General features: G+C 66.2%; 108 protein-coding genes and 3 pseudogenes (2 of these 111 only partly in view). 55 read left to right on the top strand and 56 right to left on the bottom strand.

What is annotated here, in order from left to right; translation table 11 throughout:
* A protein-coding gene (locus tag QFZ54_RS12990) for a winged helix-turn-helix transcriptional regulator (protein ID WP_307087697.1) crosses the window boundary here: on the top strand, positions 1–277 show its 3' portion. Its footprint begins 203 nt before the window's first position; only the last 277 of its 480 coding nucleotides appear in the window; its start codon lies beyond the left edge, outside the window; the stop codon is at positions 275–277.
* A gap of 122 nt (positions 278–399) precedes the next feature.
* Here the strand turns inward: QFZ54_RS12990 and QFZ54_RS12985 are convergent, their stop codons facing one another.
* The 3 genes from QFZ54_RS12985 to QFZ54_RS12975 are packed head-to-tail and all read right to left on the bottom strand — an operon-like array spanning position 400 to position 2,821.
* The gene (locus QFZ54_RS12985) at positions 400–825 is read right to left on the bottom strand and encodes an acyl-CoA thioesterase (RefSeq protein WP_307087695.1); all 426 of its coding nucleotides are present in this window, start codon (positions 823–825) and stop codon (positions 400–402) included.
* Positions 825–1,601 (bottom strand): sulfite exporter TauE/SafE family protein, encoded by a 777-nt coding sequence (locus QFZ54_RS12980; RefSeq protein WP_307087694.1) that lies wholly within the window; start codon positions 1,599–1,601, stop codon positions 825–827. The genes QFZ54_RS12985 and QFZ54_RS12980 overlap by 1 nt, the downstream gene beginning before the upstream one ends.
* Before the next feature lie 11 nt (positions 1,602–1,612).
* Positions 1,613–2,821: an LL-diaminopimelate aminotransferase gene (locus QFZ54_RS12975; RefSeq protein ID WP_307087692.1), complete on the bottom strand. Its 1,209-nt coding sequence runs from the start codon at positions 2,819–2,821 to the stop codon at positions 1,613–1,615.
* Between the two features lie 543 nt (positions 2,822–3,364).
* Between QFZ54_RS12975 and QFZ54_RS12970 the strand changes: the two genes are divergently transcribed.
* The 3 genes from QFZ54_RS12970 to clpS all read left to right on the top strand — a co-directional run bounded on the left by QFZ54_RS12970 (position 3,365) and on the right by clpS (position 6,428).
* Positions 3,365–5,077: a PHA/PHB synthase family protein gene (locus QFZ54_RS12970; protein WP_307087690.1), complete on the top strand. Its 1,713-nt coding sequence runs from the start codon at positions 3,365–3,367 to the stop codon at positions 5,075–5,077.
* A 102-nt stretch (positions 5,078–5,179) separates the two neighbouring features.
* Complete coding sequence (locus QFZ54_RS12965; protein WP_307087688.1) at positions 5,180–5,911, top strand: phasin family protein; 732 nt, start codon at positions 5,180–5,182, stop codon at positions 5,909–5,911.
* Positions 5,912–6,089: 178 nt separating this feature from the next.
* The gene (gene clpS / locus QFZ54_RS12960) at positions 6,090–6,428 is read left to right on the top strand and encodes an ATP-dependent Clp protease adapter ClpS (RefSeq protein ID WP_131587736.1); all 339 of its coding nucleotides are present in this window, start codon (positions 6,090–6,092) and stop codon (positions 6,426–6,428) included.
* A gap of 37 nt (positions 6,429–6,465) precedes the next feature.
* Here clpS and QFZ54_RS12955 read toward each other — a convergent pair whose 3' ends face one another.
* Positions 6,466–6,708 (bottom strand): helix-turn-helix domain-containing protein, encoded by a 243-nt coding sequence (locus QFZ54_RS12955; RefSeq protein WP_307087687.1) that lies wholly within the window; start codon positions 6,706–6,708, stop codon positions 6,466–6,468.
* 205 nt (positions 6,709–6,913) lie between these two features.
* Positions 6,914–7,150, bottom strand: a pseudogene (locus tag QFZ54_RS12950) (cyclic nucleotide-binding domain-containing protein); the annotation flags it as partial.
* Between the two features lie 251 nt (positions 7,151–7,401).
* Between QFZ54_RS12950 and murA the strand changes: the two are divergent.
* Positions 7,402–8,685: a UDP-N-acetylglucosamine 1-carboxyvinyltransferase gene (gene murA, locus QFZ54_RS12945; RefSeq protein ID WP_307087686.1), complete on the top strand. Its 1,284-nt coding sequence runs from the start codon at positions 7,402–7,404 to the stop codon at positions 8,683–8,685.
* 372 nt (positions 8,686–9,057) lie between these two features.
* Here the strand turns inward: murA and phbB are convergent, their stop codons facing one another.
* The 4 genes and pseudogenes from phbB to QFZ54_RS12925 form a co-directional block, all read right to left on the bottom strand.
* Positions 9,058–9,780 carry an acetoacetyl-CoA reductase gene (phbB, locus tag QFZ54_RS12940; RefSeq protein WP_307087684.1) on the bottom strand — a complete coding sequence of 241 codons (723 nt, stop codon included), beginning with the start codon at positions 9,778–9,780 and terminating at the stop codon, positions 9,058–9,060.
* A 33-nt stretch (positions 9,781–9,813) separates the two neighbouring features.
* Positions 9,814–10,821, bottom strand: coding sequence for a ferrochelatase (gene hemH, locus QFZ54_RS12935; RefSeq protein WP_307087682.1), 1,008 nt, complete (start codon positions 10,819–10,821; stop codon positions 9,814–9,816).
* The gene (locus QFZ54_RS12930; RefSeq protein ID WP_307087680.1) at positions 10,818–13,007 is read right to left on the bottom strand and encodes a xanthine dehydrogenase family protein molybdopterin-binding subunit; all 2,190 of its coding nucleotides are present in this window, start codon (positions 13,005–13,007) and stop codon (positions 10,818–10,820) included. Before QFZ54_RS12930 ends, hemH begins: the two co-directional genes overlap by 4 nt.
* A 159-nt stretch (positions 13,008–13,166) precedes the next feature.
* A pseudogene (locus tag QFZ54_RS12925) lies at positions 13,167–14,871 on the bottom strand (class I adenylate-forming enzyme family protein).
* 37 nt (positions 14,872–14,908) lie between these two features.
* On the opposite strand from QFZ54_RS12925, the gene lgt reads away from it, so the two are divergent.
* The 6 genes from lgt (at position 14,909) to QFZ54_RS12895 (ending at position 20,505) form a co-directional block, all read left to right on the top strand.
* The gene (lgt, locus tag QFZ54_RS12920) at positions 14,909–15,844 is read left to right on the top strand and encodes a prolipoprotein diacylglyceryl transferase (protein ID WP_373458523.1); all 936 of its coding nucleotides are present in this window, start codon (positions 14,909–14,911) and stop codon (positions 15,842–15,844) included.
* 51 nt (positions 15,845–15,895) lie between these two features.
* A complete protein-coding gene (locus QFZ54_RS12915) occupies positions 15,896–16,996 on the top strand; it encodes a class I SAM-dependent methyltransferase (RefSeq protein ID WP_307089441.1) in 1,101 nt (366 codons plus the stop codon).
* Entirely contained in the window at positions 16,993–17,505 is a 513-nt protein-coding gene (locus QFZ54_RS12910) for a GNAT family N-acetyltransferase (RefSeq protein ID WP_307087676.1), read from the top strand. The genes QFZ54_RS12915 and QFZ54_RS12910 overlap by 4 nt, the downstream gene beginning before the upstream one ends.
* 178 nt (positions 17,506–17,683) lie before the next feature.
* Complete coding sequence (pgeF, locus tag QFZ54_RS12905; RefSeq protein WP_307087674.1) at positions 17,684–18,442, top strand: peptidoglycan editing factor PgeF; 759 nt, start codon at positions 17,684–17,686, stop codon at positions 18,440–18,442.
* An 89-nt stretch (positions 18,443–18,531) separates the two neighbouring features.
* Complete coding sequence (locus QFZ54_RS12900) at positions 18,532–19,866, top strand: cystathionine gamma-synthase family protein (protein WP_307087672.1); 1,335 nt, start codon at positions 18,532–18,534, stop codon at positions 19,864–19,866.
* Positions 19,867–19,986: 120 nt separating this feature from the next.
* Positions 19,987–20,505, top strand: a complete 519-nt coding sequence (locus QFZ54_RS12895; RefSeq protein WP_307087671.1) for a phosphoribosyltransferase — start codon at positions 19,987–19,989, stop codon at positions 20,503–20,505.
* Between the two features lie 330 nt (positions 20,506–20,835).
* Here QFZ54_RS12895 and QFZ54_RS12890 read toward each other — a convergent pair whose 3' ends face one another.
* Positions 20,836–21,219: a glycine zipper 2TM domain-containing protein gene (locus tag QFZ54_RS12890; RefSeq protein WP_307087669.1), complete on the bottom strand. Its 384-nt coding sequence runs from the start codon at positions 21,217–21,219 to the stop codon at positions 20,836–20,838.
* 155 nt (positions 21,220–21,374) lie between these two features.
* Between QFZ54_RS12890 and QFZ54_RS12885 the strand changes: the two genes are divergently transcribed.
* Positions 21,375–22,400 (top strand): esterase-like activity of phytase family protein, encoded by a 1,026-nt coding sequence (locus QFZ54_RS12885; RefSeq protein ID WP_307087667.1) that lies wholly within the window; start codon positions 21,375–21,377, stop codon positions 22,398–22,400.
* 97 nt (positions 22,401–22,497) lie between these two features.
* On the opposite strand, the gene rpmB is transcribed toward QFZ54_RS12885, so the two are convergent.
* The gene (rpmB, locus tag QFZ54_RS12880) at positions 22,498–22,797 is read right to left on the bottom strand and encodes a 50S ribosomal protein L28 (RefSeq protein WP_093398383.1); all 300 of its coding nucleotides are present in this window, start codon (positions 22,795–22,797) and stop codon (positions 22,498–22,500) included.
* A 161-nt stretch (positions 22,798–22,958) separates the two neighbouring features.
* Between rpmB and QFZ54_RS12875 the strand changes: the two genes are divergently transcribed.
* Together QFZ54_RS12875 and QFZ54_RS12870 are read left to right on the top strand one after the other, a co-directional pair.
* Positions 22,959–23,177, top strand: coding sequence for a hypothetical protein (locus QFZ54_RS12875; protein ID WP_307087665.1), 219 nt, complete (start codon positions 22,959–22,961; stop codon positions 23,175–23,177).
* 60 nt (positions 23,178–23,237) lie between these two features.
* Positions 23,238–23,666 (top strand): nucleoside deaminase, encoded by a 429-nt coding sequence (locus QFZ54_RS12870; RefSeq protein WP_307087663.1) that lies wholly within the window; start codon positions 23,238–23,240, stop codon positions 23,664–23,666.
* A gap of 141 nt (positions 23,667–23,807) precedes the next feature.
* On the opposite strand, the gene pepN is transcribed toward QFZ54_RS12870, so the two are convergent.
* Entirely contained in the window at positions 23,808–26,396 is a 2,589-nt protein-coding gene (pepN, locus tag QFZ54_RS12865) for an aminopeptidase N (RefSeq protein ID WP_307087662.1), read from the bottom strand.
* Between the two features lie 106 nt (positions 26,397–26,502).
* On the opposite strand from pepN, the gene QFZ54_RS12860 reads away from it, so the two are divergent.
* On the top strand, positions 26,503–28,230 hold the full coding sequence (locus QFZ54_RS12860; protein ID WP_307087660.1) for a M28 family metallopeptidase: 1,728 nt from the start codon (positions 26,503–26,505) through the stop codon (positions 28,228–28,230).
* Positions 28,227–29,063, top strand: coding sequence for an NAD(P)-dependent oxidoreductase (locus QFZ54_RS12855; protein WP_307087658.1), 837 nt, complete (start codon positions 28,227–28,229; stop codon positions 29,061–29,063). The genes QFZ54_RS12860 and QFZ54_RS12855 overlap by 4 nt, the downstream gene beginning before the upstream one ends.
* Here QFZ54_RS12855 and QFZ54_RS12850 read toward each other — a convergent pair.
* The 3 genes from QFZ54_RS12850 to QFZ54_RS12840 form a co-directional block, all read right to left on the bottom strand.
* Positions 28,976–29,899, bottom strand: coding sequence for a DMT family transporter (locus QFZ54_RS12850; RefSeq protein ID WP_307087656.1), 924 nt, complete (start codon positions 29,897–29,899; stop codon positions 28,976–28,978). The two genes, QFZ54_RS12855 and QFZ54_RS12850, sit on opposite strands and share 88 nt — an antisense overlap.
* Positions 29,896–30,897 (bottom strand): threonine aldolase family protein, encoded by a 1,002-nt coding sequence (locus tag QFZ54_RS12845; protein WP_307087654.1) that lies wholly within the window; start codon positions 30,895–30,897, stop codon positions 29,896–29,898. The genes QFZ54_RS12850 and QFZ54_RS12845 overlap by 4 nt, the downstream gene beginning before the upstream one ends.
* A gap of 149 nt (positions 30,898–31,046) precedes the next feature.
* Entirely contained in the window at positions 31,047–33,200 is a 2,154-nt protein-coding gene (locus tag QFZ54_RS12840; RefSeq protein WP_307087652.1) for a transglycosylase domain-containing protein, read from the bottom strand.
* A gap of 187 nt (positions 33,201–33,387) precedes the next feature.
* Here QFZ54_RS12840 and QFZ54_RS12835 point away from each other — a divergent pair, with 187 nt between their 5' ends.
* A complete protein-coding gene (locus tag QFZ54_RS12835) occupies positions 33,388–34,008 on the top strand; it encodes an NADPH-dependent FMN reductase (protein WP_307087650.1) in 621 nt (206 codons plus the stop codon).
* Positions 34,009–34,148: 140 nt separating this feature from the next.
* Here QFZ54_RS12835 and QFZ54_RS12830 read toward each other — a convergent pair.
* The 3 genes and pseudogenes from QFZ54_RS12830 to QFZ54_RS12820 all read right to left on the bottom strand — a co-directional run bounded on the left by QFZ54_RS12830 (position 34,149) and on the right by QFZ54_RS12820 (position 40,114).
* Positions 34,149–35,675 (bottom strand): annotated as a pseudogene (locus tag QFZ54_RS12830) (efflux transporter outer membrane subunit).
* Between the two features lie 5 nt (positions 35,676–35,680).
* Complete coding sequence (locus QFZ54_RS12825) at positions 35,681–38,890, bottom strand: efflux RND transporter permease subunit (protein WP_307087649.1); 3,210 nt, start codon at positions 38,888–38,890, stop codon at positions 35,681–35,683.
* 6 nt (positions 38,891–38,896) lie between these two features.
* Entirely contained in the window at positions 38,897–40,114 is a 1,218-nt protein-coding gene (locus QFZ54_RS12820; protein ID WP_307087647.1) for an efflux RND transporter periplasmic adaptor subunit, read from the bottom strand.
* Positions 40,115–40,234: 120 nt separating this feature from the next.
* On the opposite strand from QFZ54_RS12820, the gene QFZ54_RS12815 reads away from it, so the two are divergent.
* Positions 40,235–40,819, top strand: a complete 585-nt coding sequence (locus QFZ54_RS12815) for a TetR/AcrR family transcriptional regulator (RefSeq protein WP_373458521.1) — start codon at positions 40,235–40,237, stop codon at positions 40,817–40,819.
* 99 nt (positions 40,820–40,918) lie between these two features.
* On the opposite strand, the gene QFZ54_RS12810 is transcribed toward QFZ54_RS12815, so the two are convergent.
* The 8 genes from QFZ54_RS12810 to QFZ54_RS12775 all read right to left on the bottom strand — a co-directional run bounded on the left by QFZ54_RS12810 (position 40,919) and on the right by QFZ54_RS12775 (position 47,973).
* Positions 40,919–41,950 (bottom strand): sensor histidine kinase, encoded by a 1,032-nt coding sequence (locus QFZ54_RS12810; RefSeq protein ID WP_307087645.1) that lies wholly within the window; start codon positions 41,948–41,950, stop codon positions 40,919–40,921.
* The gene (locus tag QFZ54_RS12805; RefSeq protein WP_307087643.1) at positions 41,947–42,387 is read right to left on the bottom strand and encodes a response regulator; all 441 of its coding nucleotides are present in this window, start codon (positions 42,385–42,387) and stop codon (positions 41,947–41,949) included. The genes QFZ54_RS12810 and QFZ54_RS12805 overlap by 4 nt, the downstream gene beginning before the upstream one ends.
* Entirely contained in the window at positions 42,384–43,889 is a 1,506-nt protein-coding gene (locus tag QFZ54_RS12800; protein ID WP_307087641.1) for a sensor histidine kinase, read from the bottom strand. The genes QFZ54_RS12805 and QFZ54_RS12800 overlap by 4 nt, the downstream gene beginning before the upstream one ends.
* A 75-nt stretch (positions 43,890–43,964) precedes the next feature.
* Positions 43,965–44,744 (bottom strand): exonuclease domain-containing protein, encoded by a 780-nt coding sequence (locus QFZ54_RS12795; RefSeq protein WP_307087639.1) that lies wholly within the window; start codon positions 44,742–44,744, stop codon positions 43,965–43,967.
* A gap of 27 nt (positions 44,745–44,771) precedes the next feature.
* Entirely contained in the window at positions 44,772–45,221 is a 450-nt protein-coding gene (locus QFZ54_RS12790) for a PH domain-containing protein (protein WP_307087637.1), read from the bottom strand.
* 215 nt (positions 45,222–45,436) lie between these two features.
* Positions 45,437–46,810, bottom strand: a complete 1,374-nt coding sequence (gene pgmG, locus QFZ54_RS12785; protein WP_307087635.1) for a phosphoglucomutase/phosphomannomutase PgmG — start codon at positions 46,808–46,810, stop codon at positions 45,437–45,439.
* 90 nt (positions 46,811–46,900) lie between these two features.
* Positions 46,901–47,158: a DnaJ domain-containing protein gene (locus QFZ54_RS12780; protein WP_307087634.1), complete on the bottom strand. Its 258-nt coding sequence runs from the start codon at positions 47,156–47,158 to the stop codon at positions 46,901–46,903.
* Entirely contained in the window at positions 47,155–47,973 is an 819-nt protein-coding gene (locus QFZ54_RS12775) for a division plane positioning ATPase MipZ (RefSeq protein WP_307087633.1), read from the bottom strand. Before QFZ54_RS12775 ends, QFZ54_RS12780 begins: the two co-directional genes overlap by 4 nt.
* A 75-nt stretch (positions 47,974–48,048) precedes the next feature.
* On the opposite strand from QFZ54_RS12775, the gene panC reads away from it, so the two are divergent.
* Both panC and QFZ54_RS12765 read left to right on the top strand, forming a co-directional pair.
* Positions 48,049–48,888, top strand: coding sequence for a pantoate--beta-alanine ligase (gene panC / locus QFZ54_RS12770; RefSeq protein WP_307087631.1), 840 nt, complete (start codon positions 48,049–48,051; stop codon positions 48,886–48,888).
* 75 nt (positions 48,889–48,963) lie between these two features.
* On the top strand, positions 48,964–49,230 hold the full coding sequence (locus QFZ54_RS12765) for an SEL1-like repeat protein (protein WP_307087629.1): 267 nt from the start codon (positions 48,964–48,966) through the stop codon (positions 49,228–49,230).
* Positions 49,231–49,392: 162 nt separating this feature from the next.
* On the opposite strand, the gene topA is transcribed toward QFZ54_RS12765, so the two are convergent.
* From topA to plsY, 3 genes are all read right to left on the bottom strand, one after another.
* Positions 49,393–51,996, bottom strand: coding sequence for a type I DNA topoisomerase (gene topA, locus QFZ54_RS12760; protein WP_307087628.1), 2,604 nt, complete (start codon positions 51,994–51,996; stop codon positions 49,393–49,395).
* 379 nt (positions 51,997–52,375) lie between these two features.
* The gene (gene dprA, locus QFZ54_RS12755; protein ID WP_307087626.1) at positions 52,376–53,467 is read right to left on the bottom strand and encodes a DNA-processing protein DprA; all 1,092 of its coding nucleotides are present in this window, start codon (positions 53,465–53,467) and stop codon (positions 52,376–52,378) included.
* Positions 53,460–54,077: a glycerol-3-phosphate 1-O-acyltransferase PlsY gene (plsY, locus tag QFZ54_RS12750; protein ID WP_307087624.1), complete on the bottom strand. Its 618-nt coding sequence runs from the start codon at positions 54,075–54,077 to the stop codon at positions 53,460–53,462. The genes dprA and plsY overlap by 8 nt, the downstream gene beginning before the upstream one ends.
* Positions 54,078–54,327: 250 nt before the next feature.
* Between plsY and murI the strand changes: the two genes are divergently transcribed.
* Both murI and hemA read left to right on the top strand, forming a co-directional pair.
* Positions 54,328–55,116 (top strand): glutamate racemase, encoded by a 789-nt coding sequence (murI, locus tag QFZ54_RS12745; protein WP_307087621.1) that lies wholly within the window; start codon positions 54,328–54,330, stop codon positions 55,114–55,116.
* A gap of 136 nt (positions 55,117–55,252) precedes the next feature.
* The gene (hemA, locus tag QFZ54_RS12740) at positions 55,253–56,515 is read left to right on the top strand and encodes a 5-aminolevulinate synthase (RefSeq protein WP_121905431.1); all 1,263 of its coding nucleotides are present in this window, start codon (positions 55,253–55,255) and stop codon (positions 56,513–56,515) included.
* A gap of 29 nt (positions 56,516–56,544) precedes the next feature.
* Here the strand turns inward: hemA and QFZ54_RS12735 are convergent, their stop codons facing one another.
* The 5 genes from QFZ54_RS12735 to QFZ54_RS12715 are packed head-to-tail and all read right to left on the bottom strand — an operon-like array spanning position 56,545 to position 59,335.
* The gene (locus QFZ54_RS12735; protein ID WP_307087620.1) at positions 56,545–57,102 is read right to left on the bottom strand and encodes a Uma2 family endonuclease; all 558 of its coding nucleotides are present in this window, start codon (positions 57,100–57,102) and stop codon (positions 56,545–56,547) included.
* Between the two features lie 51 nt (positions 57,103–57,153).
* Positions 57,154–57,630: a DUF3429 domain-containing protein gene (locus QFZ54_RS12730; protein WP_307087617.1), complete on the bottom strand. Its 477-nt coding sequence runs from the start codon at positions 57,628–57,630 to the stop codon at positions 57,154–57,156.
* Positions 57,630–58,340, bottom strand: coding sequence for an anti-sigma factor (locus tag QFZ54_RS12725; protein WP_307087616.1), 711 nt, complete (start codon positions 58,338–58,340; stop codon positions 57,630–57,632). Before QFZ54_RS12725 ends, QFZ54_RS12730 begins: the two co-directional genes overlap by 1 nt.
* Entirely contained in the window at positions 58,333–58,902 is a 570-nt protein-coding gene (locus QFZ54_RS12720; protein ID WP_307087614.1) for a sigma-70 family RNA polymerase sigma factor, read from the bottom strand. Before QFZ54_RS12720 ends, QFZ54_RS12725 begins: the two co-directional genes overlap by 8 nt.
* Positions 58,903–58,912: 10 nt before the next feature.
* Positions 58,913–59,335: a hypothetical protein gene (locus QFZ54_RS12715; protein WP_307087612.1), complete on the bottom strand. Its 423-nt coding sequence runs from the start codon at positions 59,333–59,335 to the stop codon at positions 58,913–58,915.
* Between the two features lie 232 nt (positions 59,336–59,567).
* Between QFZ54_RS12715 and rpiB the strand changes: the two genes are divergently transcribed.
* The 5 genes from rpiB to QFZ54_RS12690 all read left to right on the top strand — a co-directional run bounded on the left by rpiB (position 59,568) and on the right by QFZ54_RS12690 (position 63,292).
* Positions 59,568–60,002 (top strand): ribose 5-phosphate isomerase B, encoded by a 435-nt coding sequence (rpiB, locus tag QFZ54_RS12710; protein ID WP_307087607.1) that lies wholly within the window; start codon positions 59,568–59,570, stop codon positions 60,000–60,002.
* The gene (gene glyA, locus QFZ54_RS12705) at positions 59,999–61,309 is read left to right on the top strand and encodes a serine hydroxymethyltransferase (protein WP_307087603.1); all 1,311 of its coding nucleotides are present in this window, start codon (positions 59,999–60,001) and stop codon (positions 61,307–61,309) included. The genes rpiB and glyA overlap by 4 nt, the downstream gene beginning before the upstream one ends.
* Positions 61,310–61,313: 4 nt before the next feature.
* Complete coding sequence (locus QFZ54_RS12700) at positions 61,314–61,493, top strand: hypothetical protein (protein WP_307087601.1); 180 nt, start codon at positions 61,314–61,316, stop codon at positions 61,491–61,493.
* On the top strand, positions 61,494–61,958 hold the full coding sequence (nrdR, locus tag QFZ54_RS12695; RefSeq protein WP_307087599.1) for a transcriptional regulator NrdR: 465 nt from the start codon (positions 61,494–61,496) through the stop codon (positions 61,956–61,958).
* A 149-nt stretch (positions 61,959–62,107) separates the two neighbouring features.
* Complete coding sequence (locus QFZ54_RS12690) at positions 62,108–63,292, top strand: TrmH family RNA methyltransferase (protein ID WP_307087597.1); 1,185 nt, start codon at positions 62,108–62,110, stop codon at positions 63,290–63,292.
* 134 nt (positions 63,293–63,426) lie between these two features.
* Here the strand turns inward: QFZ54_RS12690 and QFZ54_RS12685 are convergent, their stop codons facing one another.
* Positions 63,427–63,726 (bottom strand): chorismate mutase, encoded by a 300-nt coding sequence (locus QFZ54_RS12685; protein ID WP_307087595.1) that lies wholly within the window; start codon positions 63,724–63,726, stop codon positions 63,427–63,429.
* A gap of 205 nt (positions 63,727–63,931) precedes the next feature.
* Between QFZ54_RS12685 and rpsD the strand changes: the two genes are divergently transcribed.
* The 3 genes from rpsD to QFZ54_RS12670 all read left to right on the top strand — a co-directional run bounded on the left by rpsD (position 63,932) and on the right by QFZ54_RS12670 (position 67,342).
* A complete protein-coding gene (gene rpsD, locus QFZ54_RS12680; RefSeq protein WP_056017869.1) occupies positions 63,932–64,546 on the top strand; it encodes a 30S ribosomal protein S4 in 615 nt (204 codons plus the stop codon).
* A 188-nt stretch (positions 64,547–64,734) separates the two neighbouring features.
* Complete coding sequence (locus tag QFZ54_RS12675) at positions 64,735–66,366, top strand: M28 family peptidase (protein ID WP_307087590.1); 1,632 nt, start codon at positions 64,735–64,737, stop codon at positions 66,364–66,366.
* Between the two features lies 1 nt (position 66,367).
* The gene (locus tag QFZ54_RS12670; protein WP_307087588.1) at positions 66,368–67,342 is read left to right on the top strand and encodes an agmatine deiminase family protein; all 975 of its coding nucleotides are present in this window, start codon (positions 66,368–66,370) and stop codon (positions 67,340–67,342) included.
* Positions 67,343–67,464: 122 nt separating this feature from the next.
* Here QFZ54_RS12670 and QFZ54_RS12665 read toward each other — a convergent pair whose 3' ends face one another.
* The 10 genes from QFZ54_RS12665 to coxB form a co-directional block, all read right to left on the bottom strand.
* Positions 67,465–68,334 carry a class I SAM-dependent methyltransferase gene (locus QFZ54_RS12665; RefSeq protein ID WP_307087586.1) on the bottom strand — a complete coding sequence of 290 codons (870 nt, stop codon included), beginning with the start codon at positions 68,332–68,334 and terminating at the stop codon, positions 67,465–67,467.
* Positions 68,331–69,731, bottom strand: coding sequence for a threonine synthase (thrC, locus tag QFZ54_RS12660; protein WP_307087584.1), 1,401 nt, complete (start codon positions 69,729–69,731; stop codon positions 68,331–68,333). The genes QFZ54_RS12665 and thrC overlap by 4 nt, the downstream gene beginning before the upstream one ends.
* Before the next feature lie 133 nt (positions 69,732–69,864).
* Positions 69,865–70,464 carry an SURF1 family cytochrome oxidase biogenesis protein gene (locus tag QFZ54_RS12655; RefSeq protein WP_307087582.1) on the bottom strand — a complete coding sequence of 200 codons (600 nt, stop codon included), beginning with the start codon at positions 70,462–70,464 and terminating at the stop codon, positions 69,865–69,867.
* Entirely contained in the window at positions 70,461–70,844 is a 384-nt protein-coding gene (locus tag QFZ54_RS12650) for a DUF983 domain-containing protein (protein WP_307087580.1), read from the bottom strand. Before QFZ54_RS12650 ends, QFZ54_RS12655 begins: the two co-directional genes overlap by 4 nt.
* 255 nt (positions 70,845–71,099) lie before the next feature.
* Positions 71,100–72,026 (bottom strand): cytochrome c oxidase subunit 3, encoded by a 927-nt coding sequence (locus tag QFZ54_RS12645; protein WP_248523923.1) that lies wholly within the window; start codon positions 72,024–72,026, stop codon positions 71,100–71,102.
* 31 nt (positions 72,027–72,057) lie between these two features.
* Entirely contained in the window at positions 72,058–72,609 is a 552-nt protein-coding gene (locus QFZ54_RS12640) for a cytochrome c oxidase assembly protein (RefSeq protein WP_307087575.1), read from the bottom strand.
* Positions 72,609–72,758 (bottom strand): hypothetical protein, encoded by a 150-nt coding sequence (locus QFZ54_RS12635; RefSeq protein ID WP_187503903.1) that lies wholly within the window; start codon positions 72,756–72,758, stop codon positions 72,609–72,611. The genes QFZ54_RS12640 and QFZ54_RS12635 overlap by 1 nt, the downstream gene beginning before the upstream one ends.
* On the bottom strand, positions 72,755–73,654 hold the full coding sequence (locus QFZ54_RS12630; protein ID WP_307087572.1) for a heme o synthase: 900 nt from the start codon (positions 73,652–73,654) through the stop codon (positions 72,755–72,757). The genes QFZ54_RS12635 and QFZ54_RS12630 overlap by 4 nt, the downstream gene beginning before the upstream one ends.
* Positions 73,655–74,189: 535 nt before the next feature.
* Positions 74,190–75,854, bottom strand: coding sequence for a cytochrome c oxidase subunit I (gene ctaD / locus QFZ54_RS12625; RefSeq protein ID WP_307087569.1), 1,665 nt, complete (start codon positions 75,852–75,854; stop codon positions 74,190–74,192).
* A 1-nt stretch (position 75,855) separates the two neighbouring features.
* Complete coding sequence (gene coxB / locus QFZ54_RS12620) at positions 75,856–77,001, bottom strand: cytochrome c oxidase subunit II (RefSeq protein ID WP_307087567.1); 1,146 nt, start codon at positions 76,999–77,001, stop codon at positions 75,856–75,858.
* 297 nt (positions 77,002–77,298) lie between these two features.
* Between coxB and pyrE the strand changes: the two genes are divergently transcribed.
* From pyrE to QFZ54_RS12595, 5 genes are all read left to right on the top strand, one after another.
* A complete protein-coding gene (pyrE, locus tag QFZ54_RS12615; protein ID WP_307087565.1) occupies positions 77,299–77,883 on the top strand; it encodes an orotate phosphoribosyltransferase in 585 nt (194 codons plus the stop codon).
* Positions 77,880–78,620 (top strand): pyridoxine 5'-phosphate synthase, encoded by a 741-nt coding sequence (locus tag QFZ54_RS12610; RefSeq protein ID WP_307087564.1) that lies wholly within the window; start codon positions 77,880–77,882, stop codon positions 78,618–78,620. Before pyrE ends, QFZ54_RS12610 begins: the two co-directional genes overlap by 4 nt.
* A gap of 177 nt (positions 78,621–78,797) precedes the next feature.
* Positions 78,798–79,232, top strand: a complete 435-nt coding sequence (gene acpS, locus QFZ54_RS12605; RefSeq protein WP_307087562.1) for a holo-ACP synthase — start codon at positions 78,798–78,800, stop codon at positions 79,230–79,232.
* Positions 79,229–80,224 carry a signal peptidase I gene (gene lepB, locus QFZ54_RS12600; RefSeq protein WP_307087560.1) on the top strand — a complete coding sequence of 332 codons (996 nt, stop codon included), beginning with the start codon at positions 79,229–79,231 and terminating at the stop codon, positions 80,222–80,224. Before acpS ends, lepB begins: the two co-directional genes overlap by 4 nt.
* 43 nt (positions 80,225–80,267) lie before the next feature.
* A complete protein-coding gene (locus QFZ54_RS12595; RefSeq protein ID WP_307089436.1) occupies positions 80,268–81,299 on the top strand; it encodes an AI-2E family transporter in 1,032 nt (343 codons plus the stop codon).
* 175 nt (positions 81,300–81,474) lie between these two features.
* On the opposite strand, the gene QFZ54_RS12590 is transcribed toward QFZ54_RS12595, so the two are convergent.
* Complete coding sequence (locus QFZ54_RS12590) at positions 81,475–82,539, bottom strand: glycosyltransferase (RefSeq protein WP_307087558.1); 1,065 nt, start codon at positions 82,537–82,539, stop codon at positions 81,475–81,477.
* Between the two features lie 173 nt (positions 82,540–82,712).
* Between QFZ54_RS12590 and QFZ54_RS12585 the strand changes: the two genes are divergently transcribed.
* The 3 genes from QFZ54_RS12585 to QFZ54_RS12575 are packed head-to-tail and all read left to right on the top strand — an operon-like array spanning position 82,713 to position 85,352.
* Entirely contained in the window at positions 82,713–83,645 is a 933-nt protein-coding gene (locus QFZ54_RS12585) for a hypothetical protein (RefSeq protein ID WP_307087556.1), read from the top strand.
* A complete protein-coding gene (locus tag QFZ54_RS12580; protein ID WP_307087554.1) occupies positions 83,642–84,157 on the top strand; it encodes a DUF2141 domain-containing protein in 516 nt (171 codons plus the stop codon). The genes QFZ54_RS12585 and QFZ54_RS12580 overlap by 4 nt, the downstream gene beginning before the upstream one ends.
* A gap of 10 nt (positions 84,158–84,167) precedes the next feature.
* The gene (locus QFZ54_RS12575; protein ID WP_307087552.1) at positions 84,168–85,352 is read left to right on the top strand and encodes a glycosyltransferase; all 1,185 of its coding nucleotides are present in this window, start codon (positions 84,168–84,170) and stop codon (positions 85,350–85,352) included.
* On the opposite strand, the gene QFZ54_RS12570 is transcribed toward QFZ54_RS12575, so the two are convergent.
* Together QFZ54_RS12570 and ubiG are read right to left on the bottom strand one after the other, a co-directional pair.
* Positions 85,294–86,733 carry a DUF2029 domain-containing protein gene (locus QFZ54_RS12570; RefSeq protein ID WP_307087550.1) on the bottom strand — a complete coding sequence of 480 codons (1,440 nt, stop codon included), beginning with the start codon at positions 86,731–86,733 and terminating at the stop codon, positions 85,294–85,296. The genes QFZ54_RS12575 and QFZ54_RS12570 overlap by 59 nt on opposite strands.
* Positions 86,734–86,953: 220 nt before the next feature.
* A complete protein-coding gene (ubiG, locus tag QFZ54_RS12565; protein ID WP_307087548.1) occupies positions 86,954–87,694 on the bottom strand; it encodes a bifunctional 2-polyprenyl-6-hydroxyphenol methylase/3-demethylubiquinol 3-O-methyltransferase UbiG in 741 nt (246 codons plus the stop codon).
* Positions 87,695–87,746: 52 nt separating this feature from the next.
* Between ubiG and QFZ54_RS12560 the strand changes: the two genes are divergently transcribed.
* The 9 genes from QFZ54_RS12560 to pal all read left to right on the top strand — a co-directional run bounded on the left by QFZ54_RS12560 (position 87,747) and on the right by pal (position 96,331).
* Positions 87,747–89,000 carry an aspartate kinase gene (locus QFZ54_RS12560; protein WP_307087546.1) on the top strand — a complete coding sequence of 418 codons (1,254 nt, stop codon included), beginning with the start codon at positions 87,747–87,749 and terminating at the stop codon, positions 88,998–89,000.
* Between the two features lie 133 nt (positions 89,001–89,133).
* The gene (locus QFZ54_RS12555; RefSeq protein WP_307089434.1) at positions 89,134–90,120 is read left to right on the top strand and encodes an NAD(P)H-dependent flavin oxidoreductase; all 987 of its coding nucleotides are present in this window, start codon (positions 89,134–89,136) and stop codon (positions 90,118–90,120) included.
* Positions 90,121–90,452: 332 nt separating this feature from the next.
* The gene (locus QFZ54_RS12550; RefSeq protein ID WP_307087544.1) at positions 90,453–91,211 is read left to right on the top strand and encodes a hypothetical protein; all 759 of its coding nucleotides are present in this window, start codon (positions 90,453–90,455) and stop codon (positions 91,209–91,211) included.
* Positions 91,212–91,322: 111 nt separating this feature from the next.
* Positions 91,323–91,781 (top strand): YbgC/FadM family acyl-CoA thioesterase, encoded by a 459-nt coding sequence (locus QFZ54_RS12545; RefSeq protein ID WP_307087542.1) that lies wholly within the window; start codon positions 91,323–91,325, stop codon positions 91,779–91,781.
* Complete coding sequence (tolQ, locus tag QFZ54_RS12540; RefSeq protein WP_307087540.1) at positions 91,778–92,470, top strand: protein TolQ; 693 nt, start codon at positions 91,778–91,780, stop codon at positions 92,468–92,470. Before QFZ54_RS12545 ends, tolQ begins: the two co-directional genes overlap by 4 nt.
* A 182-nt stretch (positions 92,471–92,652) precedes the next feature.
* The gene (gene tolR, locus QFZ54_RS12535) at positions 92,653–93,090 is read left to right on the top strand and encodes a protein TolR (RefSeq protein WP_307087538.1); all 438 of its coding nucleotides are present in this window, start codon (positions 92,653–92,655) and stop codon (positions 93,088–93,090) included.
* 13 nt (positions 93,091–93,103) lie between these two features.
* Entirely contained in the window at positions 93,104–94,138 is a 1,035-nt protein-coding gene (locus QFZ54_RS12530; RefSeq protein ID WP_307087534.1) for a cell envelope biogenesis protein TolA, read from the top strand.
* A 242-nt stretch (positions 94,139–94,380) separates the two neighbouring features.
* On the top strand, positions 94,381–95,751 hold the full coding sequence (gene tolB / locus QFZ54_RS12525) for a Tol-Pal system beta propeller repeat protein TolB (protein ID WP_307087533.1): 1,371 nt from the start codon (positions 94,381–94,383) through the stop codon (positions 95,749–95,751).
* Between the two features lie 52 nt (positions 95,752–95,803).
* Entirely contained in the window at positions 95,804–96,331 is a 528-nt protein-coding gene (gene pal / locus QFZ54_RS12520) for a peptidoglycan-associated lipoprotein Pal (RefSeq protein WP_056487232.1), read from the top strand.
* A 168-nt stretch (positions 96,332–96,499) separates the two neighbouring features.
* Here the strand turns inward: pal and QFZ54_RS12515 are convergent, their stop codons facing one another.
* The 4 genes from QFZ54_RS12515 to QFZ54_RS12500 all read right to left on the bottom strand — a co-directional run bounded on the left by QFZ54_RS12515 (position 96,500) and on the right by QFZ54_RS12500 (position 100,085).
* On the bottom strand, positions 96,500–97,351 hold the full coding sequence (locus QFZ54_RS12515; protein WP_307087529.1) for a S1/P1 nuclease: 852 nt from the start codon (positions 97,349–97,351) through the stop codon (positions 96,500–96,502).
* A complete protein-coding gene (locus tag QFZ54_RS12510; RefSeq protein WP_307087527.1) occupies positions 97,348–98,268 on the bottom strand; it encodes an isoaspartyl peptidase/L-asparaginase family protein in 921 nt (306 codons plus the stop codon). Before QFZ54_RS12510 ends, QFZ54_RS12515 begins: the two co-directional genes overlap by 4 nt.
* Positions 98,265–99,404 (bottom strand): acyltransferase family protein, encoded by a 1,140-nt coding sequence (locus tag QFZ54_RS12505; protein WP_307087525.1) that lies wholly within the window; start codon positions 99,402–99,404, stop codon positions 98,265–98,267. Before QFZ54_RS12505 ends, QFZ54_RS12510 begins: the two co-directional genes overlap by 4 nt.
* Before the next feature lie 159 nt (positions 99,405–99,563).
* Positions 99,564–100,085 carry a DUF1993 domain-containing protein gene (locus tag QFZ54_RS12500; protein WP_307087523.1) on the bottom strand — a complete coding sequence of 174 codons (522 nt, stop codon included), beginning with the start codon at positions 100,083–100,085 and terminating at the stop codon, positions 99,564–99,566.
* 144 nt (positions 100,086–100,229) lie between these two features.
* Between QFZ54_RS12500 and ispG the strand changes: the two genes are divergently transcribed.
* The 3 genes from ispG to QFZ54_RS12485 all read left to right on the top strand — a co-directional run bounded on the left by ispG (position 100,230) and on the right by QFZ54_RS12485 (position 103,085).
* Positions 100,230–101,369, top strand: coding sequence for a flavodoxin-dependent (E)-4-hydroxy-3-methylbut-2-enyl-diphosphate synthase (gene ispG, locus QFZ54_RS12495; RefSeq protein WP_307087520.1), 1,140 nt, complete (start codon positions 100,230–100,232; stop codon positions 101,367–101,369).
* Between the two features lie 328 nt (positions 101,370–101,697).
* Entirely contained in the window at positions 101,698–102,612 is a 915-nt protein-coding gene (locus QFZ54_RS12490; RefSeq protein ID WP_307087518.1) for a DMT family transporter, read from the top strand.
* Positions 102,609–103,085, top strand: coding sequence for a GNAT family N-acetyltransferase (locus QFZ54_RS12485; protein ID WP_307087516.1), 477 nt, complete (start codon positions 102,609–102,611; stop codon positions 103,083–103,085). Before QFZ54_RS12490 ends, QFZ54_RS12485 begins: the two co-directional genes overlap by 4 nt.
* A gap of 186 nt (positions 103,086–103,271) precedes the next feature.
* On the opposite strand, the gene ppa is transcribed toward QFZ54_RS12485, so the two are convergent.
* The 3 genes from ppa to QFZ54_RS12470 all read right to left on the bottom strand — a co-directional run bounded on the left by ppa (position 103,272) and on the right by QFZ54_RS12470 (position 106,631).
* Complete coding sequence (ppa, locus tag QFZ54_RS12480) at positions 103,272–103,850, bottom strand: inorganic diphosphatase (RefSeq protein WP_307087514.1); 579 nt, start codon at positions 103,848–103,850, stop codon at positions 103,272–103,274.
* Between the two features lie 76 nt (positions 103,851–103,926).
* Positions 103,927–105,840 carry a M61 family metallopeptidase gene (locus tag QFZ54_RS12475; RefSeq protein WP_307087512.1) on the bottom strand — a complete coding sequence of 638 codons (1,914 nt, stop codon included), beginning with the start codon at positions 105,838–105,840 and terminating at the stop codon, positions 103,927–103,929.
* Positions 105,841–105,980: 140 nt separating this feature from the next.
* Positions 105,981–106,631 carry a DUF1345 domain-containing protein gene (locus QFZ54_RS12470; protein WP_307087509.1) on the bottom strand — a complete coding sequence of 217 codons (651 nt, stop codon included), beginning with the start codon at positions 106,629–106,631 and terminating at the stop codon, positions 105,981–105,983.
* Positions 106,632–106,680: 49 nt separating this feature from the next.
* Here QFZ54_RS12470 and hisS point away from each other — a divergent pair, with 49 nt between their 5' ends.
* The 4 genes from hisS (at position 106,681) to QFZ54_RS12450 (ending at position 111,543) form a co-directional block, all read left to right on the top strand.
* Complete coding sequence (gene hisS / locus QFZ54_RS12465) at positions 106,681–107,979, top strand: histidine--tRNA ligase (protein ID WP_307087507.1); 1,299 nt, start codon at positions 106,681–106,683, stop codon at positions 107,977–107,979.
* Positions 107,976–109,049 (top strand): peptide chain release factor 1, encoded by a 1,074-nt coding sequence (gene prfA, locus QFZ54_RS12460; RefSeq protein ID WP_056066153.1) that lies wholly within the window; start codon positions 107,976–107,978, stop codon positions 109,047–109,049. Before hisS ends, prfA begins: the two co-directional genes overlap by 4 nt.
* A gap of 241 nt (positions 109,050–109,290) precedes the next feature.
* On the top strand, positions 109,291–110,034 hold the full coding sequence (gene prmC / locus QFZ54_RS12455) for a peptide chain release factor N(5)-glutamine methyltransferase (RefSeq protein WP_307087504.1): 744 nt from the start codon (positions 109,291–109,293) through the stop codon (positions 110,032–110,034).
* 258 nt (positions 110,035–110,292) lie between these two features.
* Complete coding sequence (locus QFZ54_RS12450) at positions 110,293–111,543, top strand: DUF4167 domain-containing protein (protein WP_307087502.1); 1,251 nt, start codon at positions 110,293–110,295, stop codon at positions 111,541–111,543.
* A gap of 209 nt (positions 111,544–111,752) precedes the next feature.
* Here the strand turns inward: QFZ54_RS12450 and QFZ54_RS12445 are convergent, their stop codons facing one another.
* Complete coding sequence (locus tag QFZ54_RS12445; RefSeq protein ID WP_307087500.1) at positions 111,753–112,043, bottom strand: hypothetical protein; 291 nt, start codon at positions 112,041–112,043, stop codon at positions 111,753–111,755.
* A gap of 71 nt (positions 112,044–112,114) precedes the next feature.
* Here QFZ54_RS12445 and QFZ54_RS12440 point away from each other — a divergent pair, with 71 nt between their 5' ends.
* Positions 112,115–112,259: the 5' portion of a CBS domain-containing protein gene (locus tag QFZ54_RS12440; RefSeq protein WP_307087498.1), read on the top strand. Its footprint extends 296 nt past the window's final position; the window shows 145 of its 441 coding nt (coding positions 1–145); the start codon lies at positions 112,115–112,117; its stop codon lies beyond the right edge, outside the window.

The following is a 112,259-nucleotide window of genomic DNA, read 5'->3' as shown; positions in this document are numbered from 1 at the left end:
ACAGCCCATCCCGGAGGATCGGCGCAAGATCGCCTACGGACTGACCGACAAGGGTTTCGCGCTGTTGCCGACGATGATCGCGCTCCGGCAGTGGGGCGAGCGGTGGGAGACGTGCGTGCCGGCGTTTCCGATTTTGGTCGATGCGCGCGATCGGCGGCCTTTGCAGCCGGTGTCGGTGCGGGCGCATGATGGGCGCGTGCTGGCGAAGGGGGATCTGATCTGGGCGCTGCCTGGGGAAGTTGCCGGGGATGGCGTGGCGGCTGAGGCGGCGGAGTAACTTCACTGCTCCCCCCTGGAAGGGAGGGGCTGGGGGTGGGTCGGTTTGGGGCTGGTGCTTTCGCTCGGCAATGGGCCGACCCACCCCCTACCCCTCCCTTTCAGGGAGGGGGGACCGTTGTGTTAGTGGCTTGGTAGCGATCCCAGCACGGTGCGGATCGCGTCGGGAAGGGGCACGGGCCGCCCTGTTTCCAGATCGACGTGGACGCTGACCATTGTGATCACCGTGTGCAACTCGCCCGTCTCCGCATGCGCCAGTTCGAAGCGCTTCGTCAGGCTTGTCGTGCCTAGCTTCTCGATCCGCACGAACGCTTCCACCGTATCTCCCAGGCGGAACGGCTTGAGGTAGTCGATCTCCGTCCGGCGGACGTTGAACTCGGTGGTCGGCCAGACGTCAGGCAGAGCTTCGGCGATCCCTGTCCATTCCCAGAACTCGGTCACCGCGACGTCGGCATATTCGAGATAGCGCGAGTTGAAGACGATGCGCTGGCCGTCGATTTCGGCGTAGCGCACGCGGAATTTGGTCGAGAAGGCGAAGCCGGGCCGCATCAGAAGATCAGCCGAACGCCGACGATCGCCAGCACGGTCGCGAGAACCGGGACCAGCACGCGGTCCGAGACGCGCGTGGCGATCAGGCTGCCAACGATGATGCCGGGGATCGAGCCGATCAGCAGCGATACGAGCAGGTCGACGTCGACCGAGCCGAGAATCCAGTGGCCGATCCCGCCGAGCAACGTCAGCGGCACCGCGTGCGCGATGTCGGAGCCGACCAGCCGGTTGATCGGCAGCGTCGGGTAGAGGATCAACAGTGCGGTCATGCCCAGTGCGCCGGCACCGACCGAGGTGAGCGAGACCAGCACGCCGAGGACGGCGCCGAGCAGGATCGTCAGCATCGCCTGGCGTTCACCGCCGACCGTGCCGATCCGCGGGGTCAGCCATGCGACGATCTTGCCGCGGAAGAACGTCGCGACCGCCGACAGGATCAGCGTGATGCCGAGCACGACGGTGATCGCGTGGCCGGTGTCGGAGGATCTTTCGCCGAGGTGGTTGAGCACGAGCAACGTCGCGATCGCGGCGGGGACGCTGCCGGTCGCCAGCCGGCGCACCACGCGCCAGTCGACCGTGCCGCGCCAGCCATGCACCGTCGTCCCCACCGTCTTGGTCGCCGAGGCGTAGAGCAGGTCGGTGCCGACCGCGGTGGCGGGATGGAAGCCGAAGACGAGTACCAGCAGCGGCGTCATCAGCGACCCGCCGCCGACACCCGTCAGCCCGACGATGAGGCCGACGAGCACGCCGGCCACCGAATATAACGGATTGATATCCACGCTGGCGAAGGTCAGCCAGCGCCGCGCGCGGGCGTGTTTACGCCCATGGACTGGAGGTATTTCTTCACGTTGCGCGCCGCCTGACGGAGCCGCTGTTCGTTCTCGACCATCGCGATCCTCACATAGCCCTCGCCGTTTTCGCCGTAGCCCACGCCTGGGGCCACCGCGACGTGCGCGTGAGTCAGCAATTGTTTGGTGAACTCAAGGCTACCTAAATGCGCGAGCGCGGGCGGCAATGGGGCCCAGGCGAACATGGATGCGCGAGGGCTCGGGATGTCCCAGCCGGCGCGGCCGAAGCTCTCGACCATGACGTCGCGGCGCTTGTGATACAGCAGGCGATTGCGTTCGACGATGTCCTGCGGACCGTTCAACGCGGCACAGGCGGCGGCCTGGATCGGCGTGAACGCGCCGTAATCGAGGTAGCTCTTTACCCGGCTCATCGCCGCGATCAGCGTCTTGTTGCCGACCGCGAAGCCAATCCGCCAGCCGGCCATGGAATAGGTCTTGCTGAGCGACGTGAACTCGATCGCGATGTCCTTCGCGCCCGGCACCTGGAGGATCGAGGGGGTCGGATTGCCGTCGTAATAGAGCTCCGAATAGGCCAGGTCGGAGATGATCCAGACCTGGTTCTCCTTCGCCCACGCGACGAGGCGCTCGTAGAAGGCGAGATCGACAGCCTCCGCCGTCGGGTTCGACGGATAGTTGACGACCAGGATCGACGGGCGGGGCACGGTGAACGCCATCGCGCGCTCGAGGCTCTCGAAATATGCCTCGTCCGGGGTCGTCGGCACCGCGCGGATCGTGGCGCCGGCGATGATGAAGCCGAAGGTGTGGATCGGATAGGATGGGTTGGGCGCGAGCACGACGTCGCCGGGCGCGGTGATCGCGGTGGCGAGGCTGGCGAGGCCTTCCTTCGAGCCCATCGTGACGACGACCTCGGTCTCGGGATCGACGTCGACCCCGAAGCGGCGGCCGTAATAGTTCGCCTGCGCTTTCCGCAGGCCGGGAATGCCCTTCGACTGCGAATAGCCGTGCGCACTCGGTTTGCGCGCGACTTCGACGAGCTTCTCGATGACGTGCTCGGGCGGCGGCAAATCGGGATTGCCCATGCCGAGATCGATGATGTCCTCCCCGCCCGCGCGCGCCGCCGCCCGCATCGCGTTCACTTCGGCGATGACATAGGGGGGCAAGCGTTTGATGCGGTAGAAGTCTTCGGACATGATCAGCCTCAAGCTGGAGGAGCGGGTGCTGTACCGCAGGTGAGGGGAGGCGTCATCCGCCTCATTCGTCGGGGGGGGCGAAAGGTTTGCCGAGTACCTCCGCGGCGGGGGCCGGGGTCCAATTGGAAAGGTCGTGGTAACAAAGCGCGCCGTTCATCAGCGCCGTCGCCCAATTGGGCCCCGGCCTTCGCCGGGGAGGTGGTTGGGAGGCGGCGCGGTGGTTGGGAGGCGGCGCGGTGGTTGGGAGGCGGCGCGGTGGTTGGCGAGGCGGCGCGGTGGTTGGCGAGGCGGCGCGGTGGTTGGCGAGGCGGCGCGGTGGTTGGCGAGGCGGCGTGGTGGTTGGCGAGGACGAGCGACGCCAGAAAACTCCGTCATCCTGACGCAAGTCAGGACCCAGAGCCGCAAACGCCTGCGCTCGTAACACTGGGTCCTGACTTTCGTCAGGATGACGGGACGATGTGACGACGGGACTTTGCGCCAGCGACCACCCCGCTTCCGCTTGGCCGATCGCTCGGCTAAGCTCCGGGAAAAGCAGAGGACGTCATGGCCGAAACTCCTCCTACCCCGACCCTTCCCGATCTCCAGCACTGGACCTGGGTGATGGGGCGTGCGCAGCAGATGATGATGGAGCAGGGCTTGGCGGCGATGCAGCCCAAGCCCGAGGCGATCCCTGCGATCCCAGGCTTCACCGACCCCGCCGCGCTGGAGCGCGCGCGCGATTTCTGGAGTGAGAGCCTGACTCTGTGGCAGCGGTTTCTCGATCCGGCCAAGGCGCCCGAGCCCGCCCCCGTCACCGACAAGCGCTTCAAGGCGCCGCAGTGGCGCGAACCCGTGTTCGACCTGATCCGGCAGAGCTATCAGCTTATTGGCGATCACATGCTCCGCGGCGTCGAGGCGATCGACGGGCTCGACCCGAAGCAGAAGGAGCAGTTGCGGTTCGCGACCAAGGGGTTCGTCGACGCGATGAGCCCGACCAATTTCGCGCTGACCAACCCGCAGGTAATCGAGAAGACGATCGAGACGCGGGGCGAGAATCTGCTGAAAGGTCTGCAGAACATGATGGCGGATCTTGCCCGCGGGCAGGTGACGCATACGCCGGAGGGCGCGTTCGAACTCGGCCGCAACCTGGCGATGACGCCGGGCAAGGTGGTCAAGCGCACGCCGCTTTACGAGCTCATTCAATACAGCCCGACCACCGACAAGGTGCTGGCGACGCCGCTCGTGATTTTCCCGCCGTGGATCAACCGGTTCTACATTCTCGACCTGACGCCGGAGAAGAGCTTCATCCGCTGGGCGGTCGAGCAGGGCATCACGGTGTTCATGGTGTCCTGGAAATCCGCCGACGCGAGCATGAAGGATGTCGTCTGGGACGATTATGTCGGCGCGCAGGTCGATGCGATCGACACCGTCCGCGACGCGCTCGACGTGCCGGCGGTGCATACGATCGGCTATTGCGTAGCGGGAACGACGCTGGCCGCGACACTCGCGCTGCTGACCGCACGCGGGCAGGCAGAAAAGGTGGCGAGCGCGACGTTCTTCACAGCCCAGGTCGATTTCGCGCAGGCGGGCGAGTTGCAGCATTTCATCGACGACGAGCAGCTTAAGATGGTCGCGTCGTTGTCGCCCGACGGGTTCCTCGACGGGCGCTATATGGCGACGGCGTTCAACCTGCTGCGCGGGCGCGACCTGATCTGGAACTACGTCACGCAGAACTACCTGCTGGGGCAGGATTACGTGCCGTTCGACCTGCTCCACTGGAACGGCGACACCACCAACCTGCCGGCGAAATGGCATTTGAGCTATCTGACCGACCTGTACCGCGATAATCTGCTGGTGCAGCCGGGTGCGATCAGTGTGGACGGGACGCCGCTCGATCTCACCAAGGTCAGGACGCCGAGCTATGTCCAGGCTGGGCGCGAGGATCATATCGCGCCGGCGGAAAGCGTCTGGAAGCTGACGCAGCTGTTCGCCGGTCCGTTGAAGTTCGTGCTCGCGGGATCGGGGCACATTGCCGGGGTCGTGAACCCGCCGGCTGCGGGGAAGTATCAGTTTTGGACCAATGCATCGGCGCATACGACGCTGGAGGACTTCGTCGCGGGGGCGACGGAGACCAAGGGAAGCTGGTGGCCCGACTGGATCGAATGGTTGCGCGCCTTGGATCCCAAAATCGTTTCAGCGGAAGGGGTTAGGCAACCCGGCGCGGGGGCGCTTGCGGCCCTTGGCGATGCCCCCGGCGAGTATGTCAAAACCCGGTAGCGCTACCTTCCGTTAACGTCATGGTGCACTGCACAATTTAATTGTGCGGCGCCACAAATCGTGTACAAAGACCGCGACATAACTCCGAAGAGAGGTGCGTGGATGGTGGATATCGTGAAACGGACGGCCAAGGCCGGTTCGAAGCTTGCCGCCGCCGCGAAACCGGTGGCTGCCGTGAAGGCCGCGACCGCCAAAGCCTCCGCCCGGACTGTCGCCAAGCCGGCGAAACCGGCACCCGAGCCGATCGCCAAGACGTCGGTACCTCAACCTCTCGCGGCTGCTTTTGTATCGCCGCACCCGGACATTCCCGCCCCGATTCCGGCCACCGCGCCAACGGGGATCCCAGCTAGCGAAACCCTAGCCAGCGAAACAAAGGACGCCACGATGGAAACGATCCAGAGCATCACCGAGAAGACCAAGGCCCTCTTCACGGGCGCGAACACCGCCGAGTTCAATGAGCAGGCCAAGGGCGCGATGGAGAAGTCGGCGAAGATGGCGGAAGATTTCGTCGCATTCGGCAAGGGCAACATCGAGGCGCTGGTCGAATCGTCGAAGATCGCCGCGAAGAACGTCGAGGCGCTCGGCCAGGAAGCGGCCGAGTACGCCAAGACCTCGTTCGAGAGCGCGACCGAAGCCGCCAAGACGCTCGCCGCTGCCAAGTCGCCGACCGAGTTCATGAAGCTCCAGGGCGATTACGCGCGCACCGCGTTCGACACGATGATCGCCGAGGGTTCGCGCTCGACCGAGCGGATGCTGAAGATGTTCGGCGAGTTCGCGCAGCCGATCTCGAACCGCGTTGCGGTCGCGACCGACAAGATGAAGATCTCGTCGTAAGTCGATTGCGCGCCGCCTTCGGGTAGTGCGACACGAAAGGGGCGGCCGTCATGCGACCGTCGCCCCTTTTGCGCTTCGTTTTCGCATGGCGATTGCGGGCGCCCCCTTGCCCTTGCCCCCCGGCATGCCATATTTTGGCAGCATGGTGTTGACCCCCGAATTGAAGCTGGCCGCAATGATGGCCGAGCGCCGCGACGATGGTGGCGAAGATGGCAATGACGGCACTGGCGCCGGCATCGCGACCAAGACGCGCGCGAAGACCAAACAGCCGACGCCGTACCGCGTGCTGATGCTCAACGACGACTATACGCCGATGGAATTCGTCGTGCTGTGCCTCCAGCGGTTCTTCCGGATGGATATGGAGGCGGCGACTCGCGTGATGCTCCATGTGCATCAGAAGGGCGTCGGGGTCTGTGGCACGTTCAGCTACGAGGTGGCCGAGACCAAGGTGTCGCAGGTCATGGATTTCGCCCGCCAGAACCAGCACCCGCTGCAATGTACTCTCGAGAAGGCGTGACTTGATGGTCCTCTCGGCGGGGGGAGCGAAGCGTAGTTTACCGTGCGGGGGGAAGCCAGCGCAGGTCTAGTCCGTCGAACCGGTCGATGTAATTCGCCGCCTGCGCAAGTTGCATCTCGTTGAGCAATGTCACCCGGCCCATTTCGCGGCGGATCAGGCCGTCTTCCTCGAGTTGCCGGAGCATGCGATTGACATGGACCGCGGTGAGGCCGGTTGCGTCGCCGATTTCCTCCTGCGTCAGCCCTAGTGTAAAGCTGTTGCCCATCGCGCGATCGCGCATCCGCAATCGGTTGCGCATTTCGAACAGCAGCGCGGCGATCCGGGCCTCTTGCCGAGGTTCGGCCCAGCGCGGCGAGACGGTCGGTCAGCGCGACCTTCTCCATCTGGTTCATCACCATGATCAGCGCCGACAACCGCGGGTGATCGGTGACGAGCCCGGTCATCGCCGACCGATCGAACGAACAGACCGTGCAATCCGTCAGCGCGACCACCGTCTCAGGCGAATCGCGGTACACCAGAGCCGAGACCGCCAGCATGTCGCCGGCGTAGAGGAAGCGCAGGATCTGGCGGCTGCCGTCGTCTAGCAGCACATAGCTCATTGCCATGCCGCGTTGGAGGATGAAGAGTTCGGCCTGCGGGTCGTTCTCGCGCACGAGGACGGCACCGCGACGCAAGTCTCGCGGGCGGTCCTCCAACCGCGCTAGCGCAGCCTTTTCGTTCATCGACAGGTCGACGAGATCGCCGACGCGGTCGGCGAAGCAGCTGTGCGGCACTCTGTAATGGTCCCCGATGTTAGAGAACCACAGAGCAAAGCTAAGATTTCCGCGCATTAAAGTCGATCAAGCGGGGGGCGTTAGCGCTTCGGACGAGAGCGCTCGGTCCCAACGCGGGACTCGTCCTCGGGTAGCGTCCGCCGATCGCCCGATCGCCAAGGGGCCCTTGCGCGGATCGCCAGCCGCGATAGACACCGGCGATGGACCGTATTCTCATTCGCGGCGGCAATCGCCTGTCCGGGCGCTTGCCCATTTCCGGCGCGAAGAACGCCGCGCTCACGCTGATGCCGTGCGCGCTGCTGACCGAAGAGCCGCTGACGCTGCGCAACCTGCCGCGGCTGGCGGATGTCGACGGCTTCGGCCATCTGCTCAACCAGCTTGGCGCGTCGACCGCGATCCAGGGGACGCGGCCGGAGGATTTCGGCCGGGTGATGACGATCCGCGCGGGTAACCTCACCTCGACCGAGGCGCCGTACGACATCGTGCGGAAGATGCGCGCGTCGATCCTGGTGCTCGGGCCGCTGCTCGGCCGTGGCGGCGAGGCGACGGTGTCGCTGCCGGGCGGCTGCGCGATCGGCAATCGGCCGATCGACCTCCATCTGCGCGCATTGGAAGCGATTGGTGCCGAACTGGAGATGGCGGCGGGCTATGTGAAGGCGATCGCGCCGGGTGGACGCCTGCCGGGCGGGCGCTTCCGTTTCCCGATCGTGTCGGTCGGCGCGACCGAGAACGTTGTCATGGCGGCGGTGCTCGCCAAGGGGACGAGCGTGATCGAGAATGCCGCGCGTGAGCCCGAGATCGTCGACCTCTGCAACTGCCTCGTCGCGATGGGCGCCTCGATCGACGGGATCGGCACCGAGACGCTGACGATCGAGGGCCGCGACCGGCTGCACGGCGCGACCTATGCGGTCATGCCCGACCGGATCGAGGCGGGCAGTTACGCGTGCGCCGCGGCGATTACGGGTGGCGACCTGGAGCTGGTCGGCGTGGCGATCCCGGACATGGGCGCGACGATCGATGCGCTGGTCGAGGCCGGCGTATCGGTCACGCCGACAAAGGACGGCGTCCGCATCGCCTCGGACGGCAAGCTGAAGCCGCTGACGCTTTCGACCGCGCCTTACCCCGGTTTCGCGACCGATATGCAGGCGCAGTTCATGGCGATGCTGTGCAAGGCGGATGGCGCCAGCGTGCTGACCGAGACGATCTTCGAGAACCGCTACATGCACGTGCCCGAGTTGGCGCGGATGGGAGCGGATATCCAGGTGCGGGGGCGGACCGCGGTGGTACGCGGGGTCGACAAGCTGGTCGGGGCGCCGGTGATGGCGACCGATCTGCGGGCTTCGATGAGCTTGATCCTGGCCGGGTTGGCGGCGGATGGCGAGACGTCGGTGGGTCGGGTTTACCACCTCGACCGTGGGTATGAGCGGTTGGAGGAGAAATTGAGCGCGGTTGGGGCGGATATCGAGCGTGCTAGCGACGGGTGAGGTCTTGGTGACCTGATTTTAGCGGGGTAGCCCTCTCCCCTCCGGGGAGAGGGTTGGGTGAGGGGCTGTTCCGGGCGATGCACTGCTTGGCCGCCCCTCACCCCGACCCTCTCCCCGGAGGGGAGAGGGAGTAGGTTACGAGGCGTCTTCCGGTGGTTCTGTTGAAGCAGCGCTAACCTTGCTGTTCCCCCGCGAAGGCGGGGGCCCAGGATCAAGCAAGACCGGCCTTGGTAGCCCGATAGACATCTACTCGGCGCCGCCGGCAAAGCCGCCGTCGGACGGGTTCGGCCTAGCCGACCCGCCGGCCGTGCCGGGCGCTGCCCGCCTCGCTTCGCTGCGGGCAACGGCAGCGTTTTGCGCTGCCTGCGCCCGTCAGTACATGTGCTGCCCACCATTGATGCTCAGCGTAGACCCGGTCACGAACCCGCCCTCTTCCGAGCACAGAAACGCCACGCCGCGCGCGATCTCGGTCGCCTGGCCCAAGCGCCCGACCGGGATTTTGGCCACAATCTTCTCCAACACGTCGGCCGGCACCGCCGCCACCATGTCCGTATCGATATAGCCCGGTGCGATCGCGTTGACCGTTACGCCGGCACGCGCGCCTTCTTGCGCCAAGGCTTTCGTGAAGCCGTGAATGCCGGACTTGGCCGCAGCATAGTTTACCTGGCCGTATTGCCCGGCCTGGCCGTTGATCGAGCCGATGTTGACGATCCGCCCCCATTTGCGCGTCCGCATGCCCGGGAACACCGCCTTGGCCATGTTGAAGCAACCGCCGAGATTGGTGTCCATCACCTCTTTCCAATCCTGGTACGTCATCTTCAGGATCGTGCCGTCGCGGGTGATGCCGGCGTTGTTCACGACGATATCGACATCGCCCAGATCGGCGGCGACCTGTGCGCAGCCGGCTTGGCACGCGTCGTAGTCGGCGACGTCCCATTTATACGCCTTGATCCCGGTGCGCTCGGTGAACTCCCGCGCACGCTCGTCGTTGCCGGCATAGGTTGCCGCTACGGTCAGGCCCATGTCCTGCAATGCGAGGCTGATCGCTTCGCCGATTCCGCGCGTACCACCGGTTACAATTGCGACGCGTGCCATCAGTCTCTCCTAGGTTCAGCCTTTTGCGGAAGGCTAGCCAGCCCGCACCCATCCTTCAAGCTCGCGTGCCAAAATGCTGCGCAACATTTCCACGCCGACGGGGCTGTCGTTGAGGCAGGGGAGATAAGCGAAGTGCGTGCCGCCAGCTTCCTCGAAGCTCTCGCGTCCGCGGATCGACAGTTCCTCTAGCGTCTCCAAACAGTCGGCGGAGAAGCCGGGTGCGAAGATCGCGACCTTGGTCTTGCCGGCCTTGGCGAGCGCCACCAGCGTCTCGTCGGTCGCCGGCCCCAGCCATTTCTGCGGCCCGAACCGCGACTGGAACGCGATCGTCAACTCGCGGCCCATGCATTCGCCGAGCAATCGCGCAGTTTTCTGGCAGTGGCAGTGGTAGGGATCGCCCTGCTGCAACGTCCGCTTCGGCATCCCGTGAAAGCTGGCGACGATCGCATCGGGGGTGAAATCGAGCGCGGAAAGCCCCTCTTCAAGAGAGTTCTTCAGCGCGTCGATATAGAGCGTGTCGTCATAGTAAGGCGGCAACGTCCGGATCGCCGGCTGCCAGCGCAGCCCGGCGAGATGCTTGAACGCCTTGTCGTTCGCCGTCGCGGTAGTTGCTGCGCAATATTGCGGATAGAGTGGCGCGAGCAGGATGCGTTCGCAGCCCGCCGCCTTCATCGCGGTCAACCGGTCCGCGATCGACGGATTGCCGTAGCGCATCGCCCAGTCGACCAGCACTTCCGGTCCGAACGCATCCTTCAGCGCCGCCGCCTGCAACCGGGTGATCGCAGCGAGCGGCGAGCCGTCCTCGCGCCAGACTTGCGAATAAGCATGCGCGGACTTTTTCGGGCGGGTGTTGAGGATGATGCCGCGCAATATCGGCTGCCACGCGATCTGCGGAATTTCGACGACGCGCGAATCGGACAGGAACTCGCCGAGATAGCGCTTTACCGATTTCGCATCGGGGCCATCGGGCGTGCCGAGGTTCATCAGCAACACGCCGATCTTGGGCTTGGGAATCGGGGGGTGATCGGGGGGCAGGGTCATGACGCTGGTCTTAAAGGCAAATTGCGGATGCGGAAGCCTGTTGACGCATAGAGTGCATTGGCGATCGCCGGCGCGACCGCGGGGACGCCGAGTTCGCCGACGCCGCCGGGGGCTTCGTCGCTGCGGATCAGCTCGACGGTGATGTCGGGCGTGTCGGCGAGGTGGGGCAGGGCGATCGTGTCGAACCCGCGCGCGTCGGCGAGCCCGCGAGTGATGCCGGTCGTTGCGCCGAGTGCGGAAGCTATGCCGAAGATCAGACCGCCCTCGATCTGCTGGCGGACGATGTCGGGGTTGATCAGCGCGCCGCAATCGACCGCGGCGACGAGCCGGTCGATTACCGGGCGCTGGTCCGCGCCCGTATGCGCTTCGGCCATAACCGCGATGTAGCTGCCGCGGAAGGCGTGGCACGCGATGCCCTGGCCGCTGCCGGCGACGCCGCCGTTCCAGCCGCCGAGTGCCGCCGCGGTCGACAGGCAGCGAGCGAGTCGTGGTTCGCCGCCGAGCATGCCGATGCGGAACGACATCGGTTCGGACTGGGCCGCGCGCGCGAGTTCGTCGAGGAAGCATTCGGTGAAGAACGCGGTGTAGCCGTGTGCGCCGCCGCGGAGGTGGCCGGTCGGGATGCCGATCTCGGCGGGGTGGTGGTCGATCGCATAGGCGGGGATGCGGTAGGCGGGCGTTGCGCCGGCCACGGCGTAGCGATCGCCCTTGGTGCCGATCAGTGCGGCTTTGGTGGCGAGCCCCGGCATCATGCGGCGTGCCATCTCGGCGCCGGTGGCGGGGGCGGCGATGTTTGCGCTCCAGCCCATGATCGCGCCGTTGGGGGCGAGCCGTGCGGCCATCTTCGCGATCGCGGGTGCGCGGTAGTGGTCGTGGAGCGAGTCCTCGCCGCGCGACCAGACGAGGCTGACCGGGCGGCGGAGTTTGAGCGCGAGGACGGCGGCTTGCTCGGCGACGTAGTGTTCGAGTGCTGCGCCGAACGATCCGCCGATCAGCATCGGGTGGACGACGACCGCATCCTCGCTGAGGTTCGCCGCGCGCGCCGCCGCCGATCGTGCAAGACCGGGTGCTTGAGTCGCAAGCCAGAGTTCGAGGCGGCCGTTCGAGAAGGAGGCGGTCGCGCTGCGGGTCTCGATCGCTGCGTGCAGGCCGAGACCGGCGCGGTAGGTCGCGGTGACGAGCTTGGCGCCCTGGAACGTCGCGGCGACGTCTCCGGTCTCTGCCATCCGCATGCCGGGACGCGCGAGCGCGGCGTCCAGCGCTGCGTCGATCGACTCTGTGTCCGGGAGCGGGGCGTCGTTCTCGAACCGTGGCGCCAGCGCGTCGAGCGCCTTTTGTGCGGCCCATCCTGTCGTCGCGACTGCGGCCACCCAGCGCGGGTTCTCGACCACCGAGAGCACGCCGCGGATGCGATCCGCAGCGGCGCGGTCGACCCTGGTCAGGCGACCGCCGACCGGGCCTTGGCGGATCGCCGCGTGGACCATGTCGGCGAGGCGTACGTCCCCGGCGAAGTTGGCCGAACCGTCAACCTTCGAGGGCGTGTCGAGGCGGGGTACGGACTTGCCGACGAGCTTGCCCGCGCCCTGGATGCCGAGCGGGAGGGGGTCGGGGAGCGTGAACTTCGCGGCCTCCTCGGCGAGTTCGGCGAAGCGGATGCGCTTGGCTTGATATGTGCAGAAGCCGGCCTCGACGGCGACTTGGGTCCAGTCGGCGTCCCAGCGCTTGGCCGCTGCCATGCAGAGCAGCGCGCGGGCGCCTGCACCGGCCTCGCGGCAGGCTTGCTCGAACATCCGGATCGAACTGGATCCGCCGGTCAGCATCGGCGGCTGCGCGGTGCCATCCGGGAGGCGGTCGAACAGGCCTTCGAACAGGTCGTGCGTGCCGATCGGGTTGGCGTAGAGCGGGTTGATCGGGGCGGGCTCGACGCCGATCGTGCGCCAGTCCGCGCCGAGCTCGTCCGCGACGATCTGGGGGAGGGTAGTGCAGACGCCTTGGCCGTGTTCGACCTGTGGGACGGCGACGGTGACGTGGCCGTCGGTGCCGATCTTGAGCCATGCGCCGAACGGGGTTTCGCCGGGGTTGGCGACGAGATTGGGGGCGTAGGTTCGGGGCCAGAGGCTCCAGGCTACGACGAGGCCGATCCCCGCGCCGCCGCCAACCAGTAATCCGCGCCTGCTGATCGTCATGCTGACCGCTCTAATCCTTCTCCCCCACGGGGAGAAGGTGGCGCGGCAGCGTCGGATGAGGGGAAGTGGGTCTTCGGGACCGTGCCGGGAGTCTCACTGCCCCTTTCCCTTCCGTCGCCTACGGCTCCTCCCTCCCTCTCCCCGGAGGGGCCAGGGACGTTAAGCCAGCGCTCGGTAGGTGGCCTTGAGCGAGACCTTGTCGATCTTCTCAGTTCCGAGCCTCGGCAGCGGGGCGTCCGAAATCCAGATTCCGCTGCGGCACCTTGAACGCGGCGATGTGCTGGTGGAGGAACGCGCTCAGGTCGTCCGATGTCAGCACCTCGCCGTCCTGCGGCACGACCACCGCACCGGGGACTTCGCCGAAGCGCTCGTCCGCAAGGCCGAACACCGCGGCCTCTGCGACTGCCGGATGCTCGTACAGCGCTGCCTCGACCTCCTGGCACGAGATGTTCTCGCCGCCGCGGATGATGATGTCCTTCTTGCGGTCGACGATGAACAGATAGCCGTCTTCGTCGAGATAGCCGATGTCGCCGGTCCGGAAATAGCCGTCCGACGTGAATGCGGCGGCGGTCGCGTCGGGGCGGTTCCAATATTCCTTGAAGTTGCAGATCGAGCGGATGCAGACCTCGCCGCGCTGGCCCTGGTCGACCGGGTGCCCGGCATCGTCGAGGATCGCGAGGTCGACCAACGGCGCGCCGGGGCGGCCGGCGGAATTGGGCTTGGCGAGGTAGTTGCTGCGCCAGTTGCCGGTGCCGACCGCGTTGGTTTCGGTCAGGCCGTAGCCGATCAGCGGTGCGCCCCCCTTGCCATCCGGACCGGCCATCTCCTCGTCGATGCGGCGGACGTGATCGACCGGGCGCGGGGCGCCACCCGCGGCGAAATCGGTGACGGTCGACAGGTCGTATTTGGCGCGGTCCGGATGGTTGAGGATCTCGAAGCTCATCAAGGGCACGCCGACGAAATACGTGACGCCCTCCGCCTGGATCAGCCGCATCGCCTCGCCCACATCCCATTTCGGCATCAGCACCAGCTTGCGGCCCATCGCGAAGCTCTGGAGGAATACGGGGACTTCGCCGGTGATGTGGAACAGCGGGATCGTCAGCAGCGTGACCGGCTGGCCGACCGGGGGATTGCCCTGCGCGGTGGCGATTCCGAGCATCATCATCGCCTGGCCGAGATAATTGAAGATGCCCTGCACGACGGCGCGATGTTCGGACAGCGCCCCCTTCGACTGGCCGGTCGAACCGCTGGTGAACAGGATCGTCGCGTGATCCTCGGGCCCGAGCAGAGGCAGCTCGGCGGTGTGGTCGTCTTTTGCCAACAGCTCCGCGAGCGCTTCTGCAAGCGGTCGCGAATCGTCGATTTCGACGACCGGCGCGGCTAGGCCGGCGATCTGCGCGAGCCGTTTCACGCGCGGCAGATCGGCGAACACGAGAGCGCAATCGACCTCGCCGATCGCCGTTTCCAGCTCCTCCGCCTGCCACCAGCCGTTGAGCAGAGTCGCGACGCCGCCGGCCATGACGATGCCCATGTAGAGGACGATCCACGACGGCGAATTGCGCATCGCGATGCCGACCCGATCGCCTTTCGCTGTGCCGTAACTGTTGACGAGCGCGCGCGCGGTGCTCTCGGCGGCGGCGTAGACCTCGCCGAACGTCAGCCGCTCGTCGCCCGATACCAGGAAGACGGCGTCGCGGTGCTCTTTGGCGTAGTGTGCGAAATAATAGCTGAGTGCGGGCGGCGCGGCGGCGATCGTCGGCAGCTTCACCCCGAACCGCTCGACAGAACCGAGCGCCAGCATGCCGTCGGGCGCGGTCAGCGCGGCCATCGTCGAATCCATAGCTAGGTCCAGCTCGGTCCGCATATCGCTCTCCTACTTGGTCTTATCGTTATCGCTCTTTATGCAGGGGCGAACGCGTGGGGAAAAGCCTTTGATCCTGTCGACCATCACCGCCGCTGCGGGCGCCGCAGCGCCTGCCGTCGGCAGTCACATCCGTTTCGAGGATCTGGGGCTCCACCCCGACGTCTTCTCGATCGGCTTCTTCACGCTGCGCTGGTACAGCCTTGCCTATATCGGCGGGATTCTGCTCGGCTGGTGGTATCTGCTGAAGCTGCTCGCACAGCCCGGCGCACCGATGGCGCGGCGGCATGCCGACGACCTGGTGTTCTACGCGACGCTCGGCATCATCCTCGGCGGGCGGCTCGGTTACGTGATCTTCTACGCGCCCGAAATGTTCCTGCATCCGCTGCGGATATTCAGGCTCTGGGACGGCGGCATGTCGTTCCACGGCGGGGTGATCGGCACGTCGATCGGGCTGATCCTGTTTGCGCGGAAGCATCAGCTCAACTGGTTGCGCGTGCACGATTATATCGCGTGCTGCGTACCCTTCGGGCTGTTCTTCGGGCGGCTGGCGAACTTCGTCAACGGCGAGCTGTGGGGCAAGCCGACCGACGTCGCCTGGGGGATCATCTTCGAGCGCACCGTGCCGTTCGGGATGGTCGAGCCGGCGCGGCATCCGAGCCAGCTGTACGAGGCGGGGCTGGAGGGCATAGTCCTGTTCGCGCTGCTCTGGTTCGCGTTCTGGAAGACCAAGGCGCGCTATGATCCGGGCAAGCTCGTCGGACTGTTCGTGCTGGGATACGGCCTCGCCCGGTTCACGGCGGAGTTCTTCCGCGAGCCCGATTCGCAGTTGCGGGCCTTTGCCGAGTCTACCGGGCTGCACATGGGGCAGTGGCTGTGCGTGCCGATGATTCTCGGCGGCGCGTATCTGGTCGCGACGTCGGCCAAGCGGCGGGTGCGAGTCGAGTCGATCGCGGGTACGCAGAGCGTCGCCTAGCTCCCCTTCCGCTTGCGGGAGGGGTTGGGGGAGGGCATGGCCGCAAACGTCATGGCCAAAGATAATCCAGCCCCTCCCCTAACCCCTCCCGCAAGCGGAAGGGGAATCGATACCGCCCTCCCGGAACGCCTCGCCCGAGCGATCGCGCTCGCAGGTCCGATCCCCGTCGCGCAGTACATGGCGGCCGCTAACGCGCACTACTATGCGACCCGCGATCCGCTGGGGGCGGGGGGCGATTTCACCACTGCGCCTGAGATCAGCCAGATGTTCGGCGAACTTGTAGGGCTGTGGTGTGCCGATCTTTGCAACCGCGCTGGCCGCCCAGATGTGGCTTGGGTTGAGCTCGGCCCCGGTCGAGGAACGCTTGCCGCCGATGCTACGCGCGCGATGGCAAAGGCTGGGCTTCAACCGCCCGTACATTTCGTCGAAACCAGCCCAGCGCTGCGCGCGGCTCAGGCCGAGCGCGTGCCCGCCGCCATCTGGCACGACGCGATCGACACGCTGCCGACCGATCGGCCGCTGATCGTCGTCGCCAACGAGTTCTTCGACGCGCTGCCGATCCGGCAGCTCGTCAAGCGCGAGCAATGGCACGAACGGCTCGTCGCCGCGCAGGACCTGCTGTTCCTGCCGATCGCGGGCAAGCCGCTGCCCGATGCGGTGATCCCCGAACCGTTTCGCGAGGCTCCCGCCGGTTCGATCCTGGAAACCTCGCCTGCGGCCGTCACGATCATCCGCGGCCTTGCCAAGCGGATCGCGGCGCAGGGCGGTGCGCTGATTGCGGTCGACTATGGCTATGAGGGGCCCGCGATTGGCGACACGTTGCAGGCCGTGCGCGGGCATGCGTTCGCCAATCCGTTCGAGGCGCCCGGCGAGCACGACCTCACCGCGCATGTCGACTTCACCACGCTTGCCGCCGCTGCGCAGACAGAGGGCGCGGTCGCGTGGGGGCCGGTGACGCAACGCGATTTGCTCGGTGCGCTCGGGATCGATTCGCGGACGTCGGCGCTGGCAAAGGCATCGCCCGATCGCGCCGAGGCGCTCGGGGCGGATCGGAGCAGACTGATGGACGACATGGGAACGCTCTTCAAAGCACTTGCGATCACGGCGCCGTCCTGGCCGACCCCGGCGGCGTTTGCAGGGTGGGGTGCATGATCGCCTATCGCAACGCCATCCCGGCGGACGGACCCGAGCTCGCCGCGATGGCGAAGCGGTCGTTCACCGACACCTTCGGCACGCTATATCGGCCCGAAGACCTTGCCGTGTTTCTCGACCAGACGTTCGGTGAAAAGGGGCTTCCGGCGCAGCTGTCCGATCCTGCTTTCACGGTGCGCGTTGCGGTGGACGAGGCGGGTGAGATCGTCGGGTTTGCGAAGATCGGAACTGTTGCGTTTCCCGGCGACTGGCCCGCAACCGCGATCGAACTCCATCAGCTCTATGTGCGCGGCGACCAGCATGGCGCGGGTGTTGGTCCGGCGTTGATGGACTGGGCGATCGACGTCGCGCGGGCGGACGGGCGAACGGAGATGATCCTAAGCGTGTATGTGGACAACCACCGGGCGCACCGGTTCTACCAGCGCTACGGGTTCGTCGAGATCGGGCGGTATGTGTTCATGGTTGGCGAGCAGCCGGATGATGACCGGATCATGCGGCTCGTATTGTGATGGTCAGTAGTGCATGGGAATGGGACGACATTGGACAGACTACCCCACCCCGGCGGAGGCCGGGGCCCAGCTGGAAAGGTCGTAGTAACAGCTTGCTGTCCGTCGTCAGCAACGTCTCCCAACTGGGCCCCGGCCTCCGCCGGGGTGGGGGGGCATGTTTGATGTTGGGTGATATAAAATGAACATCGACGTGATCCGCGCAAAGTCCCTGGGCGACATTCCGCACGGCTTTCTTGGCCGGCGTGGGGGCGTGTCGACGGGGGCGTATGCGAGCCTTAACGTCGGTATCGGATCCGACGACGACCCCGCCAGCATCGCCGAGAACCGCCGACGCGCGACCGAAGCTGTCCTCCCAGGCGCGAAACTCGTCGGTCTCTATCAGGTCCATTCCGCCGACGCGGTCACTGTCACCGAGCCGCTCGACGACGCGCTTCGTCCGCACGCTGACGCGCTGGTCACCAACCGCCCGGGCCTAGCGCTCGGCATCCTCACCGCTGATTGCGCGCCGGTGCTGTTCGCCGACGCCCAAGCCGGCGTCGTCGCCGCCGCGCATGCCGGTTGGAAAGGCGCGCTCGGCGGCGTCACCGATGCGACGATCCTCGCGATGGAAGCGATCGGCGCGCACCGCGACCGGATCGTCGCCGCAGTCGGGCCGTGCATCGCGCGCGCCAGCTACGAGGTCGACGACGGCTTCATCCGCCGGTTCTGCGAGGCGGACCCGGAGAACGAGCGCTTCTTTGCGGATGGCCGTGCCGACCATTACCAGTTCGATCTCGAAGCCTATGTCGTCAGCCGTCTCGCGATCGCCGGGATCGGCCGGATCGAAGCGCTCGGGCTCGACACCTATACCGATGAGGACCGCTTCTTCAGCTACCGGCGGGCGACCCATCGCGGCGAGCCCTCCTATGGGCGCCAGATCAGCATTATCGGGCTGTAACGGGGGCCTGTAACGGGTCCCAAATCCTGCATGGCTCGTTTAGACCCTGCACATCGGCCCGCGCCAGACGGGCCACGCAGGAGCATATGATGTCCGATACCCCAAACAATGCGAACGAAACCGAAGCCGACCTGACCGGCGTCGCCGCACGTGTTGCGCCCAAGCCCGAGGTCGAGAAGATCGGCGGGCGCAAGCTGAAGCCGTCGACGCTGATGATGGGCCACGGTTACGACCCGGCGCTGTCGGAAGGCTCGCTCAAGCCGCCGATCTTTCTCACCTCGACGTTCGTGTTCCCCAACGCGGCGGCGGGCAAGCGTCATTTCGAAGGCGTCACCGGCAAGCGTCCGGGCGGCGCGGAGGGACTCGTCTATTCGCGCTTCAATGGGCCGAACCAGGAGATCCTGGAGGATCGCCTCGGCGTTTGGGAAGAGGCGGAGGACGCGCTCGCTTTCTCGTCGGGAATGTCGGCGATCGCGACGTTGTTCCTCGCGATGGTCAAGCCGGGCGACACGATCGTCCATTCGGGGCCGCTATATGCGGCGACCGAGACGCTGATCGGCCGCGTGCTCGGTAAGTTCGGCGTGAAGTGGCTCGACTTCCCCGCCGGTGCGACGCGCGAGGAAATCGACGCGGTAATGACCGAGGCGGCAACCGGCAACGTCGCGCTCATCTATCTGGAAAGCCCTGCGAACCCGACCAACGCGCTGGTTGACGTCGAGGCAGTCGCCGCCAGCCGTGACGCGATCTTCAAGGGTGAGAAGCCCCCGATCGCGATCGACAACACCTTCCTGGGACCGCTGTGGTTCCAGCCTCTCAAGCACGGCGCGGATATCGTCGTGTACTCGCTGACGAAATATGTCGGCGGGCATTCGGATCTCGTCGCTGGCGGCGTGCTCGGTACGAAGGAGCATATCAACACGATCCGGACGATGCGCAACACGATCGGGACGATCACCGATCCGAATACCGCGTGGATGTTGCTGCGATCGTTGGAGACTTTGGAACTGCGGATGAGCCGCGCGGGCGAGAATGCCGCGAAGGTCTGCGGCTTCCTGCGGCATCATCCGAAGGTCGAGCGCGTCGCCTATCTCGGCTTTCTCGAGGACGAGCCCGGCATGGAGCGTCAGGCGGACATCTATCGCCGTCATTGCACCGGGGGTGGTTCGACCTTCTCGCTGTACCTCAAGGGCGGCGAGCGCGAGAGCTTCGCGTTCCTCGATGCCTTGATGATCGCCAAGCTGGCGGTGTCGCTTGGCGGGACGGAGACGTTGGCGAGCCATCCGGCGGGGATGACGCATCTGTCGGTGCCGGATGCGCGCAAGCAGGCGCTGGGGATTACGGATAACCTCGTCCGTATCTCGATCGGGGTGGAGGATCCGGACGATCTGATCGCCGATTTCGAGCAGGCGCTGGAGACGATCTGAGTATTGTTCTCCCTCGAACGCGGGAGTTCAGGGTTACGATCGTTGCACCTTTAACCCTGGGCTCCTGCTTTCGCAGGAGAACGGCTAGCTCTCGCAACGGCAAGTCGGTAGCGTCCAAGAATGCCGATTTTCACCCCTATCCCGCAGCACGAGTTCGTCGCCGCGATCCACATCCTCGCCGCCAAGCTGGTCGAGGATACCGAGTGGAAACCCGATTACATCATCGGGATTGGTCGTGGCGGTCTCGTGCCGGCGGTGTTCCTGAGCCACGCGATCGGTTTGCCGACGCTGTCGGTCGATTATTCCAGCCAGGTGAAGGACTTTGCCGACGAGCCGCTGGTGAAGCTGGCCGCGCGCACGCGCAATGGCGAGCGGCTGTTGTTTCTCGACGATATCAACGATTCGGGGCGGACGATCACGCATTTGCGTGGGGCGCTGGCTGCGGCGGGGGCGGTCGAGGGGGCGGTGCGGTTTGCTATGCTGATCGACAATGTCAGCTCGGCGGAGCGGATCGACTATAGTGCGCGAGTGATCGACCGGACGGTGACGAAGGACTGGTTCGTGTTTCCTTGGGAGGCGGTCGCGCCGGCGGCGGCGATTGCCGAGGATGCGGCGGAGGTGCCTGAGCGGATCGCCTGACTGAGCTTCTCCCCTCCCTGGAAGGGAGGGGCCGGGGGTGGGTTGGCCAGCTTTGGTCGCAACCGTGCCGTGATACGGAAACCGACCCACCCCCCAACCCCTCCCTTCCAGGGAGGGGAGCAATAAACGAACAAAGGGCCGGCTTCCGAACGGGAAGCCGGCCCTCGCCCTCGATACGCTACGCGAGGGAACTGGGAAACTGGTGTGGCCCGGGCCGACGGGGCGCGACGTCGGCGAAGCCGTCGTCGGTCGGGTCAGGCTGGGCCTGCCCGCCGTCCGTGCCGGCCGGTGCTCGGCCGCTTTGCGGCGAGCACCGGCCCGTTGCCGGGCTTAGCGCCGGCAATACCGCGGGTTATCCGACTTATCGATCGCGTTGCCGGCGAGGCCACCACCGGCAGCGCCGAGGACTGCACCTAGCGTGCGATCACCGCGACCCGCGATGGTGTGTCCGAGAAGGCCACCGGCCAACGCGCCGACGATCGTGCCACCGGTATTGTCGCACCCGCGACGGTTGCGGTTGTTGTAATTATAGCGGCGATCGTTTCCGCGATACTGGCGATAGCCGCGGTCGTCGCCGCGATAGCCGCCACCTTGATAGCCATCATAGCCACGCTCGTAGCGCGAGCCATAACGCTGCGCATCGGCGGCGGCGGGAACGAGGGCGGTCGCACCCAATGCGAGGGCACTGGCGGCGAGGGTAAAAGTCTTGAACATCGTGCGTCTCCCGTTGGGGATTTCGGCGGCGGCGTCTGCCGTGCTTCCATCCTCGATGAGACGCTTATGGGTGATTCGCATTGAGCCGAGCCTGAATGCCTCCGTTATCCGCTGTTCATGCTTCCGCGGATCGGCGGACACCCTATGAGGACGCGATGCGGCGCCTGATCACTGTCCTGTTCGTCGCCGTGAGCGTCTGTGCGGTCGTGCCGACCTGGTCGGGCGAGGCGCGGCTCGACCTGCTTGGCAAGCGCGCGCAGCTGACTGCGACGCGTGTGATGCTCGATCGCACCAACCCGCGACGCGTGCGCGTCGGTGGCCTCACCTACCTGGGCGGCGTGGCGCTCGCCAGTCGCGATCGGGCGTTCGGGGGATTTTCGTCACTCGATGTCGCCCCGACCGCGACCGGTAATCGCTTCACGATGCTGAGTGACGGCGGCAACATCGTCCAGTTCGACATGGGTGCCGACTGGCTCCCGCATCGTGTCGCGTTCAAGAACCTGCCCGCGGGCCCCGGCATCGGCTGGGAGAAACGCGACCGCGACAGCGAATCGATGGTGATTGATGGGGTAACGGGAAAGATCTGGGTCGGGTTCGAGGATGCCAACTCGATCTGGCGCTACGCTTCGGGCTTTGCGCGGTACGAGTCGCGGGTGGCGCCCGAGGCGATGCGGAAATGGCCTACCAATGGCGGTCCCGAGTCGATGGCGCGACTGCCTGATGGACGGTTCGTCGTCATCAGCGAGGAGGCGCATGTCCGGGGGCCGGACTGGTCCGGGTCGGAGGCGGCGCGGTTGCATACGCGGCAGGCGCTGATCTTTGCGCGCGATCCGACCGGGGCGGCGGTGCCGCAGCGATTCGCATACGAACCCCATGGTCGGTACGATCCGTCGGGCGTCACCGCGTTGCCGAACGGCGATTTGCTTGTGCTCGATCGCGGTTTCCGGCTGCCGTTCACGTTTTCGGCACGGATATCGCGGGTGGCAGCGGAGGACGTTGCGGCGGGGCGAATCGCTCGTGGCCGTCTGATCGCTACGATCGATGCGCCGCTGATCCACGACAATTTCGAGGGGATCGACACGACGGTCGAGAACGGCAAGACGATCGTGTGGATCGTGTCGGACGACAACCAGATGTTTCTCCAGCGGACATTGCTGCTGAAGTTCCGGCTGGACCGCTGAATGCACAAACGCCGACGGCCCGCCCTGCGAGGTGCAGGGCGGGCCGCGGTGATCGTCTTGCCCGCCGCTATGAAGCGGCGACCTTCAATCGTCGCTGTTAGGCGGCGACTGCCGACGATGCGATCTTCTTGACGACTTCGCGCTTCAGGCGGCGAACGCGGAGCGACAGCTTGTCGTCCGAGGTCTTCACCAGCCAGTTGTCGAGGCCGCCGTTATGCTCGACGGTGCGCAGGCCATGCGTCGAGACGCGCAGCTTGACGCCCTTCTCGAGCGAATCGGAAAGCAGCGTGACGTTCTGCAGGTTCGGCAGGAACGTGCGCTTGGTCTTGTTGTTGGCGTGGGAGACGTTGTTCCCGACCATCCGGCCCTTGCCGGTCAGTTCGCAGATGCGCGACATGTGATTACCTATTCAAGTGTCGGGAGGAACCCCGGAAAGGCGCGCGGATAGCTGGCGCGCCGGCTTTCGTCAACCGATTGCGCGCAAAACGTGTCTTGCAACCGGCGTCGTTCGCGGACGTTGTTACGCTATCGAACTGTTCAAGAAAAGGGGATGTTCTAATGCGTACGCTCTTGTCGCTGCTCGCAATCGTCGTGCTGGTCGTGGTCGGCCTGATGTATTTCGGGATCATCAACATCGACCAGACCCGCCCGGGAATGGTCCAGACGCCGAAGTTCCAGGCCGACGTTGGCAAGGTCACCCTGGGTACCGAGAACAAGAGCGTGGCGGTGCCGACGATCAACGTCGAGAAGCCGGGTAACAGCCAGGCCCCGAACTGAGCTTTACGGAAGGGGGCAGCGCGGGCAGGGCTTGAGGCCATGTTCCCTATTCCCGAACCCATGCGCCGCGCGCTCGACGCGGCCCGCGATGCGGCGCTGGCCGGGGAAGTCCCGGTTGGCGCCGTCGTCGTGAAGGATGGCATCGTTATCGCTGTGGGTGCCAATGCGCCGCGGGCGTTGTCCGACCCGACTGCGCATGCAGAGATCCAGGCGATTCGTGCCGCCGCTAGCGCGCTCGGGAGCGATCGGCTTGAAGGGTGCGATCTTTGGGTAACGCTGGAGCCCTGCGCGATGTGCGCCGGTGCGATCGCTCATGCGCGTATCGCGCGGCTTTATTATGGGGCACCCGATGCGAAGGGCGGTGCGGTCGAGCATGGGCCACGCTTTTTTGGCCAGCCGACATGCCATCACCGGCCTGAGGTTTACGCGGGAATTGCCGAGACCGAGGCGGCGATGATCTTGCGGCAGTTCTTTGTGAATCGTCGGTAGGTCACCTCGGTCGCGCTCGGCCCCACGCCCCTTTCCCGTTCGCCCTGAGCGAAGTCGAAGGGTGTGCCCCAAGTGAAGGTGCTTCGACTTCGCTCAGCACGAACGGGAAAGGGGCATGGCTTTCCGATCTCCCCCGGAGCGTTACCCCTCGAGACTCTTAGACGCCTGTTCGAACAAATCCTTCGATAGCCCCGGCGTCCGCACGATCCGTTCCAGTTCCGCACGCATCAAGTCGGCACGCGCCGCGTCGAACCGGCGCCAGCGGCCCAGCGGCGGCAGGAGCTTCGCCGCAGTCTGCGGGTTCAACCGATCGAGTGCGATAAGCTGGTCCGCCAGGAACCGATACCCGCTCCCGTCGGCATTGTTGAACGCTCGCTGGTTGGCGCCGAACGCGCCGATCAGCGAGCGGGCGCGGTTGGGGTTGGTCAGGGTGAAGTCGGCATGCTCGGCGAGCGCGGCAACGACCGCACCGGTATCGTCGCGCGACGACTGCGCCTGCCCCTGGAACCATTTGTCGAGCACCAGGGGGTTGTCGCAATATTGGCTGTAGAAGATGTCGAGCGCGGTGGTGCGAATCTCGGACTCGCTGCTCACCAGCGTCGTCAGCGCGCCCATCCGATCGGTCATGTTGTCCGCCGAATCGAACTGGGCGAAGGCCAAATCTGGCGCATCGTCCGCGCCGCTCGCCGCGATATAGCCGAGTGCTACCGTCCGCAGTCGGCGCAGGCCCTTGTCCTCGGGCGTGTAGGCATAGGGCTGACCTTCACCACGTGCGTACGCCTGCCGCCACTGCGTCTCCAGTCGCGTGCCGAGATCGCGGCGCAATGCCTCGCGGGCGCGGAAGATCGCTTCGGGGTCGACGATCTTCATCTGGTCGCCGATGAAACTCTCCGAAGGGAGCAGCACCGCCTCCGCTACGAACGCCAGATCAAGGTCGGTGTTGGCGAGCGTGTTCGCGACCGCGGCGATCACGCTCTCGTGATCCGCGCGCCCCTCTACCGACGCTACCAGCGTATCGAGCATCAGTTGCTGCATCGCCTCGTAGCGCGCGAACGGATCGTCGTCGTGCGCGCTCAAGAAGGCGAGATCGGCGGCGGTGCGGTCGGTCTCGACCACCACGGGGGCAGAGAAACCGCGGTTGATCGACAGGACTGCGCGTTCGGCAAGGCCTTCGAACTCGATCGTGTCGAGTGTGTCGTCGAACAGGACGAGGCGTTCGTCGGCCAGAGCCGTGCCCGACTCCGCGCCGAACAGCTTCACACGCAACGGTAGCACCATCGGCGACTTCACCGGCTGGCCGGGAGTGGCGGGCACCTGCTGCGCGAGCCGCAACGTTGCGCGGTCGCCATCCTGCAAAAGGCTGGCGGATACGCGCGGCGTGCCGGCCTGCGTATACCAGAGGCGGAACTGGGTAAGGTCGACGTTACCGCCTTCCTCCATCGACGTGACGAAATCCTCGCAGGTCGCCGCGGTGCCGTCGTAGCGATCGAAATACAGGTCGGTGCCCGCGCGGAAGCCCTGCGGGCCTAGGATCGCGGCCATCATCCGGATCAGTTCGGCGCCCTTGTTGTAGATCGTGGCGGTGTAGAAGTTGGAGATCTCCTGGTAGGATTCAGGCCGCACGGGGTGCGCGAGCGGGCCGGAATCCTCGGGGAATTGCGACGCGCGCAAGCCGCGGACGTCCTCGATGCGCTTGACCGCGCGCGAACCCTGGTCGGCGGAGAAGCCCTGGTCGCGGTAGACGGTGAAGCCTTCCTTCAACGACAGTTGGAACCAGTCGCGGCAGGTGATCCGGTTGCCCGACCAATTATGGAAATATTCGTGCGCGACGACCGCGGCGATCGCGTCATAGTCGTAATCGGTCGCGGTATCCGGGTCGGCGAGGATGTAGCGCGAGTTGAAGATGTTGAGGCCCTTGTTCTCCATCGCGCCGAAGTTGAAATCGTCGACCGCGACGATGTTGAACACGTCGAGGTCGTATTCGCGGCCATAGGTCGTCTCGTCCCACGCCATCGCGAGCTCGAGCGCCTTGAGCGCGTGGTCGGTCTTGGGCAGGTCGGCCTCGCGCACCCATATCCCGAGCGAGACCTCGCGCCCTGACATCGTCGTGAAGCTGCTGCGGTTCACGGTGAGATTGCCGGCGACCAGCGCGAAAAGGTAGGAAGGTTTGGGGAAGGGGTCGTGCCACGTCGCCCAATGGCGGCCGTCGTCAAGATCGCCTTGTTGGACTGGATCGCCGTTCGCAAGCAGCACGGGGAAGTGCTTCTTGTCCGCCGTCATACGGACCGAATAAACGCTGAGCACGTCGGGGCGATCGGGGAAATAGGTGATCCGGCGGAAGCCTTCCGCCTCGCATTGCGTGCAGAGATTACCGCCCGACGCGTAGAGTCCCATCAGTTGCGTGTTGCGATCGGGTGCAATCTCGACCTGCGTCTCGACGACGTGCGCGGTGCCGGCGAGCGGGATGACGAGCTGTTCGCCGTCGATCCGCCAGTCGTTGATCGCCACGCCGTCGACCGTGACCGAGAGCGGCTTTTGTCCTGCGCCGTCGAGCCGCAGTGGTGCGGCGTGATTGCCGTTGCGCGTCACCGACAGCGTTGCCGTTACGCGCGTGGTGAAGGGATCGAGGTCGAAATCCAGCTTTGTCTCGGGGACCAGCCATTCGGGCGGGGTATAATCCTCGCGGTGAATGACGAGCGGGTGGGCGAGACTGTTCTGGATGTCGAGCATATGCTGGCGAATATAGGGCGGCGGCCGCCTATCGCCAGCCAAAGCTTGCGCGGGTGACGGTGGATGCTACGCCGCTGCAACACGTTCCCTTTGCAAGGATTTCCGGATGTATCGTCCTCTCGGCGCGCTCGCGTTGCTCGCGCTATCTACGTCCGCCCTGGCGCAAACGGCGCCCCAGACTGTTCCCGCGCCTGCAACTCAGGCCGTACCGGCGACCGCTCCGAACGCTGCCGAACTGAACGCGAAGCTTGCGGCACCGCTGCCCGCGGATCAGGCGGCGATGAAGGCGCATGTGCTGTTCCTCGCGTCGGATGCGATGAAGGGACGCGAGGCTGGCAGCCCCGAGTTCGATATCGCCGCGCAATATGTGGCCGCGCAATTCTATGCCGCGGGGCTTCGTCCGGGTGGCGATGCGGGCGGGTATCTCCAGGCGGTGCCGCTGGTGTCGTACAAGGCGGCGAGCAAGGGCGATTTCGTGTGGACCGGTCGCGGGGCCGCGCAGCCGCTCGTGTTCGGTGAGGACTATGTGCCCGCCGCGAACGGCGCGAAGGCGGAGACCAGTGTGTCTGCACCCGTCGTGTTCGTCGGCTACGGCATCGACGCGCCGCAATATGGCCAGGACGATTACAAGGGCGTCGACGTGCGCGGCAAGATCGTCGCCTATTTCGGCGGCTCGCCGGCGCGGTTCGGCGGTGAGGAGCGTGCGTTCTTCGGGTCGGGCGGGACCAAGGCGGCGACCGCACAGGCAAAGGGCGCGGTCGGCGTGATCACGCTGGAGAGCCCGCGCTCGGCGAAGGTGCGGACGTTCGCCAAGATGGCGGACTCCTACGCTACGCCGCGGATGACTTGGGCGAACCCGGACGGCACGGGCAAGGTCGACGCGCCGCGCGCGCCGTCGCTCGGCACGGTCAGCATGGTCGGCGCGGCCAAGCTGTTTGCCGGTGCGAAGACGCCGTGGAGCCGGATCGTCAAGCAGGCGGACAGTAACAACGCCAAGTTCAAGTCGATGCCGCTGCTCGGTACGCTGACGGTCGCGACGAAGACGAGCTTCGTGCCCGCCGCGAGCAGCAACGTCGTCGGCGTGATCCCGGGCAGCGATCCGGTGGTCGGCAAGGAGGTCGTCGTGCTTTCCGCCCATCTCGATCACATCGGCATCACCAAGCCCATCAAGGGCGATGCGCTCAACAACGGCGCGCTCGACAACGCGATCGGCATCGCCAGCCTGATCGAGGAGGCCAAGCGGTTCACGGCCAGCGGGCAGGCGCCTAAGCGGACCATCATGTTCCTGGCGGTCACCGGCGAGGAAAAGGGGCTGGTCGGCAGCGATTACTTCACCAACCACCCGACCGTGCCGCTGAGCTCGATCGTCGCCGACGTGAACCTCGACATGCCGATCCTGACCTACAAGTTCGAGGACATGGTGGTGTTCGGCGCCGAGCGTTCGACGATCGGCCCGATCGTGCAGAAGGCCGTGGCGGCGATCGGCGTCGGCCTGTCGCCCGATCCGATGCCGGAGGAGGGCATCTTCGTCCGCTCGGATCATTTCCGCTTCGTCCAGAAGGGCATTCCATCGGTCTTCCTGTGGCCGGGTCAGAAGGGGCCGGGCAAGGCGGCGGTCGCGTATTTCATGGCGAACAATTACCACAAGCCTTCGGACGACCTGTCGCAGCCGATTATGTGGGATCAGGGCGTGCGGTTCGTCGATGCGAACTACCGGATCGCGCGCGAGATCGCCGACGGCGCGCAGCGGCCGGTGTGGAATGCGGGCGATTATTTCGGGACGCTCTACAAGGGGCCGATGGCGCAAGGCGTAGCGGGCGGGGCGGCAAAATGAGCCGACTGCTTATCTTCGGGCTGGGCTACACCGCGGGCCGGATCGCCGAGCGGCTGGCCGGTGACGGCTGGCATGTCGTCGGCACCACGCGGGATGGTCGCGGCGATACGCTCCGGTTCGACGACGTCGATGCGGTGACGGCGGAGATCGCGGCGGCGACGCATATCCTGTCGTCTGTGCCGCCGGTGGACGAGGTCGATCCGGTGCTTGTCCGTTACGGCTCGCTGCTAATGCGGACGCGGGCCTGGCTTGGATACCTGTCGTCGACCGGGGTGTATGGCGATGCTCAAGGCGCGTGGGTGGACGAGACCGCGCCGACCGGTGGCGGTCGGCGCAGCGCCCGCGCGGCAGCGGATGCGGACTGGCTCGCGATCGGCGCGCGGGCGTTTCGGTTGCCGGGGATTTACGGCCCGGGTCGTTCGCCGCTCGACCGGGTGCGGCAGGGCAAGGCGCACCGGATCGAGCAGCCGGGGCAGGTGTTCAGTCGCGCGCATGTCGACGATATCGTCTCGGGCGTGATCGCCGGGTTCGATGCGCCGGCCGGGGCGTATAACCTCGCGGACAACGTGCCGGCGTCGCAGAACGACGTGGTGGCCTATGCGGCGATGCTGCTCGGCATGCCTGCGCCGCCGTTCGTCACGCTCGAGCAATTGTCGGCGATGGGACGCGGTTTCTACAAGGAGAACCGGCGGGTGGCGAACGGCAAGGCGAAGCGCGTGCTCGGCTGGACGCCCGCGTGGCCCGACTACCGTGCCGGTCTGCGTGCGCTGAGTGCGATGACGAGGCCGATCCCGGACAGCACCGCGCCGGCGACGGCCAAGGCCGACCAGTGATAGCGCTCGAAGATCGTCGATAGCAGCATCGCGATCACCGGCACGATGACGCCCGAATAGGCCGCCTTGGCCGGGCCGATCGCGCGGATTACGTTGAAATACAGCGGGAAGGCGAGCGCGGACGCGAACACGCCGAGATAGAGGATGCCGGCGACATAGCCGAAGCGCGGCTCGAACACCGGCGGGCCGGTCGTGATCCACGCGAACGTCGCGTCGAGGCTGGCACCGATCAGCATCGCGATCGCGAGCGTCGGCGCCATCGGATAGCGTTTGGCGAACGCGCTGCCCTGGATGACGTTGGCGACCGATGCGGCCATCACGCCGCCCAGCGTCAGGAGGATGCCGATCGTCGCCGAGCGCGGTCCGTGCGGATCGACGCGGGCCTCATTGACGAACAGCAACGCGACACCCGCCATCGCCACCGCGCACCCGACCATGAGTTGGCGCCCGAGACGTTGCTTGAGAAAGATGCGGCCGAAGATCGCGTTGGGGACGAGCAGGAGGGCGAACACCACTGCTACCAGGCCGGAGGTGACGTAATGCTCGGCGCGGTAGACGAAGTTGAAGTTGAACGTGAACAGGGCGATGCCGATCACCGCCGCGAACGCGTAGCCGCGGGCGTCGAATCGGAAGCTCTCGCGCTTGAGCCCCGCGTAGATCGCCATCGCGATGCCGGCGACGAGAAAGCGGTAGCTGATCGACCAGCTCGGCGGCACCACCGCGATCTGGTCGCGGATGACGAGCCAAGTCGAACCCCAGATCAGCGTGACGATGCCGAACGGGATCAGCACTGCCGCGCGGGTCGACTGTGGTGGGTCGGTGGGACCGGGGGTCATAACTCCCGTATCGCGTCGGCGAGCAGGCCGACCGCATCCGTCGGGCTGTCAAAGGCTGTGACGAGCCGGATTTCACCCGCAGCCCAGTCGTAGAAGTCGAAGCCCTTCGCTCTCAGGGCCGCGGCTTCTTCCGGCGTGGCGCGGAGGAAGACTTCGTTCGCCTCGACGGGGTGGACGAGGCGGTCGCCGGCCGCGGCAGCGAGTTTGGCCGCGCCGTCATTCGCGGCCTTGGCGTTGGCGAGCCAGAGGTCGTCGTCGAGCATCGCGAGGATCTGTGCGGCGAGATACCGCCCCTTCGACAGCAGCAGGCCTGCGCGTTTGCGGCGGTATTGCGTGACGGCGGCAAGTTCGGGCTTGAAGAACACCAGCGCTTCCGCGCTCATCGCGCCGTTCTTGACGAATCCGAAGCTCAGCGCGTCGACGCCTGCGCGCCATGTCATGTCCGCGGGCGAGCAGCCGGCGTGCACCATGGCATTGGCGAAGCGCGCGCCGTCCATGTGGAAGCCGAGCCCGCGGTCCTTCGCCAGCGCGCCGATCGCGGCGACTTCGTGGGGCAGGTATACGCGGCCATATTCGGTGGCGTTGGTGATCGATATCGCGTGCGGCTGGACGCGGTGGACGTCGTCGGGGATCGCGTCGAGGACGGTGCGGATCGTGTCGGGGGTGAGCTTCGCGCCGTCGCCGTCGGCGAGGAACAGCTTGGCGCCGTGCGTGTAGAACTCGGGCGCACCGCCCTCGTCGTTCTGGATGTGCGCGTCGCGGTGGCAGACGATGCCGCCGTGCGGGGGGCAGAGCGCGGCGAGCGCGAGGCAGTTGGCGGCGGTGCCGGTAGGGACCCAGAGCACCGCGACTTGGGTTTCGAACAGCTCGGACAGGCGGCCGTCGAGCTGCTGGCTCCACGCGTCGCCGGCATAGGCGGTGTCGAGCGTGTCTGCGGCGGCGATCGCGGCCATGACGTGGGGGTGGATCGTGGCGGCGTTATCGGAGAAAAAGCGCATGGTCAGGACATGCTGCGCTGCGGTGATGGCGTCAACGGGGCTACCGTCACTCGGACGATAGCGCCCGCCTTCTTGTTCTCCCGCGAAGGCGGGAGCCCAGTCTGGATCCCCGCCTTCGCGGGGAAACAAGCTACTCCGCGGCTGGAGTCCTATTGCCCCTCGTAAGGCCCCGGTTCTTCCTCCGGCGGTCTCCGATCGTCGCGCAGTGGCGGGCCCTCCTCCCGGTCGCGGCGGGAGGGGCCGACGGAGATCGTGCCGTCCTCGCCCATCTTCAGGTTGAAGCCCATCCCTTCGATCTCGCCACCGAGTGGCAGCACCGAATTGTCCTGGTCGTCCGCCGGCAGCGCATCCGGATCGATCTCCTCGACCGGCGGCGGCGGCGCGGCAACCGGCGCGATCCCCAGCGCGGACTGCATGAAGTCGCGCCAGATCCGCGCGGGGATGCCGCCGCCCGACAAACCGGGGTTGGAGGAATTGTCGTCGTTGCCGACCCACACGCCGACCACCAGATCGCGCGCGAAGCCGACGAACAGCGCGTCCTTGTTGTCCGAGGTAGTGCCTGTCTTGCCGAACGCATCGACGCTCAGGTTCGCCTGTCGTCCGGTGCCGTTGCGGATCGAGGCGGCGAGCAGGTCGAGCATCTCGTCGTGGATCTTCGACGGCATCTCGGTCGCGCCGCCGGTCAGCGACTGGTACCAGCCCTTCTCGCGCACGTCGGCAAGCCCGCGCGGCTGCACCGGATATTGCTCGCGCGCGATCGCGGCATAGGCGGCGGTCAGCTCGAGCAGCGACACGGTCGAAGTGCCCAGGCCGATCGTCGCCTCGTTCGGGATCGGTGTCGAGATACCCAGATCGCGTGCCGCCTTGATCACCGCCTTCACGCCGACCTGTTGCGTGAGCCGCGCGGCGGCGACGTTGGACGAGCGCGCGAACGCCTGGCGCAACGTGATCGTCCCCTGATAGCGGCCATCGCTGTTCTTGGGCGACCAGTCGCCGATCGTCACCGGGCTGTCCTCGATCGTCGAATCAGGAGTCATCCCCTGACGCATCGCGGCGAGGTACACGAACAGCTTGAAGGTCGAGCCGGGCTGGCGCCGCGCCTGAGTCGCGCGGTTGAACGGGCTCTTCCGGTAATCCTTGCCGCCGACCATCGCGACGACGCGACCATCGGGCCGCATCGCGACGAGCGCGACCTGTGCCTGACGCAGACCCGCGCGCGACACGGTGCGCTCCGCCGCGCGCTGGAGGCGAGGATCGAGCGTCGTCTGGACGGTCGCTTCGGTCTTGATCTCACCAGCCTGATCGCGCGCCTCGGGGAGGATCCAGTCGGCGAAATAGGTGCCGTTGGGCAATTGCGACGGGCGGCTGCCGAGCACGCGCTGCGGCCGGACCGCGGCGCCCTCGGCTTTGGTAAGGAAGCCGGCATCTACCATCGCGCCAACGACCACGGCCTCACGCTTGCGCGCGCCTTCGAGGTTGGAGGTGGGGGCAAGGCGGGACGGCGCCTTGACGAGTCCCGCGAGCATCGCCGCCTGGCCGACGTTCAGCTTGTCGGGCGTGCGGCCGAAATAATGCTTGGCCGCCGCGCTGATCCCGTAAGTGTTGTCGCCGAAATAGACGTTCGAGAGATAGCGCGAGAGGATCTCGTTCTTCGACAGCCATGCCTCGAGCCAGAAGGCGATCATCGCCTCGCGGATTTTTCGCGTCGCGGTGCGGTCCGAATCGAGGAACGCGTTCTTCGCGAGTTGCTGCGTGATGGTCGAGCCGCCTTGGCGCACGCCGCCCGAGCCGAGGTTCGCCCACGCCGCACGGGCGATGCCGCGCGGATCGACGCCCCAGTGCGAGTAAAAGCGCCGGTCCTCGATCGCCAGAAACGCCTGCGTAACGTGCGGCGGGAGCTTGGAGGCATCCACCGACTTGCCGATGATAGCACCTCGGCGCGCGATCGGCGTGCCGTCGTCCGCGGTTAGCGTGATCGAGGGCGGGGTGGGCGGTTGGAGCGACTTCGACAGCGGCGCGGTGATCGCCAGCCAGATGATTGCGATCACCAGCAGGACGATACCGATGCCGAATCCGCGCAGGATCCAGCGACCGATCGGGCGGCGCGGGCGTGGCGCGCGGGGGGCGACATAGGGCGCGCCGAAGTCGCGATCATAGGGTTCCGGGTCTTCGCCGTCCCGCTCGGCTTCATATTTCTGGCGCAGGCGTTCGCGTTCGGTAATCAGCCGCTCGCGCTCATACGCATAGGGCTCGCGGTCGCCACGCGAGCTGGAACGGTCGGGGTCGAAGGGATCGGGGCGCATCGGATCGTTCCAGCGGGTCGGCCAACGGGCGGACTTTAGTGTGTTATCGTTCTATGACAGCTCGTGCAAGCCTATGCGCATGCCTAACGTGTACCGGGGCTTAGCGACAGCGCTCGTGGTGCCCGCCAAACGAGAACCGGTCGAAGCCCTGTTGTCATCGCCCGGCGAAACGGGGAAGAGCAGGGCGATGACGTTCGAACAGGGTGATATCGTGACCGCTTCCGAAACTCTTCCTGCCGTTCTGCCGCTAGTGGTTGGCATCGGCGGCACGATCGGCGGCGTTTCGTCGACCGAGCGTGCGCTGCGGATCGCGCTCGATGCGGTCGAGAAGCAGGGCTATCGCACGCAGATGTTCGGCGGGGCCGACATGGCGCGGCTGCCCCTCTACGATCCCAAGGCGACGACGCGGACCGCGGACGAGCAGGCATTCGTGGAGGCCGTGCGGGGCGCATCGGCGGTGATCATCGCCAGCCCCGGCTATCACGGCAGCATTTCGGGCGTGGTGAAGAACGCGCTCGACCTGCTGGAGGAAACGGCGCGCGACGAGCGGCCGTATCTGGCGGACATGCCGGTCGGGCTGATCGCCACGGCCTATGGCTGGCAGGCGACCGGTAGCACGATCGCCGCGCTGCGCTCGATCGTCCATGCGTTGCGCGGATGGCCGACGCCGTTTGCAGCCGCGATCAATACGCAGGTGACGAAGTTCGACGACGAGGGCGGGGCGAGCGATCCTGCGGTACTCGAGCAGTTGCGCCTGGTCGGGCGGCAGGTCGCGCGGTTTGCGCCATTGTCCGAGCCGGCGAACTAGAACCTTCTCCCCCTTCCCTGAAAGGAAGTGTTCGGGGTGGTTCAGTTTTGATCTGTCCAGACGGTCGCGACACAAGCTGGCCTACCCACCCCCAGCCCTCCCTTCCAGGGAGGGGGCAGGTCAGCCGTTGGGAGCGGGCCTTACTTCAGGCCACCGCCCAGCGAGCGATAGAGTTCGACCGCGTTGCTGTCGCGCACCAGCCGCGTGGCAAGCAGGCTCTGCTGCGCGGTGTAGAGAGCGCGCTGCGAATCGAGCGTGTTCAGGAACGGGTCGATCCCGGCGCGGAAGCGGAGCTGCGACAGATTGTATGCGCCGGCTGCGTTGTCGCGGAGCGACGTCTGCGCCTCCAGCTGGCTGTTGATGGTGCCGCGACGCGCCAACGCATCGGCGACTTCGCGGAAGCCGGTCTGGATGCTTCTCTCGTACGTGGCCAGCATCGCGTCGCGCGTTGCCTTGGCGTATTGCAGGTTACCCTTGTTACGGCCGAAATCGAAGATCGGCTGGGTAATCGAGGGGGCGACCGACCATTGCTGGCTGCCGCTGCCAAAAAGGTTCGACAGGCCGAGGCTGAGTGTCCCGAACGCCGCGGTGAGCGAGATGTTCGGGAAGAACGCGGCGCGAGCCGCGCCGATGTTCGCGTTGGCGGCGATCAGGTTGTGCTCGGCTGCTGCGACATCCGGGCGGCGCAACAGCACCTCCGACGACAGGTTCGCGGGCAGGTTTTCCAGCGTCGGCGTCTTGTCCGGCATCCGCGCAGGGAGCAGGTCCTGCGACACGGTCGTCCCGGCCAACAGGTTGAGCGCGTTCTGGTCCTGCGCAATCAGCGTGGTCGCATCGGCGATATCCGAGCGGGCCTGATCATAGGTGGTACGCGCCTGACGCACTTCGAGTTCGGATGCGATGCCGATCCGGAACCGATCCTGTGTGAGCTTCAGCGTCTGACCGAACGCGCGCTCGGTATCGCGCGCGATTCTTAGCCGGTCCTGATCCGCAGCCATCGTCAGCCATGCGGTTGCTGTCTCGGAGATGAGCGATACTTGGGCGGCATTGCGGTTTTCCTCCGCGGCGAAATACGCCTCCTGCTGCGCCTGGGTCAGGTTGCGAATGCGGCCGAAGAGATCGATCTCCCAAGCCGAGATGCCGACGTTGGCCGAATAGATGTCGATTCGGCCGCTGCCTGCTACCGCACCGGCTCCCGTGCCGCCGCCTACGCCGCCGCCCACACCGCCGCCGACGCCTCCACCGACTCACCGACCACCGCCCGTGCCGCCGCCGACTCCACCGCCGCCGACCGCGTTGAACGGTGACTTCTGATAGGTCGCGCTGCCGGTTGCGCCCACAGTCGGGAACAGGTCTGCGCGCTGGACGCGGTACAGTGCGCGAGCCTGTGCAACGTTGGCGACCGCGATGCGGACGTCGCGATTGTTATCGAGCGCGAGGCGGATCACGCCGCGCAGACGGTCGTCCGTGAAGAACGCCTCCCACGCGGTGTCCGCCGGAACGATCGCGCTTGCCGCGTTGCCGGCGGCATAGGCGGGCCCGGTCGGTCCGCTCGGCGCCACGGGAAGCTCCGGGCGGACGTATTTGGGGGCAAGGTTGCACCCGGCTAGCGTGAGCCCGGCGGCGAACGTGAGCGCGGTGCGGCTGGAGATCTTGGTCGAGAGCATCTGGATCAGGCCTCCTGCGGCCGCTGGTCGTGGGGCGGATGACGGTTATCGTCATGACCGCCGTCACGGTTGTCGTCATTGCGTACCTGATCGCGGTCTTGCCCCGCGCCGGCCTTGTCCTGCTTGAAGACGCGCTTCACGAGCAGGAAGAACAGCGGCACGAAGAAGATCGCGAGGACGGTCGCGGACAGCATGCCGCCGACCACCGCCCAGCCGATCGCGTTCTGGCCACCGGCGCCGGCACCGCTCGACAAGGCGAGCGGCAACACGCCGAAGATGAACGCGAACGACGTCATCAGGATCGGGCGAAGGCGAAGCTTCGCCGCCTCGACCGCGGCATCGGCCGCGTTCATCCCGTCGCCCATCTTCTCCTCGGCGAATTCCACGATCAGGATCGCGTTCTTCGCCGCCACGCCGATCGTCGTGATCAGGCCGACCTGGAGGTAGATGTCGTTGTTCAGCCCGAAGATCATCGCCGCCGCCACCGCGCCGAGGACGCCGAGTGGCACCACCAGCAGGACGGCGATCGGGATCGACCAGCTCTCGTACAATGCCGCGAGGCAGAGGAACACGATCAGAAGCGACAGCGCGTAGACCGTGGTCGACTGGCCGCCCGACAGGTTTTCCTCGTAGCTGAGCCCGGTCCACTCATAGCCGATGCCGGGGGGCAGCTTGGCCGCCATCTCTTCCATCGCCTTGATCGCGGTGCCGCTGCTGACGCCCGGCGCCGGCGAGCCCATGATCTCGAACGACGCCACGCCGTTGTAGCGTTCGAGGCGCGACGGGCCGTAGTTCCAGCTCGTCGTCGAGAAGGACGAGAACGGTGCCATCGCGTTGCTGGTCGTGCCGCGGACGTAGAAGTTGCCGAGATCGGCGGGCGAGGTGCGGAACGGTGCGTCGGCCTGCACGAACACCTTCTTCACGCGACCGCGGTCGATGAAGTCGTTGATGTAGGCGCCACCAAACGCGGTGCTGACGGTGGTGTTGATGTCGGCCTGACTGAGGCCGAGCGCGCCGGCTTCCGCCTGGTCGACGTTCAGTTTCAGCTGTGGCGCATCCTCCAGGCCGTTCGGACGGACCTGCATCAGGCGCTTGTCCTGGCTGGCCATGCCGAGCAGCATGTTGCGGGCCTCGAGCAGCTTCTCGTGACCGACGCCGGCATTGTCCTTCAGCATGAAGTCGAAGCCGTTGGCGTTGCCGAGTTCCTGCACGGCTGGCGGCACGAAGCCGATCACCATGCCGGCACGGACCCCGGCGAGCGCCTGGTTGGCGCGTCCGGCGACCGCGGCAACGGTGTTCTCCGCGCCCTTGCGATCTTCCCAAGGCTTGAGCTGAATGAAGGCGATGCCGACATTCTGGCCCTGGCCGACGAAGCCGAAGCCGCTGATCGTGAAGATGCCGGACGTATTGGCCTTCTCGTCGATCAGGAAGTGATCGCGGACCTTGTCCATCGTCCGTGCGGTCTCCTCCATCGGCGTACCCGACGGCATCGAAACCTGCGCAAACATCACGCCCTGATCTTCCTCGGGGAGGAAGCCCGACGGCAGGCGCAGGAAGATGAAGGCCATCGCGACGACGATCACGGCATAGACCAGCATCGTGCGGACCCAGCCCTTCTCAACGCGGCGCAGGCTGTTTCCGTACTTGCCGACGCCCTTGTCGAAGGTGCGGTTGAACCAGCCGAAGAAGCCCTTCTTCTCGCCGTGACCGTCCTTCGCAGGCTTCAGGATCGTCGCGCAGAGTGCGGGCGTGAGGATCAACGCGACCAGCACCGAGAGCGCCATCGACGACACGATGGTGATCGAGAACTGGCGGAAGATCACGCCGGTCGAGCCGCTGAAGAACGCCATCGGCAGGAACACGGCGGACAGCACGAGGCCGATGCCGACCAGCGCGCCGCTAATCTCGTCCATCGACTTCTTGGCGGCTTCCTTGGGGCTCAGCCCTTCCTCCTGAATGAGGCGCTCGACGTTCTCGACGACGACGATCGCGTCATCGACGAGCAGACCGATTGCCAGCACCATGCCGAACAACGTCAGCGTGTTGATCGTGAACCCCGCGACCTGGAGCACGGCGAGCGAGCCGAGCAACACGACCGGGACCGCGATCGTGGGGATCAGGGTCGCACGGAAATTCTGTAGGAACAGGAACATCACGAGGAAGACGAGGATGATCGCCTCGATCAGCGTATGGATGACCTGCTCGACCGACAGCCGCACGAATGTCGAGTTGTCGATCGGGAACGCGACCTTGACGTCGGGCGGGAACTGCTTGGCGATCCGCTCGACCTCGGCCTTCACCAGCTTTACGGTATCGAGCGCGTTGGCGCCCGGTGCGAGCTTCACGCCGAAGCCTGCCGCCTGCTTGCCGTTGTACCGTGCCTGGAAGCTGTAGTTCTCCGAGCCCATCTCGACACGGGCGACGTCCGACAGGCGCACGGTCGCGCCACTGGTCGCGGAACGGACGATGATCGCGCGGAACTGCTCCGGCGTCTGCAAGCGCGACTGCGCGGTCACGGTGGCGTTGAGCGACTGGCCCTTTACCGCTGGCAAACTGCCGACCTGACCGGCCGAGACCTGTGCGTTCTGCGCGGTCAGCGCCGCCGTGATGTCGGTGACGGTGACGCCGAGGTTCGACATCTTGAACGGATCGACCCAGATGCGCATCGAATATTGCGCGCCGAACACCTGCGTGTCGCCGACGCCCTTGATGCGGCTGAGCGGATCCTGGAGCTTCGAGGCGATCATGTCGCCAAGATCGACCTGGTCGTGCGCGCCATTCTCGGAATAGGCGGCGATCACGAGCAGGAAGTTGGCGGTCGCCTTGGTCACGCGAAGACCGGCCTGCTGGACTTCCTGCGGCAGGAGCGGAGTCGCCTGCTGCAGCTTGTTCTGCACCTGGACCTGCGCGATGTCGGGATCGGTGCCCTGCTCGAAGGTCAGCGTGATCGCGAGGTTGCCCGAGCCGTCCGACGTCGAGGCGAAGTAGCGAAGGTTGTCGATCCCCTTCATCTGCTGCTCGATGATCTGCGTCGTCGTGTTCTCGAGCGTCTGCGCGTCGGCACCCGGATAGGACGTCGCGACCGTCACCTTGGGGGCGGCGATCTCAGGGAACTGGGCGATCGGCAGCGACCGGATCGCGAGAATACCGGCCAGCATCAAAATGATGGCGATGACCCACGCGAAGATGGGTCGATCGATGAAATAGCGTGACATGGGCGGTTACTTCCCGGCCTGCGCGGAATTGTTGCTGGTCGCACCGGACGCGTCGCCGCCTCCGGGTGCCGCGCCGGGCGCACCGGCGGGCTTTCCGACCTGCTGCGGGGCAGCGGGCTTCACGGTCGAGCCGGGACGCAGGTTGAGCAGGCCCTCGACGATCAGCTTGTCGCCGGGCTTCAGGCCGCTGGTGACGATCCACTTGTCGCCGATCACGCGGTCGGTGGTAACGTTACGCTGCTCGACCTTGTTTTGCGCGTTGACGACCAGTGCGGTCGCACCGCCGCGCGGATCGCGCGTGATGCCCGCGGTGGGCGCCATGATCGCCTGGCGACGCGTGCCCTCGACCAGCTTGGCGCGGACATACATGCCCGGCAGCAACAGACCGTTGGGGTTCGGGAAGCTCGCGCGCAACGTTACCGCGCCGGTGGTCTGGTCGACGGTGACTTCGGCGAACTGGAGGCGACCCTCGATCGGATAGGTCTGGCCGTTCGGAAGGATCAGCTGGACGCGCGCGCTGCCGTCGCCGCGCGTCACGCCGCCGGTCGCCATCGCCTGCTTGAGATCGAGCAGCTGTGCTGCCGACTGGACGACGTCGACATAGACGGTGTTGGTACGCTGGATCGTCGCGAGGGGGTCGGTCTGGCCGGTCTGGACCAGCGCGCCGACGGTCACGAGCGAACGACCGATGCGGCCCGAGATCGGCGCCTTGATGCGCGTAAAGCCGAGGTTGACGCGCGCCGACTGGACCGCCGCCTGCTGCGCTGCAACATTGGCGCGAGCCTGTTGTGCGGAGGCAGTGGCGTTGTCCGCTTCCTGCTTGCTGACCGCGTTGAGCGCGACGAGCTGGCCGTAGCGCTGAGCCTGGAGGCGGGTCGCGTTGATCTGCGATTGTGCCGCGCCGAGCTGGCCCTGCGCACTGGCGAGCGCGGCCCGGTAGGGCGCGTCCTCGATCGCGTAGAGAACCTGGCCCTTGCTGACCATTGCGCCCTCGGTGAACAGGCGATCGCGGACCACGCCGCTGACCTGCGGACGCACTTCCGAAGTCTCCACGGCGGCGATACGGCCGGGAAGTTCGGAGGTGAGGACGACCGACTCCTCGCCGACGGTAACGACGCCGACGGTCGGCGTGGGCGGGGGCGGCGGAGCCTGCTCCTTGCCGCAAGCCGACAGCAGGGCGAGCGCGAAGAGCGCCACCGATCCCTTGAGGTTCAATTGCTGCATGTTAAGCATCCCGACGTCCGTGCAGATTAGGTTCACCGGAATGAACGTTCATTCCGCTTGCTTGCCCGCTAGGATTGTGCGAGCGGCCGGTCAATCAAAAAACGCATCGGGAATTCTGTTTTGAGTGCAGTGCAACATGAAAAGTGCAGCCGGGAGCGTATCATCGCCACGGCTCGGCATCTGTTCGCGACTCAAGGCTTTCACCAGACGGCGATGTCCGAACTGGCACAGGCGGCCGAGGTATCGGTCGGCCAGATCTATCGTCTGTTCACCGGCAAGAATGCTGTGATCCAGGCGATCGTCATGGAAGATGCAACCGGCAAGATGGCCGAGATGCAGACCATGAACGACTCGGTGAAGTCGTGCGGGATGTCGATCGAGGAGGGTTTTGTCGAGCTGTCACGTCGGGCCCTGTCGAAAGGCGACGAGGCGCTGACGTTCGAGATCATGGCGGAGGCGCACCGCAACACCGACGTCGCCGACACGATCGCCGACCTGTGCAGCGGGTTCCGCAGCATGATCCGCGACCTCGCGTGCGTCGCCAATCCCGACCTGTCCGATAACGACCTCGAAGGTGCTGAGGAGCTGATCCTCGCCTTCATGTTCGGTCTTGGCCATCGCACGCTGTCACGCCCGCGCCTGTCGGAAGACGAGACGGCGCGATTGACGGGGCGGATGATCCTTGCCGCGGTGCGCGCGCTCTAGAAAATGCCGTCGTCCTGACGAAAGTCAGGATCCAGGGTTACGAACAACACCCTTCCCCGCTCTGGGTCCTGACTTTTGTCAGGATGACGGACTAGGGCCCTACCGCACCGCCGCGCGCAGGGTGGCACGAACGCCAGCATGGGCTGGGTCGTATTCCACGATCGAATGCAGGCTCTGCGCCATCGCGCGGATGAGCTTCGTTCCCAGGCCAGTGCCGCGCGGGACGGCGTCTTCGGGAATGCCACAGCCATCGTCCTCGACCGCGAGCAGGAAGACGTCGTCGTCGATCCGGCGTAGCACGACGCGGACTTCGCCGCCGCCGGTGGGGTAGGCGTATTTGCACGCGTTGGTGACGAGTTCGGTGACGATCACCCCGAGCGATACCGCGCGGTCGGTGGGAAGGCGGATCGGCTCGGCAGCAAGGCTGAGCGCGCGGGGCAGTGCTTCGGTCGACCAGGTCTCCGCAAGTTCGTCGACCAGCGCACCGAGATACTCCTGCATGTCGACGCTCTCGACATCGTTGCTGGTGTAGAGCCGGCGGTGGACCTGCGCGATCGCCTGGATGCGGCGCTGCGTATCTTCGAGCGCCTCGCGTGCGGACGGGTCGGTCAGCGCGGTCGCCTGGAGGCGTACCATCGCGGAGACGAGCTGCAGCGAATTGGCGACGCGGTGGTTCACTTCGCCGAGCAATGCCTCGAGTCGCGCATTGCTGGCGCGGAGATCGGCTTCGGCGGACGCCTTCTCCTGTTCGAGCAGGGCACGCGCGCGCACCTGTTCGAACGAGGCGGCGAGCAGGTCGAAGAAATCCTCGCCGATGGTCTTCACCACGTAATCGGCAGCGCCGGCCTTCAGTGCTGCCACGGCAATGCGACCTTCTTCCGAGCCCGTGACGTACACCACGGGGGGCGGATCGGGCAGGCGACGGAGCGCTTCGAGGGTTTCAAGACCGTCCATGCCGGGCATGTAGTGATCGACCGCGATCAGGTCGAAGCGCTCGGCAGCGGCCTTCACGACGCCTTCGGACCCGGTTTCGGCAACCGTCATCCGGTAGCCGCGACGTTCCAGGGCACGCGCCGCCAGCCGCCGGATCCCGGCGTCGTCGTCAATATAGAGGACGCGTGTTTCGCTCACTCGGCTTCGGGCACCTGGATTACCGACAGGAACAGCCCGAGCTGGCGGATCGCCTGTGCGAAACTCTCATAGTTCACCGGCTTGGTGATGTAGACGTTGCAGCCGAGATCGTAGCAGCGCTCGATCTCGACCTTGTCGTCGGTCGTGGTGAGCACGACGACCGGCGTGCGGCGCAACGGGCTGCCCTCCGCCTTGATCCGCGCGAGGATGTCGGTCCCGCTCATGTCGGGCAGGTTGAGATCGAGCAGAATCATCGCCGGGCCGCTTTTCGCGGGGCCATCGGCGGCGTTGAACAGAAAATCGAGCGCCGTGGTGCCGTCGGTGAAGTGACGGATATCGTTGAGGATGCCGGCGCGGCGGATGTTCTTTTCGATGAGGCGGGCGTGACCCTCGTCATCCTCGATCATCACGATACCGACGGTCTTGTGATCGTTCATGCTGCGTCCTGAATGGTCATGTGGGTCGGCAGGTTGAGTCGGAAGGTCGCGCCGTCGCCGAGCGTCGACTGCACGTCGATCGTACCGCCCAGACGATAGGCGAGTGCGCGGACATGCGCGAGTCCGATACCTTCGCCCGGCTGATCCTGCGCGCCCGACCGGCGGAACAGGTCGAACACGCGCTGGTGATCGCGCGGATCGATGCCGCGGCCGTTGTCGACGACCGACAGGATGACGCGGCCGCGTTCGGTATGGCCTTTGACCGTGATCTGGCCGGGGCGCCCGGGTTGCAGGTATTTGGTCGCGTTCTCGATCAGGTTCGACAGGATCTGTTCGAGCGCGAGGCGATCGGTGACGATTCCCGGCATCGGTCGCTCGACTCGCACTACGGCACCGCGATCGTCGACGATGTGCTGCATCGCGCCGACGATGGTGTCGACCAGTTGTGCCGGGTCGATATGCTCGGGTGAGATCGTCCGGCGGCCTTCGCGCGCTAGTTTCAGGATGGCGTTGATCAGCCGGTCCATCTTCTGCGTCGAGGTGCGGATGAAACCGATCGCCTCGGGCAGGTCCTCGCGCGCCGCCAGCCGTGCGTCCTCGGTGAGGATATGCGGCGCCTCGGCCTCGACACGGTCGACCAACTCACCGAGCGGTACGGCTGCGGCGGCGAGTTCGGCGGTGAAGCCCATCACGTTGACGAGGGGCGAGCGCAGATCGTGGCTGACGATATAGGCGAAGCGTTGGATTTCCTCGTTCGCGCGGCTGAGGTCGGCGGTGCGTTCGGCGACCTGTTCCTCCAGTGTCTCGTTGAGGTCGCGCAAGCTGTTGCGCGAGCGGGCAAGGTCGGCGGTGTAGCGGCGGATCAACAGGACCGCGAGGATCGCGACGATCAGGAGCAGCGCCGCGGCTAGTCCGGCGACCGACAGGAACAGCGCGCTGGTGCGTTCCTGCCGCTCGGTCCGGATCGCAAGCAGGCGGACCTCGTCGGCGGCCATGGCCTCGAGTCGATAGCGGATGCCGCGCATCAACGGCACGCTGGCATCAACCGCGAATCGGCGCTGTGCTTCGGCGATTCGACCCGCGGCAACCAACGTCGTCGACTGCGTCCGAAGTGCGCGCAACTGGACGAAACGCGGCTCGATCAGGTCGAGGCGGGCGCCCTGCTGCGGGTTGTCGCGCGTCAGATGGCGCAGCTTGCGGATCGACGGCACGAGGTTGCCCGCGGTCCGCGCATAGGCGGTGGCGAACAGCGGTTTGCCGGCCAGGATATAGCCGCGCCGCGCCGTTTCCGATTGCTCCATCTGGATCTGGAGCGTGGCGATCGCCTGGCGGACGTCCTGCGTGTGCAGGATTTCGGCGGTGTAGGTGCGGTTGCGGACCGTGATCCACCCGATCGCGATCGCCGCGGCGGCCAGCGCGATGAAGCCGAGCGTCATGAACGCGACCAGCCAACGTGCGACTCGCCCTTCCGACGAGGGCAGTTTCAAGCGTACGCGGACCATAGGGGCTGCAGTGTAGGCTGGCGGAAGTCGTTACGCCAGCGATACTGCCGCGCCCGCAGACGGAACCTCATTAATTTAAAGCAACAGATCCTGCGCGCTCGCCTTGCCGACGCGGCCGCCACCGCTGCGCCGGTCCATCTCGTGGTTGGCAGTGAAGCGGATGTCGGGGTCACGATCGGTCATGAACGCCATCAGCGTCTCGTGATCGAGCTCGGACCATTCCTTGCCGCGGTCAGGGCCGTAGCGGACGCGCGGGATGAGCCCCGGATCGCGCGACCATTCGAGCAGTTGCGCAAGGCTCGCCTCGTTGAGCATGTCGCGCAGGTGGAACGCGGTGACGTAGGCGTCGGGGAACGCACGATGGGCGGGGAGTCCGCGGTCGTGCTCCATGCCATGGGGTTTACGCCAGTAGCGCAGCACCTGGTTCGAGAAACTCGGCGAGTCTGGCCAAAGCCGCAGCGCGCACTTCCACGTGCAGATCCACTCGGCATCACGGGTGAGCGCAGGGGTGCAGAATTTCTGTTCGAAGTCCGCGCGGTGCGCGGCGAGCGCGAGCCGGCGCGGCCAGGGGTCGAGCACCTGGCGGGCGCAGTCATGCCAATAGGGCGCGTCGGCGACATGTTCGTCGAGGATGTGGTGGATCGCCTGCGTGACCGGCGGGATCAGCCGGCCGGGGTTGACGAGCAGGCTGCCGCCTTCGCCATAGATCTCCCAGCGGCCGTCCTCGCCAAGCGCGACGTCCTGCCAGCCGATTTCGCACACGCCGTGCGCGGGCGGGGCCGAGCCGGTCGTTTCCAGGTCGACGACCCGGATCATCTGCGGTTGTTGCTTGGGCTTGGGATAGGGGGGCGCCATGCCCGCCATGTGGGGACAAAAGCGCGCTTAATCCAGCGCGTATGCGTCCTCCACGTCGAGTTCGCGGACGCCGCGGCGCTGGCGCGCGCGGTCGACGAGTTTGCGCAGGCCTTCGCGACGGTCGCGCGCCATCGGGATATCGCGCAAGGTGAACTCGCCGCCCGCCGTCGTGCGGTCGCTGGAGGTGAGGATGATCGTGCCGATGTCGGTCATCTGATTGAGCAGCGAATAGCCGAGCCGGACGTCCTTGATCCGGTAGAGCTCGATCTCGTCGGTGGTCTTGAACAGAATGCCGCGCTTGATGATCAGGCGCTGGTCGGTGATTTCGTAGGAGGTGCTGCGGTTCTTGAGCCAGCGGACGCCGATGATGACGAAGCCGACGCCGGCGAGGCAGGCGAGCAGAGTGCCCCAGCCGGCAAAGCTGCCGAGCAGCCAGCGGCGCGTGCTGGAGCGGAATTCGTCGACTGGGCGCTCCATCGGGGACTCCTTGGGGTTGGGCGGACGGTAGGCGAGGTGCTTGGCGTGTCAATCGGTTCGGTCGGTGGTGCCGATATCCTAACGAACCTACCCCCCCCTCCACCTCCCCGGCGGAGGCAGGGGTCCAGTTGGGGAACGTCGCTAACGGAAGCCAGCACGCCGTTATTGCCACCTTTCCAACTGGGCCCCGGCCTCCGCCGGGGTGGTGCGGTTGTTTAAGGTGCCGCGCGCGTTACGCCGCTCGCCGCGAGCTGTGCATCGACCTCGGCCAGCAGGACCGCGAGCGCCGCCTCGCTCTTCGCCTCGGCGCGCACCGTCAGCATCGCCTGCGTGTTCGACGCGCGCAGCAGCCACCACCCGTCAGCGGTCGTGACCCGCGCGCCGTCGGTAAGGTCCATATCCACCCCCGCGCTCTTCAACCGCGCGATCACCTCGTCCACCACCGCGAACTTTTGCGCGTCCTCGACGGGAAAGCGCAGGTCCGGTGTCGCCACCCGCGCCGGCATCGCGTCGCGCAATTTCGTCAGCGATCGCCCCGACAGATGCACCGCGTGGATCAGTCGCACCGCCGCGTATTGCGCGTCGTCGAACCCGTAATATTCGCCCGCGAAGAACAGATGTCCGCTGAGTTCGGCGCCCAGCGGCGCGCCGGTGCGGGTCATCGCCTGTTTCATCAGGCTGTGACCGGTCGGGGCCATTACCGGCTTGCCGCCCAATTCCGTGATTCGGTCGAATAGCGCCTGCGAGGACTTCACGTCGGCGACGATCGGCGCGCCCGGGTGCTCGCGCAGCGCAGGTTCGACCAATATGGAGAGAATCTGATCCCCCCAGATCACCCGCCCCAACCCGTCGATCGCTCCGATCCGGTCGCCGTCGCCGTCGAACGCCAGTCCGAAATCGAGGTTCTTCTCCGCGACCAGGCTCTTCAGATCGGCGAGGTTCGACTCTTCGGTAGGATCCGGATGATGGTTGGGAAAATTGCCGTCGACTTCGGCGAAGATCACATGGTGCTCACCCGGCAGCAGTTGGACGAGCTTCTCGATCACCGGGCCGGCGGCGCCGTTCCCCGTGTCCCAGCCGATCCGGTACGCGCCGCCCGCATAGCCCGCCATCAGCCGTTCGACATAGGCGTCGAGCACGTCCGCGGTGGTGACTTCGCTCGCACCTTCGCTCCAGGCGCCCGAGGCGGCGAGAGCGGCGAGGTCCTGGATGTCTTCGCCGAAAAATGGCGCGTGGGCGTGCACCATCTTGAAGCCGTTATATTCGGGGGGATTGTGGCTGCCGGTTACCTGGATGCCGCCATCCACTTCTAGCGTCGCCTCGGCGTAATAGAGCATCGGCGACGTGCTGAGGCCGATGCGGACGACGTCGACGCCGCCTGCGGTGAGGCCGGACACGAGCGCTGCTTCGAGCTCGGGGGAGGAGTTGCGGCCGTCATACCCAACGGCCACGCGCGTTCCGCCGGCCGCGCGGATGTGGGTGGCGAAGCCTCGGCCGATCGCGACGGCGTCGGCGGGGCCGAGCGCTTTGCCGACGATCCCGCGGATGTCGTATTCGCGGAGCGAGGTCGGGTCGAACTGGTGGGTCATTTTTAGATTTCCGTTCGTCCCGGGCGAAGTCGAAGGACAGGTTCGAACCAATGTCCTTCGACTTCGCTCAGGACGGACGGCGGTTGGGTGTTATCGGGAGGGCCGCTTCAGCAACAGGTCGCGCGCCGCGTTCACTCGCCGCGTCAGGTCGTTCGATCCGCCACGATCCGGGTGGACCGAGGCGATCAGGCGGCGGTGCGCGCTGCGGATCGCGTCGTCGTCTGCGCTGCGGTCGATACCCAAAATAGACAGGGCTTCCGCTTCATCGGTGACGACACGCTGCTTCGGCTTCGGGCGCAGATAGTGCCACGCCAGCCAAATGAAGACGGCGGCGACGATCCATTTCACGCAGCTACGTCCGGGGCACGCTCGGCGACCGCCTCGGGCAGCTGCAACGCCGCCATCATCTCGCGCAGTTCCTGGCGCGCGGCGACATGCGCCAGACCCATGCTGCCGAACGCCTTCGAGTCGATCATCGTCAGGCCGGCAGGGAACATTTCGCGGTAGATCACGCGCTCGCCGAGCCCCGGGATGATCCGGAAGCCGACGCGTTTGGCGAGCTGCGCGAGCGCATCCGACACGCGGCGCATGTTGCGCGCCTCGATGTGCTGGAGGCGGTTGCGCAGCACGACCCAGTCGATCGTCGTACCATCGGCACGCGCGCGCTGCTTCCGCGCATCCCAGATCAATTCGGAATAGAAGCTCGGGCGCGTCACCTGGTACGTCTCGGGATCGACCTGGCCGATCAGATCGAAGTCGACGAAGCTGTCGTTCATCGGCGTGACCAAGGTGTTGGCGAGTGCGGCGGCGGTGCGCGCGAACGGATCGTCGCGACCCGGCGTGTCGACCACGAGGAAGTCGGAGCCTTCGCTGAGCGAGTGCCACAAATCCTCGAACTGGTCCTCGCTCTGGTCCGACAGCGTGGCGTGGCGTGGCATCGGCAGCACCGAGCCGTTGCGCTTCATCGTCTCGGCGCGGTTGTCGAGATAACGGCCGACGGTACGCTGGCGGTGGTCCAGATCGAGACACGCGACGCGCGCACCCTTCGCGGCGAGCGCGATCGCGACGTGGACCGCAGTCGTCGACTTGCCGGTGCCGCCCTTCTCGTTGGCGAACACGATGACGTGCGTTGAGCTTTGAGGAGAATCCGGGCCCGTGGCCAACGCGCGTTTCCTTATTGATCGAGACTGTCACCCTTCATAGAAGCCGCGACCGCACTTATCGAGTAGGAGTTTCACGTGGACATCGTCCGGGACCTTAATGCGTTGCGCGAAAGCGTCGCCGCCTTCCGTGCGGCGGGGCAGCGCGTCGCGCTCGTTCCGACGATGGGCGCGCTCCACGCCGGCCATGTCGCGCTGATCGAGGCGGCGAAGCGGCCGGGGACCAAGGTGGTCGCGTCGATTTTCGTCAACCCGACGCAGTTCGGCCCGAACGAAGACCTGTCGCGCTATCCGCGGCGCGAGATGGCGGATATCCGAATGCTCAACGAAGCTGGGTGCGACCTGCTCTGGCTGCCGTCTGTCGAGACGATGTATCCCGGTGGCTTCGCGACGACGGTGCGCGTTTCGGGGGTGAGCGACGGGTTCGACGGCGCCTCGCGGCCCGGCCATTTCGACGGCGTCGCGACGGTCGTGTCGAAGCTGTTCAATCAGGTCGGGCCCGACGCAGCCTATTTCGGCGAGAAGGATTACCAGCAGTTGGCGGTGATCCGGCGGTTCGTTGCCGATCTCGATTTCGCGATCGATATCGTCGGGGTGCCGACGCAGCGCGACGACGACGGCTTGGCGATGTCGTCGCGCAACATCTATCTCGACGACGACCAGCGCAGGCAGGCGGTAGCCTTGCCGCGCGCACTGGGTGTGGCGGCGCGTGCGATCGCGAAGGGCGAGGACGTCGAGTCGGTGCTGGACGATGCGCGGACGACCTTGGTCGGGGCGGGGTTCACGATCGATTACGTCGCGCTGGCGGATGCCGAGACGCTGGCGGAGAACCCAACGGCGGATCGTCCACGGCGGTTGCTAGCAGCAGCGCGCATGGGCGCGACGCGGTTGATCGATAATATCGCGATCGAGTCGTAAAAAACGGGCTTTAACCCATAACCATTTCGTAGTCGGAATCGCTGCAGTCTGTCCCCACGAACATTGGCGCAGACCATGGGTAGCAGTATCAAGAACGCGAACATCGGAATTGAACGCCGTCTGGCGGATGCCGCGTGCAAGGATGATCGAGCGTGTTACGAACTAGGGATGGTGTATTCGACGGGGACGTCGGGTGTCGCCCTCGACCTGATCGAAGCGCACAAGTGGTTCAACCTAGCGGCGGTGTCGGGGAACATCGCGGCGCAGGAATGTCGCGCTGAAATCGCCGAGGACATGACCGCGTGGGATTGGATGCAGTTCACGCAGCGACGGGCGGCGTAATCCTCCCCGGAACGGGGAGGGGGACCGTTCGCCGCTTGGCGAAGGGTGGAGGGGGAGTGCCGCGGACGTAGCGTTTGTGGGTCTCACTTTACGCAGCGGTACGTTTGGGGAAGCCCCCCTCCACCGTCCTCCGGATGGTCCCCCTCCCCTTACAGGGGAGGATTAGGCTTCGGCCTTCTTCTTTGGGGCGGTTTTCTTGGCTGAGGCCTTTTTAGCCGGAGCCTTCTTTGCTGGAGCCTTCGCCCCGGCCGCGTCCTTGGCTGGGGCCTTCTTCGCCGCCGGCTTCTTGGCGGGCGCTTTCTTCTTCTTTGTCGCCGGTGCCGCGGCGGCACGCGCGTCGATCAGCGACGCCGCTTCCTCCAGCGTCAGTTGGTCCTTCTCGATCGACTTAGGCAGCGTCGCATTGGTCGTGCCGTCGGTGACGTACGGACCGTAGCGCCCCTCCATCAGCTTGATCTCGGCCTCGGTGCGCGGATGATTGCCCAGCACCTTGAGCGGCGCCTGAGCGCCACGCGCGGTACGTCCGCCGCCGGCAGCTGCCTCGGCGAGTTTCACGACCGCCGCGTTCATGCCTGTCTCGAACACGTCCGCCGTCGTCTGAAGGCGGGCGTATTTCCCCGCATGCTTCAGATACGGACCGAACTTGCCGATCGTCGAAATGATCGGTTCGCCGGTCTCGGGGTGGTTGCCGACCGTCCTCGGGAGCGACAGCAGCTTGACTGCCCACTCCAGATTCAACTCGCCGATGTCCTTCGGGATCGACGCCATCTTGCGATCCTCTCCTTCGCCGATCTGTAGATACGGGCCGAAGCGACCCGACTTGCGTTCGATCGGCTGCCCCGTGTCCGGATGCGTGCCGAGCGTCGACGGGCCGGCATCCGCCTCGGCGTCGCCGCCGGGCTGCGCGAAGCGGCGCGTGTATTTGCACTCGGGGTAGTTGGAGCAGGCGATGAACGCGCCGAACTTGCCGCCGCGCAGCGCGAGCTGGCCCTCGCCGCAATTCGGGCAGAGTCGGGGATCGCCGCCGTCCGCCTTGGCGGGGAACAGGTACGGCGCGAGGAAGGTGTCGAGCTCGGCGGTGATCGCCGACGGCTGCTGCTCCATCACTTCGTTGGTGCGCGGTTTGAAATCGCGCCAGAACGCGTCGAGCACCGACTGCCACTGCGCGCGGCCGCCCGACACGTCGTCGAGCTCCTCCTCCAGCTCGGCCGTGTAGTCGTAGCCGACGTACTTCTCGAAGAAGCGCTCGAGGAACGCGGTCACGAGCCGGCCGGATTCCTCGGCGAAGAACCGGTTCTTCTCGATCCGGACATAGGCGCGGTCCTTCAGCGTCTTGATGATCGACGCGTAGGTGGACGGACGGCCGATGCCGAGCTCCTCCATCCGCTTGACCAGCGAGGCTTCGGAGAAGCGCGGCGGCGGCTGGGTGAAATGCTGCTCGGCGTCGACCTTCTTCTTCGCAGGCGCATCGCCCTCGCGCATCCGCGGCAGGCGACGGGCGTCCTCGTCGGCGGAATCATCCGACCCTTCCTCGTATAGCGCGAGGTAGCCGGGGAAGAGCACGACCTGGCCGGTGGCGCGCAGGATGTTGCGGCCGGTGCCGTCTGCCATTTCGACCGTGGTGCGCTCCATGCGGGCGGACGCCATCTGGCTGGCCAGCGCGCGCTTGAAGATCAGGTCGTAGAGGCGCGCATGATCGCCGCCGCCGGCCTTGTCCTTGCCGAAATCGGTCGGGCGGATCGCTTCATGCGCTTCCTGTGCGTTCTTCGCCTTCGACTGATATTGGCGCGGCTTGTCGGGGACATAGCTCGCGTCGAAGCGGTTCGCGACGGCGAGACGCGCGGCGCTGATCGCGCTTGAATCCATCTGCACGCCGTCGGTACGCATGTACGTGATCGCGCCGTCCTCGTAGAGTCCCTGCGCGATCCGCATCGTGTGATCGGCCGAGAAACCGAGCTTCCGCGAGGCTTCCTGCTGGAGCGTCGAGGTGGTGAACGGCGGCGGCGGGTTGCGACCGGCGGGCTTGGTCTCGACCGACTGGACCGAGAAATTGCCGTCGAGCACCGCCTGCTTGGCGCGCAGCGCATCGCCCTCGTTGCCGATCGAGAGGCGATCGAGCTTGTTGCCCTCGAACTGCGTCAGGCGCGAGGTGAACGCGGTGCCGTCATGCTCCATATCGGCCGTGACGGACCAGTATTCCTGCGGCTTGAAGACGTCGATCTCGCGCTCGCGCTGGACGATCAGCCGGAGCGACACGGACTGGACGCGACCGGCGGACTTGGCGCCGGGCAGCTTGCGCCACAGCACCGGCGATAGCGTGAAGCCGACGAGGTAATCGAGCGCGCGGCGGGCGCGATAGGCGTCGATCAGGTCGTCGTCGAGCTCGCGCGGGTTCTTCATCGCCTCGGTGACGGTGGCCTTGGTGATCGCGTTGAACGTGACGCGCTCGACCTCCTTGGGCAGCGCCTTCCTCGCACGCAGCACTTCGCGGACGTGCCACGAGATCGCCTCGCCCTCCCGATCCGGATCGGTCGCGAGGATCAGGCGGTCGGCGAGCTTGGCGAGATCGGTGATCGCCTTGAGCTGCTTCGACTTGTCCGCGTAATTCTCCCACGTCATCGCGAACGCATCGTCGGGATCGACCGAACCGTCCTTGGGCGGCAGGTCGCGGACGTGGCCATAGCTGGCCAGGACGCGGTAATCGCTGCCCAGATACTTCTCGATGGTTTTGGCCTTGGCAGGCGATTCGACGATGACAAGCTGCATGGGGAAACCGGGGTCCTTACGTGTACGCGTACGAGGGTGACGGCGTCGGGGTGCTCGCGTCAACCCGGGTTGGGTATGAGCGACGTCCGCAAATGAGGGCGCGGGTGCCGCTTTTCGAGAGGGGGTCTCAGGGCCGGGGTATTTCCCGGACTCTGCCGGCGCTGCTGGCACGGTATCCGCGTCGGTATGATGACAGTAGACCATTCCCTTTCGTTGCCTCCGATCAGATCAGGCGCGGAGATCGTTCCGATAGACGGTCCTCGGTCATTCAGCTCAGCGGCCGCCGCATCGGACCGTTCACACATTAGGCTAAGGCCTGGGTTGCGAAATCGCAGGTAGAGGGTCGCGGAGCCTTGTCGGCTTCATGAAGCCCGGACGATCAGCGAAGGCTGACTCGGCCGCCGGCATGACGTTCCAGATGGCCACCAAGTTCGAGTTCGAGCAGCACCGTTTGGATGACGGCCGGTCCCAGATACGACTGACGGATGAGTTCGTCGATCGCCACGGGGACGGGGCCGAGCAAATCCGCGATTCTGCTGCGGTCGGTGTCGCTCGCATCTTCCGGTTGCGCGTTGGCGTAGGCATCGACTGGGGAGCGAACCGAGCGTGGATCGAATGGGCGGATCTGTTCGAGGATGTCGGCTGCGGATTGGACCAGCGTGGCGCCTTCGCGGATCAGCAGGTTACACCCTTGCGCTCGCGGATCGAGCGGGCTGCCGGGGACGGCCATGACTTCGCGGCCGGATTCGTTGGCGAGGCGCGCGGTGATCAGCGAGCCGGATTTGGGGACGGCTTCGACCACCACCGTGCCGATCGCGAGGCCAGCGATGATGCGGTTGCGCGAGGGGAAGTTGCGCGCTTTCGGCTCGGTGCCGGGGGGCTGTTCGGCGAGCAGCAGGCCTTCGGTGGCGATGCGCTCCTGCAATGCGGTGTTGTCAGGCGGGTAGGCGATGTCGATGCCGCTGGCGATCACGCCGATCGTGGCGCCGCTAGAGCCTCCGCCGAGCGCACCGATGTGCGCGGCGGTGTCGATGCCGCGGGCGAGGCCTGAGACGACCGTCGTGCCTTCCTCAGCGAGTTGCAGCGCGAGCTGGCGGGCGAAGCGGCAGGCGGCCGCCGACGCGTTGCGTGCGCCGACCATTGCGATGCAGGGGCGGCTGGCGTGCGCGATGTCGCCGCGGAAGATCAATGCCGGCGGGGCCGTCTCGATCTCGGCGAGCAGGCGAGGATACTCGGCGTCGTCTAGGAAGAGGTAGCGCGCGCCGAGCTTTGCGGTGGCGGCTATTTCGCGCTCGACGAGGGCGGCGTCGGCGACCCTCGGGACGCGGCCGCCGCCGCGCTGGGCGAGAATGGGAAGGGCGTCGATTGCGGCGTCCGCGCTGCCGAAGCGGGCGATGAGCTGGCGATAGGTGACCGGTCCGATCCCGGTCGTGCGGATGAGCCGAAGTCGTGAGACCGTCGGGTCAGTCACCCGGTGGTCGTTTTGAGCGGCCGATGCGCGGTTCGGTGCCCGAGAACAGGCGCTCGACGTTCTCGCGGTGCTTCCAGAAGACGATCAGCGCGAGCGCGAGCAGCAGTAGGACGAGGTCGAACCGGCTGAACAAGGCGGCGGCGAACGGCGCACTGAGCGCCGCGGCCATGCCCGCGACCGAGGAGATGCGCAGGCCTGCAAGGAGGCCCAGCCAGACGACCGCGTAGACCAACCCGAGCGGCCAATGGAGCGCGACGACGATACCCATGAGGGTGGCGACGCCCTTGCCGCCCTTGAACTTCAGCCAGACGGGATAGCAATGGCCGATGAACGCGCCGGCGGCCGCGAGCAGGGCATTACCCGGGAACAGGTGTGCGACCAGCAGCACGGCGACTGCGCCCTTGGCCATGTCGAGCAGCAGCGTGGCGGCGGCGAGGCCCTTCCGTCCGGTGCGCAGGACGTTGGTCGCGCCGATGTTGCCCGAGCCGATCGTGCGCAGATCGCCCGCACCGCCGAGCCGCGTGAGGATGACGCCGAACGGGATCGAGCCGAGCAGATAGCTGAGCACGAGCGATAGCGTGGGCGCGACCCAGAGAATTTCCGTCTGCAAGTATGTCCCCCGTTCTAGGGGTGCTTATAAGCGACGCGGGGCGGACGGCAAATGGCTGGTGGTGTGCGCACCCTTCGCCAAGCGGAAAACGGGCTCCCCTCCCTGGAAGGGAGGGGCTGGGGGTGGGTAGGCCGGCTCGTGCCGCGACAGCTGGAGATGCGGAAACCGACCCACCCCCAACCCCTCCCTTCCAGGGAGGGGGGATATGTCGCTCTGGTTTACGGGGGGCGTTCCGTCCTAAGAGCGCTGCATGGACACGCGCCCCATCCTGTTCTTCGATTCCGGCGTCGGTGGGTTGTCGATCGTCGGCCCGGCGCGCGCGGCGCTGCCCGATGCGCCGTTCGTCTACGCCGCCGACTCGGCCGGCTTCCCTTACGGCACGAAGAGCGAGGCGGAGATTGCGGCGCGGGTGCCGGTGCTGCTGGGGCGCTTGGCGGAGCGGTATCGGCCGCGGTTGATCGTGATCGCGTGCAACACCGCGTCGACGATCGCGCTGCCGGTGGTACGCGCGGCGCTCGACCTGCCGGTGGTCGGGACGGTACCGGCGATCAAGCCTGCCGCGCTGCTGTCCAAGACGCGGACGATCGGCGTGCTGGGGACCGAGGCGACCGTGCGGCAGGCATATGTCGATGATCTGGCGGCGCGGTTCGCGGGCGATTGCACGGTGCTGCGCCATGGCTCGGCGGCGCTGGTCGAGATGGCGGAGGCCAAGCTTCACGGGCGACCGGTCGCGCCGGATCGCTATGCCGCGGTGTTGGACGGGCTGTTCTCGCAACCCGGCGGCGAGCGAATCGACGTGATCGTCAACGCCTGCACGCATTTTCCGCTGGTCGAGGCGGAGCTGGCCAAGGCGGTGCCCGGTGTGCGGTTCGTCGACGGCGGTCCCGGGATCGCGGGGCGGATCGTTCACCTGATGCAGGGCGAATCTTGGTCGGACGCGGGGGAGGGTGTCGCGGTCTTTACCCGGTTGGGCGAGGACGAACGCGCGCTCGGACCAGCCTTGGCGGGGCGAGGATTCGCGCGGATCGAGCAGCTTTAAGCGTTAACCTGGGACAATGTGGCACCTTGCTTCGGGCGCGCATCGTGGCAATGTGCTGCCAGGACGAGGAAAGCGATCACCGTAAGAGCGGTATTACGCTGGAACTGAGTGAAAGTGAGGCGTAGTGCCCAAGGCCATGATTATCGACGGCAAAACGGCAACGGACGGCATTAGTGGTCCGCGAGTCGATTATTCGCGCGTGTTCACGCAGGCGATCGACCGGTTGCATGCCGAGGGGCGCTACCGCGTGTTCATCGACATCCTTCGCAACAAGGGCGCGTTTCCGAACGCGCGCTGTTTCGCGGGGCATAACGGGCCGAAGCCGATCACGGTCTGGTGCTCGAACGACTACCTCGCAATGGGCCAGCACCCCAAGGTGATTGCGGCGATGGAAGAGGCGCTGCACGACGTCGGCGCGGGCTCGGGCGGCACGCGCAACATCGGCGGCAACACGCACTACCATGTCGATCTGGAGGGCGAGCTCGCCGACCTGCACGGCAAGGAAGCGGCGCTGCTGTTCACCAGCGGGTACGTCTCGAACGAGGCGACTCTGGCGACGCTCGCGAAGGTACTGCCGGGCTGCATCATCTTTTCGGACGAGTTGAACCACGCGTCGATGATCGCGGGGATCCGCAATTCGGGCTGCGAGAAGCGCGTGTTCCGCCACAACGACCTTGCGCATCTCGAAGAGTTGCTGGCCGCGGAAGATCCGGCCGTTCCGAAGCTGATCGCGTTCGAGAGCGTATATTCGATGGAGGGCGACATCGCGCCGATCTCGGCGGTGTGCGATCTCGCCGACCGGTATAACGCGCTGACCTATTGCGACGAAGTCCACGCGGTCGGGATGTATGGCGCGCGGGGCGGCGGCATTTCGGAGCGGGACGAGGTCGCGCACCGGATCACGATCCTCGAGGGGACGCTCGGCAAGGCGTTCGGGGTGATGGGGGGCTATATCGCTGCCGATCGGACGATCGTCGATGTGATCCGGTCGTACGCGCCGGGGTTCATCTTCACGACCTCGCTGTCGCCGGTGCTGGTCGCCGGCGTACTTGCGAGCGTGCGGCATCTCAAAAGCTCGAGCGTCGAGCGTGAGGGGCAGCAGGCCTCGGCAGCGATGCTCAAGGCGATGCTGAAGGACGCCGGTCTGCCGGTGATGATCGGCGATACGCATATCGTGCCGCTCATGGTCGGTGATCCGGTCAAGGCGAAGAAGATCAGCGACGTGCTGCTGGCGGAATACGGCGTGTACGTGCAGCCGATCAACTACCCGACCGTGCCGCGTGGCACCGAGCGGCTGCGGTTCACGCCGGGGCCTGCGCATACCGAGGCGATGATGCGCGAACTGACCGATGCGCTGGTGGAAATCTGGAGCCGGCTGGATCTTCGCAAGGCGGCCTGAGGTCAAGCGCGCGCGACAGGCGAGCCTATTCAGTCGATCGTGATGGTGCCGTCGGTACCAGGAACGTGGAGCGGTTCGCCGAACCCTACCGAATGGAACCGCGTGTAATCGCCTTCCACGGGTTCGGCGTAAACATGGACGATGGAGCGGTTGCCGTCGACAACCCAGTAATTGGGGATGCCGCCGCCGGCATAGGCGAAGCGCTTCATTGTGGTGTCGCGAGCGACGGAGGTTTCCGCGACTTCAATGACGAGTAGGAATGCGTCAGCGATCAGCAAGCGGTTACCCTCGGCTGGTTCGCGCAAGACGGCAACGTCACAGCCGAGCACGGTGTCGTTGCCGAGATCGACGCCAATTTCGCCCATAATCCGAGCTTCGGGCAGCAGGCGCGAAAGACGGATGCCGATCTGCATCTGGCGTGCGGCATGTGCTGTCAAAGGCGGGTTCATCCGTTCGAGTTCCCCATCGACCAGTTCGACCTTGATGTCGTCGAACGCGCCGGACTCACCCATTCGCAGGAACTCGGCGGTCGTAAAACGCGCCTTGGTCTGCTGATCGGTGCGGAGAATAACGGCGGATTTATTCATGCCCGAGTCGTACCATGAATCCGAGGTTCCTACGAGTCGCCCGACCAACCCCTAAAGCGCGGCAGCGAGCATCGTCAGGACGCCGAGACCAAGCGATAGCGGAACGCGGAGCGCCATCCAGCCGGGCGGGGCGATGCCGGCGCGGACCAGCGTGCGGTCGATGAGTAGCGCGGCGATCAGGCTGACGCCGAGCACCACCAGCGACGGGCCGGGCCAGCGCAGGCCGACCATCCAGGGCCACGCGGTCGCCAGCGCGATCAGCGACGGCGCGACGCTGGCGAACCAGAGCCAGCGCGGGGGCGAGTCAGTGCGCGCGGCTAAGCCCCACCAGAGGCCCCCAAGGAAGCTCAGGATGATCGCGGCGTAGGCATAGGCGATCGCCAGCGCGGAGTAGCGGCTTTGGGGGTCGCCGCTCAGCAGCAGCGCGACCGACGCCAATTGCGGGAGCAGGCCACTCAGCCCGAGCAAGCGCGCGATCGGGGGGATGCCGCCGGTCGCGGGCCCGCTATACAGCGGTCGCTCGGTCATCAGACGCGCGCGACCACGCCGGTGGCGACGACCGGGCCGGTCGGCAGGCCGGTCGGCGAGCCGCCGAGCGGCTCGACCGAAATCGCGAGCGTCGCGCCGGGGGCAATGCGACCGCGGTCGACGCCCTTCGGTACCAGCTTGGTTGGACGTCCCGACAGCAGGCCAAGCGAATGCGGCACGCCGTCGCCCCCGATCACCCAGAGTTCTGCGACCCGCGCATTCGGTACGCCCGGACCTGCCGCGACGCGGAGCATGCCATTGGCGGGATCATAGACCGCGGCGACGGGCGACTTCGCATCGCCGAGCATCGCGACGAGCACGCTGGTCGGCCGCGCGACGGGGATCGGCTGCGAGACGGGCACGGTCGGTTCCGGGCGGACCATGACGAACAGCAGCAGCGATGCGGCGATCGCGCTGGTGATCGCGGCGAGCGCCGGCCATGCGAAGCGGGTGGCCTTGGCAGGTGTTTGCGCACCATCGAGGCTGGCCTCGATCCGCGCGGCGAGATGCGGCGGCGCCCCACGCTCCGGCCACAGGTCGAACAAGGCGGCCAGACGCGACCGCCACCATTCGACCTGTGCGGCGAAACCGGGCTCGGCGAGCACACGGCGAAGCGCTGCCCCGCGCTCTTCACCTTCGAGCAGGCCGAGCGCGAGTTCGGCGGCAGCCACGTCTTCGGGAACGCCGGTATCGGTGGTCGGATCAACCATCGAGGCAATCCTTGAGGCGGGCGAGGCCACGGCGGACCCAACTCTTCATCGTGCCGAGCGGGACCGCGCGCTTGATCGCGAGTTCGGCGTAGGTGACGCCGTCGAAGAACGCCGTGCGGATCGCGTCGCGCTGCTGTGGTTCGAGGCCCTCGAGGCACTCGATCAATTCGCGCGACGATTCGCTGGCGAGCAGCCTAGCCTCGGCACCCTCGCCGGGATCGGCGATGTCGGGCGCGTCGTCGAGCGGGCTGGTGCGGCGGACGCCCTGCGCGCGCTGCCAGTCAATGGCGCGGTTGCGCGCGATCGTCGCCAACCAGGTTATCGGGCTCGCGCGGCCGGGTTCCCAGGCACCGGCGCGTTTCCAGATCGTGAGATAGACCTCGTGCAGCACATCCTCCGCGGCTTGGGCGTTGCCGCAGATACGGTGGGTGATGCCGAAAAGCTTCGCGCTGGTCAGCGTATAGAGTTCGCGAAACGCGTCGCGATCCTCCTGGCCGGTACGCAGCAGCACCTCGGAGAGGTGCGCGCGGGCGGCGTCGGCGTCTGGATAGGCTCGGGTCACGACCGAGAACCTAGCGGCTAAGTCCGTCGCGGCAATAGCCTTCGCCGGGCTTTACGGTGAGGCAGTCGGTTTTGCCGGCGAGATATTTCAGTCCGGTCGCATCGCCGTTTGTCGGGCGCAGGGTTTCGGGAATATCGTTGCGGATGAACGTGATGGTCCTCCCGTTCGCGATGCCGTCAAATGTGCCCTTGTGGTCGAGGTCCCATTGCATCGTGAGGTCGTAGTGGCCGGGTGCGCCGGCGTCGGCGATATCCAGGACCATGCCCTCCACCCCGACCCAGCGGCCGGTGTAGTCGCGCGGCGCGGATGCGGATCCAGTAGCCTTTCGCTCGACTGACCCTGCCGATGTCATGTTGCCATCGCTGCTGGTGTCGGGTGCGGGACCGGAGCAGGCGGCGAGCGCGATGGTAGCGAGCAGGGTGAGGGCTTTCATGGATGTCTCCTTCACGGTCGGCATTTAGCGCAGATCTCGATCTTTCATCTTAGCGCGTCATCCTGACGAAAGTCAGGACCCAGAGCCACCGGTAATGCGCTACGTTGCCCTGGGTTACCCCGGGTCCTGACTTTCACCAGGATGACGAAGCAGCAGCGAACAGGTGTGGCAAATCCGTGCTCGGGTCGGTAAGGGGCTGGGCACCCGATCTCCCGCCACAGGATTACGCCAGGTGCGCATCGCCATCGCGTCCGATCACGCCGCCGTTTCGTTGAAAGCGGTGCTCGCCGCTTGGCTGCGCGAAGCAGGGCATGACGTGCTCGATCTCGGGCCGGAGGGCACAGCCAGCGTCGACTATCCCGATTACGGGTACAAGCTCGCGTCCGCGATCGCCGATGGTAGCGCGGAACGGGGCATCGCACTGTGCGGTTCTGGGATCGGCATTTCGATCGCCGCCAACCGGAACCTCGCCTGCCGCTGCGCGCTCGTGTCCGAACCGCTGTCGGCGAGCCTCGCCCGCGTGCATAACGACGCCAACGCCATTGCGATGGGCGCCCGCCTGATCGGCGAGGAAATGGCCAAGGCGTGCGTCGAAGCGTTCCTCACCGCCGATTTCGCCGGCGGCCGTCATCAACTCCGTGTCGACAAGCTAAAGGTCCCCGCATGAGCACCCAGCCCCGCGATCTCCACGACGTCCAGCCGGACGGATTCTTCACGCGCACTCTCGCCGATGCGGATGCCGCCGTGTTCGCCGGCGTCGAGGCCGAACTCGAACGCGAGCAGACGCAGATCGAGCTGATCGCGAGCGAGAACATCGTCTCGAAGGCAGTGCTCGAGGCGCAGGGGTCGGTGTTCACGAATAAATATGCCGAGGGCTATCCGGGCAAGCGCTATTACCAGGGCTGCGCACCGTCGGACGTGGTCGAGACGCTCGCGATCGAGCGTGCCAAGCAGATCTTCGGCTGCGGGTTCGTCAACGTCCAGCCGCATTCGGGCGCGCAGGCGAACGGCGCGGTGATGCTCGCGCTGGTGAAGCCGGGCGACACGATCCTCGGCATGAGCCTGGATGCGGGCGGCCACCTGACGCATGGCGCGAAACCGGCGATGTCGGGCAAGTGGTTCAACGCCATTCAATACGGTGTCGATGCGACCACGCACCTGATCGACTATGACCAAGTCGAGGCGCTGGCGGTCGAGCATCAGCCCAAGCTGATCATTGCGGGCGGCTCTGCCTATCCGCGGACGATCGACTTCGCGCGCTTCCGCGCGATCGCGGACAAGGTCGGCGCGTATTTCATGGTCGACATGGCGCATTTCGCCGGGATCGTCGCGGCTGGGCTGCACCCGACGCCGTTTGGCCACGCGCATGTCGTGACGACCACCACGCACAAGACGCTGCGTGGGCCGCGCGGCGGCATGATCATGACCAACGACGAGGCGCTGGCGAAGAAGTTCAACTCTGCGGTGTTCCCAGGGCTTCAGGGCGGGCCGCTGATGCACGTGATCGCCGCGAAGGCGGTCGCGTTCGGCGAGGCGCTGCAGCCCGACTTCAAGAGCTACATCGCGGCGGTCGTCGAAAACGCGAAGGTGCTGGCGGCGACGCTCAAGGAGCGCGGCTCGGATGTCGTTTCAGGCGGCACCGACACGCATCTGGCGCTGATCGACCTCACGCCGCTCGGCATCACCGGGCGCGATGCGGACGAGGCGCTGGAGCGTGCAGGCATCACCTGCAACAAGAACGGCATCCCCAACGATCCGCTGCCGCCGGTCAAGACCAGCGGCATCCGCGTCGGCTCGCCCGCGGGTACGACGCGTGGCTTCGGCCCGGCGGAGTTCCGCGAGATCGGCAACATGGTCGCCGACGTGCTGGACGGCCTTGCGAAAAAGGGCGAGCATGGGGACCCGGACGTCGAGGCGGACGTTCGGACTCGCGTGCGGGCCCTGTGCGCGCGCTTCCCGATCTATCAAGGATGATGCCATGTCGAAGTTCGACGAAATTCAGAACGACGTGAAGAGCACCCCCGGCCTTGGCAAGAGCATGGCCAAGTGGAGCGCACTCGGCGCGGTCGTGGCGATCCCGGTGCCGGTGATCGGCCCGATCTTCGGCGCACTCGCGGGCGCGGGCTACGCCTATTACAAGGGCAAGAAGAAGGTCTGAATGCGCTGCCCCTTCTGCGGACATGAAGACAGCCAGGTAAAGGACAGCCGCCCCACCGAAGACGGGGCGGCGATCCGGCGTCGGCGCCAATGCGAAGGCTGCGCTGCGCGTTTCACGACGTTCGAGCGCATTCAACTGCGCGAGCTGTTCGTGTTGAAGAGTGAGGGCAGGCGAGAGCCGTTTGACCGGGAGAAGCTGCTTCGGTCGCTGTCGATCGCGACCAGGAAGCGCGCGATCGAGCCGGGGCGGATCGAGAAGCTGGTGAGCGGGATCCAGCGGCGGCTGGAGACGCTGGGCGAGAACGACGTCACGTCGAAGCGGATCGGCGAGATGGTGATGGACGGGCTCAAGGGGCTCGATTCCGTGGCGTATATCCGGTTTGCGAGCGTGTATCGGGATTTTAACGAGGCGCGGGACTTCGAGGCTTTTGCCGGAAGTGTCGAGGAGGTCGGGCGGGCGGAGTGATGCGCTCACCTACCTGTCCTTCGACTTCGCTCAGGACGAACGGGGTGGGTAGACTGCCTTACTATCGAGAAGAAGCAGCCCCCTTCCGTTCGTCCTGAGCGAAATCGAAGGACTTGTCCCAACACCACGCCCCCGCGTAAGCCGCGAGCATGACATTTTGGGCCTATGTGGTGCGCTGCGCCGACGACAGTTATTACACCGGACATACCGATAACCTGGAGCGCAGGATCGGCCAGCATAACCTCGGCGAGATTTCGGGATACACGCAGACGCGACGGCCAGTGACGCTCTTGTGGTGCCAGGATTTCGGGAGCCGACAGGAGGCCCTCGCTGCGGAGTTCCAGGTCAAGGGCTGGTCACGGCGCAAGAAGGAAGCGCTCGCGTTTGAGGATTGGGCGGATCTACACGATGCGGCGATCCCCCCGCGGGAACGTGCCCTTCGACTTCGCTCAGGGCGAACGGAAGGTGGGGAGGGCATCCCGTCGGAAGGGGGGAAGGATATTCCCTCGGTCGGCGAGAACCATGTCCGATCGGAACAGGGGAACGAGCCCTCATCTCCTCCTCCCATTCGTGCTGAGCGAAGTCGAAGCACCTTGGCGGACGAAACCGCGCCCCCGGTCATTGTCCTCGTCCGCCCCCAACTCGGCGAGAACATCGGCAAAGCCGCCCGCGCCATGCTCAATTTCGGCCTCACCGAAATGCGCCTCGTCTCCCCCAGGGACGGTTGGCCAAACCCCTCCGCCGGCCCCGCCGCCAGCGGCGCCGACATCGTTCTCCAGAACGCGAAGGTCTACGACAGCGTCGCCGCCGCCACTGCCGACTGCGCGCAGGTGTTCGCCACCACCGTCCGCAAGCGCGGCGTGACCAAGCCGGTCGTGACCCCCGAACAGGCCGCGACCGAGATCCACGCCGCCCCCGGCCGCTCCGCGATCCTGTTCGGGCCCGAGCGCTCCGGCCTAGAAACCGACGACGTCGCGGTGGCGCGGACGATCATCACGGTGCCGATCAATCCGGAGTTCGGCTCGCTCAACCTCGCCCAGGCGGTGATCCTGGTCGCCTATGAATGGTCGAAGGGCCTGACTGCCGAGCGCGAGCTGTCGCAGCCGTCGATCAACCCGATCATGCCGCCCGCGCCGCAGGAGGAGCTCGACGGGATGATCGGGCAGCTCGACGCGATGCTGATGGGCGCAGGGTTCTTTCACCTGCCCGACAAGATGCAGTCGACGCGGCGGACGCTGCGCACGTTGCTGACCAAGCCGGGCTGGTCGAGCCAAGAAATCCGAACGCTCCGCGGCGTGCTGTCGTCGCTGGCGGGTAAGAGGCCGCGGGGCTGATTTTCCGACTGACCCACCAGCTTCCGTTCGCCCTGAGCGAAGTCGAAGGGTGTGCCCCAAGCGAAGGTGCTTCGACTTCGCTCAGCACGAACGGGGTGGGGTGAACGAGGTGGGGTTTGGGGCTTTCGGAAGTTTTAGCGGCGGTCGAACGCAGCTAGCTCATACGCGATCGAGGCTTCGACCAAGACCTCCCACAGATCCGCGATCACCGCTTCCGGCAGCCCCAATCTCACTGCTTCCTCCCGCGCATTCTCGATCACCTGCGTCTTCCGAGCCTCATCCCGCACATGCCCACGCTCGGGCTTGATGCGAGCGGCGGCATCCATGTAGGCGAAGCGCTGGGCAAGCAGCGCAACCAGTTCGCGGTCGAGCGCATCGACGCCCGCGCGGACCTCGGTCATGGTGATGCAATCGGCGCCGGATAGAATAGTCATGCGCCGCTCTTGCCGACCCTTCCGCACCCTGTCCAGCATGACCGCTGAGCTTGACTCCAGCGCCCCCTCCGTCTAGGCGCCCGCCTTCGCAATGGCCCTGCACCCCGGTGAAGCGGTGGCCCTGCCTTGTCCGGACCTTGTGTCTCACGATGACCAGCAGAGCGATACCGGGACCAACGTTGTTTGCATTTGCAAAGGTTATACTATGTCGAAGCGTCAAAGCGCGAAGTACAAACTCGATCGCCGTATGGGCGAGAACATCTGGGGTCGCCCCAAGTCGCCCGTCAACAAGCGCGAATACGGCCCGGGCCAGCACGGTCAGCGCCGCAAGGGCAAGGTCAGCGACTTCGGTATCCAGCTGCGCGCCAAGCAGAAGCTCAAGGGCTATTACGGCGACGTGACCGAGAAGCAGTTCCGCGCGTGCTACCATGAGGCTGCACGTCTGAAGGGCGATACCTCGCAGAACCTGATCGGCCTGCTCGAGCAGCGCCTGGACATGATCGTCTACCGCGCCAAGTTCGCACCGACGATCTTCGCGGCACGCCAGATCGTTTCGCACGGCCACATCCGCGTCAACGGCGTGAAGTGCAACATCGCCTCGCGTCGCTGCTTCGTCGGCGACGAGATCACGCTGGGTTCGAAGGCGCAGGAAATGGCGCTGGTCATGGAAGCCCAGAGCCTCGCCGAGCGCGAAATCCCCGACTACGTCGCTCCCGACGGTGCGGCCAAGGTCACCTTCACGCGCGTTCCGACGCTCGACGAAGTGCCTTACCCGGTGAAGATGGAACCGAACCTGGTCGTCGAATTCTACTCGCGTTAAGCTGAGTAAATTCGTCGACCGGCCGGCGGTGCTCAGGCACCGTCCGACGACGTGGCTTTGCCGCGGCGCGGTTTGGAACAGAAAAGGGCGGTCCCATTCGGGCCGCCCTTTTTCGTTGCCCGGTGTCGCTTCGTGGACATGCGCGCCCGGCTTTGCCAAAACGCGCGCAACTTATCGGGGGAATGACAATGCGCGCTGCCATCCTGTCTCTGTTGCTACTCGGGACTGCCGCGTCCGCGCAGACGTCTCCGGCGATTTCGGTCGAGACGTTGAAGACCGTCACGCAGGTGCTGTCGTCGGACGCGTATGAAGGCCGCGCGCCGACCACCCCCGCCGAGGCGAAGACGGTCGCGTATATCGTCGAGAGAATGAAGGCGGCAGGTCTCAAGCCCGGCAACAAGGGGCAGTGGACACAGGACGTGCCGATGGTCGAGATCACGGCTGGCAACGTCGCGCCGTTCAGCTTCACCGGCGGCAAATCGCCCGTCAGCCTCGCCTATCGCACCGACATGGTCGCAGGCACCTACCGCGTGGCGCCGAAGTCCTCCGTTGCGAACAGCGACGTGGTGTTCGTCGGCTATGGCATCACCGCACCAGAAAAGGGCTGGGACGATTACGCCGGCGTCGACGTGAAGGGGAAGACGGTGGTCATCCTGATCAACGACGCCGACTGGCAGACGATGTCGCGTGAGGGACCGTTCGAGGGTCGGGCGATGACGTGGTACGGACGCTGGCCGTATAAGTTCGAGAACGCCGCCAAGCACGGCGCGGCGGCGGCGATCATCGTGCATGATACCGAGCCGGCGGCGTACCCCTGGGCGGTGGTTCAATCGTCCTGGACCGGACCTCAGCTGGAGCTGGACGAGAAGGGCGATCATCTCGACCAGTCGCAGATCGTCGGCTGGATGCAGAAGCCGGCGGCGGAGCGCGTGTTCGCGAGCGCCGGCAAGGATTACGCGACGCTGGCCACGGCGGCCAAGGTGAAGGGTTTCAAGGCGGTGCCGCTTGGGCTGAAGTTCGGCGGCGGGTTCGACAACACGATCCGGCGTCAGGCGTCGAAGAACGTCATCGGCGTGTTACCGGGCACCACCGCGCCCAATGATTACGTGATGTATTCGGCGCATTGGGATCATCTCGGGCGCTGCGATGCAGTCGATGGCGACGACATCTGCAACGGTGCGTCGGACAATGCGAGCGGCGTCGCCGGGCTGATCGCGCTGGCGGAGGCGCAGGCCAAGGCGGGGTCGGCCAAGCGTTCGATCGCGTTCCTGGCGGTGACGGCAGAGGAGTCCGGGCTGCTCGGGTCGCGTTACTATGCCGAGCATCCGATCTATCCGCTCGCGCACACCGTCGGCGGGGTGAACATGGACGTGTTGAACGTCGACGGCCGGGCGAAGGACTTCGTTCTGGCTGGCGCGGGCAAATCGGAAATTGAGGATCTGGTGAAGCCGTTCGTCGCTGCGGAGGGCCGCGTGATCGGCGTCGAAGCGAACCCGGAACGCGGCGGCTACTACCGGTCGGATCACTTCAGCTTCGCTAAGCTAGGCGTACCGATGCTCGATGGCGGCAGCGGCGAGGACCTCGTCGTCGGCGGCACGGCAGCGGGACATGCCGCGCGCGAGGATTATGTCGCGCACCGCTACCACAAGCCTGCGGACGAATATGACGCGAAGTGGGACTGGTCGGGCGCGGTCGAGGACCTGACGATCTATTACGGGCTGGGCCGGAAGCTCGCGGACGATACCAGTCTGTGGCCGAACTGGTATAAGACCGCCGAATTCCGCGGCATTCGTGACCGCGACCGCGCAGGAGCCAAGTAACGTGACCACATCCGCCGTCTCGACCCCTGCCGAATGGGCGCACCACAAGGCCGTCTGGATCGGCTTTCCGAGCCATGCGGACCTGTGGCTGGAGGATCTGGAGCCAGCGCGGGACGAGGTCGTCGCGTTCGCCAAGGCGGTGCATGCCGAGGGCCGGGGCGAGACGGTGATCCTAGTTGCGGCGGACGTCGGCTCGGCGACCACCGCCAAGAAGCTGGCGCCGTTCGCGCAGGTGGTGGTCGAGCCGTTCGGCGACATCTGGCTGCGCGATACCGCGCCGATCATCGTCGGTGACGGCAGCGCGCGCGACTTCCGGTTCAACGGCTGGGGCGGGAAGTACGACCTGCCCGGCGACGACACGATCGGGCAGCGGCTGGCGGCGAGCAGGCACAAGCGCGTCGAGGCGTGCGACTGGGTGCTCGAAGGCGGCGCGATCGATGGCGACGGTACCGGGACGGTCGTCACCACCCAGCAGTGCTTGCTCAATCGCAACCGCAATCCGTCGCTGAGCAAGGCCGATATCGAGGCGCGGCTTGCGTCGGACCTCGGGTACACCCGCGTGGTCTGGCTGGGCGACGGGCTGGTCAACGACCATACCGACGGCCATGTCGACAACCTCGCGCGGTTCGTCGGCGAGGGGCGCGTGGCGATCCCGAAGGCGACCGACAACGATCCGAACTGGCAGGTGTACCAGAATGCGGCGCGCGATGCCGCCGCGGCCGGGCTGGAGGTCGTGACGATCCCGTCGCCGGGCCGCGTGCTGCGCGACGAGGAGATCGTGCCGGCGAGCTACATGAACTTCTACATCGGCAATGCCGCGGTGGTGGTGCCGTTGTACGGCGCGGATAACGACGAGGCGGCGGTGGTGGCGATCCAGGCGCTGTTCCCCGACCGCGAGGTGGTCGGACAGCGCGCGGACCACATCCTCACAGGCGGCGGTAGCTTCCACTGCATCTCGCAGCAGATCCCCGGCTGATCTTCTGCTCCCCTCCCTGGAAGGGAGGGGCCGGGGGTGGGTCGGTCTGGTGCGGGTGCTTGCATTAGCCAATAAGCCGACCCACCCCTAACCCCTCCCTTCCAGGGAGGGGGATGCCAGACTCAGCGGCTCCAGCGAGCCCAGATTGCGGTGGGGAGCGTCAGACCGCGCGCTTCTTCGCGGACGCCAAGTTCGCCCACTTCGACCTTGCCGGGGAGGTCCCCGAACACCTGGTTCAGCAACTCCCCGATCGCCAGCGCCGACATCCGCACAGCATACACCGTCAGGAACAGGAACCGGGAATTCTCGTCGAGCAGCTTGCGGCAGTCGGCGATCAGCTTCGGCAGGTCCTCTTCCAGCCGCCAGACCTCACCCTCCGGCCCACGCCCATATTTCGGCGGATCGAGCAGGATCCCGTCATACCGCCGCCCCCGGCGCACCTCACGCGCGACGAACTTCGCCGCATCATCCGTCATCCAGCGGATCGGCGCGTCGGCCATGCCCGACAGTTTCGCGTTGGCCTTGGCCGCCTCGACCGACTTCTTCGACGCGTCGACGTGGACCATGCGGACTCCCTTGGTCGCCATCGCCAGCGTGCCGACGCCGGTATAGCCGAACAGGTTCATGCATTCGGGCGACTCGAGCCCCGCGACGCGCTCGCGCATCCAGCTCCACACCGGCGCCATGTCGGGGAAGAAGCCGAGGTGGCGGAACGGGGTGGTCTGCGCGGTGTACGACACCTCGTTCCACTTGAGGGTCCAGCCTTCGCGGGGTACGGGCTCGGAAAACTCCCAGCGACCGCCGCCGTCCTCGTCCGAGCCGGGGACGAATTCGCCCTGCGCCTGCCAGTCGGTCGAGGCGGGCGCCCACATCGCCTGCGGTTCGGGGCGGATGAAGCGGAAGCGGCCATAGCGTTCGAGCTTCTTGCCGTGGCCGGAATCGATCAGGCCGTAATCCGCCCAGGGTTCGCCGATGAGGGTATGCAGCTTCATGCCGACGGCTTCGCGCGCTCGGTGATGTAGGCGGTGATCGCCTCGAACGTGGCTGGCAGCGTGGCGTAGCGTTCCTCGCGGTCGAACAGGTCGCCGACGCGGGTTGGCAGCGAGGGGCGGACGCCCGTAGCGCGCTCGACCGCGTCGCCGAACTTAGCGGGGTGCGCGGTGGCCAAGGTCACGATCGGGACGCTGGCGGGGACTTCGGTGCGCAGGGCGGCGGCGAGACCGATCGCGGTGTGCGGGTCGATGACTTGCCCCGCATGCTCGTGTGCCCAGCGCATCGCCAGCGTCATGTCGTCGAGGTCGATGCGCTCGCTCTGGAAGAGGGCGGCGGCGCCTTGCGACTGCGCGTTGGTGAGACGCATCGCTCCCGAAGCTTCGAAGCCGGCCATCTGTGCGGCCAGCGCGGCACCGTCGCGGTCGCCGAGGTCGAATAACAGGCGTTCGAAGTTCGAGCTCACCTGGATGTCCATCGACGGGGTCGGGGTCTGCTGGACGCCGCCCTTCGAGTAATCGCCGGTGCTCAGCGCGCGGTGGAGGATATCGTTGACGTTGGTCGCGACGACCAGCTTGGCGACGGGCAGCCCCATCTTCGCTGCGACATAGCCGGCGAAGACGTCGCCGAAATTGCCGGTCGGGACCGCGAACGCGACCTCGCGATCGGGCGCGCCGAGGCGGACCGCGGCGTAGAAGAAATACACCACCTGCGCCATCAGGCGGGCCCAGTTGATCGAGTTGACCGCGGACAGCGCGAACTTGGTCGAGAAGGCGCGGTCGTTGAACATCGCCTTCACGAGCGCCTGCGCGTCGTCGAAGCTGCCCTCGATCGCGATGTTGTAGACGTTGGGGCTGAGTACCGTGGTCATCTGGCGGCGCTGGACGTCGGAGATTCGGCCGACCGGGTGGAGCATGAAGATGTCGATGCCCTCGCGTCCGGCGACCGCGTCGATCGCCGCCGAGCCGGTGTCGCCGCTGGTCGCGCCGACGATCGTCAGGCGCTTGTCGGTGCCGGCGAGGAAGCGCTCGAAGAACAGCCCGAGCAGCTGGAGCGCGACGTCCTTGAACGCGAGTGTCGGGCCGTGGAAGAGCTCCAGCAGCCATTGGTCGTGGTCGAGCTGGACCAGCGGGGTCACCGCTGCGTGCGAGAAGCGGCCGTATGCCTGGTCGCAGAGTGACTTCAGCTCGTCGCGTGTCATCGCGTCGCCGACGAACGGGGTCATCACGGCGACCGCGGTGTCGACATACGAGAGCCCGGCGAGCGCGGCGATCTCGTCGTGGGTCATCGTCGGCCACGCCTCGGGGAGGTAGAGGCCACCGTCGGACGCGAGCCCGGCGAGAGTCGCCGCTTCGAAATCGAGGATTGGCGCCGAGCCGCGGGTGCTGATGTAACGCATGGCCAAGCCGGTTAGCGAATGGGGCGGAAGGCGACAAGCTGCGCGCACTTTCCGTTTTCCTGCGAACGCAGGAATCCAGGGTTACGAAGTGAGGCGCGCGGTACCCTGGACTTCTGCGTTCGCAGGAGAACGGTCAGCGCCGGCGGCGCAGCGCCAGCGTGTAGATGATCGCTGCGATGGCGGCGAAGAAGAACCATTGGCCAGCGTAAGCGAGGTGGTTGTTGGGGACCGAGGCGAGGTCCGGCTTGCCGTTGGGATTGAGGCCCGCCTGCGGCGTGTCCGCGACGAGCATCAGGCGTTGCGGCGTGTGATCGAACAGCGATCCGATCAGCGAGCGGCCGTCGGGGGCGTGGCTGATGTATCCGGAGACTTCGCCGCCGGGCCAGTTCACCTTGGTCATCGGGTCGCGCGTGGTGCCGAGCTGGACCACCATGCCAGGGCCTTCCGCACCGGTCCGGCACTCGGCGATCGCGCGGAAGCCGGACTTGCCGGCGCCGGCGAGCTTGATCTCGGTCGGCTGGAGGCAAAGGCCGGAAGCGCGGCGGAAGAGCAGCGTCTCGTCGGGGAAGCGCGGGAAGGCCATCGTTGGCTTGGCGGGGTTGGCGGCTAATTGCGCGAGAAACGCTTCCTTTTTGGGGAGGCGGTCGAGGAGTTGCCACAGGCCGAGGCCGATCATCGCCGCGATTGCTAGCGTTACGAGGATGGTCGGTATGACGGGTATGCGCTTGGTCACGGGTCGATTCGGCCTTCGCGGGCTGCGTTGCGGTATTCGGCGGACATGAGCGCGCCCTTCGCGGCTCGAAGCGAGAGAACGACTCCGCCAGCGGTGAAGGGGATCCAGATCAGCATGTGCAGCCAGAGCGGGGGGTGGACTTTCAGTTCGAGCGTGATCGCGAGTATGACCACGAGCGCGCCGAGGATCAGGGTGAGGAAGGCGGCGGGGCCGTCGCCGACGTTGAACTTGCTGAAGTCGAGCCCGCAGTTCGGGCAGCGATCGGCGAAGTTGGACCATTTGGCGAAGAGGGTCGGCTTGCCGCAGCGGGGGCACAGGCCTTTCAGCGCGGCCTGCGCGATCGTGGGGGCGTTGGCGAGCGGGTATGGATCTTCGGTCATGCGGTCAGCGCTCCCCTTCATGTTTCCCCGCGAAGGCGGGGACCCAGACTGGGCTCCCGCCTTCGCGGGAGAACAAGGTAAGGGTAGGCCGGTCGGTTTGCGCCAGTGCCTTACCACCAATCGCCACCACCCCGGCGGAGGCCGGGGCCCAATTGAGAGCCGTCGCCAACGTAGGACCACGCTTCGTTACTGCAACCTTCCCAGTTGGGCCCCGGCCTGCGCCGGGGTGGTCACTATAAACTAGCCGATCGACGCTCAACCGCCGTGGACGGGTGCGCCCCAGCCGCCCCAGACATACACGGTGACGAACAGGAATAGCCAAACGACGTCGACGAAATGCCAGTACCACGCCGCCGCCTCGAAACCGAAATGCTGCTTCGGGGTGAAGTCGCCGCGATACGCGCGGACCAGGCAGACGATCAGGAAAATCGTGCCGATCAGCACGTGGAAACCGTGAAAACCGGTCGCCATGAAGAATGCCGCGCCGTAGTTAATGCCCTTGAACGGGAACGGCGCGTGGACGTATTCATACGCCTGGATCGCGCTGAACAGCGCGCCGAGGATCACCGTCAGCCACAGGCCCTTGAGGACGCCGTCGCGGTTGCCCACGCCGATCAGGCCCCAAGCGCCGGTCTTCTCGCCGCCGCGCTGGTTGTGGATCAACGCATGATGCGCCCAGGTCACGGTGGTGCCCGAGGTCAGCAGGATCAGCGTGTTGAGCAGCGGCAGTTCGAACGGGTTGATCACCGTCAGGCCCTTCGGAGGCCACTGCGCGACGATCGCCGCACCGCCCTCGACCGCGCGCGTGACGCTGCCGTCGGCATAGGTCATCGCGGTCGGGAACAGCGAGAAGTCGAAGAACGCCCAGAACCAGCCGACGAAGAACATCACCTCGGAGGCGATGAACAGGATCATGCCGTAGCGGAAATGAAGCTGGACCACCGGCGTATGATCGCCCGCGCGAGCCTCCTGAATGACCTGCGCCCACCAGCTGTAGAAGGTGAAGAGCAGCCCGGCGAGGCCGATGAAGAAGATCCAGCCGCCGCCATTGGGCTTATCTATATGGCCGCCATGCATCCACATGATGCCGCCCACCGCCATGATCAGCGCCGAGAACGAGCCGACCAGCGGCCACACGCTCGGCGGCAGGATATGGTAATCATGGTTCTTGGCGCCGGCCATCGGTACTCCCCTATTCTATTTGCCGTGGGTTCTAGCTCGCCGTCTTCGCAGAATCCACCGGGTAAAACGTATAGCTCAGCGTGATCGTCTGGATATCGGCCGCATCCGGGTCCGTCAGTATCTTCGGATCGACGAAGAAGATCACCGGCATCCGCACGGTCTCGCCGGGCTTCAACGTCTGCTGCGTGAAGCAAAAACACTGGATCTTGGTGAAATACTTGCCGGCCTGTGCAGGCTGAACGTTGAAGGTCGCGGTGCCGGTCAGCGGCTTGGTCGAGGTGTTGGTGGCCTTGAAGAACGCCATGTCGCGCGCACCGATGTCGATCGTGTCGGAGCGATTCTCGGGGACGAACTTCCACGGCAGCTTGGGGCTGACGTTGGTGTCGAAGTCGACCGTGATCTTGTGATCGACCGCGCCGGGGGCGACGAGCCCGCGCTGCGTCGTGCCGTTCAGGCCGGTAACCGAGCAGAACAGGCGGTAGAGCGGCACGCTAGCCCAGGCGAGCCCGGTCATGAAACAGATGAAGAGCACGGCGAGCGCCGCGGTGCGGTTGGTGCGCGACATGGCCTTCCACCCGGCCATCAGTGCGGCATCCCCGCGCGGATCTTGGCGATCGAAATCGCGAAGACGAGGATGACGAAGGCGCCGAGCAGGACAGCCATGACGCGCGCGCGACCGCGCTGGCGGCTACGGATCAGGTCTTCCTCGCGGAGGGGGTCGGGGATGCTCATGCGAACCACCGGTCGACGACCAGCGCGCCGAACATCACGAACAGATACAGGATCGAGTATTTGAACAAGGCCTTCTCCGGTTTCATCGCATCGTCGGCATGCGTGGTGCGCTTGGCGACGCGGACGGCGAGCAGCGCGAACCAGCCCGTGAGCAGGACGGCGGCGATGCCGTAGATCGCACCCGTCAGCCCGAGCGGCCAGGGCAGGATCGCGACCGCCGCCATCGGGATCGTATAGAGCCCGATCTGAGTCCGCGTGGTGCGCTCGCCTGACACGACCGGCAGCATCGGCACGCCCGCGGCGGCGTAATCACTCTTCATGAACAGCGCGAGCGCCCAGAAATGCGGCGGCGTCCAAAGGAACACGAACAGGAACAGCAGGACGGGGAGCAGTGCGATGTCGCCGGTCGCCGCGGCCCAGCCGATCAGCGGCGGGAACGCGCCGGCCGCACCACCGATGACGATGTTCTGCGGCGTGCGGCGCTTCAGCCAGACGGTGTAGACCAGCACGTAGAACAGGATCGAGACGGTCAGGATCGCGGCGGCGACGGCGTTGACCGCGAACCCCATGAACAGGACCGAGAACGCGCCGAGCCCGACGCCGAAATGGAGCGCGGCCTGGCGGTCCATGCGGCCATCGGGGAGGGGACGCTTCTGTGTGCGGCGCATGACCGCGTCGATGTCCGACTCGTACCATTGGTTGAGCGCCCCCGCCGCGCCGGCACCGAGCGCGATGCAGAGGATCGCTGTGAAGCCGATCACCGGGTGCACGCCGACGGGGGCCGCAAGCATGCCGCAGAGGCCCGTGAAGACAACGAGCGTCATGACGCGCGGCTTGGTCAGCGCGAGAAAGTCGCGCCAGTGCGCCGGTGGCAGGAGGGGAGTTGCAGGAGTCATGGTTCGGGTACGCTATACGCGTTGGAAAGGCTTGAGGAAAGCGGTGTGGCTTTGTGGTGCGCGCGGGCAACTCGCAGGTTCGTCGCCGCGGCGAAAGCTGGGGCCTCCTGCGTTGCACGTGACGGGAGTCCCACGATGAGACCCTAGCTTTCGCTGGGGTGACGGATGGAGGCTGAGGCGCGGGCTCGTTAGCCGGTCTCGGCCGGATCGGCCCGGCGATCCGCCCCCCCCCCCCCCCATCGTCATCCTGACGAAAGTCAGGACCCAGAGTCGTGGAGGACGACGCTTTTGACCCTGGGTCCTGACTTTCGTCAGGATGACGATGGGGGGGGGGGAAGTGTTCGCGTGTCGGCGCCAAGTGCTGCTCTGCCTAAAAAGAAAAACGCCCCGGGTTTCCCCGAGGCGTTCTCTTTCTTGGCTGGCCCGACACGGGAATGAATCCCGTGTCGTCGGACGCGGCGTTGCCGCGCCGGCCGGTCGGATGCGTACGGCTCGGCCGCACCGGCGCGTAGCTGGCGCTACGCTGCCTCGCACCCTAATCGATCTTCGGCAACGTCTCGAACTGGTGGTACGGCGGCGGCGAGGAGATCGTCCACTCCAGCGTCGTCGCGCCGTCGCCCCAGGGGTTGTCGCCCGCCGGCTTGCCCGCGACCATCGACCAGATCAGGTTGACGAAGAACACCACCATGCCCGCGGCCATGATCATGTAGCCGACCGAGGCGACGGTGTTCCAATGCTCGTACTGCGGCGTGTAGTCCGGAATACGGCGCGGCATGCCCTGGAGGCCCAGGAAGTGCATCGGGAAGAACATCACGTTCACGCCGACGAAGAACACCCAGAAGTGCAGTTGGCCGAGGAACTCGTTGTACATCTTGCCCGACATCTTCGGGAACCAATAGTAGAAGCCGGCAAACAGCGAGAACACCGCACCTAGTGACAGAACGTAGTGGAAATGCGCCACCACGTAATAGGTGTCCTGCATGTAATCGTCGATGCCGCCGTTCGCTAGCACCACGCCGGTCACGCCGCCGACCGTGAACATGAAGATGAAGCCGATCGACCACACCATCGGCGTCTTGAAGGTGAGCGAACCGCCCCACATCGTCGCGATCCACGAGAAGATCTTGATGCCGGTCGGCACCGCGATGACCATCGTCGCGGCGGTGAAGTACATCTTGGTGTTCACGCTGAGGCCGGTGGTGAACATGTGGTGCGCCCACACGACGAACCCGACGACGCCGATCGCGACCATCGCATACGCCATGCCGAGATAGCCGAAGACCGGCTTGCGGCTGAACGTCGAGATGATCTGGCTGACGATGCCGAAGCCCGGCAGGATCATGATGTAAACTTCGGGATGGCCGAAGAACCAGAACAGATGCTGATACAGGACGGGGTCGCCGCCGCCGGCCGGATCGAAGAAGGTCGTGCCAAAGTTGCGATCGGTCAGCAGCATCGTGATCGCGGCCGCGAGCACCGGCAGCGCCAGCAGCAGCAGGAACGCGGTGACGAGCATCGACCACACGAACAGCGGCATCTTGTGCAGCGTCATGCCCGGCGCACGCATGTTGAAGATCGTCGTGATGAAGTTGATCGCGCCGAGGATCGACGATGCGCCGGCAAGATGCAGCGCGAGGATCGCCATGTCGGTCGACGGCCCGGGCTCTCCATAGGTCGAGAGCGGGGCGTAGAGCGTCCAGCCGTTACCTGCGCCACCGAAGAACGGCGAGGCGAGCAGCAGCGTGAAGGCGGGGATCAGCAGCCAGAACGACACGTTGTTCATGCGCGGGAACGCCATGTCGGGCGCGCCGATCATGATCGGCACGAACCAGTTGCCGAAGCCACCGACCATGGCGGGCATGACCATGAAGAACACCATGATCAGGCCGTGTGCGGTGATCAGCACGTTCCAGAGATGGAGCGATTCGTCGAGGCTGGCGCTGCCGCCGTGGAGCATCGACGCCCAGCCCTGCAGATACTGGATGCCGGGGTGCGCGAGCTCGGCGCGCATGAGCCCCGATACCGAGCCGCCGATGATCCCCGCGACGATCGCGAAGATCAGGTACAGCGTGCCGATGTCCTTGTGGTTGGTCGACATGAACCAACGCGCGAAGAAGCCCGGTTTGTGATCGGTATCGTGGTGATGGTCGTGCGCTTCGTGGCTTACGAACGCCGACGGATTGAGAGCGGTGTCGGTCATCTTACAGTCCCGCGTTGCCGGCGCCGGCCGGGTTTGAGGTGGCGCCCTGCGTGGTCGCGGGGGCTGCGGTGGTCACGTTCTCGACCGGGCCGGTGGCGTTTGCGGTTTCCGCGGCCTCCTCGACCTTCGCCGCGGAGCCGTCGGCGCCGGGCTGCGGGATGACCTTGTCGGACGCCTTGCCGGGGGTCGGCATCGTGCCGCCCTTGGCGCGGACCCATGCTGCGAACTGGGCCGGTGGAACTGCCTCGACCGCGATCGGCATATAGCCGTGACGCGCGCCGCAAAGTTCCGAGCACTGGCCGAAATACAGGCCGGGCTTGTCGATCGTGAAGCTCGTCTCGTTCAACCGGCCCGGGATCGCGTCGAGCTTGATCCAGAATGCGGGGACGGCCCAGCTGTGGATCACGTCGTTCGCCGTCGTGATCAGGCGGATCGGCACGCCGACCGGAAGCACGATGCGGTTGTCGGTGGCGAGCAATGGAGGGCCGTCGGCATCGGTACGTGCGCGTTCGCCGGCAGCGATGTCGCCCTTTTCCTTCAGCATGTTGGCGGTGATCTCGAAGCCGCCATTGTCCGGATACTGGTACGTCCAGTACCATTGGTTGCCGATCGCCTTGAGCGTCACGGCGCCCGAAGGGGCGGGCTTGAACTGCGCCTGTAGCAGCCCGATCGACGGCACCGCGATCAGCACCAGGATCACGACCGGGAGCAGCGTCCACAGGATCTCGATGACGGTGTTGTGCGACGTCTTCGACGGCACCGGATTGGCGGCGCGGCGATAACGGAACGATACCCAGAACAGCAGCGCTAACACGAACAGACAGATGATCGTGATCGTCGGCACCAGGATCGAATTGTGCATCCAGTGCGCGAAGACGCCGTTCTTCGTCACCTGCGGCTGCAGGCCGTAGAGTCCGTCGGTCGGTTGGCCGATCATCGGCTGGGCCGTCATCGCCGGCGCACCGTCCATCGCGAGCTCGGGGCTGGACGGGTTGGCGGTCGGAGTAGCCGCAGACGTGGTCGGCGCGGTGTTCGACACGCCCGCAGGGCCTGCCGCTGCTTGCGGAGCGGGCGCCGCAGTCGCCGTAGGCTGGGCCGCATGCCCGGCGACACCACCGAGACTCGCCAGTGCGAGCCCCGCTGCCATCGCAAATCCTCTCATCCCCATCTTGCGCATCGTTGTTCTTGACCCCGGTTTATAGCGAACCCGATATCACGGACGCGCGGATGTCTGCTTATGATTTGGGTAGAGCTATACCCAGCGGGGGGGCTTGCCTCAAGCCTTGTCTGGCGTGGGCGGGAATGAGCCTGGTTCCCGTCACCCTCACGTTCGTCAGGGGAGCGGGTCGGGATGACGTGTGATGCCCGGAGCGCCGGTTCTCGTTGCGCGGCCATTCCCGCGCTCGTATCAGCGCGAGCAGACCATTTGGAGCGATGACCCGCGATGACCGAAGACGACGTGCTCGCCGAATTCCGCGCTGCCGAAGCGTTGCTCGAAGGGCATTTCATTTTGTCCTCCGGCCTGCGCAGTTCGCGCTATCTGCAATGCGCGCGGGTGTTGATGGACCCGGCGCGAGGCGCGCGTCTGGCCAAGGCGCTGGTCGCGATGATTCCCGACGAGATCTGCGGGCAGATCGGTGCGGTCGTGTCGCCGGCGATGGGCGGTGTGATCGCGGGACATGAGATGGCGCGCGCGCTCGGCGTCGAGGCGATGTTCCTGGAGCGACCCGATGGCGTGTTCGAACTGCGCCGCGGATTCCGGCTCGCAGCCGGCCAGCGCGTACTGATGATGGAGGATGTCGTCACCACCGGCCTGTCGTCGCGCGAGGCGATCGCGGCGATCGGGCGCGCGGGCGGCGTGACCGTCGCGGCGGCCGCCTTGGTCGATCGCTCGAACGGGGCGGCGGATCTGGGCGTGCCGTTCTTCCCGCTGATCCGGCTCGACGTGCCGACCTATTCGGCGGACGCTCTGCCACCCGAACTAGCCGCAATCCCGGCGATCAAGCCCGGCAGCAGGGCGGCCGCATGAGCCCCCCCGGCAACGATCACCTTCGACTTGGAGTGAACATCGACCACGTCGCGACCGTGCGAAACGCGCGGGGGGCGGGGTACCCCGATCCGGTGCGCGCGGCGCTGGTCGCGGCGGCGGCAGGGGCGGACGGGATCACCGCGCATCTGCGCGAGGATCGCCGGCACATCACCGACGACGACATCGCGCGGCTGTCGGCCGAATTAACGATCCCGCTAAACCTGGAGATGGCGGCGACCGACGAGATGCTCGGCATCGCGCTGCGCCACAAGCCGCATGCCGCGTGCATCGTACCGGAAAAGCGCGAGGAGCTGACCACCGAGGGCGGCCTCGACGTGGCCGGGCATTACGACCGGATGGCGCGGCTGGTCGATGCGCTGGCGGGGGCGGGCATCCGCGTGTCGCTGTTCATCGAACCGGATGCGCGGCAGATCGAGGCGGCGATGCGTCTCAAGGTGCCGGTGATAGAACTGCACACCGGCTTGTACGCCGAGCTGTCGGGCGAGGCGCGGACGGTGGAGCTGCGGCGGCTGACTGACGCTGCGGCGCTGGCGGCGAAGAACGGTATCGAGGTGCATGCGGGGCACGGCCTGACCTACTGCAACGTTGCCCCGATCGCCGCTATCCGTCAGGTTCGGGAGCTGAACATCGGGCATTTCTTGGTCGGGGAGGCACTGTTCGTCGGGCTCGGCGAGGCGGTTCGACTGATGCGTGAGGCTATGGATGCGGCGCGGTAGGGAGGAAGGTTTGTTCACGCGGAGACGCGGAGACGCGGAGGAGAAGGGGGCTTCGGTCCGAGCGGCTAGCGCTGACCCTCTCACTTCTTCTTTGCCGCTCCTGCGGCCCTCATACTCTCCGCGTCTCCGCGTCTCCGCGCGAACAGAATCTTTTGTCTTCCGACTCCAGGCCGTGTCGTGATCATCGGGCTCGGGTCCGACCTGTGTAATATCGAGCGGATCGCCGCGTCGGTCGAGCGGTTCGGGGACCGGTTCGAGCAGCGGGTGTTTACCGATGTCGAGCGGGCGAAGGCTGCGCGGCGGCCGTTCACCAAAGCCGGCACGCTAGCGAAGCGGTTTGCCGCCAAGGAAGCGTTTTCGAAGGCGGTCGGCACCGGGTTTCGCGCGGGCGTGTTCATGCGGGACATCGGCGTGGTCAACGCACGCAGTGGCGCGCCGACGCTGGCGCTGACCGGGGGCGCCAAAGCGAGGCTTGACGCGTTGACCCCCGAAGGCCACGCCGCGCGCGTGCATTTGACGATGACGGATGATCATCCGTGGGCGCAGGCCTTCGTGATCATCGAAGCTATACCTCTGATATCCCCGGACACGAGCCTGGATATGAATCGATGAAGGACGCGGCGTTGGACGGCAACGAGTTCCAGGAAAAGCCCCTCGCGCAGGCCCCCCTCGCGCAGACCACCGCGGTCGATCCCGCGCCTTCGGCCACCACCAACCCCGAAACGACACGCCGCCGCGGCACCGACTGGTGGGGCGAGGTGAAGGGGATCTTCTGGCTGATCCTGGTCGTGCTCGGCTTCCACAGCTTCATCGCCAAACCCTTCTATATCCCCAGCGAATCGATGCTGCCGGGCCTCCGCATCGGCGACAGGCTGGTGGTGACCAAGTTCGCCTATGGCTGGTCGTTCGTCTCGCCGACGATCCCGAACCCGGTCGCGATCTTCAAGGGCGTTGTGCTGCGCCAGCAGGAAGACAGCTGGAGCGTGTCGCTGCCGTTCATACACGGCCGTCTGTTCGGCTCGCTGCCGACGCGCGGCGACGTGGTGATCGTGACGCCGCCGGGCACGCATAACGACTATATTAAGCGCGTCATCGGCCTACCCGGCGACAGACTGGCAGTGCGCGGCGGGATCGTGTTCCTCAACGGCGTCGCGGTGAAGCGGGGCGCTTTGCACGACACACTGATCCCGGTCGACACCAACAGCCCGTGCAGCGAGATCGACTATCCCGGCGCGCGCGAAACGCTGCCCGACGGTCGCGCAATGTGCCGCCTGCCGACCTATACCGAGACGCTGCCCAATGGTCGCCGCTACGAGACGATCGATCTCGAATCGGATAGCCAGGGCGACAATTTCGCGGAGATAACGATCCCCGCCGACCATGTCTTCCTGATGGGCGACAACCGCGATCGCTCCGCCGACAGCCGGTTCGCCCTCAGCCAGCTCGGGCTGGGTGGTGCGGTGCCGTACGAGAATCTCGGCGGCCGCGCAGAGTTCATCACCTTCAGCCTCGACGGCGACGCAACGTTCAATCCGCTGACCTGGTGGAGTTCGCTGCGCTCGGACCGCGCCGGCACGTCGCTTCATCCCGCCAAGGCCAGCTGAGGTGGCCGACGACAAAGCCGTCACCGAACTCAGCCCGGTCGAGATGCGCGATCCGTTCCTGCGCAAGGAATTGAAGCGTGCGGTCATCTGGCTCGGGCTCGCCTGTCTGATCGCGCTGCTGATCGTGCTGGTCCAGCCGTTGCTGATCATCTTTGCCGGCGTCGTGTTCGCGGCTTTGCTCGATGGCGGCGTGCGGCTGCTCGGGCGGGTGCTGCCGATCGGGCGCGGCTGGCGGCTGCTGATTGTCGTGTTGCTGACGTTCGCGTTCCTGGTCGGAACCTTCGTCCTGACCGGCGTGCAAGTGACCGAACAGGTGACCCAGCTGCGCTCGACGCTGGAATCGCAGGCCAATCGCTTCACCGGCTATCTGACTTCGCAAGGGCTCATGCCGGGCGCGTCGGACGTCAACGGAATCGTCAAGCAGGCGCTGGGCTCGGTCGGTCGGGTGACGTCGTGGGTCGGCACCGCGATCGGCGCGCTGACCAGCATGTTCATGATTCTGATCCTCGGGCTGTTCATCGCGATGGATCCGGGGACCTATTCGCGCGGGCTCCAGTGGATGGTGCCGATCGACCTGCGGCCCGAGTTCGCCAAGACGCTGGTCAAGATGGGCGACACGTTGCGCAAGCTGCTGGCTGGCCGCCTGCTCGGCATGGCGGTCGAGGGTGTCGCGACGGGTATCGCGCTGACGATTGGTGGCGTTCCGATGGCGATGCTACTCGGCATCATCGCGGGCATCCTGGCGTTCATCCCCAACGTCGGCGCGATCGTGACCGGCGTGCTGATGGTCGCAGTCGGGTTCAGCGCGGGCGTCGATACCGGCTATTGGGCGATCGGCACGTACCTCGTGGTGCAGACGATCGACGGATACGTGATCGTGCCGATGGTCGCCAAGCGCACGGTCGACCTGCCGCCGGCGCTGACGCTGGGTGCGCAGATCCTGGCGAGCGCGCTGTTCGGGATATTGGGGCTGGCGCTAGCCGACCCGATGACCGCGATGCTGAAGACCGCGCTGGAGCGGCGGTCTGAGCGGGAAGAGGAAAAGGCTGAGGCGAGTGGTGAGGCTACGGCCTGATCCAGTTTAGCGTACCCGCTTTCAACTGATGCGGATTCAACCCCACTCCCCGTCATCCCCGCGGACGCGGGGACCCATACTGGCAAACCCCTGAGGATATGCGTCCCCGCGTCCGCGGGGATGACGGAAGGTGGGGGCCCCGAACGTTATTGAGGCGGGGAACGAAGTAGAGGCGCTACCGCCTTACCAACTGGTCGAAGAGCGCAAGGTAGCGCTCCGCCGAGTCCGCACCCGGCTGCGGGACCGGCTCCGGCCGCTGCCCAGTCGGCGCTAGCCACGCGTTCAGCGCTTCGACCAACGCCTCGGCATCGTCTCTCGCGATGACCGTGCCGCGGTCAGGCCGGTCTACAATCTCCGCGACCGCCGCGCTCGAATCGGTCGAGACCACCGGCGTCCCGACCGACAGCGCCTCGCGCAACACCCCCGGCACCCCTTCGTAATCGGAGGTCAGCGCCAGCACGGTCGCGCGGGCCATCGCCGGGAGGGGATCGCCGCTATGGCCGAGCAGGAGGACGCGACCCTCCAAACCCAGTGCCCGGATCTGAGCCTCGATCGCGTCCCGCTCACTCCCTTCGCCAAGGATCACCAGCGGTACCGTCCGGTCCGCCAACAGCGGCAGCGCGGCGATCAGCCGGTCCCAGCGCTTCTGCGGTTCGAGCCGACCGACGCCGAGAATGAAACGCGCGGGCAGATCGGGCAGTGCGCCCGCAATCGGCAACGCCGGCGGGTTCGGGATGACGCTTGTCCGCCCGACCATCCGCGTCGCCCGCGCAGCCTCCTCCGCAGTGGCCGGAGTCATCGCCACCAAGTGATCGAGAAAACTCCTGTGCCGCGCCAGCCAAAGCTGATGCGCAGCGTGCATCGCCCAGCCATGATCGCCGCGCGCAGGCGCGTTGGACATCTTGGCGACGATCGGCGGACAGGTCTTCCCAAGCTGCAGCCGGGTCCAGGCCGCAATCCCGGTATAGAAATTACCCGGGCAGAAGATCACATCCGGCGAAAAACGCCGAACCACCCCCGGCAACGCCAGCAACCGCGACGGCGCGACGATCTCCAGCCCAGCCGGCAGTTCCGCCGCCAGCGGCCCAGAAATATCCTCGATCGCCAGCGTCACGCGCCGCCCCGCCGCCAACCAGCCGCGCGCGAGGCGCAGTTGTGCGCGTTCGACCCCGCCGCCGCGCAAATCCCTGGCATAGGTCAGGATGTGCCGCGCGGTCGGTGGTTCGCTCAGGAGTGACATATGGGGGTCATCATGATGCGCGATGGATAAAGCGGAGATCGGGACCGATTGAAACCGACTTTGCGTGCATGCACGATGGCGGGCGGCTATCAGGCCGCGCGACGGTGGGCAGCAGGGGGCGGCGGGCAACGGGCGTCAGGATGGCTTGAGGACAATGGTTTGAGGACCGGCGAGTGAACTTCCGTACGAAAACTGCCGACCGCGACGGCTATGCGGATATCGCGCGCGTCGGGCTCGAGCCGCTGAAGACGCTTGGCAGCCGCTGGCCCGCGATCATCGGTGCGGTGCTGACTTTGGCCATGATCGTCGGGCTGGGGCGCGAGTTGCTCGGGCACGGCCTCGTCGGACTTACGCGATCGGTACCGCAGGACCCGCGCTTCTACCTGTGTTTCGGCTTGCTCTACATGTCGCCGCCGACCGGGGATTACGTCATCTTCCGGCGGCTATGGGGCATCCCCCTCGGCGGCCTCGTCGCGCTGATCAAGAAGCGGATCGCGAACGAAGTCGTGTTCGGCTACTCGGGCGACGCGTATTTTTACGCCTGGGCGCGGGCGAAGGCGCGGATGGTGGCGTCGCCGTTCGGTGCGGTGAAGGACGTGTCGATCCTGTCGGCGATCGCGGGCAATGCGGTCACGCTGCTGCTGGTGGCGATCGCGTTGCCGCTCGGCCGGCATCTGTTGACGCACGATCAGTTCCGCACGGTGCTGGCGTCGGCCGGCGTGACGCTGGCGATCTCGTTGCCGTTCCTGATCTTCTCGCGACGGGTATTCTCCCTGCCGCGTGCGAAACTGTGGTGGGTATTCGGGATCCACTGCATACGGCTGCTGTGTGGATCGGTGCTGATCGCGTTCGCGTGGCATTTCGCGCTGCCGGGCGTGCCAGTTGGCATGTGGCTGTTCCTGGCCGCCGGGCGCCTGCTGGTATCGCGCCTGCCGCTGGTGCCGAACAAGGACCTGCTGTTCGCCAACGCCGCGATTCTGTTGATCGGGCAGGATCAGGCGCTGTCGGAACTGATCGCGTTCACCGCCGCGCTGACGCTGCTGGTGCACGTCGCGCTGATCATCCTGTTCGGCATCCATGCCGGGCTCACCCGGTTGCGCGCGTGATCCGCGCCTGTGTCGCGCTGGTCGCGATCGCTGCGCTTGCGGGACCGGCCGGCGCGCAGGTGCTCGGCAGCGACGCCGCGGCGTGCCGACCGGGAGGGGGGCCGGCGATTGCGGTCGAAATCACCGGATTGAAGGATCGCACGGGCGAGTTGAAACTCGAACTCTATCCCGGCGAGGAAGCAGATTTCCTGAAGGACGACCACGTCCTGATCGCGGCGGGCAAGACGTTCCGGCGGGTGGTGGTGTCGACGCCGCCGAGCGGCGCGCCGATGCTGTGCATCAGGGTGCCGCGACCGGGCCGCTACGCGCTGTTGCTGACGCATAATCGCGACGGCAAGAACAAGTTCAGTTTCTGGACCGATGGCGCCGGGTTCGCGAGCAACGTGAAGCTCGGACGATCGCGCCCCAAGGTCGAACAGGCGCTGGTCGAGGTCGGTGCCGGCGTGACCACGGTGCGGATCACCGTGCAGTATCTGCGCGGGCTCGGCGGGTTCGGGCCTGTCACGCCGTGAGGGCTCGCCTGTGAGGATCGTCGACGTCAACGAGTTCTACTCGCCGACCGGCGGCGGCGTGCGAACCTATGTCGACCGCAAGATGGGCATCATGGCGGACATGGGCCATGAACTGATCGTCGTCGCGCCCGGCAGACAGGACCGCGTCGAGGAACGGCCGGGCGGCGGGCGAATCATCTACCTCAAGTCGCCGGGCATGCCGTTCGATCGCAACTACGGGCTGTTCTGGGACGAGGGCGCGATCCACCGCGTGCTCGACGATCTCGATCCCGACGTGGTCGAATGCTGCTCGCCGTGGCGGCCGGCGTGGTTCGTCGGCGACTGGCAGGGCCGCGCGGTGAAGGCGTTCTTTATGCACAACGACAACATCGCGGCGTACGCACAGCGCTGGTTCGCGGGCGTCGCGAGCCATGACCAGATCGAGCGCGGCTTCGCCTGGTACAGTCGGTACATGAACCGCTTCCTCGAGAAATACGACGTCGTCGTCACCAATGGTCCGGCGCTGGAGAAGCGGTTGCGCGCGCGTGGCGTCCGCATCGATGCCGCAATGCCGTTGGGGATCGAGCGCGGACATTTCTCGCCCGACCTGCGCGACACGCGGTTGCGCGCGGCGTTGCTGCGGCAGTGCGGATTGCCCGAGGACGGGATGCTGCTGCTCGGGCTCGGCCGGCATCACGGTGAGAAGCGTTGGCCGCTAGTGGTCGATGCGGTGGCGCGGGCGGGGGCGACTTTGCCGGTCGGGCTGGTCCTGATCGGCGCGGGTGCGCAGACCAAGGCGATCCAGCGGCGGATCGGCGGCTCGCCGCATATCCGGATGTTCGCGCCGGTGTATGACCGGGAGCGGCTCGCGCGGATCATGGCGAGCTGCGACGCGCTGATCCACGGGTCGGAGGCGGAGCCGTTCGGGCTGGTCGCATCGGAGGCGATGGCGTCGGGCCTGCCGCTGATCGTGCCGGATACGGGCGGGTGCGCCGAAGTCGCGGACCGCCATGCGAGCGAACTTTACGCGGCGCGCGATGCGGAGAGTGCGGCGGCGGCGATCGGGCGGTTGTTCGCGCGCGATCCGGCGATGCTTCGGCGTGCCGCGGCGGTGGCGGCGCGGCATGTGCGCAGCGACCGCGAGCATGCGGTCGAGCTCATGGACTATTATGCGGGACTGGTTGCGGCGAAGCAGGGGCGCGAGCTGGCGGCCTAAAGGCTGTGAAGCGCGTGCCGGGGATCGGGATCGCGTCGTACCCGGCGTCGCGCGCGGCGCTGGCGAGTGCGTGGTCGAGGCTGGCGTCGCCGCTGGTCGCTGGGCCTTCGCCGCCGGTGAGAATCGTCGATCCGTCGAGCTTTATGCGCGCTCTGGAGATCAAGTGAAGTGCGCGTTCCTGAGACGCGTCGAGCAGCGTTGTGCTGCGGAAATAGAACGGGCCGGTGGCGAAGGCGGGGTCAGGCAGGCGATTGGCCGCGGGTAGGACTTGCGGAGATAGCGTGGTGATCGGGCCTTCGAGTCCACGTCGGTCGAGCGTGCGGCCGACCGCTCGGCCTTCGCGCTGGGCCTGGGTCAGCGAGAGGCCGTCCGAATCCGCCAGGGCCGCGACCGAGGGGGCGAGGCCGGCGATGGCGAATGTCGCGAACGCGATCCGCCATGCACGGCTCGGGGGCGGGATCATCGAGAGGCGGACGAACAACGCGGGCAGGGCCGGGAGGAGATATTGCCGCCACGTCGGGAACGGCAGCAGTGCGGCGATCAAGCCGGCGAGGATTAGCCAATCGAGCAGTCCGACCGTGCGGCGTCGCCAGGCGTCGCGCGCGACCAGCGCGAGCGCGGGGAGGGCTGCGCCGAGCGCGAGGAACTTGAGCGTATCGATCGCCTTGGCGGGCAGCGACGTCTTCCACGGGCGGAGTGCGTAATATTCGGCGGGGGCGCGTGCCGGGAAGGTGAAAGTGCCGAACACGAACCCGGCCGGGCTCGTGGCGTAACTCCACGCAACGAAGGCGATCACCGGGACTGTGCCGAGCAGGATCGCGGCAGGGCGGTGGCGGCGATCGACCAGCGCGTAGACGCCGTAGGCCAGCGCGGGGAACGCGTAGGAGATCTTCGCGGCGGCGGCGCTGGCGAGGAGGAGGCCGGCGAGTGCGGCGGTTTTGTGCGTGATGGCGGGGCGGACGATCAGGGGGAGTGCGGCCGCCAGAAGCGCGGCGGGAAGCGCGTCGTTACGCGCGGTGCCGATGCTGAAGAGAAGGATGTCGCAGGTCGCGAACAGGGCTGCGCAGGCAAGTGCGGCTTTGGGTTTGGCGCCGAGGGTTCGGGCGGCGGTGTGGATGCAGGCTATCGTCACGACGCCGAGCAGCGCGTTGAGGATGCGGAGCGCTGGCCAGGTCCAGGGGCCGGCTAGGGCTGCGACGGGTGCGAAGAGGTAGGGCTGGAGCGGGGTCTGGAGGTACGCGAAGTCCCGGTAGGGGAGGAGGCCGTGGGCGGTGAGCGCGGCGGCGGCGACGTATTGGCTCTCGTCGTGGTCTACCGGGCGAAGGAGCGCGAGGGTGATGAAGAGGATTGCCAGCGCTGCCAGCATCAGAAGTATGTTCACCCGCGAAGGCGGGTGCCCAGACTGGGCACCCGCCTTCGCGGGTGAACAAGGTAGGGGAGGGAAGCGCTCCATTACTCAGCCCCACCCCGGCGGAGGCCGGGGCCCAGGTGGGGGACGGTGATGATTAGCGATCGCGCTGCGTTACCACGACCTTTCCAACTGGGCCCCGGCCTCCGCCGGGGTGGCGGCGAGAACCGGGGTGGCGGCGTGCGCGGCAAGGTCAGGCTTTTACCGCGGTCAGGAAGTAATCGAGACTGGTTGAATCGCTCAGCGTGAACCCCGTCGCGGGCGAGAAGCTCAGCCCCCGCGTATCCGTCACACGCAGCCCCGCATCCTTCAGCAACGCCGTCAGCTCTTCTGGCGTCAGGAACTTGTTCCAGTCATGCGTCCCCTTGGGAATGACCCCAGCACCTTCCGCTACGGTGATCATCGCCAACCGAGACAACGGCGTACGGTTGGGCGTCGACAAAATCAGCAGCCCGCCCTCCGCCAACGTCCGCGCCAAACCCCGAACAAAGCCGGCGGGATCGCTGACATGCTCGATCACCTCGAGGCTGGTGACCAGATCATATTGCCCGACCAGCCCCTCGACGCCCCCCGCGCGATAATCGATCGCCAACCCGCTCTGCGCCGCATGGGTCTCCGCCACCGCGATATTCTCGGGCGCGGCATCGATCCCCGTCACCGTCGCGCCGAGACGAGCGAGCGGTTCGCATAGCAACCCTGCGCCGCAGCCGACGTCGAGCGCGGTCTTCCCCGCCAGCGGCGTGAAGCTAACCCCATCGCCGCCCCAATGCGCGTCGACCTGCTCGCGAATATAGCGCAGCCGCGGCGGGTTGAGCTTGTGAAGCGGGGCGGACGAGCCCTTCGGATCCCACCAGTCCTTGGCCATCGTGCCGAAATGCGCGGCCTCGCGCGGATCGATTGTTGCGCTGTTTACGGTGTCACTTGCCAGTATCATGCGCGCTACCTATCAGGGCCGCCGCTTCGACCCAAAGGGATTTGCGCTGCCAATGGCCCGTATCGTGATGAAATTCGGCGGGACGTCGATGGCTGGGATCGAGCGGATCCGCAACGTCGCCGCGCGCGTGAAGCGCGAAGTCGACGCCGGCAACCAGGTCGCCGTCGTCGTCTCCGCGATGGCTGGCGAGACCGACCGGCTCGTCGGCTTCTGCCGCGAGGCGTCGTCGCTGTACGATGCCAAGGAATATGACGTCGTCGTCTCGGCCGGCGAGCAGATCACGAGCGGCCTGCTCGCGATCGCTTTGCAGGCGGCGGGTTGCAAGGCCCGGTCGTGGCTCGGCTGGCAGTTGCCGATCAACACGTCCGACGCGCACGGCTCGGCCCGGATCGGTGAAATCGACACGGCCGCGCTCGATGCGAGCCTCGCCGAGGGTGTCGTCGCGGTGATCCCAGGTTTCCAGGGCGTTGCGGACGGTCAGCGCGTCACCACCTTGGGCCGCGGCGGCTCGGATACGTCGGCGGTGGCGATGGCGGCGGCGATGAAGGCCGACCGCTGCGACATCTATACCGACGTCGACGGCGTCTACACGACCGACCCCAGGATCGTGCCGCGCGCGCGAAAACTGAGCAAGGTCACGTATGAAGAGATGCTGGAACTCGCCAGCGTAGGTGCCAAGGTGTTGCAGACGCGCTCTGTCGGCCTGGCGATGAAAGAGAATGTGCGCGTGCGCGTGCTGTCTTCGTTCGAAGACGGCGATACCAATGACGGTCACCGCGGCACGCTGATCGTGGGCGAAGAGGAAATCGACGATATGGAACGCCAGCTCATCACCGGCATCGCGCACGACAAGAACGAGGCGAAGATCACGCTGACGCAGGTCAGCGATCGGCCCGGCTCGGTCGCGGCGATCTTCGCGCCGCTGGCGGACGGCGGGATCAACGTCGACATGATCGTGCAGAACGTCGCGCACTCGACCGGCTCGACTGACGTCACCTTCACGGTGCCTGCGGCGGACCTCGCGCGATCGCTCGATATCCTCGACAAGGCAAAGGAGGCGATCGGCTATGCGACGATCGTCCACGATACGCGCGTCGCCAAGGTCTCGGTCGTCGGCGTCGGGATGCGCAGCCACGCGGGCGTTGCATCGACGATGTTCACGACGCTCGGCGAGCGCGGCATCAACATCCAGGCGATCGCGACCTCGGAGATTAAGGTCAGCGTGCTGATCGAAGAGGATTATACCGAGCTGGCGGTGCGCGTGCTGCACACGGCGTACGGTCTCGATGCCGAGGACGCGGCGTAAATCTCTCCCCTCCCGCTTGCGGGAGGGGTCGGGGGAGGGCTAGGCGGGGCGCATGACCGATATGTCCGCGCTTCAGGCTACCTCATCCCCCGCCCCCCTTCACTCGGTAGGCGCCGAGCGGCTCGCCCGCCGGATGGCGCGCGGCGCAGCGTTCCTCGGGTCGGAGGTCGCCATTCTCGGCGGCGCGATGTCCTGGGTAAGCGAGCGTAACCTCGTCTCCGCGATCTCCAACGCGGGCGGGTTCGGCGTGATCGCGTGCGGCGCGATGACGCCCGCGCTGCTCGATACCGAGATCGCCGCGACCAAGGCGATGACCGACAAGCCGTTCGGCGTGAACCTCATCACGATGCATCCCGACCTGTTCGAGCTGATCGCGGTCTGCGCCAAGCACAAGGTCGGCCACATCGTGCTCGCCGGTGGCCTGCCGCCCAAGGGCAGCATCGAGGCGATCAAGGAGACTGGCGCGAAGCTGATCGCGTTCTCGCCTGCGCTGGCACTCGCGAAGAAGCTCATTCGCAGCGGCGTCGATGCGCTGGTGATCGAGGGGATGGAGGCCGGCGGCCATATCGGCCCGGTCTCGACCAGCGTGCTCGCGCAGGAAATGCTGCCCGAGATCGCAGATCAGGTGCCGGTGTTCGTCGCCGGCGGGATCGGTCGCGGCGAGGCGATCGCGGGGTATCTCGACATGGGTGCGGCGGGCGTCCAGCTCGGCACGCTGTTCGTGTGCGCGACCGAATCGATCGCGCATGCCAATTTCAAGAAGGCGTTCATCCGAGCGTCGGCGCGTGATGCGATCGCCAGCGTGCAGATCGATGCGCGGCTTCCGGTGATTCCGGTTCGCGCGCTGAAAAATGCGTCGAGCGAGTTGTTTACGGCAAAGCAGCGCGAAGTCGCCGGGCATCTGGATGGCGGCCGCGTGGAAATGGCCGAGGCGCAGTTGCAGATCGAGCATTACTGGGCGGGCGCGTTGCGCCGCGCGGTGGTCGACGGCGATGTCGAGCATGGCTCGGTGATGGCAGGCCAGTCGGTCGGCATGGTCAAGCGCGAGGAGCCGGTCGCGGATATCATCGGCGGCCTGATGGCACAGGCGGCCGCCGCGCTGGAAGCACGCGCGGTTTAAGGTACTTCTGATCCTCTCCCTTACGAGGGAGGGTCAAGAGGGGCGGCATCGTTTTAACGGCGTGATACTTCACCCCAGCACCACCCCGGCGAAGGCCGGGGCCCAATTGGGGGACGTCGCTGACTGAGGTCGCGCTCCGTTACTCTCACCTTTCCAATTGGGCCCCGGCCTCCGCCGGGGTGGTGGAGTTGCGGGGAACCGGCCCCCCCACTTCAGCACAACCCTGAACCCCCACCCTCTCTCAACTCACCGCAAACCGTATACGGATTACGTCTCGTTAACCTAATCCCTGCATAGAGTGTCCCGTCGGGGGACGATACGAGGTGGTTGCGATGAGTCGTCGGTTTGCTTTGCTGTCCGTTACCGCATTGGGCCTGCTGGCCGGCTGCACGTCGAAGCCACGGACCGTGGCGCAGGTCACGCCGCCCGTCATCATGGTGCCGGTCCCTGCGCCGACGATGCCCAAGGGTGCGTCGCCGACCATCGTCATCCCGGTCGCGCTCGCCGACGGCACCTATCCCACGCCGAATCGCAACCTGACGACGTCCGCCAAGGTCTGGCATCTCCGCGCCGCTCTCAACGTCGCCGCGCTCGCGTGCCGCGGGCCGCAGGAGTTGACGATCGTCGCAGGCTACAACGCGCTGCTCTCGGCGCAGAAGCCGGTGCTCGCAAAGGCCGAGGCGACCTATGCAAGTGAATACAAGGCAGGCGGCGGCGACTGGCAGGATCGCTACGACGATTCGATGACGCGGCTCTACAACTTCTTCTCCCAGTCCCCCGCGCGTGATGACTTCTGCGCCGCGGCGGGCGCTGTTCTCGCGCAGAGCACAGGTCTGACGGCCGATACCTTGCCCGCGTTCGCCGCACAGAACCTGCCGGTGCTCGAGCGGCCGTTCACCGATTTCTACCGCGCGGTCGACGCATGGCGCGGTCGCACGGTCCGTCCGGTCCAGCCGCAGCTGGTCGCCTCGCGCCAATATGCGTCGAACGCGCCGGTGCAGGCGATCACGCAGGCCCGGCTCCAGCCGGTCTCGCAGCCCGTGCCGCCCGCGCAGCCTCGCCTGAAGCTCGACCCCAGCGTCTTCCAGTAAAATCCTCTCCCTTGCGGAGAGGGGGCGCGTTAACGTTTCACCGCCGTTACCGCGCACATCTTGCAGGCAATGGTTGGCTTCCCCGCAAAGACTGGGTTAACAGCCGCGGGAATGGCTGAAGTTTCAGATCGTCCGGCGGAAGGCCGCTTCGACGGGCGCGAGCACCGGTTTCCGGTACGCGTGTATTTCGAGGACACCGACCTGTCGGGCGCGGTCTATCACGCCAATTACCTGCGCTACATGGAGCGCGCGCGGTCGGACATGCTGCGGGTCGGCGGGATCGATCAGCGCGCGGCGTTCGAGGCGGGCGAGGGCTCCTACGCGATCGCCAGCGTCACCATCCGCTATGCCGCGCCCGCCAGGCTCGACGACGCATTGCTGGTCGTCTCGCGGATCGTGCAGGTCCGCGCGGCCGGGGTCGCCATTCATCAAAGGGTCATGCGCGACGGGCTTGTCTTGGCCGAGGCGGACATCGTGGCGGCGTTGGTCGCCCCGAATGGTCGCCCGCGCCGCCAGCCACGCGCATGGATCGATATCTACGAACGCCTAGTCTGGCAGGGGGAAGCATGAATCCGGTGTTGACTATGGATAGCGCGACGCTGTCGCCGATCCACTTGTTCCTGCAGGCCGACTGGGTCGTGAAGGGCGTTATGATCGGGCTGCTGCTCGCCAGCATCTGGACCTGGGCGCTGATCGTCGCGTTCTGGCGGCGGATCGGCAAGACGCGCAAGAACATGACCCGGTTCGAGCGCGATTTCTGGAAGGCCGAGGATATCGACGTCTTCTACAAGGCGGAGGGCGAGAACGACCTGCCGTCGGCGCGGGTGTTCGCGGCGGGCGTGACCGAGTGGCGGCGTTCCACCGCGGGCGGCACGATCGACAAGAGCGGCACGCGCGAGCGGCTGGCGACCACGATGGGCGCAGCGGTTGCTGGCGAGATCGACAAGCTGTCGGATCGGTTGAACGTGCTGGCGACGGTTGGCTCGGTGGCGCCGTTCGTCGGGCTGTTCGGTACGGTTTGGGGGATCATGCGGAGCTTCACGAGCATCGCGGCGGCACAGAACACGTCGCTGGCGGTGGTCGCGCCGGGTATTGCCGAGGCACTGTTCGCGACGGCGATCGGCCTGTTCGCGGCTATTCCGGCGGTGATCGCGTACAACCGCTTCTCGCACGGCATCAACCGGATCGAGGCGAGCCTCAACCGGTTCGCCGACGGCTTCCACACGACCTTGAGCCGCCAGCTGGACGGCTCGCGATGAGCGCGACGCAAATCCTCCCCGGCACGGGGAGGGGGACCGCGACGCGCAGCGGCGTGGTGGAGGGGGTTCTCCACACAGCGCGTCGCCCGTTTGACGAGGACCTAAACGCATCCGGACGTCTGCGGCACGCCCCCTCCACCAGCTTCGCTGGTCCCCCTCCCCGCGTGCGGGGAGGATTTTAGGTGGCGATGAACCTTCCTTCTTCCCGCGGGCGCGGCCGCCGCGCGCCGATGGCGGATATCAACGTCACGCCGCTGGTCGACGTGATGCTGGTGCTGCTGATCATCTTCATGGTGACCGCGCCGCTGATGACTGCAGGCGTGCCGGTGAACCTGCCCGACGCGCGCGCCAAGGCGCTCGACCAGGAGCAGAAGCCCGTCGAGATCTCGATGGACGGGACCGGCGCGCTGTTCATCGACAAGGATCAGGTGACCGACGACGCGCTCCCGATCCGGCTCGCGTCGATCGCCGCCAGCCGTGCGGTCGGCGACGAGCCACAGGTGCTGCTGCGCGCTGACCGGAAGCTCGACTACGGGCGCGTGATGCGCGTGATGGGCGAACTCAACCGCGCCGGGCTGAACCGCGTCGCGCTCGTGACCGTCGAGGGTAATCAGAACTGATGGCGCTGGCCTGATGGATCGCTCGGAGAAGATCGGCTTAGGCGTTGCCGTCGTCGGGCATGTCGTGCTGTTCGGCCTGCTGTCGCTGGGCTTTCTCAGCGCGCCCGAACCGCCCAAGATCCAGCAGCAGCCGATCGACGTGAGCCTGGTGCCCGACGTCGCGCTGGAGGCGACCGCGCCGCAATCGACCGAGGCGCCTGCGCAATCGATCGCACCGGACGAAGGCGCGCCCGAGGATGCCGCGCCGCCGGCTCCGCAAGAGGCCGAACCAGAGCCGAAGCCCGATCCGACCCCGCCTGCGCCGCAGCCCAAGCCCGCGCCGCCAAAGCCTGCGCCCAAGCCACAACCGGCCCCGGAACCCGCGCCCAAGCCGCAGCCCAAACCCAAGCCTGCGCCACCAAAGCCTGCCGCCAAGCCGGCCCCGGTCGCGAAGCCTGTCGTGAAGCCGCAGCCAGCACCCGCCAAGGCGAAGCCGACCAAGGCTGCGCCGGCGAAATCGGCGCCGGCGAAGACTGCGACGAAATCGACGGATACTGCCGCCAAGTCGTCGTCGAGTTCGGCCAAGCCTGCGAAGCCTTCCGCGACCAAGGGCAGCGGCTCGACCGCGGAGGCCAAGGCGTCGCGTCCGCGCGGCTCGCGGCTCGGCGACAATTTCCTGAAGGGGCTGTCGGCCGATCCTTCGCCGAGCAAGTCGGAGGCGCCCAAGGCGGCCAAGCTCGGTGCGCAGGCGGCGGCGAACATCGGCTCGGCGATCCTGCGGCAGGTGCAGCCTTGCGCCAACCGTCAGGTCACGCCCGGGCCCGGCGCGGAGCGGATCCGCGTGACGATCAACCTGAAGCTCAACCGCGACGGCACGCTGAAGTCGCGGCCGACGATCAGTGGTCATGCTGGGGTCGACGACGACAACCGGCGTTATGTCGACCGCGTCGACGATCTGGCGATCGCGACCTTTGTCGGGTGTTCGCCGCTACGCGGTTTGCCCGACGACCTGTATGACGTGCAGAACGGCTGGAGCAATTTCAGCCTGCGCTACAAACTTCCCGGCTGAGGATGTCCGTTATGACTCGATCGATCCTGGGGTTTTTCCCTTCGCGCCAGCTGCTTCCAGTTGAGAAATACCACCCAGCGCACGGCAACCACCCCGGCGGAGGCCGGGGCCCAATTGGAAAGGTCGATGTAACGACGCGCAACGATCCCTCAGCGGCGTCTCCCAATTGGGCCCCGGCCTTCGCCGGGGTGGAAGCTGGGTTGGGTGGGCGTCGGGCTCGATCGATTCTTGCATCGGTTGGGTTGCTCGCGTTTGTCTCCGGTGCAGCCAGCGCACAGGACGCACCTTCACCAGCACCCCAACAAGCGCCCGCTGGCTCCGCCGCGCCAGCCCCGGCCGGCGACCAGTCCGGCGGCCTCGTGGTCGACGTCACCGGCGGCATCTCCGCGCCGATGCCGATCGCGATTCCGGTCATGCCGACCGCCGCAGTCGTCTCCACGCCAGCCGGCTCGACCGACGTCCTCGGCCGCCAGCTCGCCGATATCGTCACCAACGATCTTCGCAACTCGGGGCTGTTCACGCCGCTTTCCCCCGGCCAGCTGCGCCCGGTCAGCTTCCCCGAAGTCACCGCACCCGGGTTCGATTACTGGGGCAGCACCGGCGCCCAGGCGCTGGTGCAGGGGTTCATTCGCGCCAATGGCGACGGCAACCTGACGGTCGGCTGCTACCTCTACGACGTGTCCTCCAAGGCCGAGCTGACCCGCACCGGATTCGTGGTACCGCCGTCGGACTGGCGTCGCGCAGGGCATAAATGCGCCGACATGGTCTACACCCGCCTCACCGGTGAAGGCGCGTATTTCGACAGCCGCGTCGTCTATGTGTCCGAGACCGGACCCAAGGGGCGCCGGATCAAGCGGCTCGCGATCATGGATCAGGACGGGGCCAATCACCGCTTCCTGACCAACGGCCAGTCGATCGTGCTAACGCCGCGGTTTGCGCCGAACAAGCAGTCGATCGTCTATATGAGCTATCTCAACAATCGCCCGGCGATCTATGTCTACGATATAGGGTCGGGCAAGCAGCGGCTCGTCGTGTCAAACGCGAACCTGACGTTTGCGCCACGCTTCTCGCCCGATGGGCGCAACATCCTGTTCTCGATGGCGCAGGGCGGTAACACCGATGTCTACCGCGTCTCGGCGCAGGGCGGCACCCCGCAGCGGCTGACCAACTCGCCGGGGATCGATACCGGCGGCAGCTATTCGCCGGACGGCTCGCGGATCGTGTTCGAGAGCGACCGCTCGGGTGGGCAGCAGATCTACGTGATGAACGCCGACGGATCGAACCAGCAACGGATCAGCTTTGGCGGCGGGCGCTATGCGACGCCGGTCTGGAGCCCGCGCGGCGACCTGATCGCGTTCACCAAGCTCGGCGGCGGTTTCCGGATCGGCATCATGAGCCCGAGCGGCGGCGGCGAGAAATTGCTCACCAACGACTGGCAGGATGAAGGTCCGAGCTGGTCGCCGAACGGTCGCGTGATCAACTTCTATCGCTCGGGACGCGGCAGCGGCGGCAAGGCGGACCTCTGGTCGGTCGACCTCACCGGGGTCAACGAGCGCAAGATCCCGACGCCGCTCGACGGCTCCGATCCGGCCTGGGGCCCGCTTCGTCCGTAAACCTGCTATGGGGGCATAACGGGGACACGTGTTTTTCTACGGGAGACTATCTATGTCGAAGCTTTCCAACATCTTGCTTGCGTGCACCGCGCTGATCGCCGTCGCCGGCTGTGCGAAGAAGCGTCCCGAGGTCCTGCCGCCCGCGCCGGTCGACAACAACGCTGCCGTCGATCCCAATGCCGGGATGAACAACGGCAACGTCGGCGGTGCGATCGTGCCGGGCTCCGATGCCGACTTCCAGCGCTCGGTCAGCTCGAACACGGTGAATTTCGGTCTCGACATGTACGACATCGATCCGACCGCGCGCGCGATCCTCGACAGCCAGGCGCAGTGGCTGGCGAAGTTCCCGAACCAGCGCATCACGATCGAAGGTCATGCCGATGAGCGTGGCACGCGCGAATACAACCTTGCGCTCGGCGATCGCCGCGCGAACGCGACGAAGAACTATCTGGCCGCAAAGGGTGTATCGTCGTCGCGGATGACGACGATCAGCTACGGCAAGGAGCGCCCGGTCGCAATGGGCTCGGACGACCAGAGCTGGGCCGCGAACCGCCGCGCGGTCACGGTGGTGCTGAACTAGGTTTGTCGCGGCGATCCCTCTCCCTGCGGGGAGAGGGAAGGAAGAGCCGTAGGCGACGGAAGGGTGAGGGGCTTTGGCGCGGGTGTCCCAAGCCTCAAGCCCCTCACCCTCCCACGTGCAAGAACACGCGGGCCCCTCCCTCTCCCCGAAGGGGAGAGGGTAAGTGGGTCAGCCCAGCGCCCTATCGAGCAGTTTCGCCAACCGAATCCCCCCGCGTCGGACCTCTTCCCGCGATACCGGCACCATCTTCGCGATCGTGGCGTCGTCCATCTTCACCCGCGCTGGCACCGCACCGCACGCGTCCCCGCCCAGCGCCGCCGCATACGCCGTATGCGAGGCTTCCCACGACTCCCGGCTCCAGTCGACGACCGTCCCAGCCCCGATCTTTGCCCGCTCCGCCGCCGGATAGCGCCGCACCAGCGAAGGTGGCGTCGAGATCGCGCGCTCCGCCAGCGGGCCATCCCAGATCGAATGCAAGTTGAACCGCGCCGGCCCGTAGATCCCGTAATCCGCCTTCACGTCGTTGCCGCCCTTGTCGTGGCGGTCGCCAGCGTGGAGCGGCTGGTGGAGATCGCCGACGAAGTGGATCAGGAACGCCAGCGCCTGCACGCGGTCCTTTTGCGACGTGGCGCGATCCCGCAGCAATTTAACGTCGCGGTCGATCTGCGCCGAGACGCAGTCGCCGTCCTTGCATGCGGGCGCCAGGTCGAACGGCGCGCAGACGTCGGCGTTCTGGTAGTGCCAGCTATACGCGAACCCGAACCGCGACTTGCCGTCGGCGGTCTTGAGCGGCTTGATGCAGTCCGCCCAGACGCTCGCCTCCTCGATCGTGCCCGCCGGGCATTCGGGTGTGTCGAGCAACGCCTGTTGCGCGAGCAGTTTGCGGATCGCGGCCTTGGTCTTGGGCGTGACGTTGGCATAGGCGATCTGCGCGACGGTCTGGTGGCCATACTCCCAGAACGCGGTGGCGGGGGAGGCGAGGCCGGTAACGGCCAAGGCGGCGAGGAGATAGCGCTTCATGCCGCTTCGTTAGCGTAGATCGCGACCGTCCGGCTACCCGCTGACGACGCGGTGCCGCGGTACATGCCGACGGTGTTGAAGCCCCACGCCATGTCGCCGTCCGGCCCCGCGACGATGACCCCGCCGGTGCCGCCGAGCGCCTTCACTTCGGCAAGCACCGCGTCGGCGGCGACCTGCAGCGATTCGCCCGACAGGCGGACACGCGCGGCGATCTCATGGCCGACGCCGACCCGGAGGAAGAACTCGCCCGAGCCGGTGCATGATACCGCACAGGCGCGGTCGTCGGCGAAGGTGCCCGCGCCGATCACCGGCGTATCGCCGATACGGCCCCAGCGCTTGCCGGTGACCCCGCCGGTCGAGGTAGCGGCGGCGACGTGGCCATGCGTGTCGCACGCGACCGCGCCGACCGTGCCGTACTTCATGTCGACGTCGAACCCGCCGCCATCCGCCTGGAATTCCGCGAACTGCCGCCGGCGTTCGTCGGTCGCGAACCAGTCCGCGTCGGCTTGCGGCAAATCACGATCGCGCGAGAACGCGTCCGCGCCCTTGCCGGCGAGGAATACGTGGCGGCCGTCGTCGAGGATCGCGCGCGCGAGCCCGACCGGGTTGCGCGTCGCGGTCGCTGCGGCGACGGCGCCGGCGGCTCGCGTCCGGCCGTCCATGATCGCCGCGTCCAATTCCAGCGTGCCGTCATGCGTGAAGACCGCCCCTCGGCCTGAGTTGAAGTGCGGGTCGTCCTCCAGCACACGGACCGCCGCTTCGACCGCATCGAGCGCGCTGCCGCCATCCGCCAGCACTTTCGACCCGGCGTCGAGTGCGTTCGACAGGCCGGCGCGCGCGCCGGCATCCTGCTCGGGCGAGACCATCTCGCTATCGAGTTTGCCGGCGCCGCCGTGGATGACGAGGGTCCAGGTCATGCTGAGTCTTTCGAGGGTAGGGCGCGAAGGCCGATGAGGGGACGGAGCGGCGCGATGCTGCGGCCGATCCAGTAGAAGGCGACGCAGCCGACGATCGTCGCAGCCAGCAGGCATGCGAACTCCACCCAGCCCGGCAGGCCGGCGGGGAGCAACGCGTACATTACGAGGACAATGATCGTCTGGTGGATCAGGTAGAACGGGAACACGGCCTCGGTCAGGATCGGCCGCCAGCGATGGTCGCGGTTCCAATGCCGCTCGGCGATTCCGATCAGCGCGACGATCGCGCCCCATTGCTCGACCGCGTGCGCGATACCGTAGGGCGTGTAGACCCAGCGCGGCGTCGGGACATCCGCCGGCCAGCGCAACTCGATGCCGATGATGCAGAGATAGCTTAGCAGTGCCGCGATCGCGCCGAACTTCCACCAGCGGCCGATCGCCGCCATCGCCGGCTCCGACCGCGCAAGGCCGAAGCCGAACAGGAAGGCGGGGAAATAAGTGACGTGCGCGATCCAGTCGCCCCACAGCGCCTGCGTCTCGCCGACCATCCGCATCCACCAGGCATGGACGAACACGAGCCACGCGATCGGCAGCAGCACGACCGCCCAGCCGCTAAAAATCCGGTCGAACGCGCGTTGCAACCACTGGCCGCGGACGACGACGACCCCGAGCGTCAGTACGGTGGTGTAGACCCAGAGATAGACGACGAACCACAGGTGGTTCCAGGTAGGTAGGGAAAGCCCTGCGAGCTTGCCGAAGCGGAAATAATCGTGTGTCCAGAACGTCCAGTAGCTGCCGGCATAGCCATGCTTGGTAACCAGCTCGACCCAGGGTTGCGGCGGCACGATCACCGCGATGCCGAACAGCAGCGGCACGAGCAGCCGGTTGCAGCGATTGGCAAAGAACCCGGCGGTGCCGCTCGACCGGGCGAGCAGCGCGCGGCTGGCGTATCCCGACACGACGAACAGCAATGTGAGCCGCCACGCATTGCTCGCCAGCATCGGCAGCCGCACCCAGTTCTCGACATGGAGCGACTTCACATGGAAGTTCCACGGCACGAAGACCATGCCGATATGATAGACAATCAGCAGGGCGAACGCGCCGATCCGCAGCCAGTCCATGCCGAAATGCCGGTTCATCGCGCGGCCCTACGGGGCGTGGGGCGGTGCCGCAAGCGCAGGACGGCCAAGGTGGTGCGCAGAACCGACCGGTATCCCTGTAATCCTCCCCCGCAAGGAGGAGGTCGCTGACGCTAGCCAGACGGAGGGGAAGATCGTGCAAACAGTGTTTCGGCCGGTTCAAACCTTCATGCGTGGCGTGCCCATGAAGTCGCGCTTGCCGATCGGCACGCCCTGCGCGCGCAGGATCGCGTAGGCCGTCGTGGCATGGAAATAGAAGTTCGGCTGCGAGAACGACAGCAGGAAGTTCGCGCCGGTGAACGGCATGACGAACGTCCCGAACTCGAACTTGGTGTCGTTGTCGGCGAGCGCGTCGAACGTCTCGCGGTCGATCGCTTCCAGCGTGGCGATCGCGTCGCGCAGGACGCTATGGAGCCCCGCGAAATCGGTCGGCCAGGCTGATCGGTCGGGCGAGAAGGTGCCGCAACGGACGCCCTCGATCCCGCCGACAGAATGCGCTGCGCAGGATTTCACCTGATAGCCCAGCGGTAGCATGTCGTCGGCAAGCTTCGCGTCGATCAGTGCCGCGGGGTCGATACCGCGCTCGACCGCGAATGCCTCGGCCTTGTCGAGCAGGGCGTCGACCGCGCGGAGGATCTGGAGGTTCGAGGGGATCGTCGCATCGTAGAGGGAAAGCGTCATCGACCGGGCTCCTATGTGTTGCGCCGCTATGGCCGACGTTGGCCACACCTGCCAGCACCGTCCTTGCCAGCGCCGTCTCGCCAGCGATGTTCCGTTCCACCGCGCAAGTCGCTATATGCATCCTCGAACTCCCGAGGAATCTCCATGTCCCTTCGTCCCTGGCGCGATATCACCCGCCGCAAGAGCCGCCAGATCATGGTCGGCAACGTCCCCGTCGGCGGCGATGCGCCGGTGACGGTGCAGACGATGACCAACACGCCGACCGACGACGTCCGCGCGACGGTCGACCAGATCCGGCGCTGCGAAGAGGCGGGCGTCGACATCATCCGCGTCAGCTGCCCCGATGTCGAATCGACCACCGCGCTGAAGCAAATCGTCCGCGCGAGCCGCGTGCCGATCGTCGCCGACATCCATTTCCACTACAAGCGCGCGCTCGAAGCGGCGGACGCGGGCGCGGCGTGCCTGCGGATCAACCCGGGCAATATCGGCTCGGCGGCGCGCGTGAAGGAGGTCGTCGACGCGGCCAAGTCGAACGGCTGCGCGATCCGGATCGGCGTCAACGGTGGCTCGCTCGAGCGGCACCTGCTCGAGAAATACGGCGAGCCTTGCCCGGACGCGCTGGTCGAGTCGGCGCTCGATCACATCAAGCTGTTGCAGGACCATGATTTTCACGAGTTCAAGGTCGCGGTGAAGGCGTCCGACCTGTTTCTCGCGGTCGCAGCGTATCAGCAGCTGGCCGAGCAGGTCGATTGCCCGCTGCATCTCGGCATCACCGAGGCGGGCGGGTTCGTCGGCGGCACGGTCAAGTCGGCGATCGGGATGGGCAGCCTGCTCTGGTACGGCATCGGCGACACGATCCGCGTCTCGCTCTCCGCCGAGCCGGAAGAAGAAGTCCGCGTCGGCTTCGAGATCCTGAAGTCGCTCGGCATCCGCAACCGCGGCGTCCGCGTCGTGTCGTGCCCATCCTGCGCGCGCCAGGGCTTCGACGTGATCCGCACTGTGCAGGCGCTGGAAGAACGCTTGCAGCACATCCGCACGCCGATGTCCCTGTCGGTGCTCGGCTGCGTCGTGAACGGCCCCGGCGAAGCGCGCGAGACCGACATCGGCATCACCGGCGGCGGCAACGGCAAGCACATGGTGTATCTGTCGGGCGTGACCGACCACCACGTCCAGGATGCCGACATGGTCGATCACATCGTCCGGCTCGTCGAGGCGAAGGCCGCGGAGATCGAAGCTGCGGACGAGGCGATTGCTGCATTGGTGCCGGAGATGGCAGCGGAATAACGATTTACGCGGGCGGCTCCAATTATCCCGTCATCCTGACGAAAGGCAGGATCCAGAGCCATGAAGGGCGACGTTCGTTACCCTGGATCCTGACTTTCGTCAGGATGACGCAGTGTGGAGGTGGGCGCCTTATCGTTCTCCCGCGAAAGCGGGAGTCCAGGGTAACAGACGATAGCGTTCGTGGTCCTGGGCCCCCGCGTTCGCGAGGGAACAGTAATATTGTGTGGGCACCGCTCTTTCAAAACGGAACCCGCGTCGACGATAGCGTAGCGATGCTATGCCGGTTAAGCGGATCGCATGGTAATTGTCCGGGCACTAAGCGTTCACAATGCGGTCTAGTCCCGTGACGAACCGCGTCGTCTCCCCCGCTCTGGCCTTCGCGATCGCCGCGCTCGGCATCGGCCTGTTCTCCATGATGGACGCGGTGATGAAGTCGCTCGTCCTGGCGATCGGCGTCTACAACGCGCTCCTCTGGCGGCAGATGATCAGCGTCGGTCTCGGCGCGGTGGCGTGGAAGCTCGGGAACAGCGGCCGGCCGAGCGGGCGTGCTCTGAAGCTGCATCTGGCGCGGGGGCTCGTAACCACGGCGATGGCGGTGCTCTTCTTCTGGGGCCTCGCGCGCGTACCGATGGCACAGGCGATATCGCTCACCTACATCGCGCCGATTCTCGCATTGCTGCTCGCGGCGGTGACGCTGGGCGAGCGCGTCGGGTGGAAGACCTTCGTCGCGTCGATCGCCGCACTTGGCGGCGTGCTGGTGGTGATGATCGGGCAGGGACGCGAGGTGCCTGGATCCGAGACGTTCCACGGCACGCTCGCGATCCTCGGCTCCGCGGTGCTGTATGCGGTCAACCTCGTGATCGCGCGGATGCAGAGCCAGGCCGCGCGCCCGGGCGAGATCGCGTTCTTCCAGGCGCTCGTCATCACCGCGACGCTGGCGCTGGCGGCACCGTGGCTTGCAGTCGTGCCCGAGGCCGCGGAGTGGCCGAAGCTCGTGCTCGCCGCGGGGCTTGCGACTGCATCGTTGTGGCTCCTCGGCTGGGCCTATGCACACGGCGACACTGGTTTCCTCGCGACCACCGAATACACCTCGTTCGTCTATGCCGCGGTGCTGGGTTTCCTGGTGTTCGGCGAGCGGGTATCGGCGTTCACGCTGGCGGGCGCGGCGATCATCGTCGTCGCGTGCCTGTACGCGGCGCGGCGGCGTGACATCGCGCAGACATCGATCGAGGCAAGTGCATGACCGTCATCCGTTCCGCCACCGCTGCCGATGTCGGCACGATCCTGCGCTTCGTCCGCGAACTCGCCGCGTTCGAGCGCGAACCGGATGCAGTCGAGGCGACAGAGACCATGCTGGAAGAGGCGCTGTTCGGGGAAAAGCCGGCGGCCGAGGCGTTGATCGCGGAGAGTGCGCACGGTCCGCTCGGCTTCGCGCTGTTCTTCCACAACTTCTCGACCTGGACGGGCAAGCGCGGGCTGTATCTGGAGGATCTGTACGTGACGCCGGACGCGCGTGGGCAGGGGGTCGGCGGCGCGCTACTGGCGCATCTCGCGGGCGTGGCGCTCGATCGCGACTGCGCGCGGTTCGAATGGTCGGTGCTCGACTGGAACGCCGATGCGATCGCCTTCTACCGGAAGGTCGGTGCGGTCGGGATGGAGGAATGGACGATCCAACGGATGTCCGGGCATGCGCTGGTGAAGCTGGCAGGGCGGTAGGTCTGGGCGCCGTCCCTCACCGGTCCCGTCGAGTAATTCCTCCCCGGCGCAGGCCGGGGTCCAATTGGGAGCCAGAGGTAACGAAGGATAGCGCTCCGTTACTTCGACCTTTCCACTTGGACCCGGCCTGCGCCGGGGCGGCAAATTTGCGACGCGACCGGTGCAATAGACCGGAAAGACGTCAGATCAGCGCCCGACGATGTCGTCCGCGTTCATCGGCTCTTCGCCCTTGGCCTTCTCGGCTTCGTAGCGCTCGATCGCCTCGATCGTCACGCGCTTGGCTTCGTCTGCATCGCCCCACTTGCCGACGCGGACCCACTTCTTCTTTTCCAGGTCCTTGTAGTGCGTGAAGAAGTGCTCGATCTGCTCGAACACGATCTCCGGCATGTCGCCGCGCTCGCCGATGTTGGCGTAATACGGGAACACCGAATCGACGGGTACGCAAACGAGCTTCTCGTCGCCGCCGGCTTCGTCTTCCAGGTTCAGCACCGCGATCGGGCGTGCGCGGACGACGCAGCCCGGGATGAACGGCGAGCGCGCGATCACGAGCGCATCGAGCGGATCGCCATCGGGGCTCAGCGTGTGCGGCACGAAGCCATAGTTCGCGGGGTACCGCATCGGCGTGTGCAGGATGCGATCGACGAACAGCGCGCCCGATGCCTTGTCGAACTCGTACTTCACGGGCTCGCCACCGGTCGGCACTTCGATGATGACGTTCAGGTCTTCGGGCGGGTTCTTGCCGGTCGGGATGAGATCGATACGCATGGCGGTCCTTTCGAAATGGCGATGCCGGCGCTCCTCTTCTGGGGAGCGGCCGGCACCACGTTGGATTAGTCTCTGGTCAGCGCGGCATCAGCAGCTTGTCCAGCCCGCCGTCACCTGTACCCACCTTCTGAAGCCGCGGATAGCGCGGGCCGTCATGGTAATCGAGCAAGATGTCCCGGAATCGGTCGTTGTTCTTTACAGTCAGGCGGATCGGCACCTTCGTACCCTTCGCCGCAAGGATCGCCGCCTTGATCCGGTCGGACGAATACGCCTCGTTGTTGACCGCTTCGATCTCGGTGCCGACGTCGAGGCCAGCCTTGAACGCCGGACTATCCCAGATCGACGAGGTCACGACGCCCTCCTTGTTGATCACCATGCCCAACGAATAGCTGACGTCGGTGCCGCGGGTCTTCTCGGCCTGCTTAAGATACGGGCTCTGCTCGGGGCCATAGACCAGCTTGTAGCCGTTCATCGCGAAGCCGTTGATCGGCGCGGGCTTGCCGGTCTCGGTCAGGCGGGTGTTGAGGAACGTCGCCCAGTCATAGGGGACGATGCCGTTGAGCGTCTTGGCGACGTCGGCGAAGGTGTAGGTCAGCTCGCCGTAATCGCCGTCGCGGACGCCGAAGAAGGCGCGCGCGAAATCGTCGATCGACTTGGCGCCGTTCGACTTCTGGCGGAGCATCGCATCGACCTCCATCCAGACCATCAGGCCTTCGTTGTAGTAATCCTCGGACCGCTGCCAGCTGGTCCAGCCCTTCGGCTTGCGTGCCGAGATCACGGGATCGTTCGTCGTATCGATCAGCGGACGCCACTGGCGGCCCGGCGCGGTATCGTAGTTGCCGAGGATCGAAGCATAGCCGTCGAGCGTGTCCTGCTTGCTGACCAGCCCCGACCGCGCCTGGAGCACATAGCCCCAGAACTGCGTCTGGCCTTCGTACACCCACAGCAGCGAATCGCGCATCGGCGTGCGGAAATCGGGCGTCCAAAGGTCGGCACCACGACGGAACTTGCCGTCCCAGCTGTGCGTGAACTCATGCGGGAGGAGGTTGCGGCCGGCGGCACCGGTCTCCCACTCGGTGAAATACCCCGGACGAACGCCGTTTTCCGAACTGCGATGATGCTCCAGGCCGATCCCGCCGAGTTGGTCGGTGATCGACAGCAGGAATTCGTAGCGATCGTAATGCTGCGCGCCGAACGTCTTCACCGCTTGGTCGACGAGGCGCTTGTGCGCGTCGATCTGCTCCGGCTTGGCGGCAAGCTGATCGGGGCTGTCCGCGAACACGTTGAGGCCGACGCGGGGGCTGAGCGGCCAGACCTTCCCGTATTTGCCCGCGAGCGTCGGCGAATCGACGAGGATCTCGTAGTTCGTCGTGTCGTAGCTGTAGGTCGAGCCCGACACCTTGGCCGGCACCGCACCCGCCGCGGTCCAGCCCGCCGGATAGGTGGCGGTCATCTTGATCGGGATCTGGCGCGTGAAATAGCCGGCCGGGTACAGGCTGACGAGGTTCGGCTGGAGGCTGACCATCGTCGGCGTCATCACGATGCGGCCCTGGTCGCCCTTGGTCGCGGAGATGAACTGGAACTCGGCCACCAGGGTCTTCACACCGGTGGGCACGTCGATGTGGAATGCGAACACGTCGACCGGATCGCGCGTCCAGGGAATGATCTTGCCGTTCGCGCGGATCACGAGGCCGGCGAGCTTCTCGATCTCGCCGCGCGGGGAATGCGCGCCTGGCAGCCACTTCGGATAGAGCAGCGCCATCGGGCCTGCCTTGGCGACCGGGATCGTCTCCTTCACGCGGAAGATGCCGCGCTCGGTATCGGTCGCATCGACGTCGAGGATGAGCGTGCCCGGATAGGGCGTGTCGACCGGGTCGGGAATGGTGTCGACGAACGGGACGGGCTGCGGCGCGGTGTTGCCGGCGGGGACCTGCGCGATGGCAGGAACGGCAGACGCGAGCAGGGATGCGACGAGGAGCTTGCGGATCAAGGAAGGGCCTTCCGGCTGAGAGACGATGACACGAGGTGTAATCGCGATAAAGGGCAGTCGTCCAGTCCTTTACCGAGGCGTGGTTCGGGGCCCCTCCGGCGTCACCAAACCCTTCCCGTCATCCTGACGGTGGCGGACCCTCAACCACTCCCCAGCACATTGATCGTGAACGCCAGCACGCCGATGTTGAACACGAACGCTGCCATGCACTGGCCGAGCGCCGCTTTCCGCACCCGACGCGAGGTGATCTGAACGTCCGACGTCTGGAACGTCATCCCCAGCGTGAACGCGAAATAGGCGAAGTCCCAGTAATCGGGCTCGTCGCAACTCGGAAAGTCGAGGCCCTTGGCGTCCTTCCCGTCCGGATCGTCGACATAATAGAGATGCGCATAGTGGAGCGTGTAGATCATGTTCGAGAACAGCCACGCGAGCGCCAGCGTCGTGATCGTCAGCGCGATTCCGACCGCGTCGTTCTTGCCCTGCAGTTCCTTCGCCACCGCGACCAGGATGACCAGCATGATCGTCCCGCTGAACCCGAGCAGCACCGCGCGGTTGGCGTCGTTCTCCACCGCCGTTCGGCGCATCCGCTCGGCGCCGGCGTTGCGGAACAGCGTCGAGACCGCGATCAGGAACACGACCGCCCCGACGTCGAACGCCGCCATCGTGCCCCGGCCGAGCCCGAAGCGCGGGATCATCGCGACCAGCCCGATCGCGAAGACCAGCACGAACAGGACGAAGCGCGGCGGGGCCACGCGCTGGCCGAGACCCCAATATCTGGCTTTGCTGGTCATGCTACAGCGCTAGCGCTTAGCGGGGACGTCGCCTAGATACGCGCGCATCATGGCCAAGACAGAAACCCCGCGCCGCATCCGTGGCACCCAGGACATTTTCGGCGACGAGCAGCGCCGGTTCGCGCACGTCCTGTCGACGTTCGAACGGGTGCGCGCGCTGTATTGCTTCCAGCGGATCGATATCCCGGTGTTCGAATCCACGGCCGTGTTCGCGCGCTCGCTCGGCGAGACGACCGATGTCGTGTCGAAGGAAATGTACACGTTCGAGGACCGCGGCGGGGATTCGCTCACGCTCCGCCCCGAGTTCACCGCCGGCATCGCCCGCGCCTATCTGACCGAAGGCTGGCAGCAGTTCTCACCGTTGAAGCTCACCACCAGCGGCCCCGTATTCCGCTACGAACGCCCGCAAAAGGGACGCTTCCGCCAGTTCCACCAGATCGACGCCGAGGTGATCGGCGCGGCCGAGCCGGCGGCGGACGTCGAGTTGCTCGTGCTGGCGGACCAGTTGCTGCGCGAACTTGGGGTTTCCGAGGGCGTGACGTTGCAGCTCAATACGCTCGGCGACGCGGCGACGCGCGACGCCTGGCGCGAGGCGCTGGTCGCGCATTTCGAAGCGCATCGCGGTGAGTTGTCGGAAGACAGCCTGACCCGGCTCGAAAAGAACCCGATGCGGATCCTGGATTCGAAGGACCCGCGCGACCGCCCGATCGCCGACAGCGCGCCGGATATCGACGCATATCTGACGGACGAGGCACGCGCGTTCTTCGAGGCGGTGACCGCCGGTCTCGATGCGGCGGGGGTCGCTTGGGAGCGCAACGCGCGGTTGGTCCGCGGCCTCGACTACTACCGCCACACCGCGTTTGAGTTCGTGACCGACAAGCTGGGCGCGCAGGGGACCGTGCTGGCTGGTGGTCGGTATGACGGGCTGATCGGGTCGCTAGGCGGGCCGGAGACGGCGGGCGTGGGCTGGGCCGCGGGTGTCGAGCGGCTGGCTATGTTGCTGGAAGAACCGGCGGTTGAACGTCCACTCGTGGCAGTTATTCCCAAAAGTGCCGACTGGAATTCACGGGCGCTGGAGGCCGTTACACTTCTTCGTAGTGCGGGCTTTTCTTGCTCAATGGCGTTCAAAGGTAATCTCAAGCGGCGGGGCGAGATCGCGAATAAGGAGGCTGCCGTCAGCAAGCTTTTTGTCGGCGATCCGGACGGTCCAGGTTCTGCTCTGGAAATGAGTTTTTACAACTCATCGTTGTCCAATGCTGAACAAGACGAGCTAGTGAACAAAGTGCGTGACGTTCTCGGTGACCGCTTTGGTTGGTCGATGGGAAGCGCGGGTTGGAACAATCCATGACCCAGATCTCCCCCGACCGCATCCGCGCGATCGAGGCGCGGCGTGACGAGTTGCAGGCGCTTATGTCGACCGGCGACCTCCCCTCCGACCGCTTCGTCGCGGTGTCGAAGGAATATGCCGAGCTCGAACCCGTCGCGCAGGCCGCCACCGAAGTGCGCCGGTTGCGGCAGGAGGCGGAGAGTCTCGCGTTCATGGCCGACGATGCCGATGACGAACTGCGCGCGATGGCGTCCGAGGAGTTGCACGAGAATCGCACGCTGCTCGAAACCGCGGACCGCAAGCTCGCGCTCGCGCTGTTGCCGCGCGATGCGGCCGACGAACGCGCGGCGATGCTCGAGATCCGCGCCGGCACCGGCGGCGACGAGGCGGCGCTGTTCGCGGGCGACCTGTTCCGCATGTACCAGCGCTATGCCGAATCGCAGGGCTGGCGGGTCGAGATGATCTCGGGCTCGTCGTCCGACGCTGGCGGCTTCAAGGAAGTCGTCGCCAGCGTCACCGGCCAGGGCGTGTTCGCGAAACTCAAGTTCGAAAGCGGCGTCCACCGCGTCCAGCGTGTCCCGACCACCGAGGCGGGCGGCCGCATCCACACGTCGGCCGCGACCGTCGCGGTGCTGCCCGAGGCGGAGGAGGTCGACGTCAAGATCGACGACAAGGACCTGCGCATCGACGTCTATCGCTCGTCGGGGCCGGGCGGCCAGTCGGTCAACACCACCGACAGCGCGGTGCGGATCGTCCACATCCCGACCGGCCTGACGGTGATCCAGCAGGACGAGAAATCGCAGCACAAGAACAAGGCCAAGGCCCTGCGCGTACTCAGGACGCGCCTTTACGAGGCCGAGCGCGACCGGCTGCATGCCGAGCGGGCGGGTGCGCGGAAGTCGATGGTCGGTTCGGGTGACCGCTCGGAGCGGATTCGCACGTACAACTTCCCGCAAGGCCGCGTGACCGATCACCGCATCAACCTGACTCTTCACCGCCTGCCGGAGATCGTCGCGGGCGAGATGGACGAACTGATCGGCGCGCTGGTCGCACAGGACGAGGCAGACCGCCTGGCGCAGCTGGATGGCTGAGCCCGCCTACTTCCCCCCCTCCCGCAAGCGGGAGGGGGCCGGGGGGTGGGCTCGCGGCTCGTTCCACACGAACGGGTCGCTCTGGTCTTTCGACCAATCGCCAATGGTGCGTCCAAGGTGAGCGCGTGCCCACCCCCCAACCCCCTCCCGCAAGCGGGCGGGGGGGTAGCTGCAGCGATCGCCACCGCCGCCGCGCAGTTCGCGTTCTCCGCCCACCCCCCGCCTCGACGCGGAACTCCTCATGGCGCACGCACTCGGCATCGACCGCAACGCGATCCTCCTCGACCCGACCCGCTACAGAGTCCCCGCCACCTTCGCCGCGCTCGTCGAACGCCGCCTCCGCCACGAGCCGATCGCCTACATCACCGGCACCCGCGGCTTCTGGTCGATCGACCTCGCCGTCGGTCCCGGCGCGCTCGTCCCCCGTGCCGACAGCGAAACGCTCCTCATCGCCGCGCAAGCGCATTTCGCCGGACGCGCTCCCGCAACCGTGCTCGACCTCGGCACAGGCCCCGGCACGCTGCTCCTCGCAGCCCTCGACGAGTGGCCCGCGCAAGGCCTCGGCATCGACTATTCCTCCCAGGCGCTCGACTACGCTCGCGCTAACGCCATCACACTCGGGATGGCCGACCGCGCCCACTTCATCCATGGAAGCTGGGCCAGCGCGATCGTCGGCCAATTCGACCTGATCCTCGCCAACCCGCCCTACATCGCCACCGACGAGCAACTCCCGCCCGAAGTCCAGAACCACGAACCCCACGCCGCGCTCTTCGCCGGCAGCGACGGACTAGACGACTACCGCATCCTAGCCGAGCAACTCCCCGCCTTGATCGGCTCCGGCGGCGCGGCGGTGATCGAGATCGGCTCGACGCAGGCTCCCGCCGTCACGGCGCTGCTCGAAGCGCAAGGTCTGCACCTCGCGCTCCACCAAGACTATGGCGGCAACGCGCGCGCGTTACTAGCAACCCGGGGGCCCGCGACTTGAACAATATGGCGCTAAACCTCACATTTCGCTTGTAGTAGGTCCCTTGCGGACGCTATCACGCGGGCAGGGGCACGCAATCTCGACATGATGGTCGGTTTTGAGCGTTGACCCGCATCCTTCGCTTTGAGGTCGCTGCAGTCCGGCGGCCCTGGCAAGTTCGACGCACCGATCTCGTATAGATCGTCGGTGCGCGGCGGGGGGTTTGCACCGCATTTCGGAGCACGACCAGATTTTGGTTCGACGACTGAGGACACAAGCTTGATCAACAACCGGCAAGCCGGCCGCCGTCGCGGTCGTGGCAACAATAATAATGGCGGCGGCGGTAGCGGTGGCGGTCAACGCCAAGGTGGCGGCGGTGGCCAGGGTGGTCGCGATACCGGCAACCGCATCGACAGCCGCGCGCGCGGCAACGCGAGCCAGCTGTACGAGAAGTACAAGAACCTCGCGCGCGACGCACAGATGCAGGGCGACCGCGTCAACATCGAATATTACCTCCAGTTCGCGGACCATTATTTCCGCGTCCTGAGCGAAACCCGCGCGCGCTTCGAAGAGAGCCAGCCGCAGGCCCAGCAGCAGCCACGCCGCCAGCAGCCGTTCGATCTCGACGGCGACGACGATTACGGCGACGAGGGCGAACCGATCCGTTCGGGCGAGCAGCAGGGTGCGCCCGAGCAGCCGCGTGGCGAGCAGAATGGTGGCCAGCAGAACGGCCAGTACCAGAATGCACCCCGCCAGAGCCGTGAAGATCGTCCGCAGCGCGACGATCGTCCCCAGCGCGAAGAGCGCCCGCGGTACGAGAACAACCGCTACGAAGGCCAGCGTAACGACGGCCCCCGGAACGAGGCTCAGCCGCGTAACGACGGCCAGCGCGAAGACCGCGTCCGTGGCGACGGCCAGCGCAATCAGCGCAACGCTCCCCGCGATGCCCAGCCACGCGATACCCAGCCCCGCGACGACCGCAGCGGCGAGGAGCAGGGACAGGCTCGTGAGGCCCAGGCTCGTGAGGCACAGTCGCGTGAGACCCAGCCCCGCGAGAACGGGCGCGAGGAGCAGGTTCGCGAGCCCCGCAGCGACTACCGCGATGCGCCGCAGCGTGAGACTATCCGTCGTACGCCCCGCGTGAGCGCGCCGGTGGCCAACGCCAACCAGGATTCGGAAGCCGACACGCTGCGTTCCGCGACCGAGACTGCCCAGCCGACCAATGATCAGGTTGTCCAGCCGGGCGAAACCTCCGAGGCCACGGCGCCCGTTGCCGCAACCGAGGAGCAGCCCCGTCGTCGCGGCCGCCCGCGCCGCGATCGCAGCCTCGACGCACCTGTTGCGCAGGACGAGGGCGCACCAACCGCGTTCGACGCAGATCGTCTGCCGCCATCGCTCGGCATTTCGGCGGTCGCGCCTGCTCCGGCACCGGCACCCGCGGCTGATGCCGCCGCTTCGGACGCCACGCCTGAGGAAAAGCCCCGCCGCCGTCGCGTTCGCGCGGTGCCGGACGAAGTCCAGGCAGGCTGATCCGATCAGTCCGAACTGCTTCGGGATCATCAGGTGAAACGGAAAAGCCGGTATCGCATCACGCGGTGCCGGCTTTTTTTGCGGCTCGGTGCACCAAATTCCGTTTCTCGCGAAGGCGGGGGCCCAAGGCCAGGTGAGGTGTTCCTGGTCTGCCTTAGGTCCCGCGTCCGCGGGAGAACGGTAACCAGAGTCCTGCTTTCCCGATCCGCTCAATCGATCCGGGTCACATTCTCGTCATGCCCGCTTCCCGAACTGAGGAAGGCGAGGCCCATCAACAGTCCCGCGAGCATCACGGATCCGCCGACTCCGCCGATTATCGCAAGCATCGTCACGAGGTGCAGCGGCCCTTGCACATACGCCATCGTCGCAATCACCGCGGCGACGCATATGGCCGCAGCCAGGATCATCCATGCCATGATCTCACGAAACCGTGCCCAGGCGAACGCGGCATAGTGCGGGTCGTCCAGCCCGACGGGCGGTTCAGGCGGTCGATCGGTCATCGCTTCACATTGCCGCGCAAACATGGTTTCCTCAAGCCACGCGCAACAGACGCAGTTGAGGAGAGGCGAAGATGACGATCGCGGCGATCCTGAAAGACAAGGCCCTGAAGGACAAGGGCGACATACAGGCGCTGACCCCCGATTCCACCGTGGCGGACGCAGTCGCGTTGCTCACGGAGAAGCGGATCGGTGCGGCGCCGGTACTCGATGGCGGCC

This window comes from Sphingomonas faeni (assembly GCF_030817315.1).
Taxonomy (GTDB): Bacteria; Pseudomonadota; Alphaproteobacteria; order Sphingomonadales; family Sphingomonadaceae; genus Sphingomonas; species Sphingomonas faeni_C.
Note: the sequence above shows the minus strand (reverse complement) of the source record. Positions and strands in the feature narration are given on the sequence as shown.

Coding starts and splice junctions, on each gene's coding strand:
- QFZ54_RS12985 (WP_307087695.1), bottom strand. CDS start 825: ATGCGGCCCGGCTTCGCCTTCTCGACCAAATTCCGCGTGCGCTACGCC.
- QFZ54_RS12975 (WP_307087692.1), bottom strand. CDS start 2,821: ATGTCCGAAGACTTCTACCGCATCAAACGCTTGCCCCCCTATGTCATC.
- QFZ54_RS12970 (WP_307087690.1), top strand. CDS start 3,365: ATGGCCGAAACTCCTCCTACCCCGACCCTTCCCGATCTCCAGCACTGG.
- QFZ54_RS12965 (WP_307087688.1), top strand. CDS start 5,180: ATGGTGGATATCGTGAAACGGACGGCCAAGGCCGGTTCGAAGCTTGCC.
- clpS (WP_131587736.1), top strand. CDS start 6,090: ATGGCCGAGCGCCGCGACGATGGTGGCGAAGATGGCAATGACGGCACT.
- QFZ54_RS12955 (WP_307087687.1), bottom strand. CDS start 6,708: ATGCGCGATCGCGCGATGGGCAACAGCTTTACACTAGGGCTGACGCAG.
- murA (WP_307087686.1), top strand. CDS start 7,402: ATGGACCGTATTCTCATTCGCGGCGGCAATCGCCTGTCCGGGCGCTTG.
- phbB (WP_307087684.1), bottom strand. CDS start 9,780: ATGGCACGCGTCGCAATTGTAACCGGTGGTACGCGCGGAATCGGCGAA.
- hemH (WP_307087682.1), bottom strand. CDS start 10,821: ATGACCCTGCCCCCCGATCACCCCCCGATTCCCAAGCCCAAGATCGGC.
- QFZ54_RS12930 (WP_307087680.1), bottom strand. CDS start 13,007: ATGACGATCAGCAGGCGCGGATTACTGGTTGGCGGCGGCGCGGGGATC.
- lgt (WP_373458523.1), top strand. CDS start 14,909: ATGCAGGGGCGAACGCGTGGGGAAAAGCCTTTGATCCTGTCGACCATC.
- QFZ54_RS12915 (WP_307089441.1), top strand. CDS start 15,896: ATGGCCAAAGATAATCCAGCCCCTCCCCTAACCCCTCCCGCAAGCGGA.
- QFZ54_RS12910 (WP_307087676.1), top strand. CDS start 16,993: ATGATCGCCTATCGCAACGCCATCCCGGCGGACGGACCCGAGCTCGCC.
- pgeF (WP_307087674.1), top strand. CDS start 17,684: ATGAACATCGACGTGATCCGCGCAAAGTCCCTGGGCGACATTCCGCAC.
- QFZ54_RS12900 (WP_307087672.1), top strand. CDS start 18,532: ATGTCCGATACCCCAAACAATGCGAACGAAACCGAAGCCGACCTGACC.
- QFZ54_RS12895 (WP_307087671.1), top strand. CDS start 19,987: ATGCCGATTTTCACCCCTATCCCGCAGCACGAGTTCGTCGCCGCGATC.
- QFZ54_RS12890 (WP_307087669.1), bottom strand. CDS start 21,219: ATGTTCAAGACTTTTACCCTCGCCGCCAGTGCCCTCGCATTGGGTGCG.
- QFZ54_RS12885 (WP_307087667.1), top strand. CDS start 21,375: ATGCGGCGCCTGATCACTGTCCTGTTCGTCGCCGTGAGCGTCTGTGCG.
- rpmB (WP_093398383.1), bottom strand. CDS start 22,797: ATGTCGCGCATCTGCGAACTGACCGGCAAGGGCCGGATGGTCGGGAAC.
- QFZ54_RS12875 (WP_307087665.1), top strand. CDS start 22,959: ATGCGTACGCTCTTGTCGCTGCTCGCAATCGTCGTGCTGGTCGTGGTC.
- QFZ54_RS12870 (WP_307087663.1), top strand. CDS start 23,238: ATGCGCCGCGCGCTCGACGCGGCCCGCGATGCGGCGCTGGCCGGGGAA.
- pepN (WP_307087662.1), bottom strand. CDS start 26,396: ATGCTCGACATCCAGAACAGTCTCGCCCACCCGCTCGTCATTCACCGC.
- QFZ54_RS12860 (WP_307087660.1), top strand. CDS start 26,503: ATGTATCGTCCTCTCGGCGCGCTCGCGTTGCTCGCGCTATCTACGTCC.
- QFZ54_RS12855 (WP_307087658.1), top strand. CDS start 28,227: ATGAGCCGACTGCTTATCTTCGGGCTGGGCTACACCGCGGGCCGGATC.
- QFZ54_RS12850 (WP_307087656.1), bottom strand. CDS start 29,899: ATGACCCCCGGTCCCACCGACCCACCACAGTCGACCCGCGCGGCAGTG.
- QFZ54_RS12845 (WP_307087654.1), bottom strand. CDS start 30,897: ATGCGCTTTTTCTCCGATAACGCCGCCACGATCCACCCCCACGTCATG.
- QFZ54_RS12840 (WP_307087652.1), bottom strand. CDS start 33,200: ATGCGCCCCGATCCCTTCGACCCCGACCGTTCCAGCTCGCGTGGCGAC.
- QFZ54_RS12835 (WP_307087650.1), top strand. CDS start 33,388: ATGACGTTCGAACAGGGTGATATCGTGACCGCTTCCGAAACTCTTCCT.
- QFZ54_RS12825 (WP_307087649.1), bottom strand. CDS start 38,890: ATGTCACGCTATTTCATCGATCGACCCATCTTCGCGTGGGTCATCGCC.
- QFZ54_RS12820 (WP_307087647.1), bottom strand. CDS start 40,114: ATGCAGCAATTGAACCTCAAGGGATCGGTGGCGCTCTTCGCGCTCGCC.
- QFZ54_RS12805 (WP_307087643.1), bottom strand. CDS start 42,387: ATGAACGATCACAAGACCGTCGGTATCGTGATGATCGAGGATGACGAG.
- QFZ54_RS12800 (WP_307087641.1), bottom strand. CDS start 43,889: ATGGTCCGCGTACGCTTGAAACTGCCCTCGTCGGAAGGGCGAGTCGCA.
- QFZ54_RS12795 (WP_307087639.1), bottom strand. CDS start 44,744: ATGGCGCCCCCCTATCCCAAGCCCAAGCAACAACCGCAGATGATCCGG.
- QFZ54_RS12790 (WP_307087637.1), bottom strand. CDS start 45,221: ATGGAGCGCCCAGTCGACGAATTCCGCTCCAGCACGCGCCGCTGGCTG.
- pgmG (WP_307087635.1), bottom strand. CDS start 46,810: ATGACCCACCAGTTCGACCCGACCTCGCTCCGCGAATACGACATCCGC.
- QFZ54_RS12765 (WP_307087629.1), top strand. CDS start 48,964: ATGGGTAGCAGTATCAAGAACGCGAACATCGGAATTGAACGCCGTCTG.
- topA (WP_307087628.1), bottom strand. CDS start 51,996: ATGCAGCTTGTCATCGTCGAATCGCCTGCCAAGGCCAAAACCATCGAG.
- murI (WP_307087621.1), top strand. CDS start 54,328: ATGGACACGCGCCCCATCCTGTTCTTCGATTCCGGCGTCGGTGGGTTG.
- hemA (WP_121905431.1), top strand. CDS start 55,253: ATGATTATCGACGGCAAAACGGCAACGGACGGCATTAGTGGTCCGCGA.
- QFZ54_RS12735 (WP_307087620.1), bottom strand. CDS start 57,102: ATGAATAAATCCGCCGTTATTCTCCGCACCGATCAGCAGACCAAGGCG.
- QFZ54_RS12730 (WP_307087617.1), bottom strand. CDS start 57,630: ATGACCGAGCGACCGCTGTATAGCGGGCCCGCGACCGGCGGCATCCCC.
- QFZ54_RS12725 (WP_307087616.1), bottom strand. CDS start 58,340: ATGGTTGATCCGACCACCGATACCGGCGTTCCCGAAGACGTGGCTGCC.
- QFZ54_RS12715 (WP_307087612.1), bottom strand. CDS start 59,335: ATGAAAGCCCTCACCCTGCTCGCTACCATCGCGCTCGCCGCCTGCTCC.
- glyA (WP_307087603.1), top strand. CDS start 59,999: ATGAGCACCCAGCCCCGCGATCTCCACGACGTCCAGCCGGACGGATTC.
- QFZ54_RS12700 (WP_307087601.1), top strand. CDS start 61,314: ATGTCGAAGTTCGACGAAATTCAGAACGACGTGAAGAGCACCCCCGGC.
- nrdR (WP_307087599.1), top strand. CDS start 61,494: ATGCGCTGCCCCTTCTGCGGACATGAAGACAGCCAGGTAAAGGACAGC.
- QFZ54_RS12690 (WP_307087597.1), top strand. CDS start 62,108: ATGACATTTTGGGCCTATGTGGTGCGCTGCGCCGACGACAGTTATTAC.
- QFZ54_RS12685 (WP_307087595.1), bottom strand. CDS start 63,726: ATGACTATTCTATCCGGCGCCGATTGCATCACCATGACCGAGGTCCGC.
- rpsD (WP_056017869.1), top strand. CDS start 63,932: ATGTCGAAGCGTCAAAGCGCGAAGTACAAACTCGATCGCCGTATGGGC.
- QFZ54_RS12675 (WP_307087590.1), top strand. CDS start 64,735: ATGCGCGCTGCCATCCTGTCTCTGTTGCTACTCGGGACTGCCGCGTCC.
- QFZ54_RS12665 (WP_307087586.1), bottom strand. CDS start 68,334: ATGAAGCTGCATACCCTCATCGGCGAACCCTGGGCGGATTACGGCCTG.
- thrC (WP_307087584.1), bottom strand. CDS start 69,731: ATGCGTTACATCAGCACCCGCGGCTCGGCGCCAATCCTCGATTTCGAA.
- QFZ54_RS12650 (WP_307087580.1), bottom strand. CDS start 70,844: ATGACCGAAGATCCATACCCGCTCGCCAACGCCCCCACGATCGCGCAG.
- QFZ54_RS12645 (WP_248523923.1), bottom strand. CDS start 72,026: ATGGCCGGCGCCAAGAACCATGATTACCATATCCTGCCGCCGAGCGTG.
- QFZ54_RS12640 (WP_307087575.1), bottom strand. CDS start 72,609: ATGGCCGGGTGGAAGGCCATGTCGCGCACCAACCGCACCGCGGCGCTC.
- QFZ54_RS12635 (WP_187503903.1), bottom strand. CDS start 72,758: ATGAGCATCCCCGACCCCCTCCGCGAGGAAGACCTGATCCGTAGCCGC.
- QFZ54_RS12630 (WP_307087572.1), bottom strand. CDS start 73,654: ATGACTCCTGCAACTCCCCTCCTGCCACCGGCGCACTGGCGCGACTTT.
- ctaD (WP_307087569.1), bottom strand. CDS start 75,854: ATGACCGACACCGCTCTCAATCCGTCGGCGTTCGTAAGCCACGAAGCG.
- coxB (WP_307087567.1), bottom strand. CDS start 77,001: ATGGCAGCGGGGCTCGCACTGGCGAGTCTCGGTGGTGTCGCCGGGCAT.
- pyrE (WP_307087565.1), top strand. CDS start 77,299: ATGACCGAAGACGACGTGCTCGCCGAATTCCGCGCTGCCGAAGCGTTG.
- QFZ54_RS12610 (WP_307087564.1), top strand. CDS start 77,880: ATGAGCCCCCCCGGCAACGATCACCTTCGACTTGGAGTGAACATCGAC.
- lepB (WP_307087560.1), top strand. CDS start 79,229: ATGAAGGACGCGGCGTTGGACGGCAACGAGTTCCAGGAAAAGCCCCTC.
- QFZ54_RS12595 (WP_307089436.1), top strand. CDS start 80,268: ATGCGCGATCCGTTCCTGCGCAAGGAATTGAAGCGTGCGGTCATCTGG.
- QFZ54_RS12590 (WP_307087558.1), bottom strand. CDS start 82,539: ATGTCACTCCTGAGCGAACCACCGACCGCGCGGCACATCCTGACCTAT.
- ubiG (WP_307087548.1), bottom strand. CDS start 87,694: ATGATACTGGCAAGTGACACCGTAAACAGCGCAACAATCGATCCGCGC.
- QFZ54_RS12560 (WP_307087546.1), top strand. CDS start 87,747: ATGGCCCGTATCGTGATGAAATTCGGCGGGACGTCGATGGCTGGGATC.
- QFZ54_RS12555 (WP_307089434.1), top strand. CDS start 89,134: ATGGCGCGCGGCGCAGCGTTCCTCGGGTCGGAGGTCGCCATTCTCGGC.
- QFZ54_RS12550 (WP_307087544.1), top strand. CDS start 90,453: ATGAGTCGTCGGTTTGCTTTGCTGTCCGTTACCGCATTGGGCCTGCTG.
- QFZ54_RS12545 (WP_307087542.1), top strand. CDS start 91,323: ATGGCTGAAGTTTCAGATCGTCCGGCGGAAGGCCGCTTCGACGGGCGC.
- tolQ (WP_307087540.1), top strand. CDS start 91,778: ATGAATCCGGTGTTGACTATGGATAGCGCGACGCTGTCGCCGATCCAC.
- QFZ54_RS12530 (WP_307087534.1), top strand. CDS start 93,104: ATGGATCGCTCGGAGAAGATCGGCTTAGGCGTTGCCGTCGTCGGGCAT.
- pal (WP_056487232.1), top strand. CDS start 95,804: ATGTCGAAGCTTTCCAACATCTTGCTTGCGTGCACCGCGCTGATCGCC.
- QFZ54_RS12515 (WP_307087529.1), bottom strand. CDS start 97,351: ATGAAGCGCTATCTCCTCGCCGCCTTGGCCGTTACCGGCCTCGCCTCC.
- QFZ54_RS12510 (WP_307087527.1), bottom strand. CDS start 98,268: ATGACCTGGACCCTCGTCATCCACGGCGGCGCCGGCAAACTCGATAGC.
- QFZ54_RS12505 (WP_307087525.1), bottom strand. CDS start 99,404: ATGAACCGGCATTTCGGCATGGACTGGCTGCGGATCGGCGCGTTCGCC.
- QFZ54_RS12500 (WP_307087523.1), bottom strand. CDS start 100,085: ATGACGCTTTCCCTCTACGATGCGACGATCCCCTCGAACCTCCAGATC.
- ispG (WP_307087520.1), top strand. CDS start 100,230: ATGTCCCTTCGTCCCTGGCGCGATATCACCCGCCGCAAGAGCCGCCAG.
- QFZ54_RS12490 (WP_307087518.1), top strand. CDS start 101,698: ATGCGGTCTAGTCCCGTGACGAACCGCGTCGTCTCCCCCGCTCTGGCC.
- QFZ54_RS12485 (WP_307087516.1), top strand. CDS start 102,609: ATGACCGTCATCCGTTCCGCCACCGCTGCCGATGTCGGCACGATCCTG.
- ppa (WP_307087514.1), bottom strand. CDS start 103,850: ATGCGTATCGATCTCATCCCGACCGGCAAGAACCCGCCCGAAGACCTG.
- QFZ54_RS12470 (WP_307087509.1), bottom strand. CDS start 106,631: ATGACCAGCAAAGCCAGATATTGGGGTCTCGGCCAGCGCGTGGCCCCG.
- hisS (WP_307087507.1), top strand. CDS start 106,681: ATGGCCAAGACAGAAACCCCGCGCCGCATCCGTGGCACCCAGGACATT.
- prfA (WP_056066153.1), top strand. CDS start 107,976: ATGACCCAGATCTCCCCCGACCGCATCCGCGCGATCGAGGCGCGGCGT.
- prmC (WP_307087504.1), top strand. CDS start 109,291: ATGGCGCACGCACTCGGCATCGACCGCAACGCGATCCTCCTCGACCCG.
- QFZ54_RS12445 (WP_307087500.1), bottom strand. CDS start 112,043: ATGACCGATCGACCGCCTGAACCGCCCGTCGGGCTGGACGACCCGCAC.